79 protein-coding genes and 3 pseudogenes (1 of these 82 cut by a window edge) are annotated in these 87,821 nt (G+C 65.3%); 48 read left to right on the forward strand and 34 right to left on the reverse strand.

Annotation, left to right across the window (positions count from 1 at the left end; genetic code table 11):
• The 3 genes from ACIBI6_RS14975 to ACIBI6_RS14985 form a co-directional block, all read left to right on the forward strand.
• On the forward strand, window positions 1-624 hold the 3' portion of the coding sequence (locus tag ACIBI6_RS14975; protein WP_396956590.1) for a hypothetical protein. The gene continues 3 nt to the left of window position 1, outside the view; the window shows 624 of its 627 coding nt (coding positions 4-627); its start codon lies off the left edge, out of view; the stop codon is at window positions 622-624.
• Window positions 615-890, forward strand: a complete 276-nt coding sequence (locus ACIBI6_RS14980; RefSeq protein WP_396956591.1) for a hypothetical protein — start codon at window positions 615-617, stop codon at window positions 888-890. The genes ACIBI6_RS14975 and ACIBI6_RS14980 overlap by 10 nt, the downstream gene beginning before the upstream one ends.
• Window positions 891-1,005: 115 nt before the next feature.
• Window positions 1,006-1,662 (forward strand): hypothetical protein, encoded by a 657-nt coding sequence (locus ACIBI6_RS14985; RefSeq protein ID WP_396956592.1) that lies wholly within the window; start codon window positions 1,006-1,008, stop codon window positions 1,660-1,662.
• A gap of 5 nt (window positions 1,663-1,667) precedes the next feature.
• Here the strand turns inward: ACIBI6_RS14985 and ACIBI6_RS14990 are convergent, their stop codons facing one another.
• Complete coding sequence (locus tag ACIBI6_RS14990; protein WP_396956593.1) at window positions 1,668-2,036, reverse strand: hypothetical protein; 369 nt, start codon at window positions 2,034-2,036, stop codon at window positions 1,668-1,670.
• A gap of 340 nt (window positions 2,037-2,376) precedes the next feature.
• On the opposite strand from ACIBI6_RS14990, the gene ACIBI6_RS14995 reads away from it, so the two are divergent.
• The 3 genes from ACIBI6_RS14995 to ACIBI6_RS15005 all read left to right on the forward strand — a co-directional run bounded on the left by ACIBI6_RS14995 (window position 2,377) and on the right by ACIBI6_RS15005 (window position 9,036).
• Complete coding sequence (locus tag ACIBI6_RS14995) at window positions 2,377-7,839, forward strand: carboxyl transferase domain-containing protein (RefSeq protein WP_396956594.1); 5,463 nt, start codon at window positions 2,377-2,379, stop codon at window positions 7,837-7,839.
• Window positions 7,840-7,971: 132 nt separating this feature from the next.
• Window positions 7,972-8,682: a molybdopterin-dependent oxidoreductase gene (locus tag ACIBI6_RS15000; protein WP_396956595.1), complete on the forward strand. Its 711-nt coding sequence runs from the start codon at window positions 7,972-7,974 to the stop codon at window positions 8,680-8,682.
• 18 nt (window positions 8,683-8,700) lie between these two features.
• Window positions 8,701-9,036: a hypothetical protein gene (locus ACIBI6_RS15005; protein WP_364346091.1), complete on the forward strand. Its 336-nt coding sequence runs from the start codon at window positions 8,701-8,703 to the stop codon at window positions 9,034-9,036.
• On the opposite strand, the gene ACIBI6_RS15010 is transcribed toward ACIBI6_RS15005, so the two are convergent.
• Together ACIBI6_RS15010 and ACIBI6_RS15015 are read right to left on the reverse strand one after the other, a co-directional pair.
• Window positions 9,023-9,415 (reverse strand): hypothetical protein, encoded by a 393-nt coding sequence (locus ACIBI6_RS15010; protein WP_396956596.1) that lies wholly within the window; start codon window positions 9,413-9,415, stop codon window positions 9,023-9,025. The genes ACIBI6_RS15005 and ACIBI6_RS15010 overlap by 14 nt on opposite strands.
• 97 nt (window positions 9,416-9,512) lie before the next feature.
• Entirely contained in the window at window positions 9,513-9,839 is a 327-nt protein-coding gene (locus ACIBI6_RS15015) for a hypothetical protein (RefSeq protein ID WP_396956597.1), read from the reverse strand.
• 190 nt (window positions 9,840-10,029) lie between these two features.
• On the opposite strand from ACIBI6_RS15015, the gene ACIBI6_RS15020 reads away from it, so the two are divergent.
• Entirely contained in the window at window positions 10,030-10,746 is a 717-nt protein-coding gene (locus ACIBI6_RS15020; RefSeq protein WP_396956598.1) for a carbonic anhydrase, read from the forward strand.
• Between the two features lie 73 nt (window positions 10,747-10,819).
• A pseudogene (locus ACIBI6_RS15025) lies at window positions 10,820-11,473 on the forward strand (dienelactone hydrolase family protein); the annotation flags it as partial.
• Here the strand turns inward: ACIBI6_RS15025 and ACIBI6_RS15030 are convergent.
• Together ACIBI6_RS15030 and ACIBI6_RS15035 are read right to left on the reverse strand one after the other, a co-directional pair.
• On the reverse strand, window positions 11,454-12,575 hold the full coding sequence (locus ACIBI6_RS15030; protein ID WP_364345879.1) for a CapA family protein: 1,122 nt from the start codon (window positions 12,573-12,575) through the stop codon (window positions 11,454-11,456). The pseudogene ACIBI6_RS15025 and the gene ACIBI6_RS15030 overlap by 20 nt on opposite strands.
• Window positions 12,576-12,657: 82 nt before the next feature.
• Entirely contained in the window at window positions 12,658-13,242 is a 585-nt protein-coding gene (locus ACIBI6_RS15035) for a TetR/AcrR family transcriptional regulator (RefSeq protein ID WP_364345881.1), read from the reverse strand.
• Between the two features lie 96 nt (window positions 13,243-13,338).
• On the opposite strand from ACIBI6_RS15035, the gene ACIBI6_RS15040 reads away from it, so the two are divergent.
• Complete coding sequence (locus tag ACIBI6_RS15040; protein ID WP_396956600.1) at window positions 13,339-14,478, forward strand: acyl-CoA dehydrogenase family protein; 1,140 nt, start codon at window positions 13,339-13,341, stop codon at window positions 14,476-14,478.
• A gap of 386 nt (window positions 14,479-14,864) precedes the next feature.
• Here ACIBI6_RS15040 and ACIBI6_RS15045 read toward each other — a convergent pair whose 3' ends face one another.
• Entirely contained in the window at window positions 14,865-18,281 is a 3,417-nt protein-coding gene (locus ACIBI6_RS15045; RefSeq protein WP_396956601.1) for a protein kinase, read from the reverse strand.
• 117 nt (window positions 18,282-18,398) lie between these two features.
• Here ACIBI6_RS15045 and ACIBI6_RS15050 point away from each other — a divergent pair.
• Together ACIBI6_RS15050 and ACIBI6_RS15055 are read left to right on the forward strand one after the other, a co-directional pair.
• Window positions 18,399-18,779 (forward strand): annotated as a pseudogene (locus ACIBI6_RS15050) (ester cyclase); the annotation flags it as partial.
• A 391-nt stretch (window positions 18,780-19,170) separates the two neighbouring features.
• Window positions 19,171-19,521 carry an Lsr2 family protein gene (locus ACIBI6_RS15055; RefSeq protein ID WP_396956602.1) on the forward strand — a complete coding sequence of 117 codons (351 nt, stop codon included), beginning with the start codon at window positions 19,171-19,173 and terminating at the stop codon, window positions 19,519-19,521.
• 146 nt (window positions 19,522-19,667) lie between these two features.
• Here ACIBI6_RS15055 and ACIBI6_RS15060 read toward each other — a convergent pair whose 3' ends face one another.
• Window positions 19,668-19,991, reverse strand: a complete 324-nt coding sequence (locus tag ACIBI6_RS15060; RefSeq protein ID WP_396956603.1) for a hypothetical protein — start codon at window positions 19,989-19,991, stop codon at window positions 19,668-19,670.
• Here ACIBI6_RS15060 and ACIBI6_RS15065 point away from each other — a divergent pair.
• From ACIBI6_RS15065 to ACIBI6_RS15100, 8 genes and pseudogenes are all read left to right on the forward strand, one after another.
• A pseudogene (locus tag ACIBI6_RS15065) lies at window positions 19,936-20,121 on the forward strand (IMP dehydrogenase); the annotation flags it as partial. The gene ACIBI6_RS15060 and the pseudogene ACIBI6_RS15065 sit on opposite strands and share 56 nt — an antisense overlap.
• A gap of 206 nt (window positions 20,122-20,327) precedes the next feature.
• Entirely contained in the window at window positions 20,328-20,750 is a 423-nt protein-coding gene (locus ACIBI6_RS15070; protein ID WP_396956605.1) for a phage holin family protein, read from the forward strand.
• A 2-nt stretch (window positions 20,751-20,752) separates the two neighbouring features.
• A complete protein-coding gene (locus ACIBI6_RS15075) occupies window positions 20,753-21,112 on the forward strand; it encodes a DUF3618 domain-containing protein (RefSeq protein ID WP_396956606.1) in 360 nt (119 codons plus the stop codon).
• Window positions 21,113-21,410: 298 nt separating this feature from the next.
• Entirely contained in the window at window positions 21,411-21,956 is a 546-nt protein-coding gene (locus tag ACIBI6_RS15080) for a hypothetical protein (protein ID WP_396956608.1), read from the forward strand.
• A 252-nt stretch (window positions 21,957-22,208) separates the two neighbouring features.
• The gene (locus ACIBI6_RS15085) at window positions 22,209-22,853 is read left to right on the forward strand and encodes an ABC transporter permease (RefSeq protein WP_364345897.1); all 645 of its coding nucleotides are present in this window, start codon (window positions 22,209-22,211) and stop codon (window positions 22,851-22,853) included.
• Window positions 22,850-24,115: an ATP-binding cassette domain-containing protein gene (locus ACIBI6_RS15090; RefSeq protein ID WP_396956611.1), complete on the forward strand. Its 1,266-nt coding sequence runs from the start codon at window positions 22,850-22,852 to the stop codon at window positions 24,113-24,115. The genes ACIBI6_RS15085 and ACIBI6_RS15090 overlap by 4 nt, the downstream gene beginning before the upstream one ends.
• Window positions 24,112-24,849, forward strand: a complete 738-nt coding sequence (locus ACIBI6_RS15095; RefSeq protein WP_364345902.1) for an ABC transporter permease — start codon at window positions 24,112-24,114, stop codon at window positions 24,847-24,849. The genes ACIBI6_RS15090 and ACIBI6_RS15095 overlap by 4 nt, the downstream gene beginning before the upstream one ends.
• Window positions 24,846-25,823: a glycine betaine ABC transporter substrate-binding protein gene (locus tag ACIBI6_RS15100; RefSeq protein WP_396956614.1), complete on the forward strand. Its 978-nt coding sequence runs from the start codon at window positions 24,846-24,848 to the stop codon at window positions 25,821-25,823. Before ACIBI6_RS15095 ends, ACIBI6_RS15100 begins: the two co-directional genes overlap by 4 nt.
• Here ACIBI6_RS15100 and ACIBI6_RS15105 read toward each other — a convergent pair whose 3' ends face one another.
• Entirely contained in the window at window positions 25,824-26,627 is an 804-nt protein-coding gene (locus ACIBI6_RS15105) for a hypothetical protein (RefSeq protein ID WP_364345906.1), read from the reverse strand.
• A gap of 157 nt (window positions 26,628-26,784) precedes the next feature.
• Between ACIBI6_RS15105 and ACIBI6_RS15110 the strand changes: the two genes are divergently transcribed.
• Together ACIBI6_RS15110 and ACIBI6_RS15115 are read left to right on the forward strand one after the other, a co-directional pair.
• Window positions 26,785-26,955 (forward strand): hypothetical protein, encoded by a 171-nt coding sequence (locus ACIBI6_RS15110; protein ID WP_364345908.1) that lies wholly within the window; start codon window positions 26,785-26,787, stop codon window positions 26,953-26,955.
• A 500-nt stretch (window positions 26,956-27,455) separates the two neighbouring features.
• Window positions 27,456-28,925, forward strand: coding sequence for an MDR family MFS transporter (locus tag ACIBI6_RS15115; protein WP_364345912.1), 1,470 nt, complete (start codon window positions 27,456-27,458; stop codon window positions 28,923-28,925).
• A gap of 135 nt (window positions 28,926-29,060) precedes the next feature.
• Here the strand turns inward: ACIBI6_RS15115 and ACIBI6_RS15120 are convergent, their stop codons facing one another.
• From ACIBI6_RS15120 to ACIBI6_RS15130, 3 genes are all read right to left on the reverse strand, one after another.
• Window positions 29,061-29,765 (reverse strand): class I SAM-dependent methyltransferase, encoded by a 705-nt coding sequence (locus tag ACIBI6_RS15120; RefSeq protein WP_364345914.1) that lies wholly within the window; start codon window positions 29,763-29,765, stop codon window positions 29,061-29,063.
• A gap of 131 nt (window positions 29,766-29,896) precedes the next feature.
• The gene (locus ACIBI6_RS15125) at window positions 29,897-31,420 is read right to left on the reverse strand and encodes an aldehyde dehydrogenase (protein WP_396956617.1); all 1,524 of its coding nucleotides are present in this window, start codon (window positions 31,418-31,420) and stop codon (window positions 29,897-29,899) included.
• A gap of 172 nt (window positions 31,421-31,592) precedes the next feature.
• Complete coding sequence (locus tag ACIBI6_RS15130) at window positions 31,593-32,543, reverse strand: LysR family transcriptional regulator (RefSeq protein ID WP_396956619.1); 951 nt, start codon at window positions 32,541-32,543, stop codon at window positions 31,593-31,595.
• 112 nt (window positions 32,544-32,655) lie between these two features.
• Here ACIBI6_RS15130 and ACIBI6_RS15135 point away from each other — a divergent pair, with 112 nt between their 5' ends.
• Genes ACIBI6_RS15135 through ACIBI6_RS15145 form a run of 3 tightly spaced genes read left to right on the forward strand, consistent with a single transcriptional unit; the run spans window position 32,656 to window position 35,829 of the window.
• Window positions 32,656-33,810, forward strand: a complete 1,155-nt coding sequence (locus ACIBI6_RS15135; RefSeq protein ID WP_364345918.1) for an acyl-CoA dehydrogenase family protein — start codon at window positions 32,656-32,658, stop codon at window positions 33,808-33,810.
• Between the two features lie 34 nt (window positions 33,811-33,844).
• Window positions 33,845-35,008 (forward strand): CaiB/BaiF CoA-transferase family protein, encoded by a 1,164-nt coding sequence (locus ACIBI6_RS15140; protein ID WP_364345920.1) that lies wholly within the window; start codon window positions 33,845-33,847, stop codon window positions 35,006-35,008.
• On the forward strand, window positions 35,005-35,829 hold the full coding sequence (locus ACIBI6_RS15145; protein WP_396956622.1) for a MaoC family dehydratase N-terminal domain-containing protein: 825 nt from the start codon (window positions 35,005-35,007) through the stop codon (window positions 35,827-35,829). The genes ACIBI6_RS15140 and ACIBI6_RS15145 overlap by 4 nt, the downstream gene beginning before the upstream one ends.
• Before the next feature lie 198 nt (window positions 35,830-36,027).
• Here the strand turns inward: ACIBI6_RS15145 and ACIBI6_RS15150 are convergent, their stop codons facing one another.
• On the reverse strand, window positions 36,028-36,363 hold the full coding sequence (locus tag ACIBI6_RS15150) for an Lsr2 family protein (RefSeq protein ID WP_364345924.1): 336 nt from the start codon (window positions 36,361-36,363) through the stop codon (window positions 36,028-36,030).
• Window positions 36,364-36,699: 336 nt separating this feature from the next.
• On the opposite strand from ACIBI6_RS15150, the gene ACIBI6_RS15155 reads away from it, so the two are divergent.
• Window positions 36,700-37,512, forward strand: a complete 813-nt coding sequence (locus tag ACIBI6_RS15155; RefSeq protein WP_364345926.1) for a ParA family protein — start codon at window positions 36,700-36,702, stop codon at window positions 37,510-37,512.
• Between the two features lie 125 nt (window positions 37,513-37,637).
• Entirely contained in the window at window positions 37,638-38,987 is a 1,350-nt protein-coding gene (locus ACIBI6_RS15160; RefSeq protein WP_364346095.1) for an FAD-dependent monooxygenase, read from the forward strand.
• 194 nt (window positions 38,988-39,181) lie between these two features.
• On the opposite strand, the gene ACIBI6_RS15165 is transcribed toward ACIBI6_RS15160, so the two are convergent.
• From ACIBI6_RS15165 to ACIBI6_RS15175, 3 genes are all read right to left on the reverse strand, one after another.
• Window positions 39,182-40,078: an alpha/beta hydrolase gene (locus tag ACIBI6_RS15165; RefSeq protein ID WP_364345928.1), complete on the reverse strand. Its 897-nt coding sequence runs from the start codon at window positions 40,076-40,078 to the stop codon at window positions 39,182-39,184.
• Window positions 40,079-40,306: 228 nt separating this feature from the next.
• Window positions 40,307-40,969 carry a response regulator transcription factor gene (locus tag ACIBI6_RS15170; RefSeq protein ID WP_364345930.1) on the reverse strand — a complete coding sequence of 221 codons (663 nt, stop codon included), beginning with the start codon at window positions 40,967-40,969 and terminating at the stop codon, window positions 40,307-40,309.
• Window positions 40,966-42,078, reverse strand: a complete 1,113-nt coding sequence (locus ACIBI6_RS15175; protein ID WP_364345932.1) for a histidine kinase — start codon at window positions 42,076-42,078, stop codon at window positions 40,966-40,968. The genes ACIBI6_RS15170 and ACIBI6_RS15175 overlap by 4 nt, the downstream gene beginning before the upstream one ends.
• A 218-nt stretch (window positions 42,079-42,296) precedes the next feature.
• Between ACIBI6_RS15175 and ACIBI6_RS15180 the strand changes: the two genes are divergently transcribed.
• Window positions 42,297-42,713 carry a DUF6223 family protein gene (locus ACIBI6_RS15180; RefSeq protein WP_396956626.1) on the forward strand — a complete coding sequence of 139 codons (417 nt, stop codon included), beginning with the start codon at window positions 42,297-42,299 and terminating at the stop codon, window positions 42,711-42,713.
• Between the two features lie 47 nt (window positions 42,714-42,760).
• Here the strand turns inward: ACIBI6_RS15180 and ACIBI6_RS15185 are convergent, their stop codons facing one another.
• Complete coding sequence (locus tag ACIBI6_RS15185; RefSeq protein ID WP_396956628.1) at window positions 42,761-42,964, reverse strand: VOC family protein; 204 nt, start codon at window positions 42,962-42,964, stop codon at window positions 42,761-42,763.
• Window positions 42,965-43,137: 173 nt separating this feature from the next.
• On the opposite strand from ACIBI6_RS15185, the gene ACIBI6_RS15190 reads away from it, so the two are divergent.
• The 3 genes from ACIBI6_RS15190 (at window position 43,138) to ACIBI6_RS15200 (ending at window position 45,916) form a co-directional block, all read left to right on the forward strand.
• On the forward strand, window positions 43,138-44,172 hold the full coding sequence (locus tag ACIBI6_RS15190) for a PucR family transcriptional regulator (protein WP_396956629.1): 1,035 nt from the start codon (window positions 43,138-43,140) through the stop codon (window positions 44,170-44,172).
• Window positions 44,173-44,274: 102 nt separating this feature from the next.
• Window positions 44,275-44,931, forward strand: coding sequence for a PAS and ANTAR domain-containing protein (locus ACIBI6_RS15195; RefSeq protein ID WP_364346099.1), 657 nt, complete (start codon window positions 44,275-44,277; stop codon window positions 44,929-44,931).
• 70 nt (window positions 44,932-45,001) lie between these two features.
• A complete protein-coding gene (locus tag ACIBI6_RS15200) occupies window positions 45,002-45,916 on the forward strand; it encodes a serine/threonine-protein kinase (RefSeq protein ID WP_364345938.1) in 915 nt (304 codons plus the stop codon).
• Window positions 45,917-46,028: 112 nt separating this feature from the next.
• On the opposite strand, the gene ACIBI6_RS15205 is transcribed toward ACIBI6_RS15200, so the two are convergent.
• The 5 genes from ACIBI6_RS15205 to ACIBI6_RS15225 all read right to left on the reverse strand — a co-directional run bounded on the left by ACIBI6_RS15205 (window position 46,029) and on the right by ACIBI6_RS15225 (window position 52,430).
• Window positions 46,029-46,931 carry an alpha/beta fold hydrolase gene (locus ACIBI6_RS15205; protein WP_396956630.1) on the reverse strand — a complete coding sequence of 301 codons (903 nt, stop codon included), beginning with the start codon at window positions 46,929-46,931 and terminating at the stop codon, window positions 46,029-46,031.
• Window positions 46,932-46,963: 32 nt separating this feature from the next.
• A complete protein-coding gene (locus tag ACIBI6_RS15210) occupies window positions 46,964-47,896 on the reverse strand; it encodes an undecaprenyl-diphosphate phosphatase (RefSeq protein ID WP_396956631.1) in 933 nt (310 codons plus the stop codon).
• A gap of 579 nt (window positions 47,897-48,475) precedes the next feature.
• Window positions 48,476-49,903, reverse strand: a complete 1,428-nt coding sequence (locus tag ACIBI6_RS15215; RefSeq protein WP_364345944.1) for an aspartate ammonia-lyase — start codon at window positions 49,901-49,903, stop codon at window positions 48,476-48,478.
• Window positions 49,904-49,914: 11 nt separating this feature from the next.
• A complete protein-coding gene (locus ACIBI6_RS15220) occupies window positions 49,915-50,964 on the reverse strand; it encodes an asparaginase domain-containing protein (protein ID WP_396956632.1) in 1,050 nt (349 codons plus the stop codon).
• On the reverse strand, window positions 50,961-52,430 hold the full coding sequence (locus tag ACIBI6_RS15225) for an amino acid permease (RefSeq protein WP_396956633.1): 1,470 nt from the start codon (window positions 52,428-52,430) through the stop codon (window positions 50,961-50,963). Before ACIBI6_RS15225 ends, ACIBI6_RS15220 begins: the two co-directional genes overlap by 4 nt.
• 111 nt (window positions 52,431-52,541) lie before the next feature.
• Between ACIBI6_RS15225 and ACIBI6_RS15230 the strand changes: the two genes are divergently transcribed.
• The gene (locus tag ACIBI6_RS15230; protein WP_364345950.1) at window positions 52,542-53,219 is read left to right on the forward strand and encodes an FCD domain-containing protein; all 678 of its coding nucleotides are present in this window, start codon (window positions 52,542-52,544) and stop codon (window positions 53,217-53,219) included.
• A 5-nt stretch (window positions 53,220-53,224) separates the two neighbouring features.
• Here ACIBI6_RS15230 and ACIBI6_RS15235 read toward each other — a convergent pair whose 3' ends face one another.
• Window positions 53,225-54,460 carry a PucR family transcriptional regulator gene (locus ACIBI6_RS15235; protein ID WP_396956634.1) on the reverse strand — a complete coding sequence of 412 codons (1,236 nt, stop codon included), beginning with the start codon at window positions 54,458-54,460 and terminating at the stop codon, window positions 53,225-53,227.
• Window positions 54,461-54,712: 252 nt separating this feature from the next.
• Here ACIBI6_RS15235 and ACIBI6_RS15240 point away from each other — a divergent pair, with 252 nt between their 5' ends.
• The 3 genes from ACIBI6_RS15240 to ACIBI6_RS15250 all read left to right on the forward strand — a co-directional run bounded on the left by ACIBI6_RS15240 (window position 54,713) and on the right by ACIBI6_RS15250 (window position 60,447).
• Entirely contained in the window at window positions 54,713-55,849 is a 1,137-nt protein-coding gene (locus tag ACIBI6_RS15240; protein WP_396956635.1) for an esterase/lipase family protein, read from the forward strand.
• A 1,308-nt stretch (window positions 55,850-57,157) separates the two neighbouring features.
• Window positions 57,158-58,870, forward strand: a complete 1,713-nt coding sequence (locus ACIBI6_RS15245; RefSeq protein WP_396956636.1) for a hypothetical protein — start codon at window positions 57,158-57,160, stop codon at window positions 58,868-58,870.
• A 155-nt stretch (window positions 58,871-59,025) separates the two neighbouring features.
• Window positions 59,026-60,447 carry an MFS transporter gene (locus tag ACIBI6_RS15250; protein ID WP_396956637.1) on the forward strand — a complete coding sequence of 474 codons (1,422 nt, stop codon included), beginning with the start codon at window positions 59,026-59,028 and terminating at the stop codon, window positions 60,445-60,447.
• Window positions 60,448-60,449: 2 nt separating this feature from the next.
• Here ACIBI6_RS15250 and ACIBI6_RS15255 read toward each other — a convergent pair whose 3' ends face one another.
• The 4 genes from ACIBI6_RS15255 to ACIBI6_RS15270 form a co-directional block, all read right to left on the reverse strand.
• Window positions 60,450-62,543 (reverse strand): AMP-binding protein, encoded by a 2,094-nt coding sequence (locus tag ACIBI6_RS15255; protein WP_396957047.1) that lies wholly within the window; start codon window positions 62,541-62,543, stop codon window positions 60,450-60,452.
• Between the two features lie 465 nt (window positions 62,544-63,008).
• Window positions 63,009-63,917 carry a UbiA family prenyltransferase gene (locus ACIBI6_RS15260; protein WP_396956639.1) on the reverse strand — a complete coding sequence of 303 codons (909 nt, stop codon included), beginning with the start codon at window positions 63,915-63,917 and terminating at the stop codon, window positions 63,009-63,011.
• Window positions 63,918-63,923: 6 nt separating this feature from the next.
• Window positions 63,924-65,300, reverse strand: a complete 1,377-nt coding sequence (locus tag ACIBI6_RS15265; protein WP_396956640.1) for a cytochrome P450 — start codon at window positions 65,298-65,300, stop codon at window positions 63,924-63,926.
• Entirely contained in the window at window positions 65,297-66,349 is a 1,053-nt protein-coding gene (locus tag ACIBI6_RS15270; protein WP_364345966.1) for a polyprenyl synthetase family protein, read from the reverse strand. Before ACIBI6_RS15270 ends, ACIBI6_RS15265 begins: the two co-directional genes overlap by 4 nt.
• A 74-nt stretch (window positions 66,350-66,423) precedes the next feature.
• Here ACIBI6_RS15270 and ACIBI6_RS15275 point away from each other — a divergent pair, with 74 nt between their 5' ends.
• The gene (locus tag ACIBI6_RS15275; RefSeq protein WP_364345968.1) at window positions 66,424-67,551 is read left to right on the forward strand and encodes a TetR/AcrR family transcriptional regulator; all 1,128 of its coding nucleotides are present in this window, start codon (window positions 66,424-66,426) and stop codon (window positions 67,549-67,551) included.
• Here the strand turns inward: ACIBI6_RS15275 and ACIBI6_RS15280 are convergent.
• Entirely contained in the window at window positions 67,528-68,646 is a 1,119-nt protein-coding gene (locus ACIBI6_RS15280) for a TetR/AcrR family transcriptional regulator (protein WP_396956641.1), read from the reverse strand. The two genes, ACIBI6_RS15275 and ACIBI6_RS15280, sit on opposite strands and share 24 nt — an antisense overlap.
• A 573-nt stretch (window positions 68,647-69,219) precedes the next feature.
• Between ACIBI6_RS15280 and ACIBI6_RS15285 the strand changes: the two genes are divergently transcribed.
• The 3 genes from ACIBI6_RS15285 (at window position 69,220) to ACIBI6_RS15295 (ending at window position 71,021) form a co-directional block, all read left to right on the forward strand.
• The gene (locus ACIBI6_RS15285) at window positions 69,220-69,894 is read left to right on the forward strand and encodes an alpha/beta hydrolase (RefSeq protein ID WP_396956642.1); all 675 of its coding nucleotides are present in this window, start codon (window positions 69,220-69,222) and stop codon (window positions 69,892-69,894) included.
• A 247-nt stretch (window positions 69,895-70,141) separates the two neighbouring features.
• Window positions 70,142-70,606, forward strand: coding sequence for an MMPL family transporter (locus ACIBI6_RS15290; protein WP_396956643.1), 465 nt, complete (start codon window positions 70,142-70,144; stop codon window positions 70,604-70,606).
• 64 nt (window positions 70,607-70,670) lie between these two features.
• Window positions 70,671-71,021, forward strand: coding sequence for an MMPL family transporter (locus ACIBI6_RS15295; RefSeq protein ID WP_396956644.1), 351 nt, complete (start codon window positions 70,671-70,673; stop codon window positions 71,019-71,021).
• A gap of 6 nt (window positions 71,022-71,027) precedes the next feature.
• On the opposite strand, the gene ACIBI6_RS15300 is transcribed toward ACIBI6_RS15295, so the two are convergent.
• Window positions 71,028-71,507 (reverse strand): hypothetical protein, encoded by a 480-nt coding sequence (locus ACIBI6_RS15300; RefSeq protein ID WP_396956645.1) that lies wholly within the window; start codon window positions 71,505-71,507, stop codon window positions 71,028-71,030.
• A gap of 271 nt (window positions 71,508-71,778) precedes the next feature.
• Between ACIBI6_RS15300 and ACIBI6_RS15305 the strand changes: the two genes are divergently transcribed.
• Entirely contained in the window at window positions 71,779-72,345 is a 567-nt protein-coding gene (locus ACIBI6_RS15305; protein WP_396956646.1) for a hypothetical protein, read from the forward strand.
• On the opposite strand, the gene ACIBI6_RS15310 is transcribed toward ACIBI6_RS15305, so the two are convergent.
• Window positions 72,342-72,791, reverse strand: a complete 450-nt coding sequence (locus ACIBI6_RS15310; RefSeq protein ID WP_396956648.1) for a MarR family winged helix-turn-helix transcriptional regulator — start codon at window positions 72,789-72,791, stop codon at window positions 72,342-72,344. The two genes, ACIBI6_RS15305 and ACIBI6_RS15310, sit on opposite strands and share 4 nt — an antisense overlap.
• Before the next feature lie 91 nt (window positions 72,792-72,882).
• Between ACIBI6_RS15310 and ACIBI6_RS15315 the strand changes: the two genes are divergently transcribed.
• Both ACIBI6_RS15315 and ACIBI6_RS15320 read left to right on the forward strand, forming a co-directional pair.
• Window positions 72,883-73,647, forward strand: coding sequence for a class III extradiol ring-cleavage dioxygenase (locus ACIBI6_RS15315; RefSeq protein ID WP_364345977.1), 765 nt, complete (start codon window positions 72,883-72,885; stop codon window positions 73,645-73,647).
• Window positions 73,648-73,672: 25 nt separating this feature from the next.
• A complete protein-coding gene (locus ACIBI6_RS15320; RefSeq protein ID WP_396956649.1) occupies window positions 73,673-74,209 on the forward strand; it encodes a DoxX family protein in 537 nt (178 codons plus the stop codon).
• 114 nt (window positions 74,210-74,323) lie between these two features.
• Here the strand turns inward: ACIBI6_RS15320 and ACIBI6_RS15325 are convergent, their stop codons facing one another.
• From ACIBI6_RS15325 to ACIBI6_RS15335, 3 genes are all read right to left on the reverse strand, one after another.
• Entirely contained in the window at window positions 74,324-75,265 is a 942-nt protein-coding gene (locus ACIBI6_RS15325) for an acyl-ACP desaturase (RefSeq protein WP_364345981.1), read from the reverse strand.
• Between the two features lie 465 nt (window positions 75,266-75,730).
• The gene (locus tag ACIBI6_RS15330) at window positions 75,731-77,455 is read right to left on the reverse strand and encodes a GMC oxidoreductase (RefSeq protein ID WP_396956651.1); all 1,725 of its coding nucleotides are present in this window, start codon (window positions 77,453-77,455) and stop codon (window positions 75,731-75,733) included.
• A gap of 62 nt (window positions 77,456-77,517) precedes the next feature.
• Entirely contained in the window at window positions 77,518-78,447 is a 930-nt protein-coding gene (locus ACIBI6_RS15335) for an NAD-dependent epimerase/dehydratase family protein (RefSeq protein ID WP_364345985.1), read from the reverse strand.
• Window positions 78,448-78,577: 130 nt separating this feature from the next.
• On the opposite strand from ACIBI6_RS15335, the gene ACIBI6_RS15340 reads away from it, so the two are divergent.
• Complete coding sequence (locus tag ACIBI6_RS15340; protein WP_396956652.1) at window positions 78,578-79,276, forward strand: TetR/AcrR family transcriptional regulator; 699 nt, start codon at window positions 78,578-78,580, stop codon at window positions 79,274-79,276.
• Here ACIBI6_RS15340 and ACIBI6_RS15345 read toward each other — a convergent pair.
• Together ACIBI6_RS15345 and ACIBI6_RS15350 are read right to left on the reverse strand one after the other, a co-directional pair.
• Window positions 79,273-79,611 carry a ferredoxin family protein gene (locus tag ACIBI6_RS15345; protein ID WP_364345989.1) on the reverse strand — a complete coding sequence of 113 codons (339 nt, stop codon included), beginning with the start codon at window positions 79,609-79,611 and terminating at the stop codon, window positions 79,273-79,275. The two genes, ACIBI6_RS15340 and ACIBI6_RS15345, sit on opposite strands and share 4 nt — an antisense overlap.
• Window positions 79,608-81,182 (reverse strand): FAD-binding protein, encoded by a 1,575-nt coding sequence (locus ACIBI6_RS15350; RefSeq protein ID WP_396956655.1) that lies wholly within the window; start codon window positions 81,180-81,182, stop codon window positions 79,608-79,610. The genes ACIBI6_RS15345 and ACIBI6_RS15350 overlap by 4 nt, the downstream gene beginning before the upstream one ends.
• Before the next feature lie 245 nt (window positions 81,183-81,427).
• Here ACIBI6_RS15350 and ACIBI6_RS15355 point away from each other — a divergent pair, with 245 nt between their 5' ends.
• The 6 genes from ACIBI6_RS15355 to ACIBI6_RS15380 all read left to right on the forward strand — a co-directional run bounded on the left by ACIBI6_RS15355 (window position 81,428) and on the right by ACIBI6_RS15380 (window position 87,690).
• Entirely contained in the window at window positions 81,428-82,198 is a 771-nt protein-coding gene (locus ACIBI6_RS15355; RefSeq protein ID WP_396956657.1) for an IclR family transcriptional regulator, read from the forward strand.
• A gap of 305 nt (window positions 82,199-82,503) precedes the next feature.
• Window positions 82,504-83,589: an ABC transporter substrate-binding protein gene (locus ACIBI6_RS15360; protein ID WP_396956659.1), complete on the forward strand. Its 1,086-nt coding sequence runs from the start codon at window positions 82,504-82,506 to the stop codon at window positions 83,587-83,589.
• Window positions 83,586-84,425, forward strand: coding sequence for an ABC transporter ATP-binding protein (locus tag ACIBI6_RS15365; protein WP_364345997.1), 840 nt, complete (start codon window positions 83,586-83,588; stop codon window positions 84,423-84,425). Before ACIBI6_RS15360 ends, ACIBI6_RS15365 begins: the two co-directional genes overlap by 4 nt.
• Entirely contained in the window at window positions 84,418-85,293 is an 876-nt protein-coding gene (locus tag ACIBI6_RS15370; RefSeq protein ID WP_396956660.1) for an ABC transporter permease, read from the forward strand. The genes ACIBI6_RS15365 and ACIBI6_RS15370 overlap by 8 nt, the downstream gene beginning before the upstream one ends.
• Before the next feature lie 8 nt (window positions 85,294-85,301).
• Window positions 85,302-86,648: an LLM class flavin-dependent oxidoreductase gene (locus ACIBI6_RS15375; RefSeq protein ID WP_396956661.1), complete on the forward strand. Its 1,347-nt coding sequence runs from the start codon at window positions 85,302-85,304 to the stop codon at window positions 86,646-86,648.
• Between the two features lie 109 nt (window positions 86,649-86,757).
• The gene (locus tag ACIBI6_RS15380; RefSeq protein ID WP_396956662.1) at window positions 86,758-87,690 is read left to right on the forward strand and encodes a TauD/TfdA dioxygenase family protein; all 933 of its coding nucleotides are present in this window, start codon (window positions 86,758-86,760) and stop codon (window positions 87,688-87,690) included.
• Window positions 87,691-87,821: the final 131 nt, after the last annotated feature.

An 87,821-nucleotide genomic window follows, 5' to 3' on the forward strand; every position in this document is an offset into this window, starting at 1 on the left:
ACCGATAACGCCCGTGCGGCGCTGGAGTTGGTTCGTGATTCGAGCCAGTTCAAGTGGTATGTGATCCCGCTGTTGCTGATCGTGGTTTACGTGTATGCCACCGAGGTCGAGCGCCGGAACTGGAATGTGCTGTTCGGTGGGCTGGCGCTGTGGGGGATGGACTGGATCAACGAGATCTGGAACGCCGTGGTCTTCCATGTCACCGATCGCGCGCCAGTGTGGGGCGCGGTCGGGCCGACCGCCTATCAAATTTTGATCGGGCTCAATATCGAGATCTGCTTCATGTTCGCGATCATGGGCGTGGCGGCGGCGAAGTTGCTGCCGCCACGCGAGATGCGCGTGTTCGGGCTGCCCAACCGTCCGGTGCTGGTGGCGGTGAATGCGGCGTTGGCCGTTGGCGTCGAGATCGTGCTCAACAAGATCGGTGTGCTGACCTGGGACTGGTCCAGGTGGCAGGCAGGCTTCCCGCCGCTGATCTGGCTGATCGGCTACGTCCCGTTCTTCGCGGCCTGCTTCTGGGTGCACGATCTGCCCACCGTGCGCGCCAAGGCCTTGGCAGTCGGGGCGATCATGGGGCTCGACGCGGTGGCTCTCATTGCTTTCGGCTCGCTGGGATGGTTGTGAACACTCTCGCTCGATTCGCGCTCACCACCGCGCTCACGCTCGTATTCACCGGCATCACCGCGCATTCCGCGACTGCCGAACATACGCCCTGTACCTTGCTCGGCACCATGGGAACTCCTGAGGGCGCAAGCGACCGGTCCAGTGTCGGTCTGGAAGTGTTACCGCCCGCCGACATTGCACTGCCCGCGCAGGTGTATTTCGCACCACCGCCGAATCCTTCAACCGCCGCTGGTCCTTCGCCGTCCGTGACGGCCGCATCTTCGTGAAAGATGCTGCGGAACAAGGGGATTGGCACATTCTCCCACTCCCGGGGTGTTCTTCCGCTATTCCTACGAAGATCAAACCACCTTGTCGGAGGCACCCGACATGCTCTCGGAACGGGTGAACCCTGCATACGCCGCCATCCAACTACCCGCACCCGACTGGGTGCGCCAACCGAAGGTCCCCGGCGAGATCACCGATCGGGTCTCCATCCACAAGACCGGCCCCGGATCGGAGGCACGCGAACTACGTGTCGAAGGCCGTGACAACGGCCGAACCGGTTACTGGACAAAACAGCTCACGGCCGAGCAGTGGTTCTTCGTACCTACCGATCAGTCCCTCGCCGGACGGTTGCTCGACAACACTGCCGCCGACCACACACTCGAAACCCTGGCGGCACCATCGCCACACACATATACGGAGCGTTCGGACCGGGGCTGGATGGCCACCATCGATGCCTTCGACATCGCGGTGACACCTACGCTATTGCGCCTCGACTTCGGCGGCGACCTTCGACTCGACCTGATCCTGCATACCGTCGACGGACTACGCCAAATGCCGCAGCAGCGGGGGATCAGCGATCAGCCCCGTCACCTCGACGGCACCATTGAGGTCCCGGCCGCGATCGCGAACAGCCTTGTAGACCAACCCGAACCGATCCGACACTTCATAACAGACCATCTGAATGGACGCCGTTTCGCCGACACTGACGTCACGGTCACCGCGCAGTCGTTCAGCGTCGCCGGACTCGGCCTGGTGCTACCGCGCGTCCGCTGACCGCATTATGGGCCGGACGTCGTCGTGCCCAGTCGTGCGGCGGTGAGGTTTTCGGCGGCGAAACGGGCGATGCTGCAGGCCTGGCGCGTATGAGCTTCCGGGTGCGCGGTGCGCTGCTCCAGCGTGGTGCGGATCCGATCCAACGATGCGGTGGCATCGCTGGTGGCGCGGCGGAGCACGGTGTACCGGTGGTCGAGGTCGCGATAGGCGAGGTCGATGTCGTGGCAGCGGCGGCGCAGGTCGGCGACACGATTGAGCAGATCGGCGACCTCACGTGTGGACAGGGTGAGGGTCGGGTGCTCCTCTCCGGAGAGGATCGCCTCGCCCGCGACCTCGGCGCAGCGCGCGTGCAGTATATCGAGAATGTCGGCCACACAGATCACCTCCCACCACTGCGCACGAGAACGAGAGAGAGGCTGCAGGTCAACGCATCTGACGATGGTCGGGCGCGAATCGACGCTCCCTCTCGTTTGATTGCTTTGATCGACACGTAACCCGGCTACGACCCGATCACGGGTACGGTACTGGAATCCTGCCGGCCGAGGAATTCCGCCACTAGTGTCATAGACACAAATGAGAAATTTCCGATGATACGCGCGGGTAACCACCTGACGCTGTGTAATTGCGCGCAGTAAGGGTGCAGACTACGCGGGACCGGCAGTCGCAAACCGTCGCCCGACCGGGCCAGTGCTGTGGAGTGGAAGGAGTTGGCGAGTGTTCAGCCGCATCGCCATCGTGAACCGGGGAGAGGCCGCTATGCGGCTCATCCATGCCGTCCGAGATCTGGCCGCGGAGACCGGGCGACCGATCGAAACCGTCGCGTTGCACACCGATGTCGATCGGAACGCGACATTCGTGCGCGAGGCCGATATCGCCTATGACCTCGGTCCGGCGTCCGCGCGTCCGTATCTGGATCTGAAGGCGCTCGAGCGCGCTCTGGTCACGACCAAGGCCGACGCCGCCTGGGTCGGTTGGGGTTTCGTCGCCGAGGATCCGGCATTCGCCGAGCTGTGCGAGCAGATCGGCGTCACCTTCATCGGCCCCAGTCCGGAGGCCATGCGCAAGCTCGGTGACAAGATCGGCGCGAAGCTGATCGCGGAGGAAGTCGGCGTGCCGGTCGCGCCGTGGAGCCGCGGTTCGGTCGAGACCGTGGACGCCGCGCTCGCGGCCGCCGCCGAGATCGGCTACCCGTTGATGCTGAAAGCGACCGCCGGTGGTGGCGGCCGTGGTATCCGGGTGGTGACGAACGAGGCCGAACTCGTCGATGCCTACGAACGCACCCGTCAGGAAGCCGCGCGCGCCTTCGGCAGCGGCGTGGTCTTCCTGGAACGGCTGGTGACCGGCGCCCGGCACGTCGAGGTCCAGGTGATCGCGGACGGCCAGGGCACCGCATGGGCGCTCGGCGTCCGCGACTGCTCGGTGCAGCGGCGCAATCAGAAGGTCATCGAGGAGTCGGCGTCACCGGTGCTGCGTCCCGAGCAGGTGGCCGAACTCAAGGCGTCGGCCGAGCGCTTGGCGATCGCGGTTCAGTATCGCGGCGCGGCGACCGTCGAGTTCCTGTACCACCCGGGTGACGAGCTGTTCGCATTCCTCGAGGTCAACACTCGCCTGCAGGTCGAACACCCGATCACCGAGTACACCACCGGTTTCGACCTGGTTCGGGCGCAGCTGCTGGTGGCATCGGGCGGCAAGCTCGAGGGCGAAGCTCCGGCCGAACGCGGGCACGCGATCGAAGCCCGGCTCAACGCCGAGGATCCGGACCGCGACTTCGCGCCCGCGCCGGGCCGCATCGCGCGGCTGGATCTGCCCGCCGGGCCCGGCATTCGCGTCGACACCGGCGTCAGCGAGGGCGACACGATTCCCGCCGACTTCGACTCGATGATCGCCAAGATCATCGCCTACGGACGAGACCGCGAGCAAGCGCTGGGCCGGCTGCGCCGGGCAATGTCGCAGACCAGGGTCGTCATCGAGGGCGGGGCGACGAACAAGAGCTTCGTGCTCGATCTGCTGAACCAGCCCGAGGTGATCGACGCCAGCGCGGACACCGGCTGGATCGACCGCGTGCGCGCCGAGGGACGCCTCGTATCGCATCAACACTCCGCGGTCGCGGTGGCCGTCGCCGCCATCGATGCCTACGAAGAGGAAGAGCGGGTCGAGCGGCACCGGCTGTTGTCCACGGCGGCCGGTGGACGGCCCCAGGTGCAGCACCAGAGCGGTCGCCCGCACGACCTGAAGTTGCGTGGCGTCGGCTACCGTGTGCGCGTCGCACGGATCGGTGCGCACCGGTTCCGCGTCGGCATCGAAGCGGGTGGCGAGATGCGTGCCGCGGATATTGATCTCGAGCGCTTCGACCGCCACACCGGGCAGATCGTGGTCAACGGCGTCCGCTACCGGGTGATCACCGGTACGCATGGGCCGATCCACCTGGTCGATGTCGACGGTGTGACGCATCGGATCAGCCGTGACGAGGGTGGCGTCGTCCGCTCGCCCGCCCCCGCGCTGGTCGTTGCCACCCCGCTGGAGGTCGGTGCCGAGGTCGAGGCGGGCGCACCGGTGCTGGTACTCGAGAGCATGAAGATGGAAACGGTGCTGCGCGCGCCGTTCCGGGCTCGGTTGAAGGAATCCGCTGTTACCGTCGGCACCCAGGTCGAGACCGGCGCGCCGCTGCTGCGGCTGGAGCCGCTCGCCGAGGACGATGAGGCCGCAGACGCCGTGGAGGTCGCGTCGGTCGAACTGGACCTGCCCGACGAGCCCGCGCCGGACCGCGTGCACGACGGCATCGCCCGCAGCCTGCAGGACCTGCGCAGCTTGCTGCTCGGCTTCGACGTCGACCCGCATGACGAGCGCCGGGTGCTCGACCACTACCTCGCCGTGCGCCGGGCGGCCATCGCGGACAACCGCAGGCCCCTTGCCGATGAGATCGAACTCGTGCAGGTGTTCTCCGACCTGTCCGAGCTGAGCCACAACCGGTCGTGGAATGAGGACGGCGTCCAGGGCCACGTCCACAGCGCCCGCGAGTACTTCCACACCTACCTGCAGAGCCTCGATGTCGAGCGGGCCGGACTGCCGGAGTCGTACCAGGCCGAGCTCGCCAAGGCACTCGGGCATTACGGCGTCACCGAACTGGATCGTTCCCCTGAGCTCGAAGCCGCGGTCTTCCGGATCTTCCTCGCCCAGCAACGGCCATCCGACACCGTCACCGTCATCACCACCTTGCTGCGCGAGTGGCTGGGCGAGCCGGTGCCGGACCGGGCGCTGCGGGAGCCGGTCGGTCTGGCACTGGAGCGGCTGGTTACCGCGACGCAGGTGCGCTTCCCCGTGATCGCCGACCTCACCCGTGGCCTGGTGTACTCCTGGTTCGGCCAGCCGCTGCTGCGGCGCAATCGTGCCCGCGTCTACACCAATGTCCGTAAGCAGCTGAGCCACCTCGATGCGCACCCGGAGACGGCGGATCGCGCCGAGCGCATCTCCGAGATGGTCCGCAGTACCGAGCCGCTGGTGCGGCTGCTCGGTCAGCGCCTGGTGCGCGGCAGTGCCGACAACACCGCCATGCTCGAGGTGCTGACCCGCCGGTACTACGGGAACAAGGGTCTGACCGGTGTGCACACCCGGGAGGCCGGTGGGTGCACGTTCGTGATCGCCGAACGTCGGGGCCTGAGCTTGGTTTCGGCGGCGGTGAGTTTCGATGCGCTCGACACTGTGCTGCGCGGTCTCACCGAGCTGGCGAGCGTGACTTCCTCCATCGAGGCCGACATCTACCTGAGCTGGGAGAAGCAGCCGGAGGACTTCGACGCGATGGCCGCCGCGTTGCAGGAAGTGCTCGGTGCGCGGCGGTTGCCGAACCAGATCCACCGGATCACCGCCACTGTCGCGGGCAGCGGCGGTGCGGTGATGCACCATCACTTCACCTTCCGTCCGTCCACGACCGGCATGGTCGAGGAGCGGTTGATCCGCGGCCTGCATCCGTACATCGCGGAGCGGATGCAGATGAAGCGGTTGCGCAAGTTCGACCTCACTCGGCTCCCGTCCTCGGACGAGGAGGTCTACCTGTTCCGGTGCATCGCGAAGGAGAATGCGTCCGACGAGCGTCTCGTCGCATTCGCGCAGGTACGAGACTTGGCCGCATTGCGCGAGCACGACGGTCGGCTGCTGGCGCTGCCGACCGCCGAGAGCACCATTGCCGCCTGCCTGGATTCGATCCGCCGCGCGCAGTCGCAGCGGCCCTCGGCCAAGCGGTTCCACACCAACCGCATCGTGATGTACATCTGGCCGCCGGTCGAGATGACCCGCGCCGAGCTGGAGATGATCGTCGATCGGGTGCGGCCGACGACCGCGGGCGCCGGGCTGGAGGAGATCCTGCTCATCGCGCGGCATCGCCACCCGAAGACCGGCGAGCTGATCAAGGTCGCCGTGCGCATCGCCTTCGACGCCACTGGCGGCACCGAGGTGACCATTGGTGAGCGGTCCGACGAGGCGGTCGAGCCGATCGACGAGTACCGGCAGAAGGTGCTGCGGGCCAGCAGCCGCAACACCGTGTACCCGTACGAGCTGACCGCTCTGCTCGGTGAATTCGCCGAGTACGACCTGGATTCCGATCACACGCTCGTGCCGGTCGACCGGCCCAAGGGACGCAATAAGGCCGCGATCGTCGCGGGCGTGGTCACCACGGCGACCGAGCAGTATCCGGACGGCATCAGCAGAGTGGTGCTGCTCGGTGATCCGACGAAATCGCTCGGTGCGCTTTCGGAGCCGGAGTGCCGTCGCGTGATCGCCGCGATGGACCTGGCCGAACGGATGCAGGTGCCGCTGGAGTGGTACGCGTTGTCCTCCGGCGCCCGGATCTCGATGCAGTCCGGCACCGAGAACATGGACTGGGTGGCGGCGGCGCTCAAGCGGATCGTCGAATTCACCCAGGAGGGCGGCGAGATCAACATCGTGGTCTCGGGGATCAACGTCGGCGCCCAGCCGTACTGGAACGCCGAGGCGACGATGCTCATGCACACCAAGGGCATCCTGGTGATGACGCCGGACTCGGCGATGGTGCTCACCGGCAAGCAGGCGCTGGACTTCTCCGGCGGCGTGTCGGCCGAGGACAACTTCGGTATCGGCGGTTACGACCGGGTGATGGGCCCGAACGGGCAGGCGCAGTACTGGGCGCCTAATCTGCTCGCCGCGCGAGATGTGCTGATGTCGCACTACGACCACACCTATGTGGCGCCGGGCGAGCAGTCGCCGCGGCGGTCGGACACCAGCGACCCCATCGATCGCGACGTCTCGGACTTCCCGCATGTCGTGGCGGGCAGCGACTTCACCACGGTCGGCGAGATCTTCTCCGCCGCCGCCAACCCCGACCGCAAGAAGCCGTTCGACATCCGGACCGTTATGCGAGCCGTGGCCGATCAGGACCACCCGGTGCTGGAACGCTGGGCCGGGATGGCCGACGCCGAGACGGCCGTCGTACAGGATGCGCGGCTCGGCGGTATTCCGGTGTGCCTGCTGGGCATCGAGTCCAGGGGAGTGCCGCGCCGCGGCTACCCGTCCACCGACGGCCCCGACACCTACACGGCTGGCACGTTGTTCCCGCAGTCTTCGAAGAAGGCCGCGCGGGCGATCAACGCGGCCAGCGGCAATCGGCCGCTGGTGGTGTTGGCGAATCTGTCGGGCTTCGACGGCTCGCCGGAATCGATGCGGAAGTTGCAGCTCGAGTACGGTGCCGAGATCGGCCGAGCGATCGTCAACTTCCAGGGCCCCATCGTGTTCTGCGTGATCTCGCGCTATCACGGTGGCGCCTTCGTGGTGTTCTCGAAGCTGCTCAACCCGAATATGACCGTGCTGGCGCTGGAAGGCTCGTTCGCTTCGGTACTCGGCGGCGCCCCCGCGGCTGCGGTGGTGTTCGCCGGTGAGGTCAATGCCCGTACGGCAGCCGATCCGCGGGTGCGCGATCTCGAGGCACGCGCCGCGAACGCGCTCGGCGCCGACCGCGCGGCACTGACAGCGGAACGCGACGAGGTCCGGTCTTCGGTTCGCACGGAGAAACTCGGTGAGGTCGCAGCGGAGTTCGACCGCGTGCACAATATTCAGCGCGCTGTCGAGGTCGGTTCGGTCGATGCCATCATCCGCGCCGCCGAACTTCGCCCGCGCATCATCGAGGCCATCGAGGTGGGACTGCCCGCCTGATCTTTGATCGCTGAAACGGTCGGCCTATTCGGGGCAACATCGCGCCCCGAATAGGCCGACTGTTGTTTCTTCGGGCGGTCATACACTGACACCGACAGCTGTTCCATCTCGATCAGAAGATCGGCCGAGCCGATGACCGAACTTGTTTCGCGCGCCCAAGGCGTCCGCTTCGACGAACTCGCGCTGGCGACGCGCAATCACGGCATGCAACTGGAGGGCATGCGGTACGACATCACGCCCATCGGCATGCATTACTTGCTGATTCATTTCGATATCCCGGAGATCGACGCATCGTCATGGCGGTTGCGGGTGACCGGATACGTCAAGCGTGGACTGGAGCTGTCGCTCGACGACATCAGATCGCGACCGGCGACGACGATTCCGGTCACCCTCGAATGCGCGGGTAATGGGCGCACGAGAATGGACCCGCGCAACGTCAGCCAACCGTGGGGTCTGGAGGCGATCGGCACGGCGGCGTGGACGGGCACCGCACTGGGTGGGATTCTCGACGACTGCGGTATCCGGGACGAAGCGGTCGAGGTCGTATTCACCGGCGCCGATCGCGGATTCCAGGACAAAGTGGAGCACAACTATCAACGCTCCCTGAGCATCAGCGAATGCCGCAGACCCGAAATTCTGCTCGCTTACGAAATGAACGGCACACCGCTCCCACCACAGCACGGCTTCCCACTGCGACTGCTCGTCCCCGGGTGGTACGGCATGACGAGCGTCAAATGGCTGCGGAATATCGAAGTCGTCGACCGGCCCTTCACCGGGTTACAACAGGCGGTGGCCTATCGCTACCAACGCGACGCGGACGATCCGGGGCTACCGGTATCGTGAATCAAGGTGCGTGCGTTGATGATTCCGCCTGGCATTCCCGACTACCCGAGTGGGCGACGCACGGTCGACGCCGGTGCGGTCCTGCTCCGCGGCCGCGCGTGGTGTGGCACCTCGCCCGTGGTCCGCGTGGAAGTCGGTGTCGATGGCCGCTGGCAGGACGCTCAATTGGAGCGCGGCGTCGCCGAATTCGCCTGGCGCAGTTGGAGTTACACCTGGGATGCGCGACCGGGCGAGTGCCGACTGAGCTGCCGCGCCACCGATGCGGAAGGGAATGTGCAACCGGCCGAGCAATTCTGGAACCGACAGGGCCTGGGGAACAACCTGATTCAGGAAGTCCCGGTCACGGTCCGGTGAACCAGCGCCGAACCCGTGTTGCAGCGAATTCGGCCTTCTCGGTCGCCAATTCGGCCGAGGGTGTGACGAACGGTGCGGCCGGCTTCGGTCCGGAAAGGAAGTCGGCGTCTACCTTGCCGACGAGTCCGTCCCCGAATTCGATGTAGCAGGAACCCTGCCCGAGATACTTCCCGGGCGCGGGTGTTCGGTGCAGTTGCGCGGCAATGTGAGCTGCAACCGTGCGTGCGGCGTTTTCGGCGAAAACCCCGGCGCGGGGAACCGGAGCGTCCGCGCAGTCGCCGATGGCGTAGACGCCCGGATAGGGGGTGGCGAGGGTTCGCGGGTCGACGTGGATCCAGCCGTCGCCGCCGTCGACGGTCAGCCCGGATGCCTCGACCACGGGTACGACGCAATGGGTCGGGATGCCGATGAACAGGTCGTAGGCGAGGTCGCCTTCGACGGTGGCACCATTCTCATCGCGATATTGAGCGTCCCGTTCAAACCAGAAAGTCCGGGTCGTAACTGGCGCGGTCGGTGTCCACGTGACGGGTCTGCGGGTCGATCGCGGTGACCTGCTCCTGCCGGAACTCGACGCCGGGACGGACCAGGTCGCGGTAGCTGACCCGCACGTATTCCGGAGTCCGGTCGTGGAAAAGGATTTCCAATTTCGAGAAACCGAATGTGAACCCGTTGTTACGGTCGACGAGTACCACTCGAACCTCGCCGGGCACTGACTCGGACAGGCAGGCGGCCAGTTCCAGCCCGCCGAACCCGGCTCCGAGGATGAGCACCGTCGGCGTTCGAACGTTCTCGGGGATGGACATGGTTGAACGCTTTCCCGCGAGTCAGTGCGTCGCCGGCCGTTTCAATCCATTGATTGCGTATCCATTGTGCGCGCCTCGCTAGCCGGATGGAACCCGGCTTTCAAGCCGCGCGCATACTTGCGGCGATTGCTGTGGCACCGTTCGCCGTTCTCGTAACCGATGCAGATCCACCGAGCACGGAGGTAAAAACATGGGTGTGCTCGATCGCCGAACCGTTCTGGTCGGCACCCTTACTGCGACGACCGCCTTGATGGCGGGTTGCGGGCGAGATCAGTCATCCGATCAGGTCCCAACGACGCAGGCGCCGCCGCAGACCGCGAAGGCGGCCTTCGACAGGCTGATGGCAGGTAATCGCCGCTGGATCGATGGCAATCTGGACCATCCTGACCGCGATCCGGATCGGCGCGAGTTGCTGGCCCGGGATCAGCAGCCGTACGGCGTCGTGCTGGCTTGTATCGATTCGCGCGTCCCGCCGGAGCTGGTGTTCGACACCGGGCTCGGCGATTTGTTCGTGATGCGTACCGGCGGTCTTGCGGTGGGACCCGTCGTGACCGGTTCCGTCGAATACGGGCCGATGACCAGTGGCTCCCCATTGATCATGGTCCTCGGGCACCAGCGCTGCGGTGCGGTGGCCGCGGCATACAAGGCACTGCAGGAGGGCACGTCGCTGCCGGGCAATCTGCAGTCGATTGTGGAGGCACTGCGACCGGCATACGAGCGGATGGATTCGCCGGGCACCGACCCGGTCGAAACGATGAGCCGCATCCAGATCGAGTTGACCGCACAAGATCTGCGACGCAACAACGACCTCGCGCCGATGGTGGAACGTGGCGCTGTTTCGGTCGTGGGCGCCTACTACAACCTCGACACCGGGCGGGTCGAAGTTCTCGACGGAGCCCCGGCCTGACCGCGGCTTGCATACGACCGACCGGGCGGGTAGTCCGGATAGCAGGAGGTGTTCGATGCTGTCCTCCGCATCCGATCCCTTGGCGCGGACAGAAGAAGTCATCGTGTCGTCGGAGTCCATCCGGCTGACGGGGATACTGGCCGTCCCACAGAGCCCCACCGGTCTGGTCGTCTTCGCGCACGGCAGCGGCAGCGGTCGCCACAGTCCGCGGAATCGGCTGGTCGCCGATGTACTCAACCGAGCGGGACTCGCGACGATGCTTGTCGACCTGCTGACCGCGACCGAGGAGGGCGACCGTGCACGAGTTTTCGATATCGAGCTGCTCGCCGAGCGTCTCGTCGCGGTGACTCGTGGGCTGCGCACGCGGCCGGTCCTGAGCGGCCTTCCGACCGGATATTTCGGGGCGAGCACCGGTGCCGGTGCCGCACTGTGGGCGGCCACCGAGCCCGGCACCGAGATCGCGGCCATCGTCTCCCGTGGCGGCCGCCCGGACCTGGCCGGTGCGCGATTGGCGCACGTCCGGGCGCCGACGCTGCTCATCGTCGGCGGTAACGATCAGTACGTGCTGGAGCTCAATCGCGAGGCCCAACTGCGGATGCCGTGTCCGAGCGAGATCGACGTCGTCCCCGGTGCGACGCACCTGTTCGAGGAGCCCGGTGCGCTCGAGCAGGTGGCGGATCTGGCTCGCGACTGGTTCCGCGGCAACCTCAGCGTCGTGCGGTCTTGAACACCACCGGTAGGTCGTCGGGGCGCAGTGCGACCCGGGTGCCGAAGTCGTGACTGATGTGCTCGATCGTCTCGCACAGCCATCGAGATTCATCGCGCGCGGCCGACTCCAGGCGCATGTGCCGAATCCGCAGTGGAATCATTCGCGTCTGCATCACGCCGGGATCGATGGACACCAGATAGAGCAGGCGAAGCTCCGGGCGGTACCGCTCATAGCCGCGGATGCCCTCGTAATCATCGATGACGTCACCGCACCCGTACAGAATCGGTTTGCCCTGATAGATCTCGATCGGCCGTGGATGGTGTGCGGAATGCCCGTGCACGAGGTCGACTCCGGCATCGATCAATCGATGCGCGAACTGCCTTTCGCTCCGCGGCACCCCGTAGCCCCAGTTGGGCCCCCAATGTACGGAAACGATCGCGATATCGCCATTGCGCTTGTGCGCCAATACTTCTGCCGCCACCTCCTCGGCGGCGCGAATATTCGGCGCGTCTCCGATCCACCACAGCCCCGGCCGATCGCGGCCAGCCGCCCAATGGTTCGGGACCCCACTCGATCCCGCGCCGACCGAGACGATTACCACTCGTCGTCCGTCATCGAGTTCCGATATCGCCGGGGTCCGGGCCTCGTCGAAATCCACGCCCGCCCCGGCGCGCTGGATGCGCGCGGTATCGAGTGTTTCCACCGTGTCCGCCAGCCCTTCGACACCGAAATCGAGAATGTGGTTGTTGGCCAGCGCGCAGACGACCGGCGCGATTGCGGTCAACACCGGAATATTGGCTGGATTCATGCGGTAGTGGATGCCCTTGCCGGCTGCGAAGGCGCCATCGGCGGTGATCGCGGTTTCCAGATTGAGCAATCGCACCTGCGGGGCGAGCTGCGCAAGTATCGGCAGGACCTCACCCCATGGGTGACCGAAATCCACCGGGCGGGCAAATTCACCGCTTATTTGCTCAGCCAACTCCGCATACGTCCGCGCATCCTCGATATACCGTTCGTGCAGCGTCGGATCACCGGGGTGCGGGAGAATCTGGTCCACCCCACGGCCCAGCATGACGTCGCCGCCCAGCAGCACCGTCGCCATGCCACCATTGTCGATCATGTCCGCCACATCGTTCAATGCGCGGCGGTGTAAATGGCGATGTCCGCGCCGCGTCACCGGGTTCGAGAAGGATGTCGCCCCGCTAGGCGCTGATGCCCGCGGTCAGGATGGCGGCCAACTCGCGGTAGGCGTCGGCATCGTCGAGTCCGGTGTGTTCGCGCACCCCGCCCTGCTGGATGCGGACCATCATGGTGGCGACCATATCGGCGGCGAAGGCGGCGTGGACGTCACGGAATTCGCCCGCCGCGACCCCCTCATCGATGAGTTCGCGGACCCGGCGGGCGGCGATCCTGGTGTTCTTCTCGTAGATCTCCCGCGCGGGCGCGAAACCGCTCAAGTCGGCCATGAACCGGTCGGAGGCGGCGGCCAGGGCGGTACCGACCGCGGACAGGTAGGCGGTGATGCGCTCACGGGCATCGGCGATCGGCGCGATACCGGCCTCCACATCGTCGGTGGCGCGGCGGAAGAAGTGCACGGTCGCGGCCCGGACCAGCTGTTCCTTGCTGCCCGCCAGGGTGTAGAGGGTCGATTTGGAGCAACGCAGTCGCGCGGCGATCTCATCGAGGGTCAGATGCGCGAATCCCTCGGTCAGAAACAGGTCGACCAGCGCGTCGAACAGTTCGGTACGCCGCCGAGTGGCGAATCCGCCGTGTGTGAGCTGGTCCATAGCAGCGAATAGTACTGAAGCGTCTCTTGCAGTACCGAGGTACGACCAGTACTGTACATAGTAATTCAGTACTGCTATACGTAGGCGAGGAGTCTTGTGGCCGTCGAACGTCTGCTGCCCACCACCGAAGCCCGGGAATTGATCCAGCTGACCCGCGACATCGCCGATAAGGTCCTCGCCCCGATCGTCGATGAATGCGAGCGGGCCGAGAGCTATCCCGATGGTGTGTTCGCGAGGCTGGGGGAGGCCGGGTTGTTGAGCCTGCCGTACCCGGTCGAATGGGGCGGCGGCGGCCAGCCGTACGAGGTGTATCTGCAGGTCCTCGAGGAGATCGCCGCGCGGTGGGCGGCGATCGCGGTGGCGGTCAGTGTGCACAGCCTGGCCTGCCATCCGATGCTGGCATTCGGCACCGAGGAGCAGAAGCGGCGTTGGCTGCCGGAGATGTTGGGCGGCAACACGATCGGCGCATACAGCCTCTCCGAGCCGCAGGCCGGATCAGATGCCGCCGCAGTGGCCTGCAAGGCCGCTCCGGTCGATGGCGGCTATCTCGTCAACGGCACCAAGGCCTGGATCACCCACGGCGGCATCGCCGACTTCTACAACCTGTTCGCGCGCACGGGCGGGGGGCCGCGCGGCATCTCCTGCTTCCTGGTACCGCGTGAGACCATCGGCCTGACCTTCGGCAAGCCCGAGCAGAAGATGGGACTGCACGCGGTGCCGACTACGACCGCGCACTACGACGACGCGTTCCTGCCCGTCGAGCGTCGGATCGGTACGGAGGGGCAAGGCCTCCAGATCGCCTTGAGTGCGCTGGATTCCGGTCGGCTCGGTATCGCCGCCGTCGCGACCGGACTGGCTCAGGCCGCGCTCGACGAAGCCGTCGCCTACGCCAAGGAGCGCTCGGCATTCGGCAAGCCGATCATCGACCATCAGGGTCTCGGGTTCCTACTGGCTGATATGGCTGCCGCGGTCGATTCGGCCCGCGCCACCTATCTCGATGCCGCGCGGCGACGCGATGCGGGCCTGGCGTACTCACGACAGGCGAGTGTGGCCAAACTGATCGCCACCGACGCGGCCATGAAGGTCACCACCGACGCGGTCCAGGTATTCGGCGGCTACGGCTATACCCGCGACTTCCGGGTCGAGCGGTACATGCGCGAAGCCAAGATCACCCAAATCTTCGAGGGCACCAACCAGATTCAGCGACTGGTCATAGCACGCAGCCTCGCGCATTGACGGGCTGTGCTGGCGGTGCCGCTCTGTTCGGTACCGCGGTGATCAGGTGGCACGCTGCGGCGGGTACGTCTCGAATCCGGTTGTCACCGGTCATGGCCGAAGGGCTTTCGGGTTCTTCGTCGTTCGCTGCGGTTGCGGTGGGCCTCTGCCGAATATGACTTCGTTTCAACTGACCGGCAAGCTGCGTACCGGGCCGCTCAACGACACCCGTTGACCTCGCCGCGGGTGATTTCGTGCGATTTCCCGGTGACATCCACGTGTGCTCGAGCGAGCGAGTCATGGTTGCCCACATGGTGACCACGATTCCCCCGGTGCGCCAGTTCGGTCCGCGCGTGACGCAGATCGAACTCGGCGGGTGGTCCGGAGCTGAGCGGGTAGCGGTGGTGTCATCGGACCGATGGTGACGTATCCGCTACTGCCCTGAGCAGTGCTAGGAATTGCATGATCGGCGGTGCGTCGTCGTAGCGCGTTTCGGTCGCGATCGCCGAGATGTGTGGCCCGTCGGCTGCGGTGCGGACGAGGCCGTGCTCGGCGCACAGCATCAACGCGGGTAGTGCGGTCTCCGCGGCGGTCCGTCGGCGTCCGGCGACCCACAGGCAGCCCGCCCGCAACAGTTGCGCTTGGATGAATGCTCTTGGGCGCTGCTGGGTTTCGATCACGCGCACCATCTGCTCGGCTCGATCGCAGGCTTGATCAGCCGAGCGATCGGCCAACAGCAGCCGGATCGCGGAGTCTTGTTCGAGTTCGGCGATTCCGGCGTGAATCATTGTGTTCTGCTTGCGGTATGGCGGCAGCTGCCGGAGCGCGTCGCGAGTTTCGAGTGGAATCGGCAGGCCGAGGCGGATGCGCTCGTTGACCATGCGGGCGGCCAAGCGCGGCAGTGACTCGTGCTCCGCGATTTCCGCCCCCTCGGTAATGCGTTGTTCGGCGGCGGCGAGGTCGCCGCGTATTGCTTTGATGCGTGCGCCGGTGCCGAAGCTGGCGAGCAGGAACCAGACGGCGCCGCCGTGGCGGCCGAGATCAGCGCTGGAATCGAGTAGTTGCTCGGCTTCGTCGAGGCGGTTCTGCTCGTAGCGGATGGAGCCGAGGAGGGCACCGGACATCCGTGAACCGTAGGTTTGCGAGCGGCCGCGTCGCGTACGGGTGATGGCGGCATCGAAATGCTCTTCGGCGGCGGCGATGTCGAGCTGCTCGAGGGCCGCGAGGCCGGCGACGCACCTGCCGTACATCACCCCGAATGCGCCTTTGCTGCGACGGTGATATGGAGCTGCCCATTGTTGCCAGCGGCGGGCCTCGGCGAAGTCGAAACGGTTCAGCGCATCGATGGACGCGAGATTCGCGGCGTTCGTGGCGGTGAACGGTGTGTCGGCATCCTCGAGATGCCGGGCCAGCAGCTCCGGCAGACCATCGAATCGGTCGGTGACGAATTGTCCGGCACCCGCAACCGTTTCCGCCTCTACTCGCAGCTTGGTCGCCTCGGTACCGGTCGCCGCACCGGCATCCAGTTCGGCATATAAGTCTTCCAGCGCCAGCTGAACCTGTTCCGAGCGTTGCAGTCCGACGTTGGCCCAGGCCCGGCAGATCTGCAGCCTTGGTCGTGCCTGCGCCGAGGGTTGCGGCAGTTTCGTCAGCAAGCCGAGGAACGTCGCCATGCGGGAGCCTTCGATGAGGTCCATGGCCCGTCGTTCGACCATATCCGCGGCGTAGTCCGGATCACCGGCGGCCAGTGCGTGATCGACTGCGGCGGAGACGATCTCGTGTTCATCGCACCATTCGGCCGCACGGCGGTGCAGTTGTGCCAGGCGTGCGGGATCACGGCGGACCAGTCGGCGCCGCAGGTAGTCGGCGAACAGGTGGTGATATTGGAACCACTGGTCCTCTTCGTCGAGGCGGCGTAGGAATAGATTTCGGTCGGCTATCTCTTCGAGTAGTTCCTGGCTGTCGGATCGGTCCGTCAGCTGAATCGCGAGATCGGCGCAAATTCGCTCCGTGATCGCCGTGTCCAGCAGGAAATCCAGCAGTGGCGGTTCGAGTGAGTCGAGCACGTTCTCGGCGAGGTAATCGGCGAGTGCCCGGTGGCGGCCGGTGAGCTGGTCGATGAACGTGGCGGGATGATCGTGGCCGCGCAATGACAGCGAAGCCAATTGCAGTGCGGCAGGCCAGCCTTCGGTCGTTTCCTGCAGGCGACTCACATCGTCGGTGGACAACGACAAACCGCCGGACTCGGCCAGGAAAGCATCGGTTTCCTGCGGATCGAAACGCAGCTGCGCGACATCGATTTCGACCAGCTCGTCTTGCACCAGCATGCGACTGAGCGGCAGGCACGCTCTGCTCCGGCTCGCAATGACCAGCCGCAGGTGGTGACAACCGTGCTCGAGTAGGTAATCCAATGCGGCGCAGGTGGTTTCGCCGTGCACCCGGTGCCAGTCATCGATCACCAACACCATCGTTTGTCCACCCGAGTGGATTTTGTCGATCAGCGCGGACAGCACGTATCTCGCCGTGTCGGACGATCGTTCCTCGAGCAGCGTGCCGAGTTCACGCGCAAGCGCCGGAGCGACGCGGTGGATTGCCTCGACCAGGTGGGAAAGGAACCAGACGATATTGTTGTCGTCGGGGTCGGCGGTCAGCCACGCCACCGGGACGTCCTCAGCCGCCAGCGCGGTGGCCCATTGCAGAGCCAAGGTGGTCTTGCCGAATCCGGCCGGTCCGTGGATCAGCGTGAGGCGTCGGTCGCCGCCGCCACGCAATAGCACCAGCAGGCGGGTGCGGGCAATCATCGTATGGGGTGCGGCCGGCGGCCGGAATTTTGTTGCCGTGCTGGGCGGTGGGGGCGGTGTCACCGTACCCGGGGTGTGCGAGGCCACGGGAACCGACGTGGCCGAACCGGATTCGATGACCGTGGGCGGCAATGCCAGTGCGTCCACCGCCAGGCCTGTTTCGTGCTGCACCCGGCGCAGCCATTCCCCGAACTCGATCGCCGAGGTCGGTCGTTCGTCCGGCTTCGCCGCCATCGCCGCCTCGATTGCCGCGCACACCGCCGTGGGGATGTGCTGATCGCGCAGACTGGGTACGGCGGCGGTGGCGATGCGGGCCAGTTGAACTTGCAGTGGTTCGCCGGTGCGGCGTGCGAACGCTGCTCGCCCGGCCAGTAAGCAGTGCAACGTAGCGCCTAGGCCGTAGATATCCGAGATCGGCGTTGGCGTCGCACCGCTGAGCACCTCGGGTGCGGTGAATGCGGGCGTGCCCTGGACGGTCTGCAGGGAGGACGTGGTGACGTCGCCGAATTGGGCGATGCCGAAGTCGGCGAGCTGAGGTTCACCGTAATCGGTGAGCAGGATATTGCCGGGCTTCACGTCGCGATGCACAATGCCGATCGCATGGGCGGCGGCCAGCGCCGCGGCCATCTTCACGCCGATCGAAAGCACCTCCGACCAGCGCAGTGGTCCCGAATCCCGCAGCACGGTCTCCAGCGAGCCGCATGCGTAGAACGGCATGACAATATAGGGGCGGCCGGTGGCGGTGATGTCGACCTGTAGCACCTGCAGGATATGGGGGTGCCCGAACAGTCGACCTAGTGCCCGCTGTTCTCGGAGAAATTGCTCGCGCTCGTCGCCGCTGACCTCGGATCTGAGCAATTTGAGCGCGACGTAGCGTTCGAGTGCGTATTCGTAGCAGCAGTACACGACGCCGAATCCGCCACGGCCGATTTCGGTCGCGTCGCCGAATCCGGCCGCCGCTAGTTCCGCCGGGATTCCGGTTGGGCGGTCGCGCTGTGTCGCGGCCTCGTCGAGCTCGTCCATCGAATATTCGGCGGCACCTCCGCGTCAGCGCATCCATCCCGACCTGTGTCTCAACCATAGCGCCGTTGTGGAACGGCGGTAACGAGGCGTTGTCCAGAGTGGAATAGTGCCGGTCCGGATCGGTCGATTCAGGTCCGCGGCTACTACCACGACACCCGCGTCGCATTTCCGGATCAGGACCACGAGATCATCGCGTTGCGGCACAGCGCCGACGCGGTAATCGTCGAATTCTGGCTACTTGGAACACATTTGGGTCCGCTTGGCGGCATACCGCCCGCCGGTTCCCGGCACCGCACCCGGATGACGGCGTACTTCGTATTCGACGACAACGAGAACCTGATCGTGGAGCGCATTTACTTCGACACACTGTCGATGCTCAAACAGTTCATCGGCGGTGTGATCCTGCGCGACCCACGTAAGTGGCCGCTGGTCTTCCGTGTGCTGCGGGGACTGCTCGGCATGTCGAGCCATCCGAAGCCGAGTCGGACCTCCTTCTCGTCAACGCGCACGACCCGCACTTATTCGACCGGGGCACCGGGCGCGCGTAACACGCTTGCCCGGCATGCGTGCGTTACTCCCGTCGCCCCTGTTTCAGGATCGAGCGGACACACAGTTCGCCTTGACGCATTTTCGCCGCCAGTCGAGCAGTGCGCGGGAGTCCATACCCGATTTCGCTCGCGCGACTCGACTGGCTCATATCCCGCGCTGCTCGGACCGGTGTGCGAGGTGGTTCGGCCGTCCTGAAATGTTGCTCGCATTTATCGGACGGATTCCAATGGTCGTCTGCTCCGCCGTGCTTGTGCATCAACATATCGCGCTGCACTATTAGATATAATGACAGATACCATCAGCATGCCGAAGAAAATGCTCATAGATGAAGGGCTGACTCATGGCGAAGAAGGTGACCGTTACCATGGTCGATGATTTGGATGGCACGTCGAAAGCCGATGAGACCGTTCTGTTCTCCCTCGACGGCGTTACCTATGAGATTGATCTGTCGAAAAAGAATGCCGGAAAGCTCCGTGCCGATCTGGATCCTTGGACGGAGAAGGCCCGCAAGACCGGGCGGCTGAAGGTCAGGTCCAAGAGCAGAGGCGGCAGCAAAGATTTTCGGTCGACGGCGGATCGGGACCAGTCGCTCGCGATCCGCGAATGGGCCCGCAAAAACGGCCATCAGGTATCGGCGCGCGGTCGGATATCCGCCGACATCGTCGCCGCCTACAACGCCGCGAGGAAGTAAACCGTCCCTGACATTCTGCTATTTTCGTCGACCGTTCGTATTCGATGGGCGTCGGCATGAGGTCGCGCACCTCGAATTCGATGATCGGGTATTCCCATCTTGGCGGCGTAATGCCAGATTTCTCCTGGTCACACAGGGGGCCGATTTCATCGGTTGGTGTCCGCTGTGATGTGCTCGAACAGGCCCGCTTGGATACGAGTGCGAACCCCCTTGGCCCACGGCTCGTCCACTTCGACGGCGGCCACGTTGTTGAGCAGCATACCGAAGGCGAGGAACGACTTCACCGTCACCGGGGCGAGGCCTGTCGTATCGGCAACCGTGTCCCACATGTAGGCCAGTCGCGCCCGCACGAAATCGCGGACTTCACGGTCACCGCAGGCGGCGAAGCCTTGCAACTGACCAATTCGCCGATGACGCGTCGGGCTGCGTGGCGGCGTCGCCCCGGTCCGGCGCTTCCTGCCCGATCTCATCGACCGCGTCCTGACCGGCCGCATCGACCTCGGCCAGGTCTTCGACCTCACTCTGCCGCTCGAGCAGGTGGCCGACGGCTACCGCGCCATGAACGACCGCCGTGCCATCAAAACCCTCTTGCGGCCCTGATCCGGATTCTGCACTGCACTCGAATTCCCGCGCAAAGGTTTCGGTCGACTGCGGGTGCCTTCCGAATTCGGCGGCTTCGATGTCGATCCGCCGCCACGGGCATCGCTGCCCCCATCCAGCCGATCTGGCCGGCGGGGGTTTGAAAGTCGCATAGTGGGCCATCTCGGTCGTATCTGGAGCTTTTTCCCGAGTACCTAGGAATCGCCATGACCGAAACACCCACCGGGTCGTCGATCGAAACTTCGCCCACGGAGACACGGTCGGTTATCGAACTCGTCAACGATGCGACCGAGCAAATGGCCCACCTGATCCGGGACGAGATCAAGCTCGCCGAACTCGAGGTGCGAAGCAAAGGCAAACGTCTGGGTCGCGGCGCGGTTGTGACCGGTGCCGGGGCGCTCACGGCGTGCTACGGCGGCGCCGCCGTTATCGCCGCGGCGATCATCGCCCTAGCGGGCCCGCTGTCGGGCTGGGCCGCCGCGCTGATCGTTGGAGTGGTACTGCTGCTCGTTGGCGGCGTCTTGGCCCTCATCGGCAAGAAGGACCTGCAGAAGGCGGTCCCGCCGGTCCCGCAGGAGGCGTTCACCGGCGTACAGCAAGACATCCATACGATCAAGATCGGAGGATAGCGATGAGTGACGAGAGCAACCCCCCATTAGGGTCGCCCGAGGCGGAACTGCTGCGCGCCGACCGCGACCTGGCCAGACAAGAGCTGGGACAGACCATGGCGGAACTGACCGGCAAGCTCGATGTGAAGGGCAGAGCCGAGGCAGAACTGCATCAGACCGTGGACAACGCCCGCGCGAAGGTGCACCATGCGGCCGAAACCGTGCGTGAGAAGCGAGAGAAGGCCAGCGCCGCCACCCAAGACCGCGCCGTCCAGTTCGCCGCCGTGACGCGCAGTCGGCCGGCGCCCTTGGCAGCCGTGGCCACCGCCGCCATCGCGGCCTTGGTGACGTGGCTGATACTACGTGGCCGTCGCAATCGGTGAGTGTCTGAATAGTCCACTCACCGCACCATTCTGCCCGAGATCGAGGGACCTTCGACGTCTCGTTCGGGCTGGTAGGGACCTGCGAACCCGCGCCATCCGCTGACAGCTTTCCGCACCGGAAATGTTGGGCGGCAACGCGATCGGCACCCACCCCGTCAGAATCGGAGCCCGCAGGGGTTGCCCCCGGACGGTACTATTACCTTTCGATCACAGATGTGGTCGACTGAATCACGTGGCCCGGCACGGGCTTTCAGCACGTGTCGGCGCGCGCGACAGCCGATGGAATGTGGGGAAAACCATGAGCGCCACCAAGTTCGCCGCCACCGCCCTGCTCGCGATCGGTGCGACCGGCATTACCGCGGGCGCCGTGCAGGCCCAGCCGGTAACGACCGACACCACCGTGCAGGCAACCGATCACGGCATCAACTTCATCACCGCACCGACAGCAGACCGCCGAGGTGTCAGTACCACCGTCGAGGCTGGACGGTTCACCGTGGCCGCCGATGCTCTTTCGATCACCCTCACCGACGCCGCAGGCAATGCGGTGACCTCGATACCGCTGGGACTGCAGACCGCAGCCGGGACCGTCGCCCTGACGCCGGCGATCGCCAACGACGGCCGAACCCTCACCCTCACAGCGCAATCCGACACCACACGGACGGCGCAGGCAATCGACGAGGCCTCCGACACGATCGCTCGCAAGCAGTACAACGCCGGTATCGGCGCGCTCATCGGCGCCGGCATCGGCGCTGTGATCGGCTTCTTCCTCGGTGGCGTCGGTGCCCTCGTCACTGTCCCGATCGGCGCGGGAATCGGCGCGCTGATCGGCTACTCCACTCCCTGATCCGGACCGCGAACACGTCGAGTCCCTGTGTGCCGCTACCGAACAGCGTTGGCACACAGGGACTCGTGTCGTTCAGCCCGCTTCCACGGTAAGCCCGTCGCTACCGCGAGTCGTCGCTGATACGGTGACCCATTCGCCGCCGCGCGCCATCGAGCACCGAGCGGCGGTTTCGTTTACTCTTTGGCAATTCGCGCGTCTGGTTACTGCGCGCAGATAGGTACCGACCGGTCTTCGGCTGACGATGGGAATCCCGTGCACTTGTGGAGTTACATCCGAGGACGGGGAGAGACTCTGGCGTTTCTGACGTATCAGCATGCCTCCCTGGCATTTCAGACGGTGCTGGTCGGGACTGTCGTCGCTGTTCTCATCGCGGTCGCGGTATATCGGCTTCCACTGATGTCCGCACTTTCGCTGACCTCGAGCCGGGTCGCGCTGACCATTCCTTCGCTCGCGCTGTTGGCGCTGCTATTGGTCCCGTTCGGACTCGGCGTGGTCCCGTCGTTCATCATGTTGGCGTTCTTCGCCGCACTGCCGGTGATCGGCAATGCGATCGTCGGCTTGCGGTCGGTGCCCACCTCGGTCGTCGAATCCGCACGCGGGATCGGCTTTTCGCGATGGCGCATTCTGTTGACCGTGGAATTGCCGATTGCCTGGCCGGTGATCCTCACCGGTATCAGGGTGTCCACCCAGATGATCGTCGGTGTCGCCGCCATCGTCGCTTACGTCCTCGGACCCGGCCTCGGATCGCTGATCTTCAACGGCCTTTCGCGGCTCGGTGGCGCGAACGCGCTCGAAATGGCGCTGACCGGCACCATTCTCATCGTCCTTATCGCGTTGGTGTTCGACGCGCTCCTCGTCCTGCTCGGACGCCTCACGATCGCAAAGGGACTGTCATGACCGATGTGACCAACCAGCCGGAGCGCAATGTCACCGGCGCGTCCATCAAGTTGGACTCGGTTGTCAAGCGTTACAAGGGCCAGGAGAAACCGGCAGTCGAGCGGCTCGACCTGGAAATCGACGCCGGCGATATCGTCGCCTTCGTCGGCCCGTCCGGCTGCGGTAAGACGACCACACTCAAGATGATCAATCGGCTGATCGAGCCCACCGAAGGCCGGATCTTCATCGGCGGACGCGATGTCACCCGGGAAGATCCGGACAAGCTGCGGCAGTCGATCGGATACGTCATCCAGTCCGGTGGGCTCTTCCCGCACTGGTCGGTCGCCAAGAATGTCGGCGCCATCCCCCGGGTGCTCGGGTGGGACCGGAAGCGGATCGCCGAACGCACCGAGTATCTGCTCGATCTGGTCGGTCTGGACCCGGGCACCTTCGCCGACCGGCTGCCGAAAGATATGTCCGGCGGACAGCAGCAGCGGGTCGGCGTCGCCCGCGCGCTCGCGGCCGACCCGCCGGTCCTGCTCATGGACGAGCCGTTCGGCGCGGTCGACCCGATCACTCGGGTTCGCCTGCAGGACAGTCTGATCGCCATCCAGCACGAACTCGGAAAGACCATCGTGATCGTCACGCACGACTTCGAGGAGGCCACCAAACTCGGTGACAAGGTGCTCATCCTGTCCGAAGGCGGACACGTCGAGCAGTACGCGCGCCCGGAGGAAATTCTCACCGACCCGGCCACGCCGTTCGTGGAGGAGTTCGTCGGATCCGGCGCGAAGCTGGCGTATCTGACCGTGTCGCGGGTGCGTGATGTCGCCTACGACGAGGTGATCACCGCTCGGGTGGGGGAGTCGGCGCACGGGGTGATCGAACGCGCGAAGGCCGCCGGACACACCTGGATCGTCGTCGTCGACGAGGCCGGGCGCCCGCGATCGTGGCCATCACTCACCGAGGTCGCGACGAAACCGGAGGTTTCCGACTTCCTCGATCGGCGCTTGCCCGTCGTCGCACGATCTTCGACCCTCAATGACGCGCTCGACGCCATGCTCGCGACCAGCCAGGGTGCCACGCTCGTCACCGACGGCCGTGGCGCGGTCGTCGGCTCGCTCAGCATCAACTCGGTGACAGAGGTGATCCGGACCAAACTCGCCGAGGGGACCGGCGATGGCGAGGACCTGTCGTACGAGACGTACGTCGAGGGAACCGATCCGGCGCCGACACCGGTGGTCTTCGCCGATGACGAGCTCGGATCGGCCGGGCAGTCATGAATCGCCTGCGCCGCATTCCGATCGACGTGTGGTTCGAACCGCTCGTCATCGGTGTCATCGCCATCGGATACGTCATCTGGTATCGCGCGACGACGTTCACCCCGACAGAGCGGGCGTCACTCGGCTGGGCCAATCTGCAGACCACGATCCTCGCCCACATCAAGCTGACCGTGGTCGCAACGGTGATCGTGGTTGTCGTCGCGATTCCGCTCGGTATCGCACTGACCCGTCCAGGCTTGAAGCGCTTCGAGCCGCTCGCCGTCAATATCGCCAATATCGGCCAAGCCGCGCCCGCGGTCGGTCTGCTCGTCTTGTTCACCTTCTGGCTGGGCACCGGATTCCGCACGGCGATAGTCGGTCTCGTCGTGTACGCGATCCTGCCGATCCTGCAGAACACGATCGTCGGGCTGCGGCAGGTGGATCAGCGCACCATCGAGGCCGCGCGGGGTATCGGGTTCTCGGGTACGCGGACGCTGTTTCAGGTCGAACTCCCGCTCGCGGTGCCGGTGATCCTCAACGGCGTGCGCACCGCGCTGGTCATTCTGGCCGGTACCGCGACGCTGAGTACCTTCATCGGCGCGACCAGCCTCGGCACGCTGATCACCACCGGCGTCACCCTCTTCCTGCCCAAACTGCTGATCTCCGGCGCGATCCTCGTCGGGCTGCTCGCACTGATCATCGACTGGCTCGGCAGACTCGTCGAACTGGCCGCGACGCCGCGAGGTGTCTCATGAAATCGCCACTGGCCACTCTGGTTTCGGCGCTCGTCGCGACGACGGCGCTGCTCGCCGGGTGCGGTCTGGTGAGCTCGTCCGGAACATTCCACGATGCACGGCTGCCCGGCGGTGAGCGGCCACTGGACGGTGCGAAGCTGGTCGTCACCTCGAAGAGCTTCACCGAGGGCATACTGCTCGGCAAGATCACCGCGACCTACCTGGCCGCGGCGGGCGCCCACGTCACCGATCTGACCGGGGCGCCGGGTTCCGCATCGTCTCGACAGGCCCAGCTCAACGGCGATGCCGATGTGTTGTGGGAGTACACCGGCACCGGTTGGGTCAACTACCACAACGAGACCGAGACGATCTCGGATCCGAAGGAACTCTGGCAGCGGGTCCACGACATCGAAAAGAGCGACCACGACTTGGAGTGGCTGCCGCCGGCGAATTTCAACGACACATACGCCTTCGGCGCGTCTACGTCGAATGCCGAACGCCTACAGGTGCAGTCGCTGTCCGACGTGGCCGCGCTCCCGGTGCCCGATCGGACCTTCTGTGTCGACGACGAATTCTTCAGCCGCTCAGATGGTTTCATTCCGATGCTGAAGAAGTACGGGATCCCCTACAACGATCCGAACGGTGTGCCTGCCGGAAATGTCACGCGCATGGACGCCGGTGTCGTCTACACGGCGACCGCCAAGGGCGCGCCGTGCAATTTCGGCATGATCTACACCACCGACGGCCGCGTCAAGAACCTGAACCTGGTTGTCCTCGACGACGACAAGAAGTTCTTCCTGCCTTACAGCGGCACCGCGGTCGTTCGCGACGTCGTCCTCGACCGCTACCCGCAGTTGCGAACCCTGCTCGGCACGATTTCCGAACATCTCACCGACGAACTGATGCAGGACCTCAACGGCCGCGTCGATATCGACGGCGAGGATCCCGCCGACGTCGCCTACGACTGGCTGAAGAGCGAGAAGCTGATCGAGTAGCTACGGCTCGGGTGGGGGTTGCAGGCTGATGCGGTCGGCGAGGGCGTCGACGGCGTCCGCGTCGGCGTATGCTTCGGTGGTCAGTTCGAGGAATGCGGCCCAGCGGTTTATCCGCGGCGTCCACCGTTGGATGAATGCGTGGGCATGTTCGAACTCGGCTCGCGTTCCGTTTATTTGTGCGCGTGCCGCTGCTTCGGTTGCCGCTTGGACGGTGTTCTGGGCCAAAGCCAATTGTTCTCGGCAGTGGTCGGCGTCGGGGACTTCCTCGCGCACAGTATCGGCCTCGACGCGCAGATTGAGGATGAGTCCGGCCAGTCTGGGATCAGCCGGTCCCGAGCGTGGGGCGGAGGTTCCGGCGGCAATGGCTTTATCGCGGCGTTCGCGTCGCCTACGTTCCCGTTTCTCGGCCAACGCCACTTGCTTACGGTAGGTTTCGGTGTCCGCACCGGTGACGACCGGATAGGTCAATGCTGCTGTCGTCGAGAGCATTTCGACGCCGTTGCCGTCACGGACCTGCATGCTGACCCGGTGCAGCGGCGGTGCCGGGTCGGGTTCGTCTTCGAGGCGGGCGTCGAGCACCGCGTTTCGGTACTCGATCATGATGTCCGCGACGACCCGGTCGAACACCGCGGTGCCGACCTCGATGTGGTTGGTACACATGCGGCCGGTGCAGTCATCGAGAATTCCGAATTCGCCGTCACCGGAGTCGACGACGGAATCCCCGGCGGGACCGCTGCCCACGACCTCCCAGTTGTAGGTGTTGGATTGCGCTACCTCGGATCGCTCCACACAGTCCTCGGACATGGGCCTGACCGTACTTCATGCAGGCGGCACGAAGCGGCTGTTTCCCGAAGCGACGGGGATAAGCCGCGGACCGAGCCGCAGAACCCATTGACCCGATCGGCGATATCCGTTATTTGTGCTGGTTGCCGGGTATGCGAGCGGCAGGAGGTGAGAAGAAATGGTTGCTTTGTTGCTGGTTCTGCTTCTTGTATTAGTTCTGTTCGGCGCGGGGTTCGCACTGAAGGCCCTGTGGTGGGTCGCGATTGCGGTCCTGGTGCTCTGGGCGCTCGGCTTTGTTTTCCGGTCCGCCGATTCCGCGGGTACCCGCGGTCGCTGGTATCGGTGGTGATACCCCGCCTCACCGGAGGGGGCTGGTGCGCGGATGGGCCTGGAAGAAATCCCACATGATCTGATCAGCGCTGATCGATGCGGTAGCGCCGACCAACGGTGTAGGGCGATAGGTGGCGAGCCCGGCCAGGTGTGCCCGCCGCCGATAAGCGCGTACAGCTCGACGGTGCCGTATTCGGGGCATGGGTAGCGCAATAGCATGGCATCCGCGGCGATCTGGTGCTGTTCGGGCTCGAGCCCGCAACCATTGCGGTGCGCCGTTCGCGCCGCGCTGGAAGGATTGTTCTTCATCATGAGAGGTGTGTTCTCATCGATGCGCCTTTTGGTGGACGCGTGCGCCGATGGGTGGCACAGGCGGCCGAACTTGTCGGTGGTGACCGCAATACTGGCGCGGCCGATGAATTCGAGCCGCCCGTCCCGTCTCAACCGATGTGGCGAGATCCGATGAATCGGGCAACGCGCCACACACATTCCGGTCGAGACGCCCTGGAGGTACACCCGATGTCAGCCGAACTTTCCGCCCCCGCCTCGGGAGGGCGGACGCCGACCGTCATCCGGGTACTGGTACTCGCGACCTTCGTAGTGATCCTGAACGAGACGATCATGATCAACGCGATCCCTCGTCTGATGGCCGATCTCGAGGTCACCGAGCGGGCGGCGCAGTGGGTGTCCACCGCGTTCATGTTGACGATGGCCGCCGTCATCCCGACCACCGGCTGGTTCCTGCAGCGGGTTTCGACCAGACGGGCCTATGCCGTGGCGATGGGAGTCTTCCTGGCCGGTACCGCACTATCGGCCGTCGCGCCGTCATTCGCGGTGCTGCTGCTCGGACGGATCATTCAGGCGGGTGGTACCGCGGTAATGATGCCGCTGCTGATGACCACGCTGATGACCGTCGTGCCCGAACAGGACCGCGGCCGGGTGATGGGCAATGTCACCCTGGCCATTTCGGTGGCGCCCGCACTCGGCCCGGTGGTCTCCGGAATGGTGCTCCAGATCGGTTCGTGGCGTTGGCTTTTCGTACTTGTCCTGCCGATCACGGCGGTCGTCACCTGGCTGGGTCTGCGTCGACTGGAGAATGTCGGTGAACCGCAAGCCGGGGCGATCGACTGGTCGAGTGTGGTGTTCGCCGCGCTCGGGTTCGGTGGGCTGGTATTCGGGCTCAGCAGGTTCGAGAGCGACAACTACACCAGCCCTGCCCTGATCGTCGCCGCGGGTTCGGCCCTCATCGCCGTATTCGTATTCCGTCAGCTGCGCCTGCAGCGCATCGGTACCCCGCTGCTGGATCTGCGGGTGCTGCTGTCCAGCACCTACGCAAAGGCGCTGGTGCTGATGTCGATCGCGTTCATGGCGATGCTCGGCTCGATGATCCTGCTGCCGCTGTATCTGCAGAACCTGCGTGGTCTGAGCCCCTTGCAGACCGGCCTGCTGGTGATGCCGGGCGGGCTGGCGATGGGGCTGCTCGGACCGACCGTCGGCCGCCTGTTCGACCGCTTCGGTGGGCGCGTACTGGTGATTCCCGGCTCGGTCGGGATCGCCGCGGCGCTGGCCGGATTCACCCAGGTCTCGATGTCGATGCCGTACTGGCAGCTGCTGGTCCTGCACATCCTGCTGATGGTGTCGCTGGCCACCACATTCACCCCGGTCTTCACTCTCGGCCTCGGGGCGCTCCCGCAGCACCTGTACTCGCACGGCAGCTCGATGCTCGGCACCCTGCAGCAGGTCGCCGCGGCCTTCGGCACCGCCCTGGTGGTCACGGTGATGTCTGCCCGCAGCACCGGACTCGTCGCCGCTGGCACCGACCCCGTCACCGCACACCTCGACGGTATGCGCCTGGCGTTCCTGGTCTCCGCTGCTCTGGCACTGATCGTGATCGCCATGGCCGTGCTCCTTCCGAGCCGGGCGGCGGTCGCCACCCCGGAGGAGACCGACGAAATCGAGACCGCAATCCCCGAATTAGTCAAGGGCTGACCACAATTCGGTACACCGAACCCCTGGCCGCGCTTGCGGGCCGGGGGTTCGGGGCCGGGATGTTCCGCATCCGAGCCAGTTCCTCGGGTCAGTACTCCGAGAGGTTGTTGCTACCCCCCGACCATGGTGACGAAATCAGCCCAGCCGGGCGCACAGCAGCCAGGCGGGGACCGACTTGCGGCCACTGGGTTCGTCGCGGATGCCCTCGAACCGGAACCTCGGGCCGTCGGCAGTCGCCCCGAAGTCGCCGACAGGCAGGTTGCCATGGATTCGCGCTGGCCTGATCTCATCGACCACCCAGTACTTCTCCACCGCCTCACGAAGCTCGTCAGCGGTGACCGGCGCTGGGCCCGGTACAGGTACTTCGGGCAGGGCGGTCCGGTCGAACACCAGCGCGAAATATGACGCGCCCGGCGCGGCGGCGCGCACGATCGACTGCTGATAGCCCGCCCGCGACTCGACCGGGATCGAATGGAATAGCGTGCTGTCGACGATGGTATCGAAGCGGCCGTCGTAGCCGGTGAAGGCCGTGACATCGGCGACCTCGAAGGAGGCGTTGGCCAGGCCACGCCTGGTCGCCTCGGCGCGGGCGAGCTCGATCGCGGTCGGCGACAGATCCAGGCCCACGGTGGTGTAGCCCCGCTCGGCCAAATACAGCGAGATCGCCGCCTCTCCACATCCGACATCGAGGACATCGCCATGGAATCTGCCCTGCTCGATCAGCGCGGCGAGTTCCGGCTGGGGTTCCCCGATACTCCACGGCGGTTTGACGCCAGGGCCGAACGGGCCACCCGTGCCTTGGTAGACGGCTTCGAACTCGAAATCCTCCGGCGCAGTCATAGCATATGAGTATCAGTGACCTTGGTTCGTGTCAACGTCGTCGATGGCGGCGGAATAGTTCCGAGCGGTAGTTCGCTCGCGCGAGTTCTGTGGGTCTGCAAGGCACGGACGCGGTGACCAGCTTTCGCAGGTCAGCGGATTACGAATGGATTTCCCACGGGCGCACCGGAATTGATCCATACGGTCTTGGTTTCGAGATATTCCCGAACCGCGTCTATACCGTTTTCGCGGCCGAAGCCGGAATCTTTGAATCCGCCGAACGGCGCCAGGAAACTGACGGCGCGATAGGTGTTCACCCACACGGTGCCGGAGCGAATGCGTTCGGCCATGCGCAGGGCACGGCCGATATCACTGGTCCACACCCCGGCGCCGAGGCCGAAGCGGACGTCGTTGGCGAGGGCGACGGCATCCTCTTCGGCGCGAAACGGAATGACGGCGAGGACCGGTCCGAAGACTTCCTCCTGGGCGATGCGCATCCGATTATCGACGCCGGTGAAGATGGTCGGTTCGATGAACCATCCGTTACCGCATTCCGGACGCGTCGCGACGGCACCGCCCAAAGCCAGGGTGGCGCCTTCCTGTTCGGCGATCCGGAGGTAGTCCAGCACCTTCGCGTACTGCGCGGGTGTGGTGATCGGGCCGACTCGAGTGTCCTTGGACATGGGGTCGCCCATGCGGGCGGTGCGCGCGAGTTCCACTACGCGCGCGACGAATTCGTCGTGAATGCTGTCCTGGACCAGCAGTCGCGATCCGGCGATACAGGTCTGTCCGGTGGCGGCGAAGATACCGGAAACGACACCATTGACAGCCGCGTCGAGATCGGCGTCGGCGAATACGATATTCGGGGATTTACCACCCAGCTCGAGACTCACCTGCTTGAGGTCGCGGGCCGCGGCCTCGTTGATTCGGCGCCCGGTGACATCGGATCCGGTGAAGGTGATCTTGCGGACCAATGGATGCTCGACGAGCGGTGTGCCGACGTCGGCGCCGAAGCCGGTCACCACATTGATCACGCCCGGCGGCACTCCGGCCTCATGGAACAGCTTGACGAGTTCGAGCGTGGAGGCCGAGGTGAATTCCGACGGTTTGATCACCACTGTGCAGCCCGCGGCCAAGGCTGGAGCCAGTTTCCAGGTCAGCAGCATCAGCGGTGAATTCCACGGCGTGATGATGCCGACGACACCGACTGGCTCTTGGCGTGTGTATGCGAAATAGCCTTTCTTGTCCAGCGGCAGCACCGTCCCCTCGATCTTGTCGGCCAGTCCGCCGTAGTAGTAGAACCACTGTGGCAGATAGCTGAGCTGGCTATACATTTCGGCGAATAACTTGCCGTTGTCGCGGACCTCGAGCTCGGCCAGTCGGTGCGCATGCTCGGCGAGGGTGTCGCCGAGACGGCGCAGCAGTGCGCCGCGAGCGCTCGCGGTGAGTGCGGGCCACGGGCCGCAGGTGAACGCCCGGTGAGCCGCCTGCATTGCGACATCGACATCCTCGGCGGCGCCTTTGGCGATCCGTGCCCATGGTTCGCCCAGATATGGGTTATCGGTGGGGAACCACTCGCCGCCGATCGGTTGGTGATCATGCCCGTCGATGAACATCGGATACTGCTGGAAGTCGGCGTCCGGCGAGGGTGGCGGCACCGTCTCGGTCTGCCCCATGATGTGAACTCCATACTCGGATCGGCTACGCCGCCCATCATGAGTGATGATCAACATAGTTGAAAAATAGAAATGATTGATGCCTACATTGCTGAATGTCATACGTCGCCAGCTCTGGACGTGATGGGCGTCGAACCGGTAATAGTCGACGGGAATCGGTTCGGCGGAGCAATCAATTCGCGGTGGTTTCGCTGCGGTCGACGAGTCGGGCCGCGGGCCAATTCCCCTCGGCTACGGCGGCGCGCACCTGGCGGATGAGTTCGGCCGCAACGACTTCGGCGGCGGCGGGCACGCGGCCGGTTCGGGGCATGCCGAGGACGATCAGTCGCCGGACTTCCGGGTCGCACAGCGGTGCGGCGCTGAGCGTCCCATTGGCGACATCGTCGGCGATGCCGACGCCGGGCAGAATTGTCCAGCCGTGCCCACCGAGCACCAGCAGTTTCTGCAGACGTAGTGAATTGGTCTGGACGGTCACCTCGAAATTCACCCGCGTTTGCGCGGCGGCGCTGTCGATGAGGGCGCGCAGCGCATGCCCCGGCGCGGGCATCACCATCGGATGGTTCGCGACCTCGGCCAGAGCGACGGGACGTTCGGCATGTAAGTCGTCGCTCGGCGGCGCGACCACCCAGAGCCGTTCCCGCGCAAGCGGTTCGACATTGAGCGACGGTGTGCTGGTCAGGTTGTAGAGCAGGCTCAGGTCCAGATCGCCGTCGTCGAGCCAGCGCTGCAGATGTCCGGAATAGCCGGTGAGCACACGCAATTCGATGCCGGGATGATCGCGGGCGAGCGCCGAGACCAGCGGTTCGGCCAAGAGGTCGGCAGCGCTCTCCAACAGGCCGACGGTGACCACCCCGGTGACGACACCGGGCGCCGGGCGTAGTTCGGCGCGGGCACGATCGAGCTCGTGCAGCGCCCGTCGCGCCCGCTCGACCATGACGGTTCCGGCTTCGGTCGGGCGCATACCTTGTCGGGTGCGCTCGAATAGTGCGACGCCGAGCTCCTGCTCGAGCATGCGAATCTGCCGGGTGACGGCCGGTTGGACCAGGTGTAGCAACTCCGCGGCCTTGGTGACGCTGCCGACCTCGGCCACCGTGACCATGGCCTTCAACTGCTTGAAGTCCATTCGCACCTCCTGCGTATCGCGAACCGGCATGGTTATATCAGAACTCGGCATTTTACCGAGGCATTTATTAGCTCTCATGATGGTATTGCGGGGAGTGTCGAGAGGAAGTCGTATGGACGAGCTCAACGAGGAAGAAACCGCGATCGTCGCGGTGGTGCGCGACTTCGTGGATCGGGAGGTCAAACCGGTCGCGCAGGAACTCGACCATACGAACACCTACCCGGAGAAGCTGATCGATCAGATGAAGCAGCTCGGGATCTACGGGCTGGCCATCCCGGAGCCATGGGGCGAGGCCAAGGTCTCTACACCGTGCTACGCCGCCGTCACCGAGGAGCTCTCGCGCGGCTGGATGAGCCTGGCGGGGGCGATGGGCGGTCACACTGTGGTCGCAAAACTGTTGCTGGACTATGGAACTCAGGAGCAGCGGGATAGGTACCTGCCCCGGATGGCTACCGGCGAGCTGCGCGCGACCATGGCGCTGACCGAACCGGGCGGCGGATCGGATCTGCAGTCGATGCGCACTACCGCGCGCCGGGTCGGCGACGACTACATCGTCAACGGCTCCAAAACCTGGATCAGCAATGCCCGCCGGTCGGATCTGGTCGCCCTGCTGTGCAAGACCGATCCGACCGCCGAACCCGCGCATCGTGGTATCAGCGTTCTGCTGGTGGAAAAGGGTCCCGGATTCACGGTGTCGCGCGATCTGCCCAAACTCGGCTACAAGGGTGTCGAGAGCTGTGAGCTGAGCTTCGACGATATGCGTGTGCCCGTATCGGATGTGCTCGGCGGGGTCGAGGGTGCGGGATTCGCGCAGATGATGCGCGGGCTGGAGGTTGGGCGTATCCAGGTGGCCGCCCGGGCGCTCGGTGTCGGCCAGGCCGCGCTGGACGATTCGATTCGGTATGCCCAGCAACGGGAAAGCTTCGGCAAACCCATCTGGCAGCACCAGTCCGTTGGCAACTATCTCGCGGATATGGCGACGAAACTGACCGCCGCGCGCCAGTTGGTGTATTACGCGGCGCGCCGCTACGACTCGGGTGAGCGCGCCGATATGGAGGCCGGCATGGCGAAACTGTTTGCCTCGGAGACCGCCATGGAGATCGCTCTCAATGCCGTGCGCGTGCATGGCGGCTACGGGTATTCGACGGAATTCGATGTGGAACGCTACTTCCGCGACGCACCGCTGATGATCGTCGGCGAGGGCACCAACGAGATTCAGCGCGCAGTGATCGCCCGCCAGCTGATCAGCCGAAATCGGATCAACTGAGTTGTCCGGCACCGACTTTCCCGGAAGGCACCGTATGCGCCGCCCGCTCGAAGATATCACCGTCGTCGCGGTCGAACAGGCCGTTGCCGCGCCGTTCGCGACTCGCCAGCTCGCCGACCTCGGTGCTCGCGTGATCAAGATCGAACGCCCTGGTGGCGGCGATTTCGCCCGGCGCTACGACCAAACCGTCCACGGGGAGTCGAGCTACTTCGTGTGGCTCAATCGGGGCAAGGAAAGCGTCGAACTCGACGTCAAGGACTCCGCCGACCGTCGGCTGCTCGATGCGATGATCGCCAAGGCAGACATATTCGTGCAAAACCTGGTCCCCGGTGCCGCCGAACGGCTCGGACTCGATGCCGAGACGCTGCGCGCGGCACGGCCCGAGCTGATCCACTGCTCGATCTCCGGGTATGGCCCCGAAGGGCCGTACCGGTCGAAGAAGGCCTACGACCTGTTGTTGCAATGCGAGACCGGGCTCGTGATGTCAACGGGTACACCGGAAGTGCCGGCCAAGGCGGGTTTCTCGATCGCCGATATCGCCACCGGCATGTATGCCTACAGCGGTATCCTCACCGGGCTCTTCGACCGGGCGCGCACGGGTGTCGGTGCGAGCCTGCACGTCGCGATGATCGATGCGCTCGGGGAGTGGATGAGCCAGCCCGCCTACTTCTCCCGCTACGGCGATGAACCGCCGCGCCGCACCGCGGCCAAACATCCATCGATCTCTCCTTATGGCCCCTACCGCACCGCCGACGGTACGGTATTCCTCGGTATCCAGAACGAGCGCGAGTGGATTGCGCTGTGCGAAACCGTGCTCGGACGTTCCGACCTGATCGAGGATCCGAGGTTCGCAACCAATACCGATCGGGTGGAACACGACGGCGAGGTGACCGCGCTGCTGGAGCGGGCGTTCGCCGCATCCGGTACCGATGAGGTCATCCAGCTGCTGGAACAGGTCGGCATCGCGAATGCGCGGTTGCGCACACCGGCCGAGTTCACCGAGCACCCGCAGCTCGCGGCCCGCGATCGCCTGCGGCCGGTGGATACACCCGGTGGGGTGATGCAGGCCATGCTGCCGCCGGTGGTGGGTGGTTGGGAACCGGCAATGGGTGCCGTGCCTCGGATGGGGGAGCACACCGCGGCTCTGCGCGCGGAATTCACACCGGCAGAAGATGTTTCGGAGGAGACACGGGCATGACCGATGTGGTCGAACGCACCGAATGGCTGCTGCCCGGTCCGGCGGAGGCGCTGAGTGGGCTGCTCGGTGTGCCGCTGCCCGATCTGGACAAGGGGCTTCCGCTGCTCTGGCACTGGATCTATCTGCTCGAACGTCCCGCGCAGACAGATCTGGGGCCAGATGGTCATCCGATTCGCAATACCGTTCCGGAGCCGCCGGGCCCCGGCCGACGCCGGATGTGGGCCGGTGGGCAGGTGCGCACCCGTGGTGCGCTGGTATGTGGCGAACCGGCGACGAAACGAACAAAAGTGGTGTCCACACAAGAGAAGCAGGGACGCAGCGGCGCGCTGACCTTCGTCGTGGTCGGCCACCAGATTCTGCAGGGCGATCGAATCGTGGTGGACGAACGGCAGGATATCGTCTACCGCGACGCCGTCGAACCGAGCGGACGATCCAGCGAACCGGAACCCGGCCAGGACGCGAAAGTGCCTCCCGCCGACGACGAATGGGCCATCGATACCTCCCCGACCCTGCTGTTCCGATATTCCGCGCTCACCTACAACGGCCACCGCATCCACTACGACCGCGACTACGCCCGAGATGTCGAGGGTTATCCCGGTCTGCTCGTGCACGGTCCGTTGCAGGCGATGGCCATGGCCGAGGCCGCCCGGGCCCGCGGATACAGCGGTGACCAGGTCTTCGACTACCGACTGCGGTCGCCGCTTTTCGACCACCAAGGGCTGGTCGTCTCGGCGACCCTGCGCGGCGGTGTCCTCGTGACCGTCGCGCGGGACGGTTTCGGGCGGCAAACGGCAACCGGGACATTGCATCCCGCCGACTGAGGCAGATTGTGGTCAGCAACAGGGATGGCTGATCCGCGATTTCGCCGCGGTAGGCGTTCGGGTCGGCGAACAGGTTGACGCGGCCGGGGGTGGTCGGCCGGTTGGCCCCGCACTGCTGTTTGCTCGCGAATCCGCGATTCGCTGGCAGTGCTCCGACGAGCAGTGCGGGGCCTCCCTTTTCCGGCGTCGCGGACGCGATCAGGCGTTGGCCTTCTCGTACGCCTGGGCTACTTCTGCTGAAATCCGTCCGCGGGCTGACACCGCGATGCCTTTGGCGCGGGCCCAGTCGCGGATGGCGACGGTGCGAGCGCGGTCGTGCGCCGTGCGCGAGGCCTGGCTCTTGCTCCGAGATGTGCGGCCGAGCTTGCGAGCGTTCGAGGTCCAGGGCTCGAAGATGCCGCGCAGCTGACCAGCATTGGTGGTGGATAGGTCGATCTCGTATTCGACGCCGTCGAGGGCGAAGGCCACTGTTTCCTCGGCAGCGGATTTGCCGTCGAAGTCATCGACGAGCGTCACAACGACCTTGCGTGCCATGGGCATTCCTTTTCCTGGGGGACAGCGGGCAGAGGATCGTGAGTAGAGGATGGTGATCATAACGAGCGGCCGAACAACCAGCGAAGCTGCCCCGAATCGAACCTGGACCTGCGTACTCCCTGGGATACCTTCCAGGCGAGACGGTTTCGACCAAACGGTCGGTTCAGTGAATTTTCAGCGATCTATGTCCTGATCCTTGGCGATCCAGGACTCATGTGGGGTTTGTTGTTCGTTTCCCGACATGAACCGCTAATCTGGCGACATGTTGGCAAACTATCTGCGGCGAGTTGACCTGCCCGGCTCAGAGATGCAGACGAGCCGAAGCGTTTGCGAATCGTGAGTGCGGTCAATGCCTCCGAACTCTCGGCGCCCCGTGCTGAAGCGCAGGTCGTCGCCCTGTGCAATCAGAAGGGTGGCGTCGGCAAGACCACCTCGACCATCAATCTGGGCGCCGCGCTGGCCGAATGCGGTCGGCGGGTGCTGCTCGTCGACCTCGATCCGCAGGGCGCGTTGTCCGCGGGGTTGGGTGCCGTACTGAACGACCTGCCATCGACGGTGTACGACCTGCTGGGGGGATCGGGAAAGCTGATCGACGAGGTGCTGATCAAAACTCACCTCGACAATGTCGATCTGCTGCCGAGCAATATCGATCTGTCCGCGGCGGAGATTCGGTTGGTCAACGAGGTCGGCCGGGAACATTCGCTGCGGCGGGTACTCGACCCGATTCGGGACCGCTACGACTACATACTCATCGACTGTCAGCCATCCTTGAGCCTGCTCACCGTGAACGCGCTGGCCTGTGCGGACGGTGTGATCGTCCCGATGGAATGCGAGTTCTTCTCGCTGCGCGGGGTCGCGCTGCTCACCGACACCATGGACAAGGTCCGGGACCGGCTGAACCCGCGGCTGAGCCTGTTCGGCATCGTGGTCACGATGTTCGATCAGCGCCTGCTGCATTCGCGTCAGGTACTGGCCAGGGTTGCCGAAGTCTTCGGCGACCAGGTCTACGACACGGTGATATCGCGGACGGTCCGCTTCCCCGACGCCAGTGTTGCCGGTGAACCCATCACCACCTGGGCACCACGATCCGCCGGCGCCGAGCAATACCGGGCCTTGGCTCGCGAGGTCATCCACCGATCCGGCCGCTGACACCGCGTCCACGAGGTGCACGACCACGCCGGACCGGGGTAGGGTCGCCGTGCTCTGCCCGCGATCGACCCACTTCGGACGACGCGGGCACCCGTCACACCGACGAGGAGGACCCCGTGAGCCAGATGGGTAACCGCCGCGCCGGGGACCATGCGGTGGTGCTCGGTGGCGGGATCGCGGGTCTATTCGCGGCCCGTATTCTGGCCGACCACTATGCGGCCGTGACCGTCATCGAGCGAGATCGGTTGTCGGAAGCCGAAACGAAACGTCGCGGCACTCCGCAATCGCGACATTCCCACGGCCTGTTGATGCGGGCCGCCGAGATTGCCGAGTCCCGGTTTCCCGGCCTGACCGATGAGCTGATCACCGATGGCGCGAAGGCCGTCAGCGCATTCGACGATTTCCGGGCGATCTTCTTCGGAAACGTCCTGCATCGAGCTGAATTGGGCAGAACCTCCGTTGCCGCCAGCCGACCGTTTCTGGAATCGCATGTGCGTGCCCGGGTATCGGCGCTGTCGAATGTGACGATATGGGACGACGCGGTCGTAGCCGACCTGATCGCCTCCGATACCGGCGTCGGCGGAGTTCGGGTGCTGCGCCGGGAGACCGACGGCGAACCGGAGCCGGTCCATGCCGATCTGGTGGTCGATGCGATGGGCCGGGGTTCGCGAGCCGGGTCCTGGCTCGCGTCGCTGGGGTACCCACGTCCGCGCGAAGATCAGGTGCCCGTCGATATCGGCTATGCCACTTGTCATTTCCGCCTGCCGCTGGATGCTGTCGGCGGCGATCGGATCGTCCTGGTCGGGCCGATGCCGAGCCGACCGCGCGGGTTCGGGTTCGCGGCGCAGGAGGGGGACTTGTGGGTGCTCTCGGCGTTCGGCGTCGGGAAGGAGAATCACCCGCCGGCGGGTCCGGGCGAACTGCTGGACTACGCCGCGGAATTCGCACCCGACGATGTCGCTACCGTGCTGCGGTCGGCGACTCCCGTCGACGACGTAGCGACCTACCGGTTCCGCACGGCCGTTCGGCGTCGGTATGAACTGCTGGATCGTGTTCCGGGCGCAATGCTCTCGATCGGCGATGCGGTATGCAGTTTCAATCCCATCTACGGCAGCGGCATGACCGTCGCGGCCATCGCGGCCGATCTGCTCGATGACGTCCTCCAGGAGGGCACCGACGATCTGCCACGCCGTTACTATCGCCGCATCGGCCGCATGCTGCGCACCCCGTGGTGGCTGACAAAGGTCAGTGATATGACCATGCCGCCGGTCGCCCTCGGCTCACCAGGGGTGAAATCACTTGCACATTCGGGCTTGAACAGGATGTTCCGAGCGGCTGCGGACGATCCGGCGACCGCCGCGAAATTCCTCGATGTACTGAACATGACCAAATCCCCGCTGCACATGTTCGATCCACGTGTCGCCGCGGCGACAATGGGGTTGCATCGTCTTCGAGGACGACCTACCTCCGCATAGCCGAATCGAGCTGTTGCGTCGCGGCTTTGCCATGGCCTGCCGTGCGATTCGTTCCGTGCGGGGCTGGGCAACGCTGGTCTCTACCGGTCGCGTGCAACGGTGTTCCGTTCGGACGCGACGGCAGATGATCGCCGAGACCATCGAATGGCACCAGCGTTACCCGCACTTGGCCGAAGAAGTCGCCCGCAGTCGGACTACTCGGCCAACGCGCGCCGCAGAGCTCCCGCCAGTTCGGCGTTCTGCCGCTGTGAAACCTCCGCGGACAAGATCGCCTGCGAGCCATGGAACGTGCCCGGCCACTGGTGCAGTTCGACCGATACCCCGGCCGCCATCAGGCGCAGTGCGTAGTCGATATCTTCGTCGCGGTTCGGGCAGAATTCCGCGGCGGCGATGTAAGCGGGTGGCAGGCCGGACAGATCGGTGGCCCGCGCCGGGGCGGCGTACGGCGTGGCGGGCATGGAACCCAGGTAGTACGCCCACATTTGCGCGACCTTGTCGCGAGTCACGAACGGGGTATCGGTGAAATTCCGCTGCGACCACGTCTGCTGCCGGTCATCGAGTCCGGCCTGGTGGAGCAGCTGGAAGCGGATCGGCGGCCCCTGCTCGTCGCGCGCCCGCAACGCCACCGCGGCCGCGAGACCCGCGCCCGCGCTGTGGCCGCCGATCGCGATGCGCGTCGGATCGATGCCGAGTTCGGTTGTGTGTTCGGCGGTCCAGTTCAGCACCGCGTAGATGTCATCGTGTGCGGCGGGGAACGGGTTTTCGGGGGCCAGTCGGTAGCCCACGGAGATCACGGTCGCGCCGGAGCCGTTGGCGAGCATCGTGGCCCACGGATGTTCGGTGTCGAGATCACCCATCACGAATCCGCCGCCGTGCAGCCACACGATGGCGCCCTGGGCCCGGTGTGGACGATAGATCCGCACCGGCACATCGGGATCGGCTGGGACCGTGCGGGTTTCGATCTCCAGGTTCGCGGTGTCGGTAACCGGTACCGCGGCGGCCAACTCGGCGAGCTGTTTACGCGCGGTGGGCGGATCGGACAGGTCGGACGGCGGGAACAGCGACAGGAACGGTTCGAGTTCGGGATCCATGACAGCTATCCTCGCGATTCGCCCCGCCGAGATCATCCGCCAACCGTCGGGCATTCCAGCCCTGTTCCGCGACGAGCGCCGCATATCCGACCTCCGCCGAGGAGAAATAGGCACGGATGCCTCGGCTGCCGAAAGCTCCGAAGGCATGGCGAAGCACAGTTTGTGATGCTTGCCAGGCGTCAGCAAGCGGTTCATCGGCGGGGCATGCCTGCACTCGGACCGTGGATGTCAGGAGTTGCGCGGTGCTACCAGGCCGGATTCGTACGCGAGGACAACCAGTTGGGCGCGGTCGCGGGCGTGGAGCTTGGTCATGGCTCGGTTGATGTGGGTTTTCGCGGTCAGCGGAGTGATCACCATGCGCTCGGCGATCTCGTCGTTGGACAGGCCGTGCGCGACCAGGGCTACGGCCTCGCGTTCGCGATTGGTCAATTCTTTCAGCCCCGTGTCGGCGCCGGTGTCGAGTTGCTGGGTGACGTACCGGTTGATCAGTCGGCGGGTAATCGATGGTGCGAGCAGGGCGTCGCCGCGTGCGGCGACACGTACGGAGTGCAGGAAGTCTTCCGGCTCGATGTCCTTGACGAGGAATCCGGCCGCACCGGCGCGCAACGCGTCGAAGACGTATTCGTCCAAGCCGTAGTTGGTCAGGATGACGACGTGCATCCCGGCCAGGGTCGGGTCCGCGGCGATCCGCCGGGTTGCCTCGATGCCGTCCATGACCGGCATCTGAATGTCGATGAGCGCGATGTCAGGCAAGTATTGTCTGGCCAGCGCCAGGCCCTCGGTCCCGTCGGTGGCCTCGGCCACCACCTCTATGTCGTCCTCGAGGTCGAGTAGTGCACGGAATCCGCTCCGAATGAGCGGCTGGTCGTCGACCAGCAGGACCCGGATCATGACGTTCGGTCCACAGGGAGTTCGGCGTGTACGGAGAAACCGCCCGTGGTGCGCGGTGCCGCCCGCAGGCGACCGCCGAGAGCGGTGACTCGCTCGCGCATCCCGAGCAGCCCGACGCCGGGGACCGGCACGGTATCCATCGTGGCCTTGCCGTCGTCATCGACCCGTATGACCAGGGCGTCGGGACGGTAGTCGATCCGGACCGACGCCGTCGCGGCGGCGGCGTGACGGGCGATATTGGTCAGTGACTCCTGAACGATCCGGTAGCCGGTCCGGTCCACTGCGGTCGGCACCTCCTGGCGTTCTCCCTGGATCGTGAGCGTCGCGTCCAAACCGGTCGTGCGTACCCGTTCTACCAGTTCAGGGACATGGTCGAGCCCGTGCTGCGGGCTGTTGCCGTCGTCTCGTAGCGCCTCGAGGGTCGCTCGCAGTTCCCTGGCCGCCTCCCGACCGGCCTGCCGGATCGCTAGTAGCGCTTCCGGGACTTCTTCGCCTCGCTTGCGGGCCACGTGGACGGCGGCCTCGGATTGCACTTTGATGACCGAGATCTGGTGGGTGAGCGAATCGTGCAGTTCCCGCGCGATGTGCAGCCGTTCCTCGTCGGCGCGGCGCCGCGCGGTCGCCTCGCGGGTGCGCTCGGCTTCATCCGCTCGCCGTTCGGCTTGGCGCAGCGCTTCCCCCGCGGCGCCGGCCGCGATCAGCCAGGCCAATTGGAGGGCATCCCGGGCCTGCGTGAATGCCGCGCCCACGGGCCAGTCGGGGTGCGAGGCCAGCATCGCGAACGGGAGCGTAGCCACCATGAGCACCGAACCCGCCACCGCGACGAGGCGGTGTCCCGCTCGTACCGTGGCATACACGGCGACCAGATACGCGACGGCGGGCACCTCGAAACCGATTGCCTGGTAACCCAGTACGCATAACCCGGTCACGGCCAGTACGGTGATCGGAGCCCAGCGGTGCGCTGCCAGCACCAGACCGCCGATTATCAACAGCGTGTAGCCCAGCGCGTCGAGTTTCGTGGGCGGGTGTTGCCCGGACAGCGAGGTGACCAGCAGGACGGCAGCTACACCGACGGCGATCGCCCGGTCTCCGATCCCTCCGCTGCTCATGCGTGCAACCCTAGCCGGACAGTCGCGCGGGCAACTCCTGCTCGCGGATGATCGGCCGCCTACCGCGCCCGCGGTATTTTCTCGGCACTCTACGACGTCCGCAGCACTCTGCTACGGCAACGGTGGTAGCGCGAATTGTCTACGCCCGCAGGATGATCGGCGGTAGATCCAGCGGACATGATGAATCGACGTCCAGTCGTTCGACAAAGGAGCACCCCATGTCCGTCCGTCATCTGCCTGCCGCTGTAGCAGCCGCCATGCTCGCAGGTTTCGCACTTGCCGCACCGGCGGCCGCACAGGTCTCGGTCGAGTCCGCCGCCGCTACCGGCATGACCTCCGGGCGAATCGGGCCCTCCCTGACCGCGTTGGTGGCGCTGGCCGGTGTCGTCATCGGTGGGCTGGCGCTGGCCCGCTCCGCCAGTCGTATCGGCACCGGCAACAGGGGAAGAAGGGCCATTGTTGCTCTGGTGTCGGGGCTGATCGGCGTGGTCGTAGGTGGGGTCTTAGCGGCCACCGCCGACGGTGGTCCCGGCACCGGCAACGGGATAGTGGGGTCCTGGGCGGCCATGGTGTTGGGGCTGATCAGCCTGGTCCTCGGCGGCCTGGCGCTGGTCCGCTCCCGCCGCAGCGCCTGATCGGTGTGGATTCGCGCGACTGCGGCGATCGTGCCCTTCGTGGAAGGTCACCGGGCAGCGGGCTGGAACAGTTCGACGAGGTTTCCGGCGGGGTCGAAGAGCAGGATCTGTTGGCCTCCTGGGCCGGTGACGATGCGGTTGCGGAATGTCACACCGGCTGCCTGCAGGCGTTCGACCTCTGCGGCGATGTCGTCGACGATGAGGTGGATTCGGTTCCAACCACCGGGCTCGGGGCGGGCTCCGTCGGGCATCGGGCGGGCTCCGGAGCTGGTGGGTCCGCTCAGCGGTGACCGCGAACGTCACGAATGCCGACTCCTTCGTGACGCGATGGCATCAGCGCACTGGCCGGCCGCGAAATGGCGCCTGACCTGGACTCACCGGACTCGAGGACAGCCATTGGGGGAATCGCGGATAGCCTCCAGACATGGATGCCTTGGTGGTCCGATTGTCGCAGTTGGACGTGGAAGCGGAAGGCGCGCTGCGTGTCGTGATGTTCTACGACACCCTCATGCGCCGACGGGTGGATCTCCCGGCGCTCGCGCGGGCCTCGGCCGTCCTGGCCGAGTGTGTTACCGGGATTCGGCTGCACGGCACGGGACGAGTGATCCGGTGTGCACCCGACGGACGGGAAGTGTCGGGTCCGCCGCCGTCTGCGTCCACCACGGGGCCGATCATCCTCGACGAGGAGGAGATCGGCACGGTGTGGCTGGAACGCACCGGTACCTCCCGCTCGCTCGACGACCTGCTATTGGAGCGGCTCGCCATTGCGGCGGCGGCGGTCGTCGAGCGGTACGGACCGGCACGCACGACCATGGCCGATCCTGCCCTGGTCGAGCTGGTTATCAGCGTCGACAGTGACGAGGCGGCCAGGGCTCGGGCGTTGCGGCTCTTGGGTTTTGCCGCCGACCTGCCGGTGCGCGTCGTGGCCGTCCGGTCCCAGCTTCCGCTCGACCACGTCGGTGTTCTGATCTGTCCGGGCCGTCCGGTGAAGGCGGCACCGCTGGCCGACGTCGGCGTCATCCTGGCCACCACAGTGGACCCGGCTCGGTTTCCAGCAGGCGTACGCGCGGGCATCGGAGCGGCCGGTCGGCCCGACAGGTCCTGGCGGCAAGCCCGCACCGCACTGCGCTTCGCCACGGCACGTAGTCCGATTGTCCCCCACGACGACCTCGGAGCGTTGGCCTTGCTCGCGCAGGTACCCCAGGATGCCGTGCGCGACAACGCCGATGTCGCCGCGATCACCCGAATAGCGAGCACCCCGGAGGATCTGGAGACACTCGACGCCTACTGTGCCACCGGCTCGCTGCGTCGGGCGGCCGCGTTGTTGCACCTGCACCACAGCAGCGTCGCCCGCCGGCTCGAACAGATCGAAAAGATGACGGGTATCGAACTGGCCGAACCCACCGGACTACTACGGGCCAGGCTCGCACTCACGGCATGGCGCCTGCTCGACGAGTGACGTCGACCAGCAGCTATGCGGGGATGAATTCACTGATCACAAGCGTGCGAGCGGCGGCGTATCGGCCATAATTGCTTGGTGACCCCTTCGCCTGGATCTTCGATCGACGATAGCGCGGCCGCGTCGCCCCGACTGGCGGGTGCGCGATCCGCGGTCGGTAGTTTCCGCTTCTGGTTCGCCAGCCGCCGCTGGGAGTGGTCGCCGGAGGTGTACCGGATGCACGGCTACCGGCCCGGGGAAATCGAGCCGACCACCGAATTGCTATTGGCCCACAAGCATCCTGACGACCGCGAACCGGTTGCCGAACGCATCGCCCATTCCATCGATAGTGGTGAGCCGTTCTCCAGCCGCCACCGGTTCATCGACACCTCTGGTGGCGAACACAATGTCATGGTCGTCGCGGACCGAATTCTCGACGACGAAGGCCAACCGGTTGGCACGACGGGTTTCTATATCGACCTCAGCGCCACCCTCGCCGAAGCCGAACGTGAAGCGCTCGAGGTGCGTTTGCCGGAACTGATCGAGTCGCGTGCGGTGATCGAACAAGCCAAGGGCGTGCTGATGCGGCTGTACGGGATCAGTGCCGAGCAGGCGTTCAAGGTGCTCATCTGGCGTTCGCAGGAAACCAATATCAAGCTGCGCGTGCTGGCCGAACAACTGATCACCGAGTTGTGTACCTTACCCGCGCCCGAACCCGCGACCGTCGCCACCTTCGATCACATTCTGCTGACCCTGCACGAGCGCATACCCAAGGACTGACCGCATCCGATTTCCCAGCAGCGAGAGGTTGCGCCACCGATGCCGGGCGTCGGCGAACTACGGTGTGGCGGTGGTAGTGGAACCGAATGACCGGTTTGCTGGATTCGTTGTGCAGGCTCGGCTTGGTCATGGCGGTAGCAGCGATGTGTATCTGGCCGAGGATTCGGAACGGTCGCGGCCGGTATCGCTGAAGATTCTGGGCCCTGAGGACAGCCGGTCACCCGAGGCGCGAGCGCGATTCGTGCACGAGTTCGACATCCTGTCGGTGCTACGGCATCCCAATATCGTGCGGATGTACACGCACGGTGAAACCGACGGCAGGCTGTGGTCGGCGCACGAGTACGTCGCCGGCGCAACGGGTTCGACATTGGTGCCGATGCCGCACCGACATCCGGACCTGCGGCGGGTGCTGCATGTGCTGGGCCGGGTCGCGGCCGGTTTGGATTTCGTGCACGCCAACGACATAGTCCATCTCGACGTCAAACCGGCGAATCTATTGGTGGGTGTGGACGATCCCGCGACGGTGAAACTTTCGGATTTCGACCAGGCCCGATGGCTGCACCGGCCGGAACCGCCCTTGGCCAGTAACGGTTTCGTCGTCGTCTCGGTGCCGTATGCCGCGCCGGAGCTGTTGCGGGCGGGCGCCGTATGCCCGGCGACGGACCAGTACGCGCTGATCGCTACCGCGATCGAACTGCTCACCGGCCGCCCGCCGTTCCCTCGCGGAAATCTCATGGCCACCGCGCAGGCCCACCTGCACGACGCGCCGCCGGATATCTCCGCGCGCCGACACTGGATCCCCGCCGAGGTCGACACGATCGTGCACCGTTCGCTCGCAAAGGATCCGAGCGCCCGCTACACCACCTGCACCGAACCCATCAGCCTGCTCACCGAGGCTCTCCACGCCGCCGCCGACACCCCGCCACGCAGTCCCTTCCGGAACCGCCTGAACGCCGCGTTCGCCCGATCGGCGCTTCGCCGGTAGCGATATGTATGTTCCCGCCGCGGCATACGGGATCGGCATGGGGCTGCGGCGCCGGTCATGACATTGACAGCGCTCGACTCGAATAAGTTCAATCCGAACGCGCCGAAATATTTCATTCAGCGGGGAAGGCGAAGTCACGGATGAGGGCCGCGAGTTCGAGGGGGCGGTCGCCTTGGACCGAGTGTCCGGCGCCGTCGACGATCGCGACCCGTGCGCCGGGGCGGCGGCGGAGCAGTTCCGCGACGTCGGCGTCGTCGACGACCGGTGAGCGTGCGCCGCGTACGAGCAGCAACGGTGCTTGTACGGCGGAGACGTCGTCCCAAAGGGGGCTGAAGTCGAGCGAGCCGTCGGCGGTCGGGCGAAGTCGGTCGTAGCGCCAAATCCAGCGGCCGTCATCCCGCTGGCGCGCGTTGTGTAGCACTCCGCGCCGCAGCGACTGGACCGACCGGCCCGGATTGTGTGCGACGGTACGCTCGAGGATCTCGTCGAAGGAGCCGAAGTCGGTGGGGCCGTTGACGAATGCGACTATCGCCGCGGTCTTGTGCGGGTTGTCGCTGGTGCCGGGGGTGACGTCCACGACGATCAGGCGGCGCACCAGAGCCGGGCGGCCCGCGGCGAGTCGCAGTGCGGTCAGCCCACCGAGGGACATGCCGATGACCGCCTTCGCCTGCGGCGCCACGGTTTCGACAGCGGCGGCGACCGCGTCGGCCAGCCGGTGTGGCGTGTACAGGTGATCTGGCCACCAGTCGGAATGGCCGTGACCGGGCAGGTCGAACGCGATGAGGGGGCGATCCAGCGCCAGTGCCACGGTGTCCCAGGTGTGCGCGTTCTGCGCGCCACCGTGCAGAAGCACCATCTCCGGCTCGCCGTCACCCCAGCGCAGGCCACTGATGTGGCGACCGGAGCCGATGTCGACCGAGAACCGTTGCACCTGTGGCGGACCGGACCAGGCCAGCCCGGCCTCGGCCGCATTCTCGGCGAACAGTCCGAATTCGTCATAGGTCGGTGTTGTCATCTGAGTTCGAAACCTGTTTGTCGAATATGGATTCAGCTGAAGTGGATGATCGAGAGCAGTCCCACGACCAGTGAGTACGTTGCGAACGGTAGCAGGGTGCGAGTTTGGAAGTGCCGCTCGAGGTAGCGCACGGCCAGCCAGGACGATGTGCCCGACACGATCGCGCCGACGAGAACCGGCCCTCGGATGCCGTCGGTTTCCGGTCCGAACAGCTCCGGTATTTCCACGATCCCGGCGCCCAGGATTGCCGGAGTGGCAAGCAGGAAGGCGAATTTGGCCGCGTGCGTGTGTTCGAGACCGCGCCACAGTCCGCCGACCATGGTCAGGCCCGCGCGGCTGAACCCGGTCAGCAGGGCGCCGGCTTGGGCGAATCCGATACCGACGGCATCGCGCGCCCCGAGGGCGGCCAGCCGCCGGTCCGTTTGGCGGGCTGGATGCGATGCGGCGGTGAGGGCGAAACGTCGCCCATATTCCGCCAGCGTCGGCTCGTTGCGTCGGCGCAGCCCCTCACCGATTACCAGCACGACGCCATTGAGAGTCAGGAAGATGGCCGCGTCGATGGGCCCCTCGAACAGTGCGTGTAGCAGATGCACGAGCAGCGGCCCGAGGATGGCGACCGGCGTGGAGGCGATCACGATCAGCCACGCCAATCGCTGCGGAACGGTATCGAGTTGCCTGGTGCGCAGCGACGTGACGAAACCGGAGATTATCGAGCACCAGTCGCGCCAGTAATACCCGAGCAACGCCACAGCGGTCGCCACGTGTAGCGCGACCACGAACGCGAGATAGGGATTGCCTGCGCCGGAGTCGTTCTGGACCAATAACTTCCGCCAATCACCTCCCACCCATGCGGCGATCAGCACGGAGTGACCGAGGCTGGAGATCGGGAACAGCTCGGTGACCCCCTGCACCGCACCGATAACAGTCGCTTCAAGATAGGTGATCATCGCGGACGATTCTTGCATGTGCGCGACGGTCCTTCCGGCTGGGAGTATCACCTACCGATTTGTCCGAATACCGGTTGCAGCAGCACCTTTCGGGAGTGGGCTCGGACCCGGACTGTGCGACATCGTCCTGCGACATTCGCCGGATTCGCGCTGTTCGGCTGTGGGTGGGCACGACTGGAGTCCGCTGTGCCGTGATGGCCGGTACCGCTGGCAAGATCATGTACGGAAATGCCTGCGGTGCCCAGCAATTCGTCGGCGAGTGTCGAGCGAACTTCGTCCCCTAGCTCGAGGGGCGAGGTGCCTTCGGGCAGAGCGGGTTTCGACTTCGCGCGGGGAGGCTTGCGAGGATGCCGACGGTCTCGTCCAGCGCGCTGGGCCGTTGGGACCGGGAACAGCGGCCATGCGGCGGAATATTTTTGACCCGCCCGGCAACACACCGTGTTGCCGGGCGAGTTCCTTCCCCGTTCGCTGCGCGAACGCCGCCACGTCGCGCAGCGCTGCAATGTTAGCCCAACTGGCACGCATATCTATGTCGCCACGCCGATGTCGGCGTGTTCGGCGTGTTGCATGCCGAACCGTAGACCGGACGAGGCGCCACTACTGCGCCGCAGCAGCTTCGGTTGCCGGAGTCGGCAGTCCGGCGAGGCGGTGCGGTGCCAGTAGGGATTTCACGGTTTCGGCTGGCAATAGGCCGAGCTCGGTGGCGATTTCCTCGACCGGGCGGCCGGTGTGCAAGGCCTGCTTCGCGATTCGGGCGCTGGCGGCGTAGCCGATGTGGGGGGTGAGGGCCGTGACGATACCGATGGAGCGGCGCACGCCCTGTTCCAGGTGGTCGCGGTGGGCAGTGATTCCCGCGACGCATCTGGTTGCGAGAGTGTCGATGGCGGCAGTGAGATGCGCGGTGGTGCGCAGCAGGCTGTAGGCGATGATCGGCTCGAAGGCGTTGAGCTGGAGCTGGCCCGCCTCGGCGGCCATGGTGACAGTCATATCGTTGCCGATGACCGCGAATGCGACCTGGTTGACGACCTCCGGGATTACCGGATTGACCTTGCCCGGCATGATCGATGATCCGGCTTGTACTGGGGGAAGGGAGATTTCCCCCAGACCCGTCGTCGGTCCCGAGGACATGAGCCGCAGGTCGTTGCAGATCTTGGACAGTTTGACCGCGACGCGTTTGACGATGCCGGAGATCTGCACGAACGCACCGCAATCCTGGGTGGCTTCGATGAGGTCGGCGGCCGAGGACACCGGAATCCGAGTGATGTCGGCGAGATGGGTGCAGGCCAGCGCCGGATAATCCGGATGGCCGTTGATGCCGGTCCCGATCGCGGTGCCGCCGAGATTGCATTCGCGCAGTAGCGCGGTGCCCTCGTCGAGGCGGGCGCAGTCCTCGCGCATCATGATCGCGAAGGTGCCGAACTCCTGCCCGAGCGTCATGGGTACGGCATCCTGGAGCTGGGTGCGACCCATCTTGATTACGTCGGCGAATTCGATTGCCTTGCTGTCGAATTCGGTCGCTAGACGGCTCAATGCCGCGATCAGATCGTGAATGTGGTGCACGATGGCGAGCTTCACCGCGGTCGGGTAGACGTCATTGGTCGACTGGCCCAGATTCACATGATCGAGCGGATTCAGTTCGGTGTAGCCGCCGCGGTCGTGGCCGAGCAGCTCCAGTGCGCGGTTGGCGATGACCTCGTTGGCATTCATATTCGTCGAGGTACCGGCCCCACCCTGAATGGGATCGATGGGGAATTGGTCGTGCAATGCGCCAGCGCGGATCTCGTCGCAGGCCGCATCGATAGCTTCGGCACGGCGGGAATCGAGTAGGCCGAGGTCCCGGTTGGCGCGGCAGGCGGCCTGTTTGACGGCGGCGAGCGCGGTGATCAGTGCCGGGTAATTCCCGATGCGGTCGCCGGTGATAGCGAAATTGTCCAGTGCGCGCGCGGTGTGGACGCCCCAGTAGGCCTCGCGTGGTACCGCGCGGGTGCCGAGGGAATCGCGTTCGGTGCGAGTGCTTTCGGTCATCGGATTCCTGTTCAGTTTGATGTGTGCGGGATCGGCTGTGTCGCAGGGGGATTCGAGAGTTCGCCGAGCAGGTTCGTCGTCATCCACCGGTGCAACTCGCTACCGGACAGGCCGATGTCGACCAGGTAGCCGAGTTTCGCGAGCGTGGCCTCCCGGGTCATATCGCGGCCACCGATGGCACCCGCACCCCGCATGGCCCGGCCGGGTTGATAGCGGTCGAGATCGACTGTGCCGCTGTCACAGTGGGTGATGACGACGACGGGCGTCCCGCGTGAGGTGGCCGCACGTATGGCCTCGACTGTTGCTGAACCGTGCAGCGGTAATGTGCCCGAGCCGTAGCACTCGAGTACGAGTCCGCCTCGGTAGTGACGCAGTGCCACGTCGAGGAGGTCCGGGTGCATTCCGGGAAAGACGGTGAACAGGCCGACCGGCATGCGATCCGGGCGCGACTGAATTTCCGGCAGCCGGGGCGGCGAGGGTGGTGGTGTGTATTCCCGGACTGTGCTGAATCCGTCGTAGTCGTCGCACGCGCGTTTGCTGGCACGCACCGCGGGATGCAGCGACTTTCCGAAGGCGATAAACGTTCCGGAAACCGATTGGGCAGCAATGCTGTTCAACGCGAGCGTCAGATTGCTCCGTGCGTCGCTACCGGGAAGCCCCAGCGGGATCTGCGCTCCGGTCAGCACGACGGGCACCTCTATATCGCGTAGCTCGAATGCCATCCGAGCGCCCACGTAGGCCATCGTGTCGGTGCCGTGCACGACGACGACCCCGTCCGGCCGCCGCTCCTCGATGCCGGACCGGACCTGTCCGGCGATGCGGCGGGCGGTGTCGGCCCCGGCATCGGAACTGTCGATGACCTGGTCGAGTTCGGTGTAGCCGAACCGTACCGCGATACCGTTCTCGCGCTCGAATCGCGTGATGACGTCGGCGATTTCACTGTCCAGACCCTGGCGCGGGCGCAGTCCGTCACCGTGATCGACCATCCCGAATGTGCCACCGGTGTAGAGGATATCGACACTGATCTGCGAAACGCGTTGCGCAGTAGCGACCGAGGTCACGGGCTCTCCGATCCGGTGCTGGTGCCCTCCATCGGCGCGAGCACGTCAGGTTCCAACCGTCCACGCACCCGGTACCAACCCGCCACCATCGCGGCGATGACCAGCAGGAATGCCGCGAGCGTGATGCGCCCGATCTCGTCGTCGAAGAACATCAGCACGATCACCGCCAGCAGGAAGCCGAGGGTGAGGATATTGAGCACCGGAGCGAAGGGCAGCCGGAAGGCGGGCCTGCGGTAGTGCCCCTGCTCGGCGCGGCGCACGAAGATCCAGTGGCAGATCATGATCGACGCCCAGGTGCCGACAATGCCGAGTCCGGCCAGATTCAGCACGATCTCGAAGGCCTTCTGCGGCATGACCAGATTGAGCACCACACCCGCGATGCCGACCACACTGGTGATCAGAATGCCGCCGTACGGGGCGCCATTGCGGTTCAGCCGCTGTGCGAAACGTGGTGCCGCGCCGGCCACCGCCATCGAGCGCAGAGTGCGGCCGGTCGCGTAGAGCCCGGCGTTCAGGCTGGACATCGCGGCGGTGAGCACCACCAGATTCATCACGTCACCGGCGTGCGGAATGCCGATCGAACTCATCACCGTTACGAAAGGACTTTCACTGGGGGAGTAGGCCGTCCACGGCAGCAGCAGTGTGAACAGGATGACCGAGCCCGCGTAGAACAGGATGATCCGCCACATGATGGAGTTCACCGCGCGCGGCACCACGAGCCGGGGGTTGTCGGCTTCACCCGCTGCGACGCCGATCATTTCGGTGCCACCGAAGGCGAACACCACACCGAGCGCGATGGTCAGCATCGGTGCAAGTCCGTGCGGGAAGAGTCCGCCGTGATCGGTGATCGTCGAGATGCCGGGATCGTTCCCGCCGACCGAGGTGCCGGTGACGATGAATCCGATGGCCAGCACCATGAATACAACAATGGTCCCGACCTTGACCAGCGCGAACCAGAATTCGAGTTCGCCGAACAGTCGCACCGACATGACGTTGAGCGCGACGACGACCGTCAGCGCGATCAACGCCAGCACCCACTGCGGCACGTGGACGAAGAACGACCAGAAGTGTGCGTACAGCGCGACCGCCGTGATGTCGGCGACGAGCGTCGTCGACCAGTTCAGAAAGTACAGCCAGCCCACCGTGTACGCACCGCGTTCACCGAGGAATTCGCGGGCATAGGACACGAACGCCCCCGACGAAGGCCGGTACATGACGAGTTCGCCGAGGGCGCGCACCACCATGAATGTGAAGATTCCGCACACGATGTAGACGAGGGCAAGGGACGGTCCAGCGAGCGACATCCGACCGCTGGCGCCGAGGAACAGTCCGGTGCCGATCGATCCGCCGATCGCGATCATTTGCATATGGCGCTTGCGCAGCCGCTTCTGGTAGCCGAGGTCCCCGATATCGATCCGCGGTGCGGGCGTGGGGGTGGCGATCGACTGTTGGTCGTGGTGTTGCATCGAAAACCTTCCGTGGGCCGGATTCGGCCCCTGAGAAGTAAGGCTGTCAGGCTGTAAGACAGGTTGACTGTAATGGGGGTCACAGCGACTGTCAATGCCATACTGGGTCGCGTGACGGTCGAGGAAGGGTACGTGCAGCGCATCGGCGCCACCGAAGCGGTCTTTCGTCGGCTCAAGAGCCTCATCCAGAGCGACGATTACGCGGTGGGCGATCGCCTGCCCGCAGAACTGGCGCTGGCCAAGCAGTTCGGGGTGAGTCGGCCGGTGGTCCGTGAGGCGCTACATGCCTGCGCCATCCTCGGGCTCACCGAAACCCACACCGGCCGAGGCACTTTCGTCGTCTCAAAGAACGCCGATACCCAGCCGACCTTCGCGGGCGTCGGTGCCGGTGACCTGATCGAGGCGCGCCGGCTCGTCGAAATACCGGCCGCCGGATTCGCCGCCGAGCGCCGCACGCCGGCCCAGGTGCACCAGCTGTTCGAAATCCTGGACAAGCTGGCCGCTGCCCCGGATGCGCACGAATGGGTGCGCTACGACGGCGAATTGCACACCGCGATCGCGGCCGCCAGCGGCAATACGATGCTGACCGCCATGGTCGCCGACACCCGCCGTGCGCTGGACCTGCAATCGGAGTTCTTGAATCTGACCCAGGACCGCCGCACCGACTCCGACCGCGAGCACGAAGCCATCGTGCGGGCCATCGAGGCAGGTGCGCCGGAGGCCGCGCGTGCGGCGATGACCGATCACCTGGAACGAGTCGCCGAAACGGTCGCCCGGATCGGCGCCTGAACGTCTCACCGCTGCAGATCCGGCGGCTGGTGTGTGCGCTGGATGGTGAGTGATGCGGCGAGCAGGCGGGAGTTGTGCGGGTCGGTGGGATCGATGCCGGTCAGCTCGGCGATGCGGCGCAGTCGATAGCTGAAGGTGTTGGGGTGCACATGAAGTCGTGCCGCCGCTGCCTTGCGGTCGGAGCCGTAGCGCAGATGTGCCTCCAACGCCTCCAGGAGATGGGGGTTGCTCAGCAGTGGGATGATGCGCTCGGCCAGCCGGTCACGGGCGTGGCCCGGCCGGGTGAGTTGGTATTCGAGCAGTAGATCGTCGAGTCGATAGGTTCCGGTCGGGCGGCCGAGTAGACGTGCGAGCGTTGCGAGCTCGGCCACTTCGGTCGCGGCATCGGGCAGTTCGGCACGTGCGACCGCCGGCCATTCGGCCAGATATGCTGCCGCACCGAATTGTTCGGCCAGGTCCGCCGCCAGCGCGGCATATCTCGTCAGCTTCGGTTCGTCGGAATACGCTGGAAGAAGGGCGATTCCGGTGGCTCCGTCGAAGGTCACCAGCGCGGTGCCGTTGCTGATCGTATCCAGGGTGCGGTGCAGGATCCGTATCCGTCGCCGCGCCAGTAGATCAGCGACCGAGGTGGGCTGGTCTTCGGAATCGATATGGATGCCGAGCACCGTATACCGCTCGCTGAGCGGGGTATCGGCGCGGGCGGCCTGTTCATCCGCGGGTTGGCCGCGCAGCAGTGCCGAACACAGTTCGCGGCGGGCTTCCCGCTCCGCGTTATAGATGGATTGTTCGACCGCGGTGTAGGTCTCGACGACGATTATATTGATGTGCTTGAGCAGATCGAGCAGGCGTGAGCCGACTCGGACCAGATCGGCCATTTCCTCGGGCGTCGCAAGTGCGGCGGCTTCGGCAAGCACCGACTGCGCCGAACCGTGGATTGCCTCGATCAGGATCGAGAGCGGAAAGCGGTCTTCGGCATGCCGCTCGGCGACCGGCGCCACGAAGGTCGCGACCTCGGCACCGGTGAATTCGCGGTCTTCGCCGATGGCCTGCAATACGGCGCGGCCGCAGGCGTAGATGGCGGGCAGCACCTCCGCGGTGAAATGTCCTTCGGGCAGATCGGTCGCGGGCGGGGTCGCACCGAGGCCCTCGGCGAGCATGCGTTCGGAGATCTGCGGCCACCGGGTCAGTAGTCGGGTCACCAATGGGGCATCTCGGGTGGCCGAGGTCGGGGCGATTGCCATGCGCCGATTGTTGCCGACGACAGTGCGCACTTCAACGTTTCGGTTTTCTCAACCAGAACTTTGTCGTCGACGACAAACCAGTGCGGAGTTTATTCGTCATGCCGTGTAGTGACGTCGTCTAATGACCGTCCTAGATTTCGAATACCGCGTAATCACAATGGCGGCCATCACATTTCGATCGATCTGTGACCCATGGCATAGCGACCGGCGTGGCGTGGAACCGATCGGGATGGGAAGTACGAAATGTTTGCAATGAAGCAACGCGGGTGCCGTACCTTCGCGGGTGCCGCCCTCATCGCTGGACTGGCCGTGGCGCACGGTCTCGGGATCGGTGCGGCGGGCGCGGAGCCCGCCGAATCCGATCAGCAATTCCTCGTCGAACAAATCAACGCGGGGCTGGCGCCGGCTCCGGACGGGCGCCAGCCGCGGGCGATCGTGGATACCGGAAGTGGATCGGGCTGGGCCAAGAGCATCGCATCCAATACCGTCGGTGAGGGGCCCGAAATGACCGCGGCTCTTGCGGCTTTCGGGTACGGTCTCACGAGCCCTGACGCCGCGCCCGCGGGTTCGAACCGGTGGGACTGCAAGCCGAGTGCCGAACATCCGAACCCGGTGGTGCTACTGCACGGCACCTGGCTTAACGCTTTCGACACCTTCGCCTATCTCTCGCCGCAGTTGGCGCGGGCGGGATTCTGCGTATTCGCCTTCAATTTCGGGCGATCGGGACTGATGGACGGTGGCGGAATCGGTGCGTTGCTGCCCGGTCGCTACGGAGTCGGGCCGATGGCCGAATCCTCGCGCCAGCTGGCGGATTTCGTGGAGCGGGTGCGCGCGGCCACGGGGGCGGAGAAGGTCGATATCGTCGGTCATTCGCAGGGTGGGACGGTGGCGAATCAGTACCTGAAATTCGACGGAGGTGCCGATAAGGTCGGCAAGCTGGTCACTTTCGGTGCGACACACCACGGCACGTCGTTGATGGGCATCGCGTTGCTGGGGCGGGCCATCAATAACCTCGGTGTGAATATCCTCGGTTTCTACGAGCCGATCGTCGGGCTGTCGAATATCGAACAGGCGGTGGGGTCTTCGTTCTACGCACGGTTGAACGCGAACGGCGATACCGTGCCCGGTGTCGATTACACGGTCGTCGGGTCGCGCTACGACGAGGTCACCAATCCCTACAACTGGACGTTCCTGCAGGCGGGGCCGGATGCCGCAGTCGACAACATCACGCTGCAGGACGGCTGCGAACAGGATCTGTCCGACCACCTGACCATGATGTACTCGCCGCGTGCGGCTTCGATCGCCCTCGAGGCTCTGGATCCCGCGCACCATTCGAGCTTGGACTGCAGCTTCAACCCATGGCTGATCGGAGGTGGCGGCGCCCTCTGAGTTCGACCGATGCACCCTGCCCGAATCGGCCGAGCCGGGCAAGGCGCGGACTTCCCAATCTCGGGAGGTTTGACGACCTGAGTGAAAATTGACTGCGCCACTGTCCGTCTTCGGGTCCACGCGAATCGGACCGTGGTTACGGGTCAGCACACCCGGTTGCACCTGACCGCGGTAACGACACAGCAGGAGACCTCGGTGAATCAGCGGTCGCGGTTCGACCCGGGCGAACTGCGGGCGATGGTGACCAGGTTGGAACGCCTCATTGTCGAAGCCAACCGAACCGTCGTTGAGCTCAAGGCCGCGATCGAATTCGCGGAGGCGGAGTCGGTTGGTGCGTCCGAAGGGGTGCTGTCGGCTGCGGCGTCTGCGGAGGTGTCGTCGGGTGCGGTATCTGCGGCGGCGTCGGACGTGGCGGCTGTGGAGGTGCGGTCGGGTGCGGTATCTGCGGAGGTGCTGTCGGCTGCGGCGTCTGCGGAGGTGCGGTCGGACGGTGCATCGGCGAAGGTGCGGTCAGCAGCGGCATTCGCGGCGGCGCAGTCGGATATCGCGCATTTTGCGATGCACTCGGACGTTCCGCCTGTTGCGGTGCATTCGGATATCACATCTGCGTCGGTGCGCCCCAACAGCGCATCAGGTCAACCGGCGACAGACCAACACACCGCGAGTCGACACCGCCCATTCGTCCGTGAGCCCGCACCAACTCCGTGGTCCCGTCGCACAGTGGACACTCCGTGGTCCCAACGCACGGTCCGCCCACGCCCAGCGAAACCGAAGACACCCGCCGCACCCTCCACATTCCCTGGGTCGGAACCGCTCCCATTCGCGACCTCTGTCCCACCGATAATCGAGCGAACCCCGCCCCGCCAGCCCACCACGGTCCACGCGGGCGCGGTGTCGACACCGACAGGTCCGCCGAGCGACACCGTGCAGCCGGCGCCAATTCGACCGACGACGGATGTTTCAGCGCCGGAGGCAGTTTCGCCACCGGTGAATATTCGGCGGCCAGGCCCAATGCCGCTGCCGACGGATGCCGCAGAGCCCATCGCAGTGGCTGTGCCGATGGATGTAGGGGAGCCCGCGCTACGGGTAGAAGTAGAGGAGCCCGAGGCTCTTCCAGTACCCGTGGATGTGCGGGAACCGGAAACCGCGGCGCCGCCGAGTGGTCCACTGGGCGATACCGCGAAGCTAGAGGCGTTTCGATCGTCGCGAGATGTTGCGTCGGAAGTAATTTCGCCTCCAGAGGATGTTCGTCCGCTAACCGCCCTCCCGCTGTCGGTGGACATTGCGGAGCCGGCGGCGGCGCTGCCCATGGACGTAGGCGAGTCGGAGGGTGCGCCGCAATCGCTGGATATTGTGGAGCCCGCGGCCGTGGCGCTACCGGCCGATGATCGCGAGCCGGAGGCAGCACCGCTACCGGTCGACGTTTCGGAACCCGAGACGCAAAGACCACCGGCGGAGATCGAGGCGCCGACGGCTGTGCCGTTGCTGGCGGATGCAGCCGAGTCCGCAGCGGTTGGGCCCTCGGAAGATCTTCGGGAGCCGGAAGTCGTGTCGGCACCGAGTGGTGTGCTAGGCGATACCGCCAATGCGGAGGTGATCGGACCGTCGAGGGATATTCAAGCGCCGGAGGGGGTTTCGCCACCGACAGGCCCTCTGCCGCTGTCGGATATTGCGGAGCTCGTGGCGGTGGATGTCGAGGAAGGCCCGGCCATACCTCTGCCGGTGGATATTGGGGAACCCGAAACGGTACCGCGACAGGCTGCGGATGTCGGCGGGCCGGGGGGTGCGCCGCAATCGTTCGATCCTGCCGAGCCCGCGGCCGTGGCGCGACCGACAGATGTTCGAGATCCGGATGCAGGGGCGCGGCTGGCCGATGGTTCGGAACTTGCGACGGTACGTGCGCCGCTGGATAATAATGTGCCGGAGGGGGTGCGGTCGCTGGTTGATGTCGCGACCTCAGCGCCGGCGGCGCTATCGGCAGATGTTCGGGAGCCCGATGTTCTGCCGCTATCGGTCGACATCTCGAATTCCGAGTCTGTGCAGCCGCGGGTGGATAATCAGCCGCCCAGGGCAGTGCCATTGCCAGCGGATGTCGCCGAGCCCGCAGCGGTGCCGCTACCGGCGGATGCTTGGGAGCCCGGGATTCCACAGCTACCGGTTGACGTCCAGGAACCACCACTGGCGGCGCCCGTCCAAGAACCTGACTCGGCATCGCGGCCGGTCTGCGTTCAACGACCAGAGTCGGTGCCCGTGCCGGTCTATGCTCGAGAATCCGAGGTGGCGCGGCCGCAAGCGCAGGAGTTGGAGCCGGAAACTGTAGCGTTCCCGGTCTACTTTCAGGAATCCGAGACAGTACAACTCTCGGCGTATCCCGATGTCGAGATGCCTTGCCCCAGTGGGGAGTCCGTTGATTCGGTGACCTTGACGACCGCTGTCGAGTTGGCGGCGCAGCACGGTCTGGACATCATTGGATTCGATGGGCCGAATGTCGACACGTATGTTGTCCGGGAGGTGACCGCGGCGGTCGTCGATATGCTGACCAGGTATCCGATTGCCTTGCGTGGCATACGGATTACCGATCCGGACGATAGCGCGCCCGCAATAGGTGGGCCGTCTCCGGCGCTGCCGCAGTCGGATGCGTCGGCGATTTGGATGGTGCTCGATGGTGGGGCCTTGGCGACCTTGGTTCCGGAAGCCGGGAGTGCGCGGCCGCGCAGGTGGTTGCGGCGGCGGCGCAATGCCGATCGGCCGGTGTATGCCGCGGTTGTGCGCGAGTACGGTTGTGCGCTCGATGTCGCGGGGGACTTTCGGGCCCGGCATGAGGCGCAGCGCCGACTGATTACCGAATCCCTGCGTGGCAGTGCGGGTCTCGCCTACAACCCATTGGATCCGAGCCTCGCCCTGCTCGATGCGTTCACCGATGTGGCGCTGCACGGGGATCGGGCGGGGAAGTTGGCGAAGGAATTGCACGACATGCTGGTGAAAATGGCGCGAGCCGAGTCGACTGATCTGTCGGCCTGATCCGACCAGGGCCGGGCCGCGACTTGGGCGGGTTCACAAGTTGGGTGACGGTCGGCTTGTGTGTTGACGGAGTCTTTGCTCGCTGACCCGCGGTAGCCACCGGATTGTTCGTTACCGTCATCGCGTTCGATTGCCCGCGTTCGGGAGGATCAGCTGTGACGGAGATCGGGACACGACGATCCGACGAGCGGACGGGCGGTGAATTCGGCGCGTGGCTCGCCTTCGCCGGTTGCCTCCTCGCGGTCTTCATGCAGATGGTCGATGTGACCATCGTCAATACCGCACTGCCAAATCTCACCGCTGACCTGCGGGCCTCGCAATCGGCGCAGGTGCTGGTGGTCTCCGGCTATTCGCTGGCCTTCGCGTGCACCCTGCTGACCGCGGCGCGCATCGGTGCCATCTTCGGCCGTCGCACCGTATTCCTGGTCTCGGTCACGGCGTTCACCGCGGCCTCACTGTGGTGCGGAATGTCTACCAGCGCAACTGAATTGGTAACCGCGAGAATCGGCCAGGGCATCGCGGGTGCCGGGATGGCGGCACAGACGATCGCCATCCTCATTGCGAGCTTCCCGCCGAATCGACATCAACAGGTGTTCGCGCTATACGGCGCGACCGCCGGATTCGCCGGCATGCTCGGACCGATCCTCGGTGGCGCGCTGGTCACCGCTGATATCGCCGGACTCGGTTGGCATTCGATATTCCTGATGAATCTGCCCGTCGGCGTGCTCGCCTTCGTCCTCGGCTTCAGATATCTGCGGCTCGGCAGGCCGCCGGAACGCGATCGCATCGACCTGGGCGGGGTAGCTTTGTCTACGGTGAGTCTGTTCGCCCTTCTTGCCGCGCTCGCCGACATTCAGCAGAACGGTTGGCGGCCATGGCCTTTCGGCGTAATCGCGGCAGCATTCGCGGTCGGCGCGGTGTTCTTCGCCTATGAGCGCAGGCTGGTTCGGCGTGGCGGCAGTCCGCTGGTGCGCCTGGATCTGTTCGCCGATCGTGGCTTCGCCATCGGTGCGGCACTGGTGGCGAGCTTCTTCGGCCTGTTCACCGCATTCGTCTTCACCGTATCGATCACCCTGCAGGACGAACTGCACTGGTCCGCACTGCGCACCGGTGTGGCGATGACACCGTTCGCACTAGGTGCGGGCGCTGGTGCCCTCGCCTCGCTGCTGCTTGTAAGGCGTTGGGGAGTAAGGGCACTCGCATTCGGCATCGCGATGTACGGATGCTGCGTGGCGATCGGCGCGGCTTACCTGCGGATCTCCGCGGGCGAGGTGAACCTCGCCCTGGCGCTCGGCCCGGTTTTCATCGCGGGATTCGGGGTCGGTCTGTTCGGCGTGCAACTGCAACCACTGATGCTGGCGGGATTGGAGCAGCGCCAAATGGCCGAGGCATCGGGCCAGCTGCCCACCATCGAGCAGATCGGCAATGCGGTCGGGCTGGCGCTGCTCAGCGTAGTGTTCTTCCGCACTCATACCTTGGACGGAAGCATTGCTATGCTGGCCGCCATCGCGGTCCTCGCGATTGCGATGGCGGTGCCGACTCTGGCGTTGCCGGCACCGTCGCAGGAACCCGCATAAGGTCAGGCCGAGCCAGTGGTGCCCAGCGGAGATGGTTCGCCGGGCTCGGATCCGATGAGCAGTCGTTTGAGGATCTTTCCGGTTTCGCCGCGGGGGAGCGCGTTGAGGAAGGTGACATCACGCGGTACGGAAAAACGGCTGAGCCGGTTGCGAATATAGGACCGGATCATATCCGAATCCAGTCCCGCGCCTTCGCGTTTCACCACGAAGGCGGCCAGACGCTGCCCGAATTCGGTATCCGGGACACCGACCACGGCGACCTCACTGACCTGCGGCAGATGCGCGAGTGCCTCCTCGACCGGACGTGGGAACACGTTCTCGCCGCCGGAGATGATCATCTCGTCATCGCGCCCCGCAATGAACATGCGGCCCGCCACATCGAGATAGCCGAGGTCCCCGGTGTCGAGCATGCCATCGGCTTCTGCGGGCGGCGCCGAGTTCACATAGCCGTCGAACAGCATGTGGTTGCCGACGAAGATACGCCCGGTGACGCCGATCGGAACAGGACGTTGATCCGGACCCAGCACCGCGACTCTCGTGCCGAGCGGCGGTCGGCCCGCGGTGGTCGGTGCGGTGCGCAGATCGTCGGGGGTGGCAATGGTGGCCCAGGAGACTTCGGTGGAACCGTAGACGTTGTAGAGGATCTCGCCATAGGTATCCATGAACCGTAAGACCGTCGCCCCTGCCAGCGGCGCACCGCAGCTGATCACGGTGCGCAGACTCGACGTGTCGTAGCGTGCACGCACGGCAGTGGGCAGATCGAGGATGCGATTCACCATTGTCGGCACGACGATCATGCTCTCGACCTGGTGTTCGGCCATCAGGCGCAGACAATCCTCCGCATCGAACCGCTCCGGCAATACCACCGTTGCACGCAGCGCAGTACTGAGCTGCAGCCCGGCCAGCCCCCAGGTGTGGAAGAGCGGAGCCGGAATGAGCATCGCCGCATCCATCGCGAGCGGAATCCGCGACAGCAGTGCCGCGATGGTGCCGAAACCCTTCGGATGGGGGCGGCGCGCGCCCTTCGGAGTGCCGCTGGTTCCCGAGGTCAGCACGATCAGCCTGCCAGGCTGTGCCGGCATGCGAAATTCGAACTGCCCCATCGCGATCAGGTCGTCGATGGTGGATCGACCGGGTACCGGCGGTCGGCCGTCGGTATTGAAGCGGTGCAGATCGGTATGCAGATAGCGGACCAGTTGCTCCAGATCGCCGTCGACGAACAGTGCCGAAAGCCGGTGGCGCTGCACGATTTCCTCGATGCGCCGCCCGGACAGCCCCGCATTCAGCAGTGCCACATCGACCCCGAGTTTTCCGGCGGCGACCATGGTTTCGACCATGCCCGCATGGTTGCGCGAGAGCAGTCCCACCGCATCACCCGACGCGAGACCCAGGGTAGCCATGGCCCCGGCGAGCGCATTCGTGCGCTCGTGCATCTGGGCGAAGGTGCGGGTACCGGAGTCGTCGACGACGGCGATCCGGTCCGGTGAATACGCCGCCCCCGCCGCATACCCGCCCGCCATATTGAATCCCCACTTCGTCAGGGAGCGAGCCTGTTTGATGCTGGTCGCTGGATTGGTGGGTCGCGCGACGCCGGTGCTCATGATCTGCTTGGCCACACCCACCTGTCGCCGCAGCGGCGAATTCTCGGCATTGACCAGCACCGAGTTGTGCGCGCCGCGAATGACATCGACCGCGTGCTGTAACCCGCTGTTGACCCACGTCATCACCGCGGCATTGGACTGCTCCGGCAGCGATGGATGCATCCGGCCCGGCGCGAACAGGGTGATGACGATCTTGGTGCGCTCCTCGTCGCCGCGCAGGCGGACCGAGGCGAAACTGCCGGTACCGAGGCACTCCAATTCGAAGCTCTCGTACCAGCGGCACACCCGCAACCGCACCTGATGGGTGCGTATTCCGGTTTCCGGCGTGCCGACCCGCAGTTCCAGAATGCCGTTATCGGTACGGGATTCCACGCGTTCGCAACCGCCGATGCCGGCGAATAACCGTGGATAGGTCTGCGGTTCGAGCAGCAGATCCCAGAGTGCTTGCCGGGCGATCGTGAATTCCGCGCCCACATCGATGATGTCGGTAACCAACTCATGCACTTCTCGTCGGCCGGTTCGAACAACTCGGGTCGGCGGTAACCCCTATAGACGCAAGTATGCGAGGCCTCACCCGTGTTGCCCACCATTCACTGCGAAGTTGGGTTCGCGCCCAACCGGTGACCGACGCCTATGTGAATGGCCCCAATGATCATCGGAATACGCCCGCCGCGTCCGGCGCACCCCACCTGGGATGGATCACAACGCCTGCGTTAGCCAATGATGTTGTGCTCCAATAGGATTGTCGAAATGTTCAGGCAACCCTAAGCTGAGAACACATGGTGATCACCGGGCACCGTCGCCGACACCGTGTCTCGAATACTTCGCACGCGCGACACCGAGGCCGCAGTCGGTGCCGCTGGCGCAGCGGTGTTCGAGGGCAGGTCGCGCTCATCGGTTCGGGTAATCCGATCCTCCCCGGATCTGCGTGGGCGCGTCCTGCCGATGATGATGATTCGCCTACGTTCCGAAGGCGAAGATCGCGCTGGCCAGAGTCAGGCAGTACCAGTAGGTGTAGAGGAGGTAGGTGGTGTGGTCGGCACGGCGCTCGCGCCGCCGCAGCACGCGGTAGGCGATGACCAAGGACAGCAGCGCCGCGGCCACTCCGATCAGTGCCGCCGGGGTCGGTGCGTTCCGATAGACGAGGAAATGCATGGCAATCGGATAGATCGCGAATGCGGCCGCGAAGAACCGGCGGCAGGCCATCTCGCCGAAAACCACTGCCGCGGTGCGTCTTCCGACAGCCAGATCACCGTCGATATCGCGCAGATCTTGCAGGGATACCAGCACACTCAGTGGTATGGCGATCGCCGCGATCCAGGTCCAGGCCGCCGGGGTCAGGGGAGTCACGATCTGCCAGGCGGCCGCGAGTTGGGCGATCGTGCCCGCGACCATCGCCGCATTCTTCCCCCACAGGGCGCGGGCACCGCCCAAGTGATTGTGGAAGGCCCACGCCACAATCCAGAGCACCGTCCATTCCAGGACCCGCAGCGCCGCGCCCAGCACAAGGAAGGCGGCAGTGACCCAGACCAGCCGCCACTTGGCACCCTGCGGGGTGACGAGTCCGACGACGAGCGGCCGGTGCGGCTTATTGCGGCGATCCTCCTCGATTCCGGTCAGCTGGTTGGAAAGATTGAAGGTGTAGATGTAAAGCCAGAAATAGACCAGACATTCGGCCAACGCCAGCGGCAGTGACGCGATACCGGCCCGAGTGCTCATCCAAGCCGCGACGGCGAAAGTCGTCGCGGGCACAACGGTTGCCGTCAGGTCGCCTGCGCTGAACGACCAGCAGATGTGGAGCTCACGCAGTAGGCCGCTGGTCAGCGCGCCGGCCGTGCGGCACGCGGGCGCTTCGGCGGGTGCCGCCATGTCTACCTACCCGTGCTCCGACGCGGACGCATTGACGGCCACCGGATCTCGACGCCACACCCGCATACCGAGTTTCGTCGGTGCGGGCAGCTGCGCGAGCGATACCGATACCGGCCGAGTCGACAGCGGAGCGACACGCCAGCGTGCGGCGATCGTCGCCACTGCCAAACTGGCCTCGACCAGTCCGAATTGGTCACCGATGCAGCGTCGCGCACCAGCGCCGAAGGATATGAACAGCGTTCGGTCCGGCTCCGTACCGATCCACCGATCGGGCACGAATTCGCCTGCCCGCTCATAGATTTCATCGCGCCGATGAATGACGTGCGGACTGACCGCGACGGTCGTGCCCGCCGGAAGCGCGACGCCGTCGAGGGTGGTATCCGCCGCAACTACCCGGGTTAGCAACCATCCGGCCGGATACAATCGCAGCGTTTCGGTCACCACCCGATTGACGACCGGCAGATTCGCCAGGTCCTGGTAGCGGGCCGTTCTATCGCTCAGCACGGTATCGACCTCGTGCTGAACCTGCTGTCGTAGCTCCGGATTTCGTCCGAGCAGATACAACGCCCAAGTCAATGTGCTCGCGGTGGTTTCCGCGCCCGCGAACAGAAAGGTGAATACCTGGTCGATCAGTTCCTCGTCGCTCATCGCGACCTGCGCGCCGGTGGAGTCCGGATCGCGGGCGCGCATCAGCGACGACAGCAGATCGCCATGGTCGCGATTGTCGGACCGCCGCTGTTCGATGAGTTCGGCGGCCACCGCCCGCAGCCGGTTCCGCGCCTGGTAGTAGCGCCGGTTCGCCGGTGTCGGCAGTCGATTGAGGACCGGTGGCAACACCATCCGTCGGAAGATGCTCCCGGCTATGGTCGTGAAATCATCGGCGACCTGCTGGACCGAGGTCTCCGGAAACGACGAGGAGAACATTGTCCGAACCGCCACCCGGACAGTGAGTTTCGACATTTCCGCGCCGAGTTGGATTTGCTGCCCGTCCTGCCAGGAACCGATCACGTCTTCGATCGAGTCGATCATGGCCGCGGAGTATCCGGGCATACGCCCCGGTTGGAACGCGGGCTGGCTCAGGCGGCGCTGTCGGCGGTGTCTGCTGTGCGGGCAGGTACCGATGCCGTCCCCCGCGACCTCGCGGGAGCGGTCGTAGAGTGGTCCGCCGCGGTCGAAGGTGCGGTCGTCGAGCAGTACCACCCGGGCCAACTCGGGATCGCAGACCACCACCACCGGCAACGGACCCAATTGGACTCGGCTCAGGCGGCCGTGCGTGGGGAGTGCGGACAGAAATCCGATCGGGTCGGTGAGAAAACGTATGCCGTGACCGAGAAGCGGGACAGTATTCGGAGCTAGCGGGATCGACTCGATCGGGTTCTTCATGCGGACCTGCTCGTCATCATCGCGGCGAGTAGTCGAAGGTCCTCGGTAGCGTTGTTGGCGGATACTTCCGTCAGACAGTCCAGCGCGGCAGCGAGCTGTCGCTGGGCTTCACGCCGCGCCCACTCGCGTGCTCCGGTGAGTTCGATCAGGCAGGCGATCCGGTGCAGCGTTTCGGCATCTCGTCCGACATCTCGATACAACTCGCGTAGCGCATCCGCGGTGGGCCCGGGGGAATCCAGGGCGCGCGCGATCGGTGGGGATTTCCTGCGGTTGGCGAGGTCCGGGTACAGCGGCTTACCGGTCATGCTCGGATTTCCCCAGATGCCGAGCATATCGTCGATCAATTGGAAGGCGATGCCGAGATGGTGTCCGAATTCGGCCAGTGCTCTGGCTTGTGCGGGGTCGGCGCCCCCGGCGATCGCACCCATCTCGCAGGCACAAGACAACAGTGCCGCGGTCTTCGATTCGATCATGGCGAGGGATTCGTCGACCGTCTCGCGCTGCTCGGACTCGATATCCGCGCACTGTTCATTGCATAGGGCGTCGAGGGCTTTCGACAGCAGCGTGATGCCGGGGCGGCCCACCATCTCGTTGATCGCCATGGCTAGTAGCGCATCTCCCGCGAGCTGGGCGCCGCGTTCCCCGAAGACCGACCAGGCCGAGCGGCGGTTGCGCCGCTGCTCGTCGCCGTCGATGAGATCGTCCTGCAGCAATGAAAAATCGTGCACGAGTTCGACCGCGACGGCCTCGGTGACACCCTGCGGTGGCTCCGCGGCTGCCACGGCTTTGGCGGAGGCGAGTACCAGTGCCGGACGGATCGACTTGCCGACCTGCTTGCTCGGGCGCCCCGTGGCGTCCAACCAACCAGCGTGGTAGCCGACGATCATTCGGATCGGTGGGGCAATGCGGTCCAGGGAGGAACGGTATGCGGGCTCAACCAGACGCCTGGCCTCATCGAGCACCGTGGCCGCGGTTCGCGACCCGGATTCGTACCTGGTAATGCCCACTACCCGTCCTTCGATGCCCGCCTCGCTCGTACTCAGTCGCACGTAGCATTGAGATGGTATCAACATTTGGATGGTATGCGCATCTGTAAACGAACAGAACGGTTGGTGGAGAACCGATGGGTCGTCAGAACAGAGCCGCATTGCAGCAACGCAATCGCGACCGGGTCCTAGCGGCTGCCAAGGCCGAATTCGCCGAACGTGGTTTTCGCGGCGCGACGGTGGATGACATCGCCGAGCGCGCGGAGCTCACCCGCGGCGCGGTGTACTCCAACTTCGCTGGTAAGCGGGCGTTGTACCTGGCCGTACTGGCCGCGGAAGCCGAGCGAGCGCCGGAACTGCTGGATGGTCGCCCGGCGCGGACCCCGGTGACGGCCATCGGCCGATTCGCCCGGACCTGGGTCGACCGACTCCCCGGTTCGGCAAACTATCCGGTGGGCGGCGTCTCCCAGCTGCGCTCACCGATGCTGGCGCACGACCTCATTCCCGAACTCGTCGTCGACGAATGTCTGCGCGGCTCGTTCGTGCAGCTGATCAAACTGGACGCCATCCTCCTCGGCTTGGCGCTGGCGGGACTGGACGGCGGCGGTGGGTCCGTACTGCCCGGCCGTTGGCTCGGCATCGCCGAATCGGTGATCACGCTGCTCTACGGTGCGACCCAATTATCTTTCGTCGCACCGGAATTCGTGGACCGAGCGAAGGTGATCGCCGCATGCGAGCAGATGGTGCACCATCGGATCGACGACACCACGCGGGCTACGGCGAACACCGTCACGGTGGCCAGCGTTGACGAACCATGGACGCCGCCACCATGCCGCGACCTCGTCCATACGGTCGCCGCCGACCTTTCGGGCGCAAACGTCGTTGCCGTACTCGGGATGAACAAGCTCGGAGCGATCGCGGATATCCTGCGTGATCAGCCCAGCGGAGGTCGCACAACGATCGCGATGGCCACCGCCGAGGGGACGGAGGTGGCACAGCTGGCTCGCCTCGCGGTCAGCGATATCAGCCGGTCCCTGCGCACCGCGTTTCCGTGCCCCGCGGTTCCTGGCATGCAGGTGGTGCTCGACGAATCCGGCAAGCTTGCACGGGCATGCGGGGTCGATATCGTCGACGACGACACCGAGAGTGCGGTCTTCATCGACGGCGAACGGGTAGTGGCGCGGGTGACGGGCACGGGTGCCTGTCAGGCGTTGGCTAAAACGCTCGGCACCCTGGAAGACTCACGTTCGGTCCGCAGCCGATGAACTCGCGTAAGCGATAGCGACGGCTTCGCCTGCGCCCCGACCCTCCGCCCGCGTCGTGATGCGGCCGTTCTCGATGATGACCGCGAACTCGGAATTGTCGTCGAACCGGTCGAATCCGCATGCGGCAGCGAGCGTTCCGGCATCATCGACGACCACCTGTAGCCGAGGTAGCGCCGACGCCGGGAACGCATGACGCAACGACCGGCAGATATCCGCGATCGCCAGCCGCGCCAGCGGGGCGAGTTCCGCGGGACGGTCGCTCACCAGCGTCAGCGTGATATCGGTGTCCTCGGGCCAGATCGACAGCGCCGCTTCGATTGTGGCGATCCGGTGCATGCCAACGACGGCGATCAGGCCGTTGCCGTCGAGCCTGGCCGCGTCCGCGCGCACGCGATCGATGCAGCTCGGTGGCTCCCAAGCCTCGTCCGTCCGCGTGACGTGCGCGTCGGCGGTGGACGGCGGACTCGGCGTCTTCACGCCGCCGAGTAGCGCGACCTGTTCGCACAGTGCGATGGCCCGTGCCGGATCGGTGAATTCGGGCGCGACGTAGGACAGCTGGGTCGTCCCGTACAGGATCGTCAGCACGGATTCGGCACTGGCGATGAAACTTTCCAGCGGCGCCGACGTCGGTTGGCTGATTGCCCGCAGCGATACCGCGAGCAGCAGCGCGTCGAGTGCGAGCAGCTGTGCGAACGGTCGCCGGATCTGTTCGCTCATCAGCACTTGCGGTACGAAATCGACGCTGAGCGCGGGGGAGGTGAACTGTTCGTCCTCGCCGTACTCGTATCGGCTCGACTGCGGTAGTTGCTCGAGCCAGGTACTCGCGAACGCGCCGAGCGCGGCGGCCGGAGTGTCGGCCTTCGCGCCGCCGGCGGGCGCGGGAGCCTGTTCGGCTTCGTGTGCGAGCACCGCGAGATATAGCGCCCGCTTGCCCGGAAAATTGGAATAGACCGCCCCGCGTGTCATATCCGCGCGCTCGGCGATGCCGTCGACCGTCGCGCCGCGGAATCCGCGCTGCGCGAACTCGGACTTGGCCGCGGCCAACACCTTTCTGCGGGTGGCGTCCTGCTGCTGTGCCCTCGTCAGACGAACCATCGGTCCCTTCGCTGTTCCCTTGCTTCCTGCGGCACCGCGCAGCGTACCGGTTCGATACTCGCGCGCGGCGCTACGAATGGCCGAGATGTAGCTGGTGGCGCGGCAACCGTGCCCTGTTCGGCGTTGTCATGCACATTCGGATGCGTCTATCATCCAAATGGTAACAACATCTCGACTGCCGATGTCCTCGCGCGTCAGTTGCCGCCGTCTGACCGCGGAGGGGATGGTCAGACGGCACCGGGCATAGGGTGGATTCCGGTTCGCACTGTGAACTGTCCAGAACCGCGTTGTGCCAGCGCTTATCGCACCGACCGGTCCGAATCGTCGCCGCGGGATCCACTGTGGGCGCGAGGTGGCATGAGATGACGGTACGCGCGAGAGTGTGGAACTGTTGCCGGGCAAACTCGCGATAGCCGAGAAGTCGGCAGCTGCGGCAGGGGTTTTGTGCCGGATACCAGGTGGTTCGGCGACCGCTGACGAGATCGCCCAAATTTCGGCTGAGCGGTTCCGCCGCAGCGTTATTCCGGCTTACGTTCGGCCCGAACAGTGCCGTTTGCTGATCGGAGGTGCCGGGTGGAGCTCTGGTGTGGTCTGCATTCGGCCGCGCTGTGCACGGCGGCTGTCCTCGCCTGTTCCAGCGGTATCGCGCTCGCCGACTCCGCACCCGACCCGGACACGCCGATCCCGGTCCGGGCATTGGCGGCGGCACGACCGGCACCCAATGGGGCACGACTGCTCACCGCGGCGCAAGGGCCGGGACGGGTGCTCGATCTGACCGTATATTCCGAGGCGATGGGTCGTACCTTGCCTGTCGAAGTCCTTCCTGCGGTGGATGATTCGCAACCGGCACCCATCTTGTATCTGCTCAATGGTGTCGACGGAGGCACCGATACCGGGATCTGGAGTGACGGCAACAATTGGCTCACCAAAACCGATGCCGAGCGATTCTTCGCCGATAAGCAGGTCACCGTGGTGATGCCGGTCGGGGGTGGTGGCACCTTTTTCGCGGATTGGCGGGTCGACGATCCGGTGATGGGCAGGCAGCGCTGGACCACCTTTCTCACCGCGGAGCTGCCGTCGATTATCGACTCGGCTTTTCGTGGTGCCGGTGCCAATGCCGTTGCGGGGCTTTCGATGGCGAGTTCGGCGGTATTCCGACTCGCCATCGCCGCACCGGGGCTCTACCGTGCCGTCGGCTCCTATAGCGGTTGGTGCGCACCAGCGACCTGCCGGGACAAGCGATGGTGAATGCCATAGTGACCGCCCGTCGCGGCAATCCGCTGAATATGTGGGGTCCGCCGACAGATCCGGCGTGGGCCGCCAACGATCCCTATCTACATGCCGACCAGCTGCGCGGTACGACCATCTACGTATCCACCGGCACCGGGCAACCGGGACCGCTCGACACGCTGGACGGACCGGGCATCAATGCGAATCCGGTGAAACTCCTGGACCAATTGGTCATCGGTGGGGTGTTGGATGCCATCACCGCCAGATGCACCGAACAACTGCGCGATCGGTTGCGGGAGTTGGATATTCCGGCCACCTTCGGTTCGAGGCCCACCGGCACGCATTCCTGGGGACTGATGAAATCGCGAAGATCAACGGAACATACTGGCCCACCGAAACCGGTGTGGCGGTGCCGGATCTGTTCGGCTCCAAAGACCGCAAGCACGCACTCGCCTCCATCGCCGTCAAAGGCCATGACGACACCGAGCTGATGCGCAACTTCCGCAAGGTCGCGCACGGTTTCGACGTCCCGGGCATCGATATGGAGGTCGCGGGTGGGCAGCCGGTCGCCGGTGCGCTGAACGACACGATGGTCCACGATCAGACGCGGATGGAACTGTTCGCCATACCCGCGGTCACGGTATTGCTGTTCTTCCTCTTCGGCGGGGTCGTCGCCGCCGCGCTTCCACTGATCGTCGGCGGACTCACCGTGCTTGCGGCCTGGGGGTGATTCGCGCCATTACCACCGTCACCGAGGTGAACTCCTTTGTTTCCCCGGTGGTTTCGATGATCGGTTGGGCCTGGCCATCGACTACGGACTGTTCATCGTGAGCCGATTCCGTGACGAACTCGCCGACGGCCACGAGGTACCGATGGCGGTCCGTGGGTCGATATCGACCGCAGGTCGCACAGTGATGATGCAGTACATCGCTCTCGGCATGGTCACCGCGCTGTTCATCGATGCCACCGTGCTGCGCATGCTGCTTGTCCCCGCGACCATGAAGCTGCTCGGTGACGCTTGCTGGTGGGCACCCGCCTGGCCGCGGCGCATTCAGCGGAATGCGGTCGCCCGCGAACCGGTTACCGACAGCGCAGCCGCGATGCCGACGGCGAGTCGATCGGAATCGGATCCGACGTCGGTCTGACGCATGTCAGCTCGCCAGATCGGCGACATGCCGCTTGCGGCCGGCTTCGGCGGCCCGCACCGCGGCGGCGATCGCGACCACCGGCGGAACCCAGCGGGCCTCACGCGGGGAAATCCCCCAGCAGGCCGAACCGGCCGACAGACGAGTCGGCGGGAGCGGGATGCTCGCACCGTCGGTGTGCACGATCGCGCCGAGGCCGCGCAGTTCGCCGATCGCCATGGCCGCCTTGGCCGCACCGACCACCAGATGAATCTCGCGGCGCTGCGGACCCGGGATTTCGATCACCGGACCGGACAGGTTATTGGCCCGAAGGTACCGGCGCACGGTGGCGGCCCGTGCACCGGTGAGTTCGATGGCCGAGATCTGCTCGTCGGTGATCAGGCAGACACCATTGGTCGTTTCCGCGACCGTCCAACCACGTCGGCGGCAGTCCTGCACCGTATCCGATGTGGCCTCGGTGACGGAACTCGGAAACGTCGTCGGCACTATCTTCTCCGTTCTCGGCTCAAATCTGCGACCATCAGCGTCACATCCGTACCTGGGCATCAAATCTGTCCGGGCTTAGAGTTTCCCAACAGATTTCTTACGGCCCTGATTCTGCGGCGTTCCCAATGCCGGTGACATCACCTCGAGGTCGCGTAGGCTGTCCTCCTTTGGTCGGACCCGCACACCGAGTCAGTGGTGCGGGGGATCAGCTCTCGGCTGCGTGGGCGAACAGTCGTCGCTCGACCGTTGCGCGCCTTGTCGGTTCGCGCCGGTGCGGGACTGGACGCGGCGGGGGAGGCGGTCACCGCAACTGCGGCGGTGCGCGGTCCAACTGCGCACGGTACTGGTGCCGATCGCGGATGCGTTGCGGGCCAGCGGAATTCCGGACGCGCAGCGGATGGCCGACCAGTTGACCGGTCTGGTCGCCGTGACCGGTGGCGCCGCCGACGAACAGGCCACCGCGGGCGTGCGTGGGTTGCGGGTCGGTGCAGAACTGCTCTCGGTAGCTGTCGCAGCTGTTTTCGCGATTCTCACGTTGGCTTCGCTGGCCTGCACCGCACTCGCGGTCGCGCTGAGCCAGTTGGCCGGACGTGCGGGCATCGTGGTGATGGCGGTGCTGGTGGGGGCCGCCGCGATCTTCGGCGGCCGCCGCGATCTCGCATCCGATTCCGAGTTCGTGCGCCGCCTGCTGCCGAGCAGCTACGCCGTGACCGCCCTCGGCGAAGCCGCCCACACCGGCATCGACGGTGCGCTCATCCGGCCCGTCGCGGTCCTGCTGGCGGTCGGCGTCGTCTCGGTGTGCTGCACCGTGTTCGTGTCCCGGCGAGCTCAGAACTAGCCGAGTCGTCGTGCGACCTCGCCGAGCCCGGTGGCGATGGCATCTTGTTGTTCGGGGGTCAGCGCATCGATGAGGACGCGTCGAACCGTTTCGACATGGCCCGGGGCGATCTGTTCGAGGCGATCGCGTCCGGCCGCGGTGAGGTTGGCGATGACGCCGCGGACATCGGTGGGGCAGGCTTCGCGGCGTACCAGACCTGCCTTCTCCATTTGGGTGACCTGGTAGTTCAGACCGCTTTTCGAGGTATACAGGGCATCGGCCAGTTCGGTCATGCGCAGTTGACCCTCTGGTGCCGCGGCGAGGCGGACCAAAACCTCGTACTGGGTGTGCGAGAGTCCCTCCTGTTTGAGGTGCTGTTCGACCTGACGGCCGACGAGCGCACCCGCCGCCAGGAAACCCTGCCAAGTGCGCATTTCCCGCTCGTTCAGCCATTTCGCGTCAGCCACGGCAGCCATCCTACCGATGTTGTTCAAATTTGAACAACACGCTATAGTTTCCATCGGGTTCAAATTTGAACTAGTTGGATGGAGGACAGCGATGGCCGGACCGATGCCGGTGCTCTACCTCTCACACGGCGCACCGCCGCTGGCCGATCACCCGCGGTGGCCCGGTGAGCTGGCCGCGTGGTCGCGCGAATTGCCGCGTCCCACCGCGATTTTGATGATTTCCGCGCATTGGGAGGCCGCGCCGATCGCACTCGGCGCCACCACGACGGTGCCACTGGTCTATGACTTCGGCGGTTTCCCGCAGCGCTACTACCACGTGCAATATGCCGCACCGGGCGCGCCGGAACTGGCGGACAAGGTGCGCAAATTGCTCGGCGGCGGTGTCGTCGATGTGCCGGATCGCGGGCTGGACCACGGGGCCTATGTGCCGCTGAAGGAGATGTATCCCGACGCCGAAGTCCCGGTATTGCAGCTGTCGATGCCGACGCTGGACCCGCAGCGGCTGATGGAAGTGGGCCGTCGGCTCGCGCCGCTGCGCGCCGAGGGCGTGCTGATCGTCGGCAGCGGCTTCTTCACCCACAACCTGCGTGCCATCACCACCGATGACGAGCACGTCTACAACTTCACCGCCGAATTCGACGACTGGGGCCGCGAAACCCTCGCCGCGCACGATCTCGACGCCCTGCTCGACTTCGAAAACAAGGCCCCCGCTGCACATCTCGCGCATCCGCGCACCGACCATTTCGCACCGCTGTTCGTCGCCCTCGGTGCGGGCGCGGACGATTTCACCAACCAACGCACCGTCATCGACGGCTTCTGGCTGGGCATGGCCCGGCGCTCCATCCAGCTCGGCTGATCCACCTCACTGCGAAAGGCATCCGATGACCGCGACTATCACCGCCCCCGCCGCGCACACCGAAACCGCAACGCCCACACACACTTACGACTTCGGTCTACTTGTCCTGCGACTGGCCGTCGGACTCACCATGGCCGCACACGGCGCGCAGAAACTGTTCGGCTGGTTCAATGGCGGCGGCCTCGACGGCACCGGCGCATTCTTCACGATGAGCGGCTACCCATCAGGCAAGGCGATGGCCGTGGTCGCGGGCCTCAGCGAAACCCTCGGCGGACTCGCCCTCGCCATCGGCCTGCTCACCCCGCTCGCGGCGGCGGCACTGGTGGGAACCCTGCTCAATGCGATCGCCGTCAAATGGGGTGGTGGCTTCTTCGCCCCGAAGGGCATCGAATACGAACTGGCCCTCACCCTCGCCGCCGCATCGCTCGCCCTCACCGGTCCGGGCCGATACGCCGTCGACCGCGTGATCCCGGCGCTGCGCGACCACCGCCTCGTCTTCGGCATCGCCGCGATCGTATTGGCCCTGGTCGTCGCGGGCGCGGTCCTGATCGTCCGCAACTGACACGATCAATCGGGTAGACCCGCCAGGCAGCCTGCCGGGCGGGCGTCACCTGATCGGCGTCGGGCCTGATGTCACAGTCGTGTGAATGCTCGTGCGCGACTGTGACATCCAGCGCTACCCGACGCGCGCCGCCTCGCGGGCGAGGATGCGGGCGCGTTGTTCTTCGAACTTGATGACATCGCGCGTGAGTTTCTCGAGGTACTCGCCGAGTTCTTCGCGGCTGCGTTCGCCGCGTGCGGTGAAGTCCGTGCGGTTGAAGACTTTCCAGATTCGCAGGACCGGCAATACGACCTCATCGAGGTGCTGACGCAGGTCGTAGATCCCGTGCTTGACCATCAACACGCCATTGCGACGCCAGTTCGGCATTCCGGTACCGGGCATGGAGAACGTTTTTACGATCTTGGTCACCGACTCGATCGTCTGGTCTGGTGCGATGTCGAACGCGGCGTCGGTGACGTTGCGATAGAACATCATGTGCAGATTCTCGTCGGCTGCGATGCGTTGCAGCATCCGATCGGCGATCGGGTCGGCGCAGACGCGTGCGGTGGTGCGGTGGCTGATCCGGGTAGCCAACTCCTGGAATGTCACGTACGCGACCTGATCGAGCACACCGGCGAAGTGCTCCGGCGCGTGTACACCGCGCGTCAAATGCACCATCCGGTCGTTCTCCAGGGCGACGGGATCGATAGCGCGGGTGCATACCAGGTAGTCGCGCATGGCGATCGCGTGGCGGTTTTCCTCGGCGGTCCAGCGGCCGATCCAGGTGCCCCACGCACCGCCGTTGGTGAAATTATCGGAGATCACGCGGTGGTAGGAAGGCAAGTTGTCTTCGGTGAGCAGATTGGTGATCATCGCGACTTTGGCGACTTCCGAGAGCCGTGACTGGTCGGGATCCCAATCCTGCCCACCCATTGCTGCGAAGTTGCGGCCCTCGTCCCAGGGCACATAATCGTGTGGATACCAATCCTTGACCGTGGCCAAATGCCGGTCGATGTTGGCGCCGACAACCGGCTCCAGCTCCGTCAGTAGTTCGAGTTGCGTCAAGTCCTTTGCCATGCAGCGCCTTTCGATTCGGTGGAACCATCCACGGAACGCAGAGCTGTTCACGCATAACTGACTACGCGGCCAAGCCGCCCTCACACCCTAAACGAGCGCCCTCGATCCAGCGCGCACCAGACCCACTTCCCCATCGAGTGGCCGACCATAACGAGGAGCGTGGTCGCGCGGAAAACTGGCGATTGCTCCAAAGTAGCGACCGTGTCCAAATCGACTTGCCACGCGCCTGTTTTGTCTCGCCGCGCCCGAAATCGCGGGGGATATGTGCGCGGCGTGCGAATCGGTGCCTGTGAACGTCCCGAGGCATCCGTGCCCATCCCGACCGCTATCGCTCGGCCGGGCACCCCGTATTCGAAGCGGGCACCCCCTACCGGATACACGGAGTGCCCGGCTCGAAGACGGATGGCCCGGTGGGCGACCGGTCCGGAAGGTCTGAGCGGATCGGGGCGGACGGAACGGCCGTGCTCAGCTGGCGGCGGACTTGTGGGTGCGGATTTCGACTATCGGCAGGACCAGGGCGGCTGGGGCGTCGGCAGGGACGACGGGGTTATTCGGGGCGATCGGCTGGATCCGTTGGTAGGCAACTCCCGGCGCGGGACGCAGGTCGTGTTCGCCCTTGTTGGGCCAATAGGCGGCGGAGCGCTCGGCTTGGGCGGTGATGGTGAGCGACGGATTCACGCCGAGGTTCGCCGAGACGGCGGCGCCGTCGACGACGCTGAGGGTCGGGTAGCCGAAAACTCGGTGGTAGGCGTCGATTACGCCGGTGTCGCGGTCCGCGCCGATGGGTGCGCCGCCGAGGAAGTGGGCGGTGAGCGGAATATTGAAGACTTCGCCCCAGCTGCCGCCCGCGACGCCGCCGATTTCCTCGGCAACCCTGCGGGTCACCTCGTTGCCCGCCGGAATCCAGGTCGGATTGGGTTCGCCGTGGCCCTGTTTGCTGGTGAGCTTTCGGCCGAACAGGCTGCGCTTGGTGTAGGTGGTAATCGAATTGTCGAGGTGCTGCATCACCAGCGAGATGATGGTGCGCTCGCTCCAGTTCTTCACGCTCAGAAAACTGATGAGCGTCAACGGGTTTCGCACCACCTGGCCGAGGAAGCGCAGCCAGCGCGGCACGCGGCCGCCGCCGTCGACCATCAGGGTCTGCAGCAGTCCCATCACATTCGAACCCTTGCCATAGCGGACGGGCTCGATATGGGTGTCGTGGGTGGGGTGGATCGATGAGGTGATCGCGACGCCGCGGGTGAAGTCGACGTCCGGATTCACCCTGCGGGTCGCCGCGCCCACAATGGATTCGGAGTTGGTGCGCGTGAGTTGGCCGAGCCGGTCGGACAATTCGGGGAGCATGCCCCGATCGCGCATGGCGTGCAACAACTTCTGGGTGCCGAGCGTGCCCGCGGCCAGCACGACCTGGCCTGCGGTGTAGGTCTGCGAACGCTTGCGCAACCATGCCCCGGTACGTTCGGTCGAGACATCCCAGGTGCCGTCGGGCAGTGGTCGGATCGCGTTGACCGTCGTCATCGGAATCACCTGTGCGCCAGCCTTTTCCGCGAGGTACAGGTAATTCTTCACCAGGGTGTTCTTCGCGCCGTGACGGCAGCCGGTCATGCATTCACCGCATTCGAGGCAGCCGGTGCGGTCCGGGCCGACGCCACCGAAGTACGGGTCCGCCACAGACCTTCCCGGCTCGCCGAAGAAGACGCCGACCGGGGTCTGCACGAAGGTTTCGCCGCAGCCCATATCGTCGGCGACCTTCTTGAACACCTCATCCGCCGGCGTTATGTGCGGGTTCTGCACGACGCCGAGCATCTTCTTCGCGCGCTCGTAGTACGGGGTGAGCTCGGCGCGCCAGTCGGTGATATCGCGCCACTGCTGATCCTGGAAGAACGGCTCCGGCGGCACATAGAGCGTGTTGGCGTAGTTGAGTGAACCGCCGCCGACACCCGCACCGCCGAGGATCAGCACATTGCGCAGCGGGTGGATGCGCTGGATGCCGTAGCAGCCGAGCTTCGGCGCCCACAGGAATTTACGCAGGTCCCAGCTGGTTTCGGGCAACTCGTCATCGGCGTAGCGTCGACCGGCCTCGAGCACACCGACCCGGTAGCCCTTCTCGATCAGCCGCAGCGCGGTCACGCTGCCGCCGAATCCCGAACCGACCACGAGTACGTCGAAATCCGTTTCTCGCTGGTCCATGTGGTGCTCCTCGATCTGTGTCGCCAGTGACACCGGTAACACTACTACCGAGTAGCAAAGGCTCAGAGCTGGGTCTGCCACCAGGCGACGGTGGCCGCGATGGCCTCGTCGATCGGCGTCGGATGCAGGCCGAGGCGCTGCTCGCTGGCGGATGAATCCAGTACGAACGGCCGCGTGACCTGGTAACTCATCTCGGCGAGCTCGCGCATCGTCTCATTGGTGAAGCCCATCATGCGCAGCAGGGCGGCCGGTGCCGCGAAGACCTTGGGCGCTGCGACACCCGCGGCGGCGGCGACCGCGTCGAAGAGTTGCTGCTGGGTGATCGGCGGCGCGGTCGGGGCGTGCAGGAAGGAATTCCAGACCGATTCGTCGGCGGCCGCGCGGATCATGGCGGCGGCGAGGTCGGGCATATAGGTGTAGGAGTGCGGGAGGTTGAGCTTGCCCAATGCCTGCACCCGCTTGCCGGTGAGGATCGGGACGAAGACCTGCTCCCCGGCCAGCGACGCCCGCACATACGGGCCGAGGAAGTCCGCGGCGGCGACGCTCACTGTCGCGGCGGCGTGTGCTTCGCGAGCGCGCACCAGTTGCGTGCGGACACTGGGTTTACCGAAATCGGCATTGCGGGGCAGGTTTTCGGTGATCGGACCGTCGACCTTGCCGTAGGAATAGATGTTTTCCGCGAAAACCACTACAGTTCCGGCCTTTTCGGCCTCATCGAGCACGGTGCGCTCGGCCGGTGGCAGCTCCGCGCGCCAGACCTTCGCGGTGTATTCCGAGCCTCCGAGGCAGTGGTAGACGGCCGTCGCTCCGTCGAACTCGCCCGAAAGCTGTTCGGGTAGTGTGGCATTGACCTTGCGTCGCTCCACGAGTGGATGATCGGGACCGCTCCCGGACCGAGTGAGCACGCGGACCTGTTTGCCCGCCGCGGCCAATTGCTCGGCGATGGTGGTTCCGGTGGGCCCGGCTCCGGTGACGATGTGCAGCTCCGACATTGTGAGTCCTTGTCTACTTTGGCGAGCGGTGCTCTCTGTTGTGTACAAGCATGCAACTAGATCGAACCAAAGTCAAGAGCAGTGCTCGCATTAGTTGACATCGCTCTCTAAAGCGCGAATGGTGATCGGTATGGCGACGACACCACGTGCCCGGGCGAGGGCCCAGACCATGAACGATATCGTCCGGATCGGCCGCGAACACCTGGCCACCGATGGCGCGGCCGCCCTCTCACTGCGCGCGGTCGCCCGCGAACTCGGTGTGGTGTCGTCCGCGGTGTATCGATACGTGCGCAGCCGTGATGAACTGCTCACCTTGTTGGTGATCGACGGCTACAACGCGCTCGGCGACGCGGTCGATGCGGCGCTGGCCGATGCCCCCGACGATCCAATCGAGGGCCTGCGCATCGTCGGCCGTACCGTCCGCGGTTGGGCGCTGGCCGAGCCCGCCCGCTACGGACTCTTATTCGGCACACCGGTGCCGGGTTACGATGCCCCCGCTGAGCAGACCGCCGTTCCCGGCACGCGGGTGATCGCGACCATGCAAACCCTCTACGCCCGCGCCTATCGCGATGATCTGCTTATCCCACCAGCCAAGGAGCGCCCGCTATCTGCCGCCCTCGCTGCCGATTTCGCCGATATCAGGACCGTGTTCGACCACGACATACCGGACTGGCTCGTCGCGCGCGGCATCACCATGTGGGTGGGCCTGTTCGGCGCCGTAACCTTCGACGTCTTCGATCAGTACGGCACAGACACCTTTACCGACCGTGCCGAGTTGTTCGAACTCCAACTCGATGGTCTCCTCGAACAACTCGGCTATCGCGGTTAATGCAGCAGGCGGGGCGGGGGCGCGCCGTGCGGGAGTCGGGGGCCGATGGCGACCAGACTGCCCGCGGTGCGCCCCTTGCCCCAGCCGATCTTCTCGCGGTAGCGGCCGATCTGATCGCGCGCGACCGGGCTGCCGGGAGGTAGGGGGGTCGATTCGGGGTCGACGTAGAGGGCGTCGGTGGGGCAGTACGCCTCGCACATGAAGCACGTCTGGCAGTCGGATTGCCGCGCGATGACCGGGATTCCGGATTCGGTGCGGTCGAATACGTTGGTCGGGCAGGCATCCACACATTTATCGCAGCCGATGCAGGCGTCGGCGAGTACGACTTCGATCATGACGCGACCTCGGCGGTCTTGGTCCACACGGCGTCGAGGCCACCGGAGAGAATGTGGTGGCGCTGCGCCGGATCCTGTTCCGGATGGTCGGCGCGCTTGCTCATGCCGCGAGTCTCGGTGCGTGCCAGGGTCGATTCGTACATGAGCCGACCGACCGCGGTGATGGCGGCGGCCTGCCTGGCCCGGACGCGATCGTCACCGGTGCGGCCACCGAGCTCCTTACCGGCGCGCTCCCAGAGGGTGTCGAGCGAGTCGAGTGCAGGCCGCAGTCGCTCGCCGTGGCGCAGGTAGTTCTTCTGGAACGGAATCAGCTCGGCCTGCGCGGCCTCGACAACCTCGGCGGTATCGAGCGTGGGGGAGTCGCTGGGCCGCAAGCCGGTTCGTCCCGCACCGCGCAGAGCGGCAGCATCAGGCCGAGACGAGCCGAGCGCGAACCGTGCCGCACCCGAGCCGGCCCAACTCCCCGACGACATCGCCCATGCCGAATTGTGGCTGCCGCCACCGGTGAAACCACCGCAGATGCGTTCCCTGGTCGCCGCATCGCCCGCCGCGAACAGACCGGGCACCGTGGTCGCGCAGTCGTCATCCACGACATCGATACCGCCGGTGCCGCGCACCGTGCCCTCGGCGAGCAGATCGACCTCGAAACGGTCGGTGAACGGGTTGATACCGCGCCGATCGAACTGCAGGAAGAAATTGGGCTGGCCGAGCCGCATCTGCGTCTGCACCGTCTCATCGGCGCGGTCGAGTTGGGCGAATACCTTCTCCGACAACAGGGTTCGTGCGATCACCGATCGCCCTTTCGTGGAGCCCGCCCCCTCGAGCACCTGTCCGTCCTCGTGGAAGAACGTCGCGTAGCCGTAGTAGGCGGTCTTGGTGATGGTCGAACCTTTCGGCACGATCGCGTAGGCGTTGGAGAATTCCATGCCGGAGAAGCGCGCTCCCACCTCGGCGGCCATCAGTGCGCCGTCACCGGTGTCGACGTTGGTGCCCAACGCGCGCGACAGAAATGCGCACCCGCCACTGGCCAGCACCACCGCGCCCGCCGAGATACGGTAGTCGCGATCGAGCTGACGCTGGAATCCGGCCGCACCGCGAACCGTGCCCGCATCGTCGACGAGCAATTCGAGAGCCGGTGAATGGTCGAGGATCCGGACGCCGAGCCGCTTGACCCACGCGCGCATCCGGCGCATGTACTCCGGCCCCTGTACCCCCGTGCGCAGCCGCTCGCCGGTCGCCGGGTCGGTCGGGAACGGGTACTTGCCTTCGACGGCAAGCCGATTCATGTTGGTGTAGGTCTGATCGAGGACCCGATCCATCCAATAGTGATCGGCGAGATGGCCGCCGAGCGCCTCCCGGCTGGCCTTGGCATTGGCACGGGCGGTCGCCTCCGGGGCGACGTACCAGACGCCGGTGCCGGAAGGTGCTGTCGCGCCGCTGGTTCCGCAGTAACCCTTGTCTACCAGGATCACCTCGGCGCCGGCCTCCCGGGCGTGGATGGCCGCCCATGCGGCGGCCGGACCGCCGCCGATCACCAATACATCGGTGCTGGTCTGCCAGAGGTCACTCATGCGTCTGCTCCTGATACGTCGGGATTGCGAAATCGGCAATCGTCGCCGGAATGCGGGGTCAGCGCGGGAATTCAATTCTGTGAGCGGCCTACGGATCGCGAAACCCTTCGAATCAGCGCGATTTTGACGCTGCGGTCATTCCCGCGCGAGGAATCGGCGCAGTGGGCGCAGAACCATTGCCGCGCCCGGATCATCCGGCGATAGTTCTGGCCACATCCCGATCGGTAGAAATATCAGGAGGAACAATGACTGCCGCCGATCAACCCCGTTCGGGTGCCCAAGCGGTCGACCGTGCGATTCACGTACTGAACTGCTTCGAGGGCGACGATCCCGAGCTGTCGGTGAGCGAATTGGCGCATCGGGCCGGACTACCGGTCAGTACGACATATCGGCTGGCCCAGGCCTTGGTGCGGGGCCGGTTGCTGGAGCAGGATCCGGCGACCGATCGCTATCGCATCGGACACGGGCTCGCCTCGCTGGCCCGCCCCGCGCTGTCGCGATTGGGCATCGACGCGGCCGCACCGCACCTCTACGCGCTGGCCGCAGGCATCAAGATCACCGTCAGCCTCAGCATCGCCGACGACCGCGACGCGGTAACCGTCTTCCAGGCGCGGCCGCCGGTGTACTTCTGCCCCAACCAGTTGCCGCAGGCCCGTCAGCCGCTGCGTTCCAGCGCCGTCGGCCAGGCTCTGCTGGCCTTCGCACCTGTTGTCGACGGACTCGACCGACGACTCGCACCGCTGGCGACGACTGACCTGGATCGCGTGCGGCGCAGCGGTTTCGCCGTAGCGATCATCGAGCGCGAAGATCCGGTCCGCTCGGTCGCGGTGCCCGTCCTCGGTCCGGATAAGCAGGTGTGGGGTGCGCTCGGCGTCCAGGCCCGCTCGGCGCGACTGAACGAGGAGCTGGTGCGCGGCATCGTGCCTGCTATGCGGCAGATCGCGGGCCGGATCGGGCCACTGTTCCAGTCCACCGCTGCCATTACCGATGCTCCGGTGCAGTTGTACTCACGGTGATTTTCACAATGTGAAATCGGCATTGTCCCCCCATGGCAGTCGACCCCACCATGGACACAAAGCCGCGGGGTCGCCGCTTCTATCCGAATCCCACGAAGGTCGTTGACATGATCGAATCCATTGCGCTGATCCGCCGTCGCACGGTGGATTTCATGCGCCTGCCTCATGGAGTCTGTCGCGCCTGAATTCGCGGTCGCCGAAATAGGGCGCGCCGCATTGGTCGAATCAGGTAATCCTCCGCGCTTACCTGCCGTTGTGGCGTGCCTATTGCGCTGCGGCAGTGCGCATTCCGTGAAAGAACTGCCATGACGCTGTCCCAGAAAACCAGACCACGGTTCGTCCGTGCAATTGCCGCCGTGCTCACCATTCCCACCGCGGTGGCGGTGCTCGCTGGTTGCGGAAAATCCGATCCGGGCACCAATGCCGACGGCAAGGCCGTACTGCGCTACCAGGGATCGACCGGCCAGGTCTCGGCCTACGAACTGGCCGATGATCTCGGCTACTTCAGCAAGATCGCGCTGCACTGGGAGGGTGACACCACCAGCGGGCCGGCGAATATCCAGGCTGCCGCGACCCGTCAGATCGAGTTCGGCAGCGCCTTCAACGGCGCGGTCGTCAAATTGGCCGCGGGTGGCGCGCCCGTGACCTCGGTGCTCAGCTCGTACGGCGCGGACGAGCAGTCGTTCACCGGTTACTTCGTCCGTGACGATTCGGGCATCAAATCGCCCCGGGATCTGATCGGCAAGAAGGTGGGCATCAATACCCTTGGCGCACACCATGAATTCATCACCCGCGAATGGCTGCACCAGCAGGGGCTGACCGACCAGGAGATCAAGCAGGTCGAACTGATAGTGGTGCCGCCGGCCAATACCGAGGACGCCCTGCGCAAGGGCCAGATCGATGTCGGCGCACTGGGTAGCGTCTTCCGGGAGAGCGCGGTCGGGCGCGGCGGTATCCACGCGCTTTACACCGATAAGGACCTGTTCGGTCAATTCGACTACGGCACTTATGTTTTCCGTAAGGACTACGTCGCCCAGAACCCGGAGGCCGTCAAGGACTTCGTCCAGGGGACCGCACGGGCGACGCGCTGGCTGCAGGTGACCCCGCGTGACGAGGTGGTCGCGCGCTTCGCCTCGATCATCAACAAGCGTGGACGCAATGAGAACACCGATCTGCTGAAATTCTGGCGCAGCCCAGGCCTGCCGGTACCCGGTGCGGTGATCGCGGAGAAGGAACTGCAGATCTGGATCGATTGGCTGGTCCGCAACGGCGATGTGCCCGCCGGAAAGCTGACGGCGAAAGATCTCTACACCAACAAGGACAACCCGTACGCCAACGGAACCTACGGCGCGACCACCGGACCGACCGGAGAGGCGGTCGCGGCGAAATGAGCCAGGTGAAACTCGCGCTCACCGGAGTGCGCAAACAGTTCCCGGTCCGTGGATCGAACGAGGAGTTCACCGCGATCGAGGATATTTCGCTGGAACTGCGCGATGGCGAGTTCCTGGTGCTCGTGGGCCCGAGCGGTTCCGGAAAGTCGACGCTGCTGGATCTGCTCGGCGGACTCAGCAAGCCGAGTGCCGGGCGAATCCTGTTGGACGGCAAGCCGATCAGCGGGCCCGGGCTGGACCGTGGCATCGTCTTCCAGCAGTACGCGCTACTGCCGTGGCGTACTGCCCGGGCCAATATCGAATTCGGTTTAGAAGCGAAGGGGGTCCGGCGTCGGGCGCGCCGGAAGATCGCCGACGAGTACCTGGAACTGGTGGGTCTGGCCGGATTCGGCGACCGCTATCCGCATGAGCTGTCCGGCGGCATGAAACAGCGTGTCGCCATCGCCCGCAGCCTCGCCTTCGATCCGGAGGTGCTGCTGATGGACGAGCCGTTCGCCGCACTCGATGCCCAGACTCGGGAGTCGTTGCAGGACGAGCTGTTACGGATATGGCGGGCCACCGGCAAAACGATTCTGTTCATCACCCACGGCATCGACGAGGCCGTCTACCTCGGCCAGCGAGTCGCCGTGCTGACCTCGCGGCCGGGGCGGGTCAAGGCCGTAATCGATATCGATATCGACCGGGATTCCGGTGCCGATGTGCGCTCCAGCGAACCCTTCCGGGAGGCGCGCCACCAGATCTGGTCGCAGTTACAGAGTGAAGTCACCCGGGCGCAGGGACTCGAACGCGAGTCACTGTCGGCCACGAGCATCGAGAGGAAGCCGGTCAATGTCTAGCGCAGTGCAAGTCGTCGAGAAGCCACGGCCGGTTGTGGTCCGCCGCCGGGCCGAGGTCGCGCCGACGCGGAAAGTCGATGTATCGCGGGTATTGCGGGCGGTCGCGCTGCTGGCGTGGCGAATCTTCAAGCCCACCTTCGCCATCGGCCTGCTGGTCGCGATATGGGAGGCCGCGCCGCGGTTCGGTCTGGTGGACGAAGTCTTCCTGCCGCCGTTTTCGACCGTCGCGCAGGTCTTCGTGGATCTGGTCGAGACCGGTCAGATGTGGGAGCACGTCTCGACCAGCCTGACCCGGTCGGCGACCGGATTCTCGCTCGCGCTCGCGGTGGCCATTCCGGTCGGCGTCGCCATCGCCTGGTATAGGCCGGTGGCCGACTTCCTGAACCCGATCCTCGAACTGTTCCGCAACACCGCGGCCTTGGCTCTGTTGCCGGTGTTCATTCTCATTCTCGGCATCGGGGAGACATCCAAGATCGCGCTCGTGGTGTACGCCAGCTTCTTCCCGATCCTGTTGAACACCATCACCGGTGTCCGAACCGTGGACCCCCTGCTGATCAAATCCGCCGTCTCATTGGGCTTTTCACCGATTCGGCTGTTCCAGAAGGTGATCCTGCCCGCCGCGGTGCCATCGATCTTCACCGGTGTGCGAATGGCAGCGGCGTCATCGATCCTGGTGCTCATCGCCGCCGAAATGGTCGGCGCCCGTGCCGGACTCGGCTATCTGATCACCGCGGCCCAGCAGAACTTCCAGATCCCGAATATGTATGCGGGCATCATCGCCATCTCGCTGCTCGGGCTGAGTTTCAACGGCCTCCTCGTCGCCCTCGAACGCCGCCTGTCCCGGTGGCGCGCCGAGCCCTCTCGTTAAGGATTCCGATGTCGTTACCCCGCAAGCAATTCCATCTCAATGCTTTCCTGATGGGCGTCGGTCATCACGAGGCGGCCTGGCGCCATCCCCGGACCGAGGAGCGCCGAGTACTGGATGTGCGACATTTCCAGGAGCTCGGGCGTATCGCCGAGCGCGGCAAACTCGATTCGGTCTTCTTCGCCGACGGGTTGGCGGTCGGACCGCGGATCAAGCGCAATACCCTGGCCGTATTCGAGCCGGTCACCTTGCTTGCCGCGGTCGCCACGGCGACCGAACGGGTCGGGCTCATCGCGACGGCTTCGACCACCTACAACGAACCGTTCAACTTGGCGCGCAAATTCGCCTCACTCGATCACATCAGCAGCGGTCGGGCAGGCTGGAATATCGTCACCTCGGGTAACGAGGACGAGGCCTTCAACTTCGGCTTCGACGCGATTCCAGAACACGCCAGGCGCTACGAACGGGCACAGGAGTTCGTAGATGTCACCGTGCGGCTCTGGGACAGCTGGGAGTCCTCCGCGATCGTGCTCGATCCGGAGGAAGGCATCTTCGCCGATCCGGACAAAGTGCACACCATCGACTACATCAGTGATCGGTTCCGGGTACGTGGCCCGCTGAATTCGCCGCGCAGCCCACAGGGGCGTCCGCTGCTGGTGCAGGCGGGATCATCGGAGAGCGGTAAGGATTTCGCCGCGCGCTACGCCGAGGCAGTATTCACCGCACAGCGCTCGCTGGCGGAGGGGCAGGCGTTCTATCGGGATCTGAAGGCGCGGCTGCCGAAGTACGGTCGCTCGGCCGATGAGCTGAAGGTGCTGCCCGGACTTGTGCCGTTCATCGCCGACACCCGCGAGGAAGCACTGGCCCTCGAGCAGGAATTCACCGACCTCATCTCCCCGGATTACGCACTGCGGCAACTGTCCGCGCTGCTCGGTGTCGATCTCACCGAACACGCACTCGACGCACCACTGCCGCCGCTACCCGCGGAGAGCGAAATCGAGGGCGGGAAGAGCAGATTCACGCTGGTCAAGGAACTTGCGGAACGCGAGAACCTCACGGTGCGTCAGCTCATCGGCAAGTTGGGTGGCGGGCGCGGACACCGCACCTTCGCGGGCACACCCACCGATATCGCCGACGAACTGCAGTCCTGGTTCGAGAACGGCGCCGCCGACGGCTTCAACATCATGCCGCCATACCTGCCGGGCGGTCTCGAGGACTTCGTGGATCGGGTGGTCCCTATCCTGCAGGAGCGCGGCCTGTTCCGCACCGACTACACCGCGACGACCCTGCGCGGACATTACGGGTTGGCACCGGTGGACAGCCAATTCGCCCAGGTACGAACCGAACTCGGCGCATGAGTCCCCGGCTGACCAGGCGGCGCGCCGTCGACTTCATGCGAATGGGCAGCAGTGGTTGTCGCCCTGGCTCCGCCGACCAACCCCAACCATCGCCGAAGAAAGTACGACCATGACCACTGTCAGCGAGCCCACGACCACCACCCTCCGGATCACGCCGGTCGCCGGACATATCGGCGCCGAGGTCGCGGGCGTCGACCTGCGGGCCGAGCTTACCGATCAGGAGGTCGCCGACATCAGCGCGGCCCTCTACGAATACAAGGTGCTGTTCTTCCGCGACCAGCACATCGGCCACGCCGAACACATCGCCTTCTCTCGGCGGTTCGGCGCCGTCACGCCGTCGCACCCCTACGACGATGATGCGCCCACCGAATTCCCCGAAATCCTGGCGGTCGACAGCCGTCTCTACGAAAAGCGTTTCGGCGTCAAGAAATTCAGCTACACCAACCACTGGCACACCGATGTCTCGGCACTGATCAACCCGCCCGCCGCCTCACTACTGCGGGCCGAGATCGCACCGGAGCGGGGCGGGGACACCAGCTGGACCAATCTCGCCGCGGCCTACGCGAACCTGCCCGAGTCGCTGCGCAAGTTCGTCGAGGGCCTGCGGGCCGTGCACCGGTTCGGCGGCAGCCGTCCGGCTTGGAACGAGGAAAGCGACTACGCCAAGAAGGTCGCCGATGCGCCGCTGGTGACCGAGCATCCAGTCGTGCGGGTGCACCCGGTGACCGGTGAAAAGGTGCTCTTTGTCAATCCCGGCTTCACCACCCACATCGTTGGTCTGAGCCCAGCCCAGAGCGATGCCGTACTCCAGTTGCTGTTCGACGAACTGTCGAACCCGGCCTACACCGTCCGATTCCGCTGGGAAAAGGGCAGCCTGGCATTCTGGGACAACCGCGCCACCGCCCACTTGGCCCCCGGCGACCTCAACCACCTCGATGTCACCCGCGTGCTGTACCGCACCACCCTCGAGGGCGACATCCCGGTCGGCGTCGACGGCGAGCACTCCCGCTCGATCTCCGGCGAACAGTTCACCGGCTCCTGAGCTGGGCGGGGGGGGGGCCCCCGGGGGGGGGGCCCCCCCCCCCCCCCCCGGGGGGGTTTGTTGTTGTGGGGCCCGGTGAGTTTGGGGGGGGGGGGGTGTCGAGGGGGGGGGCCCCACCCCAAAAAGGGCGG

It is taken from the genome of Nocardia sp. NPDC050412 (assembly GCF_044458825.1).
Taxonomy (GTDB): Bacteria; Actinomycetota; Actinomycetes; order Mycobacteriales; family Mycobacteriaceae; genus Nocardia.

Excerpts from the sequence above, each read along its gene's own strand:
- ACIBI6_RS14980 (WP_396956591.1), top strand. The coding sequence starts at position 615 with ATGGTTGTGAACACTCTCGCTCGATTCGCGCTCACCACCGCGCTCACG.
- ACIBI6_RS15000 (WP_396956595.1), top strand. The coding sequence starts at position 7,972 with ATGACCGAACTTGTTTCGCGCGCCCAAGGCGTCCGCTTCGACGAACTC.
- ACIBI6_RS15005 (WP_364346091.1), top strand. The coding sequence starts at position 8,701 with ATGATTCCGCCTGGCATTCCCGACTACCCGAGTGGGCGACGCACGGTC.
- ACIBI6_RS15015 (WP_396956597.1), bottom strand. The coding sequence starts at position 9,839 with ATGTCCATCCCCGAGAACGTTCGAACGCCGACGGTGCTCATCCTCGGA.
- ACIBI6_RS15020 (WP_396956598.1), top strand. The coding sequence starts at position 10,030 with ATGGGTGTGCTCGATCGCCGAACCGTTCTGGTCGGCACCCTTACTGCG.
- ACIBI6_RS15030 (WP_364345879.1), bottom strand. The coding sequence starts at position 12,575 with ATGATCGACAATGGTGGCATGGCGACGGTGCTGCTGGGCGGCGACGTC.
- ACIBI6_RS15035 (WP_364345881.1), bottom strand. The coding sequence starts at position 13,242 with ATGGACCAGCTCACACACGGCGGATTCGCCACTCGGCGGCGTACCGAA.
- ACIBI6_RS15045 (WP_396956601.1), bottom strand. The coding sequence starts at position 18,281 with ATGGACGAGCTCGACGAGGCCGCGACACAGCGCGACCGCCCAACCGGA.
- ACIBI6_RS15055 (WP_396956602.1), top strand. The coding sequence starts at position 19,171 with ATGGCGAAGAAGGTGACCGTTACCATGGTCGATGATTTGGATGGCACG.
- ACIBI6_RS15060 (WP_396956603.1), bottom strand. The coding sequence starts at position 19,991 with ATGAGATCGGGCAGGAAGCGCCGGACCGGGGCGACGCCGCCACGCAGC.
- ACIBI6_RS15070 (WP_396956605.1), top strand. The coding sequence starts at position 20,328 with ATGACCGAAACACCCACCGGGTCGTCGATCGAAACTTCGCCCACGGAG.
- ACIBI6_RS15075 (WP_396956606.1), top strand. The coding sequence starts at position 20,753 with ATGAGTGACGAGAGCAACCCCCCATTAGGGTCGCCCGAGGCGGAACTG.
- ACIBI6_RS15080 (WP_396956608.1), top strand. The coding sequence starts at position 21,411 with ATGAGCGCCACCAAGTTCGCCGCCACCGCCCTGCTCGCGATCGGTGCG.
- ACIBI6_RS15090 (WP_396956611.1), top strand. The coding sequence starts at position 22,850 with ATGACCGATGTGACCAACCAGCCGGAGCGCAATGTCACCGGCGCGTCC.
- ACIBI6_RS15095 (WP_364345902.1), top strand. The coding sequence starts at position 24,112 with ATGAATCGCCTGCGCCGCATTCCGATCGACGTGTGGTTCGAACCGCTC.
- ACIBI6_RS15100 (WP_396956614.1), top strand. The coding sequence starts at position 24,846 with ATGAAATCGCCACTGGCCACTCTGGTTTCGGCGCTCGTCGCGACGACG.
- ACIBI6_RS15105 (WP_364345906.1), bottom strand. The coding sequence starts at position 26,627 with ATGTCCGAGGACTGTGTGGAGCGATCCGAGGTAGCGCAATCCAACACC.
- ACIBI6_RS15110 (WP_364345908.1), top strand. The coding sequence starts at position 26,785 with ATGGTTGCTTTGTTGCTGGTTCTGCTTCTTGTATTAGTTCTGTTCGGC.
- ACIBI6_RS15115 (WP_364345912.1), top strand. The coding sequence starts at position 27,456 with ATGTCAGCCGAACTTTCCGCCCCCGCCTCGGGAGGGCGGACGCCGACC.
- ACIBI6_RS15120 (WP_364345914.1), bottom strand. The coding sequence starts at position 29,765 with ATGACTGCGCCGGAGGATTTCGAGTTCGAAGCCGTCTACCAAGGCACG.
- ACIBI6_RS15125 (WP_396956617.1), bottom strand. The coding sequence starts at position 31,420 with ATGGGGCAGACCGAGACGGTGCCGCCACCCTCGCCGGACGCCGACTTC.
- ACIBI6_RS15130 (WP_396956619.1), bottom strand. The coding sequence starts at position 32,543 with ATGGACTTCAAGCAGTTGAAGGCCATGGTCACGGTGGCCGAGGTCGGC.
- ACIBI6_RS15135 (WP_364345918.1), top strand. The coding sequence starts at position 32,656 with ATGGACGAGCTCAACGAGGAAGAAACCGCGATCGTCGCGGTGGTGCGC.
- ACIBI6_RS15140 (WP_364345920.1), top strand. The coding sequence starts at position 33,845 with ATGCGCCGCCCGCTCGAAGATATCACCGTCGTCGCGGTCGAACAGGCC.
- ACIBI6_RS15145 (WP_396956622.1), top strand. The coding sequence starts at position 35,005 with ATGACCGATGTGGTCGAACGCACCGAATGGCTGCTGCCCGGTCCGGCG.
- ACIBI6_RS15150 (WP_364345924.1), bottom strand. The coding sequence starts at position 36,363 with ATGGCACGCAAGGTCGTTGTGACGCTCGTCGATGACTTCGACGGCAAA.
- ACIBI6_RS15160 (WP_364346095.1), top strand. The coding sequence starts at position 37,638 with ATGGGTAACCGCCGCGCCGGGGACCATGCGGTGGTGCTCGGTGGCGGG.
- ACIBI6_RS15165 (WP_364345928.1), bottom strand. The coding sequence starts at position 40,078 with ATGGATCCCGAACTCGAACCGTTCCTGTCGCTGTTCCCGCCGTCCGAC.
- ACIBI6_RS15170 (WP_364345930.1), bottom strand. The coding sequence starts at position 40,969 with ATGATCCGGGTCCTGCTGGTCGACGACCAGCCGCTCATTCGGAGCGGA.
- ACIBI6_RS15175 (WP_364345932.1), bottom strand. The coding sequence starts at position 42,078 with ATGAGCAGCGGAGGGATCGGAGACCGGGCGATCGCCGTCGGTGTAGCT.
- ACIBI6_RS15180 (WP_396956626.1), top strand. The coding sequence starts at position 42,297 with ATGTCCGTCCGTCATCTGCCTGCCGCTGTAGCAGCCGCCATGCTCGCA.
- ACIBI6_RS15185 (WP_396956628.1), bottom strand. The coding sequence starts at position 42,964 with ATGCCCGACGGAGCCCGCCCCGAGCCCGGTGGTTGGAACCGAATCCAC.
- ACIBI6_RS15190 (WP_396956629.1), top strand. The coding sequence starts at position 43,138 with ATGGATGCCTTGGTGGTCCGATTGTCGCAGTTGGACGTGGAAGCGGAA.
- ACIBI6_RS15205 (WP_396956630.1), bottom strand. The coding sequence starts at position 46,931 with ATGACAACACCGACCTATGACGAATTCGGACTGTTCGCCGAGAATGCG.
- ACIBI6_RS15210 (WP_396956631.1), bottom strand. The coding sequence starts at position 47,896 with ATGCAAGAATCGTCCGCGATGATCACCTATCTTGAAGCGACTGTTATC.
- ACIBI6_RS15215 (WP_364345944.1), bottom strand. The coding sequence starts at position 49,903 with ATGACCGAAAGCACTCGCACCGAACGCGATTCCCTCGGCACCCGCGCG.
- ACIBI6_RS15225 (WP_396956633.1), bottom strand. The coding sequence starts at position 52,430 with ATGCAACACCACGACCAACAGTCGATCGCCACCCCCACGCCCGCACCG.
- ACIBI6_RS15235 (WP_396956634.1), bottom strand. The coding sequence starts at position 54,460 with ATGGCAATCGCCCCGACCTCGGCCACCCGAGATGCCCCATTGGTGACC.
- ACIBI6_RS15240 (WP_396956635.1), top strand. The coding sequence starts at position 54,713 with ATGAAGCAACGCGGGTGCCGTACCTTCGCGGGTGCCGCCCTCATCGCT.
- ACIBI6_RS15245 (WP_396956636.1), top strand. The coding sequence starts at position 57,158 with ATGGACGTAGGCGAGTCGGAGGGTGCGCCGCAATCGCTGGATATTGTG.
- ACIBI6_RS15260 (WP_396956639.1), bottom strand. The coding sequence starts at position 63,917 with ATGGCGGCACCCGCCGAAGCGCCCGCGTGCCGCACGGCCGGCGCGCTG.
- ACIBI6_RS15265 (WP_396956640.1), bottom strand. The coding sequence starts at position 65,300 with ATGAAGAACCCGATCGAGTCGATCCCGCTAGCTCCGAATACTGTCCCG.
- ACIBI6_RS15275 (WP_364345968.1), top strand. The coding sequence starts at position 66,424 with ATGGGTCGTCAGAACAGAGCCGCATTGCAGCAACGCAATCGCGACCGG.
- ACIBI6_RS15280 (WP_396956641.1), bottom strand. The coding sequence starts at position 68,646 with ATGGTTCGTCTGACGAGGGCACAGCAGCAGGACGCCACCCGCAGAAAG.
- ACIBI6_RS15290 (WP_396956643.1), top strand. The coding sequence starts at position 70,142 with ATGCACCGAACAACTGCGCGATCGGTTGCGGGAGTTGGATATTCCGGC.
- ACIBI6_RS15315 (WP_364345977.1), top strand. The coding sequence starts at position 72,883 with ATGGCCGGACCGATGCCGGTGCTCTACCTCTCACACGGCGCACCGCCG.
- ACIBI6_RS15320 (WP_396956649.1), top strand. The coding sequence starts at position 73,673 with ATGACCGCGACTATCACCGCCCCCGCCGCGCACACCGAAACCGCAACG.
- ACIBI6_RS15325 (WP_364345981.1), bottom strand. The coding sequence starts at position 75,265 with ATGGCAAAGGACTTGACGCAACTCGAACTACTGACGGAGCTGGAGCCG.
- ACIBI6_RS15330 (WP_396956651.1), bottom strand. The coding sequence starts at position 77,455 with ATGGACCAGCGAGAAACGGATTTCGACGTACTCGTGGTCGGTTCGGGA.
- ACIBI6_RS15335 (WP_364345985.1), bottom strand. The coding sequence starts at position 78,447 with ATGTCGGAGCTGCACATCGTCACCGGAGCCGGGCCCACCGGAACCACC.
- ACIBI6_RS15340 (WP_396956652.1), top strand. The coding sequence starts at position 78,578 with ATGGCGACGACACCACGTGCCCGGGCGAGGGCCCAGACCATGAACGAT.
- ACIBI6_RS15345 (WP_364345989.1), bottom strand. The coding sequence starts at position 79,611 with ATGATCGAAGTCGTACTCGCCGACGCCTGCATCGGCTGCGATAAATGT.
- ACIBI6_RS15350 (WP_396956655.1), bottom strand. The coding sequence starts at position 81,182 with ATGAGTGACCTCTGGCAGACCAGCACCGATGTATTGGTGATCGGCGGC.
- ACIBI6_RS15355 (WP_396956657.1), top strand. The coding sequence starts at position 81,428 with ATGACTGCCGCCGATCAACCCCGTTCGGGTGCCCAAGCGGTCGACCGT.
- ACIBI6_RS15360 (WP_396956659.1), top strand. The coding sequence starts at position 82,504 with ATGACGCTGTCCCAGAAAACCAGACCACGGTTCGTCCGTGCAATTGCC.
- ACIBI6_RS15365 (WP_364345997.1), top strand. The coding sequence starts at position 83,586 with ATGAGCCAGGTGAAACTCGCGCTCACCGGAGTGCGCAAACAGTTCCCG.
- ACIBI6_RS15370 (WP_396956660.1), top strand. The coding sequence starts at position 84,418 with ATGTCTAGCGCAGTGCAAGTCGTCGAGAAGCCACGGCCGGTTGTGGTC.
- ACIBI6_RS15375 (WP_396956661.1), top strand. The coding sequence starts at position 85,302 with ATGTCGTTACCCCGCAAGCAATTCCATCTCAATGCTTTCCTGATGGGC.
- ACIBI6_RS15380 (WP_396956662.1), top strand. The coding sequence starts at position 86,758 with ATGACCACTGTCAGCGAGCCCACGACCACCACCCTCCGGATCACGCCG.